Raw genomic sequence first — 91,831 nt, forward strand, 5'->3', positions numbered from 1 at the left:
TGCCGAAGTGCTGGTAAAACGGATGCAGGCTGCCGGTGCACAGGCGTATCTGGTGAACACGGGCTGGAACGGAACCGGCAAACGCATCTCCATCAAAGATACGCGGGGGATTATCGACGCAATTCTGGATGGTTCACTGGACGATGCGGAAACCTTCACTCTGCCGATGTTCAATCTGGCTGTGCCAACCTCATTACATGGCGTTGATTCGCGCATTCTCGATCCGCGCAATACGTACGCATCACCAGAACAGTGGCAAGAGAAAGCAACCCAGTTGGCGAAGTTGTTTATTGAGAACTTTGATAAATATACCGATACCGCAGCGGGAGCCGCGCTGGTCAGCGCCGGACCGAAACTGTAATTCGGCTACGCAAGAGAAACAAAACCCGCCATATTCTGGCGGGTTTTTTTATGCTTCTTTGGTGGATCCGCTCAGGCGAACAACAGGAATTGGCAGCCAGGCACGAATCGACAATCCGCCGCGCTCGCTGGTGCCTAACTCCAGTTGGCCGTTATGGTTATCGATGATTCGCTGCACAATAGCCAGCCCTAAACCGGTACCGCTGGTGCTACGCGCGCTGTCGCCGCGAACAAACGGCTGGAACAGATGTTCACGCTGTTCAGGTTTAATCCCCGGCCCGTCATCCTCAACCTGGAACCAGGCGCGATTCAGTTCAGTACCGCTGCTGACTTTGATCCAGCCGTTACCGTAGCGCGCCGCATTCACCACCATATTGGCGACTGCGCGCTTAATGGAGAGCGGATGCATGCGTACAAAGATCTCACTGTCGTTCAGGCCTGTTTCGATCTCACGTTCGTAACCGCTTTCGGCGGCGATGACCTCGCCAAGTACAGCATTTAGATCTGCCACTTCCATTGGCATCTCCTGACCGGTACGCAGGTAATCGATAAACTGCTCGATAATCGCGTTACACTCCTCGATATCTTTATTAATCGATTCAGAAAGATAACCATCTTCTTCCGCCATCATCTCCGTCGCCAGACGGATGCGCGTCAGCGGCGTGCGTAAATCGTGGCTCACCCCGGCCATTAGCAGCGTACGATCGTCCGCCAATTGTTTCACCCCGGCGGCCATCTGGTTGAAAGCGCGGGTGACGGAACGAACTTCTGACGCGCCGTACTCACGTAACGGTGGCGGAATATGCCCTCGCCCAACCTTAAGCGCCGCATGTTCAAGGTCAACGAGAGGTCGGTTCTGAATACGAATAAAGAGCCAGGCGCCGCCTATCGCCATCAGCATAATCGCCAGCGTGTAGCGAAACAGCGGCGAAAAATCGCCCTGGTGGATTTCCGTCAGCGGCACCCGCACCCAGATATTGGGCGACAGCCAGGTTTTCAGCCACACTACCGGAGAGCTTTTGTTCACTTCAACGCGCACTTCGGTCGGGCCCCCGAGCTGTTGCGCCATCTGCTGACTCAAGAATTCATAATGCTGCGCCCAGCGCAGACCCGCGTCTTCCGCCGCTTCATTGGAATAGAGAGAAATGCCCAGTTCGCGGTAAATTTCACGACGAAACGCGGGTGGTACCACCAGTTGCGTCCCATCCTCCAGTTGCAGTTTATCGGTCATCAGCATACGAACTTCGTAGGCAAGCACCTTATTAAACTGCTGGAGGCTAGGCAAAATGGCGAAATTCAGCACCACAAGGTATGTCGTCACCAGGCTGGCGAACAGCAAGGTGACGATAAGCAACAGCGTTCGGGCAAATGAACTTCGCGGCGAGAAGCGCACGCGCATCATGCTTTAGAACCGTCCGGCACAAATACGTAGCCCAGACCCCAAACGGTCTGGATATAGCGCGGATGCGCCGGATCCTCTTCCACCATGCGGCGCAGGCGGGAGATCTGAACGTCGATGGAACGTTCCATCGCTGAATACTCACGACCGCGCGCCAGATTCATCAATTTATCGCGGGAGAGCGGCTCGCGCGGGTGGCTAACCAGTGCCTTAAGCACGGCAAACTCACCGCTGGTTAACGGCATCGGCTCATCTTCACGGAACATCTCGCGTGTGCCGAGGTTCAGTTTGAACTTACCAAACGCAATGACCGCTTCTTCCTGCGACGGTGCGCCCGGCAGCTCATTTGCCTGACGACGCAATACCGCGCGGATGCGCGCCAGCAATTCACGTGGATTAAACGGTTTCGGAATATAGTCGTCGGCACCGATTTCCAGGCCAACAATACGGTCCACTTCTTCCCCTTTTGCCGTTACCATAATGATCGGCATCGGGTTGCTCTGGCTACGCAGGCGGCGGCAGATGGAGAGACCATCTTCACCTGGCAGCATCAGATCCAGCACCATCAGATGGAAAGATTCACGGGTTAACAAACGATCCATTTGTTCGGCGTTAGCCACGCTACGAACCTGGAAGCCCTGCTCGGTAAGGTAACGCTCAAGCAATGCGCGCAAACGCATGTCGTCATCCACTACCAGAATCTTATAATTCTCTTGCATTGTTTATACTCCCAAAGGTTCCGAAAATTCTGTTTCTGTATTCTAAAAAAGCGCACGTTAACAGCCAGCAAAATCTGGTATAAATTCTAGTCGAAATTGTTACAAAGCATATTTAACAGCAAGTTATATGCATTCACCATCACATAAAACATGATTAATCTGCACTTTACGCAATACCGTTTGTAAAGTCTGTACATCAAAGCGTGTCACAAAGAGAAGGCCGAAGTATGAAAACGCCCCTGATCACTCGCGAAGGTTATGACAAACTGAAGCAGGAACTCGATTTTCTCTGGCGTCAGGAGCGCCCGGAAGTCACGAAAAAAGTGACCTGGGCGGCAAGCCTGGGCGATCGCAGCGAAAACGCTGACTATCAGTACAACAAAAAACGCCTGCGCGAAATAGATCGCCGGGTGCGTTATCTGACAAAGTGTCTGGAAAATCTGAAAATCGTTGATTATTCGCCGCAACAGGAAGGCAAAGTCTTTTTTGGCGCATGGGTGGAGATCGAAAACGATGACGGCGATACTCTGCGCTTTCGCATCGTCGGCTACGATGAGATCTTTGGTCGCAAGGATTACATCTCTATCGATTCGCCGATGGCTCGCGCCCTGCTAAAAAAAGAAGCTGGCGATGTGGCGGTCGTACAAACGCCGGGCGGCGAAGCCACCTGGTACGTCAATGAAATCGAATATGTGAAATAACCACCACAGAACAATCCAGGAACCAACCCAGCGGCTGGCATTTTACAGTGTCAGTCCGTATAACTATCCGCTGATTTTGTTCAGAAGATGATGAAAGAAATGATGAATGATTCGCTCTGCCGCATTATTGCGGGTGAACTTCAGGCACGAACCGAACAGGTGGAATCCGCCGTTCGCTTGCTTGATGAAGGGAATACCGTGCCGTTTATCGCACGCTACCGTAAAGAGGTCACCGGCGGTCTGGACGACACGCAATTGCGTCAGCTCGAAACCCGCCTTGGTTACCTACGCGAGCTGGAAGAGCGCCGCCAGGCAATCCTAAAATCGATTGGTGAGCAGGGCAAACTCAGCGATGAACTGGCGAAAGCCATCAACGGTACGCTAAGCAAAACCGAACTCGAAGATCTCTATCTTCCTTACAAACCGAAGCGCCGTACGCGCGGGCAAATCGCGATTGAAGCCGGTCTCGAACCGCTGGCAAACCAACTGTGGAATGACCCGTCTCAGGATCCGGAAACGCTGGCTGCCAGGTTTGTGGATGCGGATAAAGGTGTTGCCGACAGCAAAGCGGCGCTTGATGGCGCGCGTTATATCCTGATGGAACGCTTTGCTGAAGATGCAGCCCTGCTGGCGAAAGTCCGTGACTATCTGTGGAAAAATGCTCATCTCGTGGCGACGGTTGTCAGCGGCAAAGAGGAAGACGGCGCGAAATTCCGCGACTATTTCGATCATCACGAACCGGTTTCTACCGTTCCTTCGCACCGCGCGCTGGCGATGTTCCGCGGACGTAATGAGGGCGTGCTGCAACTGGCGCTGAATGCCGATCCGCAGTTTGACGAGCCGCCGAAAGAAAGCCATTGCGAGCAGATTATTATCGACCATCTCGGCCTGCGTCTGAATAACGCCCCGGCAGACAGCTGGCGCCGCAGCGTCGTAAGCTGGACGTGGCGTATTAAGGTCCTGATGCACCTTGAAACTGAATTAATGGGCACGGTGCGCGAACGCGCAGAAGATGAAGCCATTAACGTCTTCGCCCGTAACTTGCACGATCTGCTAATGGCCGCACCGGCTGGGCTGCACGCAACAATGGGGCTCGATCCTGGCCTGAGAACCGGCGTGAAAGTGGCGGTGGTCGATGCTACCGGCAAACTGGTCGCAACCGACACTATTTACCCACACACCGGACAGGCCGCGAAAGCGGCAGTTACCGTGGCGGCACTGTGCGAGAAACACAACGTCGAACTGGTGGCGATCGGTAACGGTACGGCATCGCGCGAGACCGAACGTTTCTACCTCGATGTGCAGAAACAGTTCCCGAAAGTGATCGCGCAGAAAGTGATTGTCAGCGAAGCGGGCGCGTCAGTCTACTCCGCCTCCGAGCTGGCGGCGCTGGAGTTCCCGGGTCTCGACGTTTCTTTGCGCGGCGCGGTCTCTATCGCCCGCCGTTTACAGGATCCACTTGCTGAACTGGTGAAAATCGACCCGAAATCAATCGGCGTTGGTCAGTATCAACATGACGTCAGCCAGACACAGCTGGCACGTAAACTGGATGCGGTTGTTGAAGACTGCGTAAACGCCGTCGGCGTTGATCTAAATACCGCTTCGGTGCCGTTGTTGACACGCGTGGCCGGTTTAACCCGCATGATGGCGCAAAATATCGTCTCATGGCGCGATGAAAACGGTCAGTTTCAGAACCGTCAGCAACTGCTAAAAGTGAGCCGCCTTGGGCCAAAAGCCTTTGAACAGTGCGCAGGCTTCCTGCGTATTAACCACGGCGACAACCCACTGGATGCTTCCACCGTTCACCCGGAAACCTATCCGGTGGTCGAGCGAATTCTGGCAGCAACCGCACAGTCCCTGCGTGATCTGATGGGCAACAGCACAGAGTTACGTAAACTGAAACCGTCCGAGTTCACCGACGAGCAGTTCGGCGTGCCGACGGTCACCGACATCATCAAAGAACTAGAGAAACCGGGCCGTGACCCACGTCCGGAGTTCAAAACCGCGACCTTTGCCGAAGGCATCGAAACCATGAACGATCTGTTGCCAGGCATGGTACTGGAAGGCGCAGTGACCAATGTCACCAACTTTGGTGCGTTCGTTGATATCGGCGTGCATCAGGATGGGTTGGTACATATCTCCTCGCTGGCGGATAAGTTCGTTGAAGATCCGCATACAGTGGTGAAAGCAGGCGATATTGTGAAGGTGAAAGTGCTGGAAGTGGATCTACCGCGTAAACGTATCGCATTGACCATGCGTCTGGACGAACAACCGGGCGATAGCAACAGCCGTCGCGGCAGTGGCAATGGCGGTAGTCGCGATGCCGGTAACCGGAGCAGTGCGCGTCCGAAATCACCACGGGATCGCAGCCCTCAAGCTGGCGGCAACAGCGCAATGATGGATGCGCTGGCGACGGCGATGAGTAAAAAACGTTAATCCTGTCCCCTCTCTTGCGGGAGAGGGGATATTTTTGTGCAATGCCGTCGAAAAAGCGCAATTCTCTCAGCGCTATTACTCGCAGAAATTTATTAACTTATTATTTTTGTTGCTTATTAATATTCAAAATTATTCATCAATATACTGCTATTGCGTTTATTTATCATAATGTATATCACCGGGCTTTCGGCCCGCTTTACATTTAAGCTATTAAGAGCCCGACATAAATAACAATTATTTATTTCCTGTTGATATCGTACTGCACTACGCACAATTCAGAACCCAACTCATTTTTGAGCTACGTCAAAACAAAATCGAATTTTTATTTCTTCTTCCGTTCTGACGCATTTTTATTATTGATGATAAAAACTATTCTCATTATCATTGTTCTCGTTGATTACTCTTTACTCTCACTGGCTCGTGGTGCGTCGTGGCGACGTACGGCAAACATCGGCTCGCAGCAAAAATAAGTAGGCACTATGCATTTATCTCCTGGCAGCGTGTGGAAAATTACCGGCTTCTCACAGCAAATAAGCCCGGCCTGGCGGCAAAAGCTCCTGTCATTAGGTATGTTGCCCGGCTCATCGTTTAATGTGGTACGGGTGGCACCATTAGGCGATCCCATTCATATCGAAACCCGCCGCGTTAATTTAGTGTTACGGAAAAAAGATCTCGCTTTTCTCGAGCTGGAAGCCATTTCCCGTTAACCGGTCAGCTATGACATAGAGTGCTAAGTAAAATGAAAAAATTGACCATTGGTTTAATTGGTAATCCTAATTCGGGCAAGACTACATTATTCAATCAGTTAACGGGCGCGCGCCAGCGGGTTGGAAACTGGTCTGGCGTGACGGTAGAGCGCAAAGAGGGTTTTTTCACCACAACCGATCACCAGGTTACGCTGGTTGACCTGCCCGGCACTTATTCGCTGACCACCATTTCGGCGCAAACATCGCTGGATGAGCAGATTGCCTGTCACTACATTTTGAGCGGCGATGCCGATCTGCTGATCAATGTTGTGGATGCCTCGAATCTTGAACGCAATCTTTATCTGACGCTGCAACTGCTTGAGCTGGGCGTACCGTGCATCATCGCCCTTAACATGCTGGATATCGCTGAAAAGCAAAAAGTACGCATCGATATTGACGCTCTTTCAGCCCGCCTTGGCTGCCCGGTGATCCCGCTGGTATCAACGCGTGGTCGCGGTATTGAGGCACTGAAACTGGCAGTGGATCGTCATCGCGCGAATGACAATATCGAACTGGTGCATTACGCCCAACCGCTCTCCCGTGAAGCCGACACGCTGGCCGCACAGATGCCGGATGAGCTTCCGCAACAGCAGCGCCGCTGGATGGGCATGCAAATACTCGAGGGTGATATCTACAGCCGCGCCAACTCTGGGATCAACAACCAGCAATTCGACGCCGCGCTCTCTCGTCTGAAAGCCGGGATGGACGATCCGGCGCTACATATTGCCGATGCGCGTTACCAGTCAATTGCCGCCATCTGCGATACCGTCAGTAACACGTTAACGGCCGAGCCGAGTCAGTTTACCGCAGCCGTTGACCGCATTGTGATCAACCGATTTTTGGGTCTGCCGATCTTTCTGTTCGTCATGTATCTGATGTTCCTGTTCGCCATCAACATTGGTGGTGCATTCCAGCCGATCTTCGACGCCGGTTCAGTCGCAATTTTTATCCATGGCATTCAGTGGCTGGGCGCCACGCTGCACTTTCCGGAATGGCTGACAGTCTTTCTCGCGCAGGGGCTTGGCGGCGGGGTGAATACCGTACTGCCACTGGTGCCGCAGCTTGGCATGATGTACCTGTTTATGTCATTCCTCGAAGATTCCGGCTATATGGCACGTGCGGCCTTTGTGATGGACCGATTGATGCAATCGCTGGGGCTGCCGGGAAAATCCTTCGTGCCGCTGATTGTGGGTTTCGGCTGCAACGTACCGTCAGTGATGGGTGCCCGTACGCTGGATGCCCCGCGTGAACGGTTAATTACTATCATGATGGCACCGTTTATGTCCTGTGGCGCACGCCTGGCCATTTTCGCCGTCTTCTCGGCGGCATTTTTCGGCCAGCATGGCGCGATCATCGTTTTCTCACTCTACTTGCTGGGGATTGTGATGGCGATCCTCACCGGGTTGATGTTGAAATTTACCCTGCTGCGCGGCGAAGCATCGCCATTCGTGATGGAGCTGCCGGTCTATCACGTACCGCATCTGAAAAGCCTGCTGCTGCAAACCTGGCAGCGCCTGAAAGGCTTTGTGCTCCGCGCGGGTAAAGTCATCATCATTGTCAGCATTTTCCTCAGCGCGATGAATAGCTTCTCGCTGGATGGCCGTACGGTACATAAAATCGATGAATCTGCACTGGCGTCGATCAGCCGGATATTTACGCCGCTGCTGGAGCCCATTGGCGTGCATGGTGATCACTGGCAGGCCACCGTCGGTCTGGTCACCGGCGCGATGGCGAAAGAAGTGGTAGTGGGTACACTGAATACGCTTTATACCGCCGAAAATATTGAACAAGCCGGCTTTAATCCAGCAGAATTCAGCCTGAGCGGCGAGCTGATTGCCGCGCTGGAAGATACTGTGAAGAGCGTGCGCGATACCTTCAGTCTAAGCGTGCTGGCTAACCCAATCGAAGCCAGTAAAGGCGACGGTGAAATGGCGACGGGTACAATGGGCGTAATGAGCCAGAAGTTCGGTAGCGCAGCCGCCGCCTACAGCTACCTGATTTTCGTCCTGCTGTACGTGCCGTGCATTACCGCTATGGGCGCGATCGCCCGCGAAGCGAGCCGTGGTTGGATGGGCTTCTCAGTGCTGTGGGGGCTGAATATCGCCTACTCACTGGCAACGTTGTTCTATCAAAGTGCCACCTTTAACCAGCATCCACTCTACAGCCTGACCTGCATTTTGGCTGTTCTCCTGTTTAATGTGGTGGTGATTAGCGCGCTGCGCCGTGCCAGAAGCCGGGTGGATATCAGTACGCTGGCGACGCGGAAAACTGTCGCCAGTTGCTGTGACAGCCCGACAGGCGACTGTCATTAAGGAGTGAAGCGATGGCATCATTACTTGAAATTCGCGATCTGTTGGCGCTTCGGGGAAGAATGGATGCGCAGCAGTTGAGTAGCACGCTGCACACGTCCAGATCGATGATTGATGCCATGCTGTGTCGTATGGAGGCGATGGGTAAAGTGATGCGTGTTCAGGAAGAGGCTACCGGTTGTTTGACCGGTAGCTGTAAGCAGTGCCCGGAAGGGAAAAGCGCCTGCCAGCAGGAGTGGTGGACACTGTGCTGAAGGCCTATGCTACCGCTCTGCTTTCACAGCTTTGCTTTTAACGCCAGCAGGGCTTCGCAGAATTCGGTCGGATGCGAGATAAAAGGCGCATGCGCCGCTTTCGCAAACATAACCGATTCGCTTGCAGGCCACATTGCATCCAGTACCGGCACGATTTTGCGCGGTACCAGCCCGTCGAGCCGCCCGTAGAGGCGTAAAAACGGCAGCCTCAACGATGATAATGCGGCACGCAAATCCGCTGTTTTCAGGATCTCCAGCCCGCCGTTCAGCACCTCAGCAGAGGGCATTTCCAGTGACAGCACTGCGTTTTTTAACTGACGTGCATCCTGCCTTGCTGTTTCCGTTCCCAACGTTTGCAACGCGAGAAAACGCTCCACGGTGCGCTGAAAATCCTCGCTCAACTGATGCTGAAAACCGGCCAGTACTTCGGGTTTAATGCCAGCCCATTCGTCCTGTGCGCTGAAGCACGGCGAGGAAGCAACCGTCACCAGCGCACTTACACGTTCCGGCGCCTGCAACGCCACGCGGCTGGCCACCAACCCGCCCAGGCTCCAGCCCAGCCAAATCGCTCGTTCCGGCGCTTGTTCCAGAACAATGTCAACCATCTGACCAAGCGATAACGGGCTAAAGCCCGTACTTCTGCCGTAGCCCGGTAAATCGACCAGATGCAGCGTAAAATGCGCACTCAGTTCCGGAGTTATGCAATCCCATACCTGAGCATTCAGCCCCCAGCCGTGCAGCAGCACAAGATGACAATCGCCCTCACCTTTGGTTTGCCACCAGATGTCTTTCATCCGCTATCGTTCCCTTTCTTCATACAAGGAGGTGGAACATGCTAACAGTGCCGGGCTTGTGCTGGCTATGCCGAATGCCGTTAATGCTCAGTCATTGGGGAATATGTTCGGGCTGCGCTCGCGCAATGCAAATGCAGGAAAAAGTTTGCCCTTTGTGCGGTTTACCTGCCGGTCATGAAAATGTGCCCTGCGGCCGTTGTCTGCAAAAACCGCAGCCCTGGCAGCGGCTCATCGCGGTGGGTGACTACGCGCCGCCGCTCAGTACGCTGGTCCAGCAGTTTAAATTTCATCCGCGCCCGGAACTTGCCAACGCACTGGCGCGGCTATTGTTACTCCGGGTGATACAGAGCGGTAAACGTCCGGTACCAGACCTGCTCCTTAGCGTTCCACTGCATGCCCGACGCCAGTGGCGGCGAGGGTTTAATCAAAGCGATTTGCTGTGCCGACCGCTGGCGCGCTGGCTACCGTGCCGCTATTCGTGCACGGCGCTTAAGCGTCTGCGAGCAACGACGATACAGCATCATTTAAGCGCCAGGCTGCGCAGGCAGAACCTGAAAAATGCTTTTCACCTTGAATTGCCAATAGCCGGGCTCCATATCGTTCTGGTGGATGATGTCGTCACGACCGGTAGCACTGTTGCGGAGATCTCCCGGCTGCTTTTGCGCAGCGGCGCAGCGACTGTTCAGGTCTGGTGCCTGTGTCGAACCTTGTAGACCCTCGATGATGGGCGTATTATAACCAAGTAAAATAGTCAACTATTAGGCCATTGCTATGATCCGTATTTCCGACGCTGCCCAGGCGCACTTTTCCAAACTGCTGGCAAATCAGGAAGAAGGGACACAAATTCGCGTATTTGTGATTAACCCTGGCACACCAAACGCTGAATGCGGCGTGTCTTATTGTCCGCCAGATGCGGTTGAAGCGACCGATACCGCGCTGAAATTTGAACAACTGGTTGCCTATGTTGATGAACTGAGCGCACCGTATCTGGAAGATGCGGAAATTGATTTTGTGACCGATCAATTAGGTTCCCAGCTCACACTGAAGGCACCTAACGCTAAAATGCGTAAAGTTTCCGACGACGCGCCGCTGATGGAGCGCGTTGAGTACTTACTGCAATCGCAAATCAATCCACAGTTGGCTGGCCACGGCGGCCGCGTCTCACTGATGGAAATCACCGACGAAGGCTACGCCATTCTGCAATTTGGCGGCGGCTGTAACGGTTGCTCCATGGTCGACGTAACGCTGAAAGAGGGCATCGAGAAGCAACTGCTGACCGAGTTCCCTGAACTGAAAGGCGTGCGCGATCTCACCGAGCATCAGCGCGGCGAGCACTCTTACTACTAATAAGCCTGCTCCGCGGAGCATTGCCCGGTAGCGCGAAAGCGTGCCGGGCCTGCCTGTTTTCAGGCACGACTTATCGGCTCGTTAATCCCCACACAGTAGTTATTTTCATCATATCTCACCTGCTCCCGTTCCGTTTTCTACCTGTTATCTCAGGCTGTTACCCGTATCTTTGTGCGCGTTTTCTACCCGTTAAAGCAAACTAGTTTCCCGACGTTAATATGACGCATGTCTCAGATCTCACATTTAGATCGGTGGGGTGATTCTCTTTTCATGGATGTTACCCGTATCATTCAGGACAGCACCAACAAGATAAAAACATCCGACTACAATTTTTAGCAATGGATGTCCAGCCGTAATGGTGCCGCAGCTCGCACTTCCCGGTTCGGGAGCTTTTAGCAGTTGCCAAGAAACACTGACGTTACCCATAACAAATTAAAGGCCAGGTAAATTATGCCATTAGTCATTGTCGCTATCGGTGTTGCCCTCTTACTCCTGTTAATGATCCGTTTCAAACTCAACGGATTTATCGCTCTAATTCTGGTGGCGCTCGCCGTCGGGATGATGCAGGGCATGCCACTGGATGCCGTTATCAAATCAATTAAAGCGGGCGTAGGCGGTACGTTGGGCAGTCTTGCGCTGATCATGGGCTTCGGCGCCATGCTCGGCAAACTGCTGGCAGACTGCGGCGGCGCACAGCGCATCGCCACTACGCTTATTGAAAAGTTCGGTCGTAAACATATTCAATGGGCCGTTGTGCTTACCGGTTTTACCGTTGGTTTCGCCCTGTTCTATGAAGTTGGTTTTGTGCTGTTGCTACCGCTGGTATTCACTATCGCCGCATCTGCACGCATTCCGCTGCTGTATGTTGGCGTACCGATGGCAGCAGCCCTCTCTGTGACGCATGGCTTCCTGCCACCGCACCCAGGCCCGACAGCTATCGCAACAATCTTCCACGCGGATATGGGTAAAACACTGCTGTACGGCACGCTGCTCGGTATCCCGACAGTGATTCTCGCAGGCCCGGTCTATGCACATTTCCTGAAAAGCATTGATAAGCCTATTCCGGAAGGTCTGTACAACGCCAAAACCTTTACCGACGAAGAGATGCCAGGTTTCGGTGTCAGCGTCTGGACTTCCCTGGTGCCGGTGATTCTGATGGCGTTGCGCGCAGTAGCGGAAATGCTGCTGCCGAAAGGCCATGCGATTCTGCCTTATGCTGAGTTCTTCGGCGATCCGGTGATGGCAACCATGATCGCGGTACTGATTGCGGTCTTCACTTTCGGTCTTAACCGTGGCCGTTCGATGGATGACATCAATGACACGCTAACCTCATCCATCAAAATCATCGCCATGATGCTGTTGATAATCGGCGGCGGCGGTGCATTCAAACAGGTGCTGGTTGATAGTGGCGTAGATAAATACATCGCTTCCATGATGCATGCCACGAACCTCTCTCCCCTGTTTATGGCCTGGTCGATTGCTGCAATACTGCGTATTGCGCTGGGTTCCGCAACCGTTGCGGCTATTACTGCGGGCGGTATTGCCGCGCCGCTGATTGCCACTACTGGCGTCAGCCCGGAACTGATGGTAATTGCTGTTGGCTCCGGTAGCGTAATTTTCTCTCACGTTAACGATCCGGGCTTTTGGCTGTTCAAAGAGTATTTCAACCTGACCATCGGCGAGACCATGCGTTCATGGTCGGCGCTGGAAACCATCATTTCGGTGTGCGGCCTGGTGGGTTGTCTGCTGCTGGGAATGGTGGTCTGATTTTCAATTGCCCGGTGGCGCTAACGCTTACCGGGCCTGCATAACCTGTAAACTGCATAAAGCAAAGTAGGCGAAGCAGGATAAAAAGCCCGGATATGAACAGCTCAACTTTACGGGGCCAGTCCAATATATCCGGGCTTTTTTACTAACGTTTTCCTGCGGCTTTGCGTCGTCGGTCGAGATCTTTAATCAGCTTGTTAACCTTCTCAGCGCTAAACATCGCTTCTAGCGACACAGACAGCTTACGCCGCCAGTTTTTGTACTGATAACTGGTGCCCGGAATGTTCACCGGTCCCGGCATGTCCAGCCAGTCTTCCGGCTGTAAACCCAATAATGCACTGTTGCTGTCGGCAATATAGCGTTGCATACCGCGATTTAGGATCGCCGTCATCGGCATGCGCGACGCTTTATGCCCGACACGCTTCGGCAGGCAACCATGCTGATGCAGCGCATCCAGCAGCCCCTGCTTCGCCCGTTCACGATCCTGATACAAGCCGTGCAGTACCTCTTCATCGGGGTATAACCCCAGCGTTTTACCGAGGGTTAAATCGCCGCTTTCCCAGTAACCGCGCAGGGTCGGAAGATCGTGCGTCGTCGCTACCGCCATCGACTGCTGCGGCCAGGCCTGCGGCGCGCGGAAGTTTTTCTGATGATCGTTTTCGAAGTAGAGCACTTTGTAGGAGTAGACACCGCTGCTACGCAGCTTGCCGACAATCTCTACAGGCACGGTTCCCAGATCTTCGCCAATCACCATGCACTGATGCCGCTGGCTTTCCAGCGCCAGAATGGCCAGCAGGTCATCCACCGGATACTGTACATAAGCGCCGTGGTCCGCCGTTTCACCGTACGGGATCCACCACAGACGTAGCATCGACATAACATGGTCGATACGTAACGCGCCGCAACTGGTCATATTGGCACGCAACAGATCGATAAATGGTGCATAGGCACGCGCGCGCATCACGTGCGGATCCATCGGCGGTAACCCCCAGTTTTGCCCGAGCGGCCCCAGAATATCCGGCGGTGCACCGACGGAGGCTTTTAGACAGTACAGATCGCGATCGCGCCAGGTTTCTGCCCCACCTTCCGCCACACCGACCGCCAGATCGCGGTAGAGGCCGATGGGCATCGCATTGTGCTGGCTGGTTTCCCAGCACTCCGCAAATTGGGTATAAGCCAACCACTGCAACCAGAGATAAAAATCGACCTCATCAGCATGCGCCTTACAGAAAGCCTTCACCTGTGGGCTTAGGGTGGATTGATACCCTTCCGGCCATACCGGCCAGCCCCAACGCAACGTATCTTCTTTCACCTGATTAGCATGCAGCGCATCAAACACAGCCTGCCAGTACAGGCTTTCGCCCTGCAGTTCAACAAAGCGACGGAAAGCAGCTTTCTGCACGTCATCGTCCGCACGCTGGCGGAAACGTCGCCATGCGAGACTCAGCGCAGCCAGTTTTAGTGCTGTCACCGACGCGTAATCCACCCACTCCGCATCCCGCGCGGCGCGCAAGGTATGTTGAGTTGTAGGGAGTTGCCACCATGCCTGCGCCTCTTCGCTGTCGTGGAAATCTGCCACTGCGTTAACGTCGATGTAGATAATATTCAACCAGCGCCGTGATGAAGGGCTATAGGGACTGGCGCTCTCCGGATTCGCCGGGTAGAGCGCGTGGATCGGGTTAAGGCCAATAAATGCCCCGCCACGTTGCGCCACATCGCCGAGCATCTTTTTCAGGTCGCCGAAATCCCCGATACCCCAGTTATCATTTGAACGCAGGGTGTAAAGCTGAATACAGGCACCCCACAATTTTTTCCCTTCCAGCAGAGCCTGTGGTTCATAGCAGCGGGCAGGTGCAATGATCAACCGGCACTGCCAGCGCTGCTTCTGCTGTTCCAGCGTCAGCATGTGATAACCGAGCGCCAAACCGCCCGGTAACGGCAGATTTTCTCCGCCGTTTACCTGCCCCCGGTACTGCTTGCCAGCTTCCGTGACCAGTTGCCACTGGAAGCTCCCCTTACCTGCCACCGGCAAGGTTTTCTTTTTCCCATGAATAAACACCTGCACGACAGGAACCGGTGGTACGCTGAGCGTCGTTGCGTTTGCGGCGTGCATTGCCGCCAGCAAACGCTGCTTGGTGTGCGCCGTAATGGACTGAGGTTTACCGTGTGCATTGATATAGTTTGGACTGATCCCCGCAGCCAGTGCGGCCTGTTCCAGACGTTTACTCTCCATCGCGCTTCCTTAGCGTTAGCGTTTTGCCTGCCAGATGCGGGTTTGATAATCGCGGATTGAGCGATCAGAGCTAAACATACCGCAACGCGCTGTGTTCAGGATCGCAGCTCGGGTCCAGGCTTCCTGGTCGCGGTAGAGTACATCCACCTGCTTTTGGGCCTCAACATAGGCCGCAAAATCCGCCAGTACCAAATAGGGATCGCCCCCCTGTTTGCCCATGCTGTGTAGCATCTGGTCAAAAGCATGTTTATCCCCATCGCTGTACTTCCCGCTTTCAAGTTCCTTCAGCACCGCATCCAGCAGTTTGTCTTTTTTACGCCACTTCAGCGGGTCGTAGCCTTTAGCTTTCAGCGCTTTCACCTGCTCCACCGTGTGGCCGAAGATAAAGATATTCTCTTCGCCGACCTGTTCGGCAATTTCAACGTTCGCGCCGTCCAGCGTACCGACTGTCAGCGCGCCATTCAGCGCCAGCTTCATGTTGCCAGTACCCGAAGCCTCTTTACCCGCCGTGGAAATCTGCTCAGACACATCCGCCGCCGGGATCAGCTTCTCCGCTGCCGAGACGCAGTAATCAGGCAGGAAAACGACTTTCAGCTTGTCACCGACCTTCGTATCGTTGTTAATCACTTCCGCCACTTTATTGATGGCAAAGATGATGTTTTTCGCCAGGTAGTAGCCCGGTGCAGCTTTGGCGCCAAACAGGAAGACACGCGGCACACGGTCGGCTTTCGGATTTTCGCGAATTTCTTTGTACAGGGCGAGTATGTGCAGTAGCCCCAGATGCTGGCGTTTGTATTCATGCAAACGTTTGATCTGGATATCGAACAGCGCCTGTGGGTTGATCTCAATACCGGTACGGGCTTTGACAAACGATGCCAGCCGTACTTTATTCTGGTGTTTAATCTCGCGATACTGCTTGCGGAATGCCGCGTCGTCGGCGTACTCCTCCAGATTGATCAATTGATCGAGATCGTTGGCCCACTCTTTTTTCAGCGTCTTGTCAAGCAACGCAGCCAGTAACGGGTTGCATTGTTTGATCCAGCGACGCGGCGTGATGCCATTAGTGACATTATGGAATTTACCCGGCCAGAGCTGGTTATATTCCGGGAACAGATCCTTAACCACCAGATCCGAATGCAGCGCCGCCACACCGTTAACCGCAAACCCGCCCACCACGCAAAGGTTAGCCATGCGTACCTGTTTGTGATGCACCACCGCCAGTTTTGCCCATACCGCGTCATCGCCCGGCCAGGTTTTCTCAACCAGAAGCTTAAATTTGTCGTTGATCTGTTTGATGATTTGCATGTGCCGCGGCAGTAGCGCTTTGACTAACGTTTCGTCCCAGCACTCCAGCGCTTCCGGCATCAGCGTATGGTTGGTATAGGCAAATGTCCGGCTGGTAATCGCCCAGGCATCGTCCCAGCTTAGCTGGTGCTCGTCGAGCAGCACGCGCAGCAGTTCCGGAATAGCGATAGTCGGGTGAGTGTCGTTAAGCTGGATCACTTCGAAATCCGGCAACTGCGCCAGTTTGCGGCCTGCCAGATGGTGGCGACGCAGAATATCGGCAATCGAACAGGCGCACTGGAAGTATTGCTGCATCAGACGCAGCTTTTTCCCGGCCTGATGATTGTCGTTCGGGTAGAGCACTTTCGTCAGCTTTTCCGCATCAATCCCGGTTTGCTCGGCGCGCAGGAAATCACCGTCGTTGAATTTGGTCAGATTAAAGGGATGAGCATGTGTCGCCTGCCATAAACGCAGCGGCTGCGTCACGCCGTTACGGTAGCCAATGACGGGTAAATCCCAGGCTTCGCCAATCAGCATAAAAGCGGGCTGCCACTGCCCGGATTTGCTCACCTTGCCGCCAATCCCCACCTGCACATCTAACTGCTCGTTATGGCTGAACCACGGGTAGCTGCGGCGATGCCAGTCATCCGGGGCTTCATGCTGTTGCCCATCAACAAAAGACTGGCGGAACAGGCCGTACTGATAATTCAGGCCGTAGCCAGTCGCCGACTGACCAACCGTCGCCATCGAGTCGAGGAAGCAGGCAGCCAGACGCCCCAGACCGCCGTTACCCAGCGCCGGATCGATCTCCTCTTCCAGCAGGTCACTCAGGTTGATATTGTGTTCCTGCAATACTGCGCCAACATCCTGATACCAGCCCAGGTTCAGCAGGTTATTGCCCGTCAGGCGGCCAATCAGGAATTCCATCGAAATATAGTTAACGTGGCGCTGCCCTTTCGCCACTTTCGGCGCGGGCTGCGCCGCCAGCAGTTCTGCCAGCGCGCTGCTCACCACTTGCCACCACTGTCGGGTTGTCATGTCACCGGCAATCTGAATCCCTAAACGCTGCTGCTGACGCGTGAGGGCCGCTGCAAATTCCGCTTTATTAAACGTTGGCTTTGACATAAAGAATCCGGGTCCTGTAATGAAGTAAATCGACGTTTGCGTTAGTGTGCCTGGCTCGGTTTATGACTTCCTCATCCTGCCAGGGATTAGCCGGGGAGGAGCAGCGGGGATGAGCAAAAAGTGTGATCGCCGCCACCTAAAGGTAGCGTTTTTTTTGCATGCTATTCAATCGAATTGACTTGAAATCGTTCAATCAAAATGAAATGTCGTTCCAGATAAAATTAGTATTCATTAGGCGTAAACGGTAGAAAAAATAATATTCACTGCAGCATCACTAATCAATTTTTGCTATTTGTGCGTTTTGTCTGATACGCCGGTTAATAATACGAAGAAAGCCTTACTCCATGTAATTATTAAGCTTTCTGCTATACGCAGCTCGCCAGCCGTGCCCGCGTTCTTTTTCCTCTTTTTTGTCCTTAATTATCCATGAAATAAATAGAAATGTGACATAGTGCAAATTCACAATCGTCAGATCTGGACATAACTTGCAATATTTCGTCATCTGACCGACCTTATTAGCATTAATTACGAAGCGCAAAAAAAATCATACCCTCCGTTTTCGTTCGCACAGTGAAGTGATAACTATGTTGATTCCGTCAAAATTAAGTCGCCCGGTTCGTCTCGACCACACCGTGGTTCGGGAACGCCTGCTGGCTAAACTTTCCGGCGCAAACAACTATCGCCTTGCGCTGGTGACCAGCCCTGCGGGTTACGGAAAAACCACGCTCATTTCGCAATGGGCAGCCGGAAAAAATGATGTTGGCTGGTTTTCTCTGGATGAAGGGGATAACCAGCAGGATCGTTTTGCCAGCTACTTTATCGCTGCGGTTCAGCAGGCGACGGGCGGGCATTGCATCAGTAGCGAGGCGATGGCGCAAAAACGCCAGTACGCCAGCCTGCCGTCACTCTTTTCCCAGTTGTTCGTTGAATTGATGGAATGGCAGCGCCCCCTGTTTCTGGTCATCGACGATTATCATCTGATCACCAACCCAGTGATCCATGATGCAATGCGCTTCTTTTTACGCCATCAGCCGGAAAACCTGACGCTGATTGTGCTGTCGCGTAATTTGCCGCAGTTAGGCATAGCCAACCTGCGCGTACGTGAACAACTGCTGGAAGTCAGCAGCCAGCAACTCGCCTTTACTCATCAGGAAGCAAAACAGTTTTTTGACTGCCGCCTGACATCGCCGATTGAAGCAGCAGAAAGTAGCCGCCTGTGTGACGACGTTGCCGGCTGGGCGACAGCGTTGCAACTTATCGCCCTCTCGGCGCGGCAAAACCACAGCGCGCCACACCAATCCGCACGCCGTCTCTCCGGGATTAATGCCGGCCATCTCTCCGATTATCTGGTGGATGAAGTGCTGGATAATGTTGATATCGACACGCGTAAGTTCCTGCTGAAAAGCGCCCTGTTGCGCTCGATGAACGACGCGCTGATCGTCCGCGTGACCGGAGAAGAGAACGGGCAAATGCGGCTCGAAGAGATTGAGCGTCAGGGGCTGTTTTTACAACGTATGGACGATTCCGGCGAATGGTTCAGTTACCACCCGCTGTTCGGCAATTTCCTGCGCCAGCGCTGTCAGTGGGAACTAGCGACCGAGTTGCCGGATATTCACCGTGCCGCGGCGGAAAGCTGGATGGCACAAGGCTTCCCCAGTGAAGCCATTCACCACGCGCTGGCGGCCGGAGACGGCATTATGCTGCGCGATATTCTGCTGCATCACGCCTGGGGGCTGTTTAATCACAGCGAACTGAGTGTGCTGGAAGAGTCGCTAAAAGCGCTACCGTGGGAAAGTCTGCTGGAAAATCCGCGTCTGGTACTGTTGCAGGCCTGGCTGATGCAAAGCCAGCACCGCTACAGCGAAGTGAACACACTGCTGGCGCGTGCCGAGCAGGAGATGACGACACAAATGGATGCCTCGTTGCACGGTGATTTCAACGCCCTGCGCGCCCAGGTGGCAATTAACGATGGCGATCCGGTGGAAGCAGAGCGCCTGGCGATGGTGGCGCTCGACGAATTGCCGCTGGCTAACTATTACAGCCGTATCGTAGCAACATCTGTACACGGTGAAGTACTGCACTGCAAAGGCGAGCTAACCAGTTCGCTGTCGGTGATGCAGCAAACCGAACAGATGGCGCGTCGCCACGATGTCTGGCACTACGCACTGTGGGGTCTGATCCAGCAAAGCGAAATTCTGTTCGCCCAGGGGTTCCTGCAAGCGGCCTGGGAGACACAGGAAAAAGCTTTTATCCTGATTCGCGAACAGCACCTTGAGCAACTGCCGATGCATGAATTTTTGCTGCGCATTCGCGCCCAGTTACTGTGGGCGTGGGCGCGGCTTGATGAGTCCGAAGCGGCGGCGCGCCAGGGGATAGAAGTACTCTCCACCATGCAACCGCAGCAGCAGTTGCAATGTCTGGCACTGTTGGTGCAAAACTCGCTGGCGCGCGGCGATCTGGATAATGCCCGCAGCCATTTGAACCGCCTGGAGAATCTGCTCGGCAACGGTCAATACCACAGCGACTGGGTATCGAATGCCGATAAAGTTCGGGTGATCTACTGGCAGATGACCGGCGACAAAAAGGCCGCTGCGCAGTGGCTACGCCAGACGCCAAAACCAGAGTTCGCCAATAACCATTTTCTGCAGAGCCAGTGGCGCAACATCGCCCGCGCGCAGATCCTGCTCGGCGAGTTTGATCCCGCAGAGATAGTACTGGAAGAGTTAAATGAAAACGCGCGCAGCCTGCGTTTGATGAGTGATATCAACCGAAATTTATTGCTGCTCAACCAGCTTTACTGGCAGGCGGGGCGCAAAAATGATGCGCAGCGCATGCTGCTGGAGGCGCTGCAACTGGCTAACCGCACCGGATTTATCAGTCATTTTGTGATTGAAGGCGAAGCGATGGCACAGCAGTTGCGCCAGTTGATTCAGTTGAATACACTGCCGGAGCTCGAACAGCATCGCGCCCAGCGTATTTTGCGCGACATCAACCAGCATCATCGGCATAAATTTGCTCACTTCGATGAGAATTTCGTCGAACGCCTGTTGACGCACCCGGATGTGCCGGAGCTTATCCGCACCAGTCCGCTGACCCAGCGCGAGTGGCAGGTGCTGGGTCTGATCTATTCTGGCTACAGCAATGAACAGATTGCGGGCGAGCTGGACGTCGCGGCGACAACCATTAAAACTCACATCCGTAATCTTTATCAGAAACTGGGCGTCGCCCATCGCCAGGATGCCGTGCAACACGCACAGCGGCTGCTGAAAATGATGGGCTACGGCGTGTAACTAGCACAGCTCCAGCTGTACGTTGTTGTGGTTGATCACCTGTAATACCCCATCTGGCGGAATGGCATCGGTGTACACCGCATCCACAAGGCCAATGCTGCCCATATTCACCATCGCGTTACGGCCAAATTTCGAGTGATCCACCACCAACATGGCGAAGCGCGAGTTTTCAATGATCGCGCGCTTGGTGCGCACTTCGTGGTAGTCGAACTCCAGAAGTGAGCCATCCATATCAATTCCGCTAATGCCGAGAATGCCGAAATCGAGGCGGAACTGAGAGATAAAATCGAGGGTCGCCTCGCCAACAATGCCGCCGTCACGGCTGCGCAGTTCGCCGCCCGCGAGGATCACGCGGAAATCTTCTTTCTTCATCAGCGTGTTCGCAACGTTCAGGTTGTTGGTCACAATGCGCAGATCGCTGTGTTCCAGCAGCGCATGAGCGACGGCTTCCGGCGTGGTGCCAATGTCGATAAACAGCGTTGCGCCGTTCGGGATCTGTTCTGCCACCTTGCGGGCAATGCGCTCTTTTTCCGCCGTCAGCGTCGATTTGCGATCGTGCCATGAAGTGTTCACCGAGCTGGAAGGCAGAGCCGCACCACCATGGTGACGCAAGATTTTGTTTTGATCCGCGAGGTCATTCAGATCCCGGCGAATAGTCTGCGGGCTGACGGAAAATTGTTCAACCAGCTCTTCGGTACTGACATATCCTTGTTGTTTAACCAGTTCAATAATAGCGTCATGACGCTGTGTTTGTTTCATGAAATGTCCCTGGATAATTATGTTCGTTTCCGCACATTCTGTGTGTCCACCAGCGCCATCGCCAGCCCAATTGCCATGCCAGCCGTGTGCGCACCAGTGGCAATCTCAAAGCCCATTACGCCGAACCACTCGGCGACCATCAGCACAACCGTAAGAATAAACAGCCCATTAGGTAATGCCACCTGAGGAAGCGGATCGCGTACGCCATGCAGCCAGACATAACCAATCAGTGCATACACAACGCCGGATAAACCACCAAACCATGGCCCGGTGAGTTGGTGCTGCACAAAACCGCTTAATAAGGCGCTAATCAGGGTAATGACCACCAGCTTGCCGGTGCCAAGACGCTTTTCAACGGCTCCGCCAAGATACCACCACCAGAACAGGTTGAAGAGGATGTGTACCAACGAAAAATGCATTATTGCGTGAGTAAAGTAACGCCAGACCTCAAACTGTACACTGGCATCCCACGGCCAGGCGAGCCACATCATCACGGTCTGATCGCCAATGAGACTCATCACTACGAAGACAACTATGCAAAGCGCGGTCATCAGTAACGTCAATGGCCCGCCGCGTTCGCGAATGGCCACCATCAGAGGAAAACGACGATAGCGCAGACCGCTGTTGACCTGCCCGGATTGCCAGCTCGCCGCCAGATAACGTGGGTCGGCAGGATTTTCGATAAAGCGCGCCAGTTCATTTTTGACGCGCTCAGCCTGGCTCTCATCTGCCAGCCAGATATCGCTTTGCTCGTGATGTTGAATGGTGAGGATCACGCCCTGGGTCTGCATATAATCGACAAACGCCTGAGCGACACGAGGGTTAGTAAAAGAGGTAATCATCAACATGGCGGGCGTCGCTTAATCCATACAAAGAGAGACAGTATAACGGCACCGGACGAATGCCTAAAGCGTACCGTGCGCTACTTCCGCCGGGAAATGACGATGCCAGGCGTCAAAACCGCCATCCACGCTGTAGACCTGTTCATACCCCTGCTGGAGCAAGTATTGCGCCGCACCTTTACTGCTATTGCCGTGGTAGCACATCACCATCACCGGGGTATCGAAATTGTGGTCGCGCATAAATGCGCCCAGCGTATCGTTAGTCAGATGGAATGCGCCCGGCGTATGCCCCATCGCAAAGCTTTGCGGATCGCGGATATCCACCAGCACCGCCTGCTGTTGATGCAATTTCTGATGGGTTTCTTCTACGTTAATGCATTCAAAATGATCCATGACGTTCTCTTAATTGACACAGGAAATGGCTATTCTGCCGTCAAGTGTACGTCGCGACGACGGGTAAGCGCCATTATGTTATGCATATCACTCTAAATTGTTTTTTTGATGTTACCAAAAGCGCGTTCCTTTGCTATCATGAGCGATAACGAACATTTTTGAGCTTTAACGAAAGTGCATGAGGGCAGCATGGAAACCAAAGATCTGATTGTGATAGGCGGGGGCATCAACGGTGCCGGTATCGCGGCAGACGCCGCAGGGCGTGGTTTATCCGTGCTGATGCTAGAAGCACAGGACCTGGCCTGCGCGACATCCAGCAACAGCTCCAAATTGATTCACGGTGGCTTGCGCTACCTTGAACACTACGAATTCCGCCTGGTGAGCGAAGCACTTGCCGAACGCGAGGTGCTGCTGAAAATGGCACCACATATCGCTTTCCCGATGCGTTTTCGTCTGCCGCACCGCCCGCATCTGCGCCCGGCGTGGATGATCCGCATTGGTCTGTTTATGTACGACCACCTAGGGAAACGCACCAGCCTGCCAGCCTCATCCGGTTTGCGTTTTGGCTCAGAATCGGTGCTAAAGCCGGAAATCGTGCGCGGTTTCGAATATTCCGACTGCTGGGTGGACGATGCGCGCCTGGTACTGGCGAATGCGCAGATGGTTGAGCGTAAAGGCGGCAAAGTGTTGACCCGCACCCGCGCCACCAGCGCTCGCCGCGAAAATGGTCTGTGGATTGTCGAAGCGGAAGATATCGATACCGGCGAAAAATATAGCTGGCAGGCACGCGGTCTGGTGAATGCCACCGGTCCATGGGTCAAACAGTTCTTCGACGACGGTATGCATCTGCCTTCGCCGTACGGCATTCGCTTGATCAAAGGCAGCCATATTGTGGTGCCGCGCGTACACTCGCAGAAGCAGGCTTATATTCTGCAAAACGAAGACAAACGTATCGTCTTTGTTATTCCCTGGATGGATGAGTTCTCCATTATCGGTACCACCGATGTGGAGTACAAAGGCGATCCGAAACACGTTGAAATCGATGAAAACGAGATCAACTACTTACTGAAAGTCTATAACACACACTTTAAAAAACAGCTCACGCGCGACGATATTGCCTGGACTTACTCCGGTGTACGCCCGTTGTGTGACGACGAATCCGATTCGCCGCAGGCTATCACCCGCGACTATACGCTGGATATTCACGATGAGAACGGCCAGACACCGCTACTGTCGGTGTTCGGTGGCAAGCTGACCACCTATCGTAAACTTGCCGAGCATGCGCTGGAAAAACTGACGCCGTACTACAAAGGCATTGGTCCGGCGTGGACAAAAAATTGCGTGCTGCCAGGTGGCGATATCAGCGGCGATCGCGACGACTACGCGGCGAAACTGCGCCGTCGCTATCCGTTTATCAGTGAATCGCTGGCGCGCCATTTCTCCCGTACCTACGGCAGTAACAGCGAACTGCTGCTGGCAAACGCCACCCGCATTGAAGATTTAGGAGAACACTTCGGTCACGAACTGTATGAAGCCGAACTGCGTTACCTGGTCGACCATGAATGGGCGCGTCGCCTTGATGATGTGATCTGGCGTCGTACAAAGCTGGGAATGTGGTTGAACGCCGAAGAGCAATCCCGCGTGGGGCAGTGGTTAACGCGTCATAACAAAGCAGAATTATCGCTGGCATCGTAATTGTTGTTGCGCCGGAGGGCGGCTACGCCTTATCCGGCCTGCGAAGTTCTGCATGTTTGCAGGCCCAGTAAGCATCACGCTACCGGGCCTGCATCGTTACAGTCGTACCGGATCGATATGCCAGATATGTTCGGCGTACTCCTGAATCGTACGATCCGACGAGAAGTAACCCATATTGGCAATATTCTGCATCGCTTTGGTGGTCCACTCTTCCGGATGAAGGTACAGCTCATCGACTTTATCCTGGCAGTCAACGTAGCTGCGGTAATCCGCCAGCACCTGATAGTGGTCGCCGAAGTTAATCAGCGAATCCACCAGATCGCGGTAACGACCGGGCTCGTTCGGGCTGAACTGGCCTGTGGCGATTTGCGTCAGCACCTGGTGCAGTTCTTGATCTTTTTCGTAGTATTCGCGCGGCGAATAACCTTTGCGTCGCAGCGCCTCAACTTCATCCGCCGTATTGCCGAAGATAAAGATATTCTCCGCGCCGACATGCTCCTGCATCTCAACGTTGGCGCCATCCAGCGTACCAATGGTCAGCGCGCCATTAAGGGCGAACTTCATATTACTGGTACCGGAGGCTTCTGTACCCGCCAGGGAAATCTGCTCTGACAGATCTGCCGCTGGAATGATCACCTGCGCCAGGCTAACGCTGTAGTTCGGGATAAACACCACCTTCAGTTTGTCGCCGATTTGCGGATCGTTATTGATCACCTGCGCCACATCGTTGATCAAATGAATAATATGCTTCGCCATGTAATACGCCGAAGCGGCTTTCCCCGCGAAAATATTCACGCGTGGCACCCATTGAGCAGTAGGATCGGCCTTGATACGGTTGTAACGCGTGATGACGTGCAGGACGTTCATCAACTGACGTTTATATTCATGGATACGTTTGATCTGTACATCGAACAGCGCTTTTGGATTCACTACCACATTAAGCTGTTGGGCAATGATCTCCGCCAGCCGCTTTTTGTTCTCCAACTTGGCCTGCCGCACCGCCTGGTTAACCAACGGAAAATCAATATGCTGTTCCAGCTCGCTCAACTGGCTAAGATCAGTACGCCATGTACGACCAATATGTTCATCCAGCACGCCGGAAAGTGGAGGGTTTGCCAGCGCCAGCCAGCGTCGCGGCGTCACGCCATTGGTGACGTTGAGAAAACGCATCGGGAAAATGGTGGCAAAATCGGCAAACAACGACTGAACCATCAGGTTGGAGTGCAGTTCAGACACGCCATTAACTTTATGGCTGATCACCACAGCCAGCCACGCCATGCGCACCAGGCGGCCACTGGATTCGTCAATGATCGACGTCCGGCTCAACAACGCAGTATCGTTCGGATACTGCTCCTGCAATGTTTTCAGAAAATAATCATTAATTTCAAAGATAATTTGCAGATGACGCGGCAAAATTTTGCCCAGCATATCCACAGGCCACGTTTCCAGCGCCTCGCTCATCAATGTATGGTTAGTATAAGAGAAGACCTGGCAGGTGACTTCAAACGCGTCATCCCATTCGAATTTATGTTCGTCGATCAACAGACGCATCAGCTCCGGAATCGACAACACCGGATGGGTGTCGTTGAGGTGAATGGCGATTTTATCCGCCAGATTGCTGAAGGTTTGATGCAATTGATAGTGACGACTGAGGATATCCTGCACGGTCGCTGAAACGAGGAAATATTCCTGCCGCAGGCGCAATTCACGCCCCGAATAGGTTGAATCGTCCGGGTAGAGCACGCGGGAGACGTTTTCCGAGTGGTTTTTATCCTCCACCGCCGCAAAATAATCACCCTGGTTGAATTTACCGAGGTTGATTGCGCTACTGGCTTGCGCATTCCACAGGCGCAGAGTGTTGGTCGCATCGGTGTCGTAGCCGGGAATAATCTGGTCATAGGCTACCGCGAGGATCTCTTCGGTTTCCACCCAACGGCTCCGCTTACCCTCCTGCTGAACACGCCCACCAAAACGGACTTTATAACGCGTATTGTGGCGTTTGAATTCCCACGGGTTGCCATATTCCAGCCAGTAATCCGGCGACTCTTTCTGCCGCCCGTCGACGATATTTTGCTTAAACATTCCGTAGTCATAACGGATGCCATAGCCGCGACCGGGCAAACCCAGTGTCGCCAATGAATCCAGGAAACAGGCAGCCAGCCGCCCGAGACCACCATTGCCAAGGCCGGGGTCGTTCTCTTCATCAATCAGTTCTTCAAGATCGAGCCCCATCTCTCCCAGCGCGTTTTTCACGTCGTCATAAATACCCAGTGAAAGCATGGCATTAGAGAGTGTACGGCCAATCAGGAATTCCATCGATAAGTAGTAGACCTGGCGTACTTCCTGGGAAAGTTGCGCGCGGGTTGAACGCAGCCAGCGCTCCACCAGACGATCGCGGACGGCGAACAACGTAGCATTAAGCCATTCATGGCGGTTAGCAATCGCCGGATCTTTACCGATGGTGAACATCAGCTTATAGGCAATCGAATGTTTTAATGCCTCAACGCTCAACGTCGGTGAGGCATAAGTAAATGGCGCATTCATATAAGTGATTCCTGGAAAACTATTTCAAGCGAAGGTAAAGATCGCGGTAAGACTGCGCTGCGACCTGCCAGCTAAAATCCATGGACATCGCCTGGCGCTGTACAAAACGCCAAAGCGAAGGTCGGGACCACAACACGAAAGCACGCCTGATTGCCCTTAACAGCGACCAGGCATTACTGTCTTCAAAAGCAAAACCGGTGGCGATACCATCCGCCAGATTTTCCAGAGAACTGTCGGAGACAGTATCCGCCAGCCCGCCAGTTCGTCGCACCAGCGGCAACGTCCCATACTTCAGACCGTACAACTGTGTTAAGCCGCACGGCTCAAAACGGCTCGGCACCAGAATGACATCCGCGCCGCCCATAATGCGGTGGGAGAACGCTTCGTGATAGCCAATCTGTACGCCAACCTGGCCGGGATGTTCCGCCGCCGCCGCGAGGAAACCTTCCTGCAATACCGGATCGCCCGCGCCCAGCAACGCCAGTTGACCACCTTGTTCCAGCAGACCAGGCAAGGCTTCCAGCACCAGATCCAGCCCTTTCTGGCTGGTAAGACGGCTGACCACGGAGAACAGCGGAACTTTGTCATTGACCTTCAGCCCCATGGCGATTTGCAACTGACGCTTGTTCTCCGCTTTCTCTTCCAGCGTATCCCGCGTGTAGCGCGCGCCGAGAAGCAGATCCGTCGCCGGATCCCAAATCTTCTCATCCACACCGTTCAGAATGCCGTTGAGGCGACCCTCTTGCTGGCGCTGGCGCAGTAATCCTTCCATGCCATAGGCATATTGCGGCTCGGTGATCTCCCGGGCGTAGGTGGGGCTAACGGCAGTAATATGATCCGCGTAATACAGCCCCGCCTTCAGAAATGAAATCTGTCCCTTAAACTCCAGCCCGTGCATATTAAAGAATGACAATGGCAACTGAATGTCATTCATATGATGGGCAAAAAACATTCCCTGGTAGGCCAGGTTATGGACAGTAAAAACCGATTTTGCCGGGCGCCCTCGCGCCGCCAGATAGGCCGGAGCCAGCCCCGCATGCCAGTCGTGCGCATGAACCACATCCGGGCGCCAGAAAGGATCCAACCCGGTTGCCATCTCGCTGCCCACCCAGCCGAGCAATGCAAAACGCAATACGTTGTCAGTATAGGCAAATAAATTTGTATCGTGATAAGGGCTGCCGGGGCGCTCATACAAATGCGGCGCGTCGATCAGGTAGATCCCTACTCCGTTGAAATGCCCAAACAGCAACGTGATGCGCCCGGCGAAGGTGTCGCGGCGGGTAACCACCTGAGCATCGCTCACGCCACGGCGAATATCCGGGAATGCAGGCAACAGTACGCGTGTATCAACACCACCGGCGATTTGCGCCGCAGGCAATGCACCAATAACGTCCGCCAGACCTCCGGTCTTCAGCAACGGAAACATTTCAGAACAGACATGTAAAACCTGCATTATCGCTCCTGTTCAAATCCATACGGCAAGGATGGCCGTCATAGGGGGAACCTTGCGTGGATCGCTTCCGCACAAGGTTTCAAGTCACTTTTCAGCCTTGCTGTTTGCGTAGCATCTCTCGCGTTACCAGCACAATGCCCTCTTCGGAGCGGTAAAATCGGCGCGCATCCTCTTCTGCGTTTTCACCGATTACAGTGCCTTCCGGGATCACACAACCTCTGTCGATAATGCAGCGGCGCAAACGGCAGGAGCGTCCTATCCAGACCTCCGGCAATAATATCGACGAATCGATATTGCAGAAGGAGTTGACGCGTACGCGATAAAACAACACCGACTGCACAACGACCGAGCCTGAAATAACGCACCCACCAGAAACCAGCGAGTTCAGCGTCATACCGTGGCTACCCGATCGATCCTGCACAAATTTCGCCGGCGGTAGGGATTGATTATAGGTACGGATAGGCCAGTTTTGATCGTACATATCGAGTTCTGGCATCACCGACGCTAAATCGAGGTTCGCTTTCCAGTAAGCTTCAAGCGTTCCCACATCGCGCCAATAGGGTTCTGAACTCGGATCCGATTGCACACAGGATTGAGGGAAAGGATGTGCATAGGCCATGCCAGATTTGACGATTTGCGGAATGATGTCTTTACCGAAGTCGTGGCTGGAGTTCTCGTTTTTATCATCCTCCTCCAGCAGGTCGTACAGATATTCGGCATCAAAAATATAGATGCCCATACTGGCCAGCGCTTTGCTGTCATCTCCGGGCATAGAGGGCGGATTCGCCGGTTTTTCGACGAAATCGACTACCTTGTCCTGCTCATCAACCGCCATCACACCAAAAGCGGTTGCTTCGTTAATGGGCACCGGCAGGCAGGCCACGGTGCAACGCGCCCCTTTTTCGACATGGTCGAGCAGCATGCGCGAATAATCCTGTTTGTAAATGTGGTCGCCTGCCAGAATGACGATATATTCCGCGCGATAGCGGCGAATAATATCGAGGTTCTGCGTCACCGCATCTGCCGTGCCGCGATACCAGTTTTCACCATGCACGCGCTGCTGTGCAGGCAGCAAGTCGACAAACTCGTTCATCTCGTTATTGAAGAAAGACCAGCCGCGCTGAATATGCTGAACCAGCGTGTGGGATTGGTACTGGGTAATCACCCCAATACGACGGATACCAGAGTTGATGCAGTTAGAGAGCGCAAAATCGATGATGCGGAATTTACCGCCGAAATGAACCGCCGGCTTGGCGCGTTTTTTTGTTAAATCTTTCAGACGTGTTCCACGCCCACCCGCCAAAATCAGAGCAACGGATTTCAAGGGCAACTGGCGCGCTAACATTGTAGGGTCGTTCTTATCTAATCTCACCATGACAGACTCCGTTTTTATGACCGCTGAAAAACGCAAACTCCATGCGCAGGCCCATGCCAGGCAGTTATCACTACCGGATTGTCCTCTCCGGCAAAGGGAGGAATAGCGTGCCATCCCCCTCGTGGCAAAACCATTTCAGCAACATCGCTGGTTGCGTTGATGGCAATTAAAATCGTATCGGAGAGCAGAATTTGTATGCACAGAGCACCATGCTGCCACGCCTGCGTCGTCAACGGTTGTCCGGCATGATCCAGCCAGGCTACGCTGCCGTCCCCTTCTTCCCACCAGACGTCACGAGTCAATGCGGGGATCCGTTGACGTAACTGGATAAGCGCGGCAGTGAAGTGCATTAGCCAGCTATCCGAGTGCTGCCAGCTCAGCCACGTCAGCACGTTATCCTGACAGTACGCATTATTATTACCGTGCTGGCTGTGCCCCATTTCATCTCCGGCCATTAGCATCGGCGTTCCCTGAGAAAGCAGCAGCGTGGTCAGCAGAGCATGCACGCTGGCGCGCCGCCGTTCGACCACATCAAAACTGCCGCCCAATCCCTCGTGGCCATGATTATTGCTGTAATTGTTGTCGGTGCCGTCGCGATTGTCCTCGCCGTTCGCCTCGTTATGCTTGTGGCTAAAGCAGACGCAATCACGCAAGGTAAAACCATCATGCGCGGTGATCAGATTGATCGAAGCCGATGGCAAACGGCCCGCACGTTTAAACAGATCGCTGGAGGCAGCAAACCGCCCGGCCAACTCGCCCAGCGATAGCGATTGTTCCAGCCAAAAACGTCGCGTCGCGTCGCGGAAATGATCGTTCCATTCGGCAAACGGCGCGGGGAAATTCCCCACCTGGTAGCCGCCAGGGCCGATATCCCATGGCTCGGCGATCAGTTTCAGATCGCAAAGCAGCGGATCGTTTTTGATTGCGGTAAACAGCGGCGCCTGCGGATCGAAATCTGGTGTGCGCCCCATCACTGTCGCCAGATCGAAGCGAAAACCGTCAACGTGGAATGTTTCCACCCAGTAGCGCAGGCAGGCATGCGCATAGTCCACGCCTGCGGGGTGGCTCAGATTCAGCGTGTTGCCACATCCGCTCCAGTTGTGGTAATCGCCATCGTCTCTGATCCAATAATAGGTACTGTTATCAATGCCGCGCAGGGAAAAAGTCGGCCCACCGAGATCGGTTTCGGCGTTGTGATTAAGCACAATATCGAGGATCACTTCGATCCCCGCCTGATGCAGTGCCCTCACGGCTTCGCGAAACTCATTGATGGCCTGTTGCGGATCGCTGGCATAGTGCGGATGGAGCGCAAACGGTGCCAACGGGTTATAGCCCCAGTAATTAGAAAGCCCCAGCCGTTGCAGGCGCGGCTCACTGACAAAATGGGCGACGGGCAGTAGCTCCAGGGCGGTGATACCAAGCTGCTTAAACCAGTCGAGCATCAATGGGTGCCCTAGCGCCTTATAAGTGCCACGGATATTTTTCGCCAACTGAGGATGAAGCCAGGTGAGCCCTTTGACGTGCGCTTCGTAAATGATGGTATTGCCCCACGGCGTGCGCGGCGGCCTATCGCCTTGCCAGTCGAACGCGTCATGTACCACCACGCTGCGCAAGCCAAGCGAGGCATTATCGTGAGGATCCGGCGAATCATAGCCGTCATGGAACAGCGGGCTATCAACGACTTCGCCGTCGATGCGTTTCGCGCAGGGGTCGAGCAAAAGTTTTGCCGGATTGAAACGGTGGCCTCGCGCCGGTTCCCAGGGACCATGTACGCGGTAGCCATAATGCAGGCCGGGTTTTGCGCCGCTGAGAAAACCATGCCAGATATCACCGGTGCGGCCAGGCAGATCGACGCGCTGTTCATTACCTTCGTCATCGAACAGGCACAACTCGACGCGCTCCGCATGGGCGGAAAACAGCGTAAAATTAACGCCGCCCGCCAACACTTCTGCGCCGGGCGGCAAGGATTGCCCCACCGTCAGCTTCGTCATTCCCCCTCCCGCACCAGCCAGATAGTCGCCAGCGGCGGTAACGTCAACAGCAGCGAGTGTTCACGCCCCCGGTTAGCAATCGCATCGCTGTGTACCACGCCGCCATTACCGGTATTACTGCCGTGGTAGTGCATCGAATCGGTGTTTAACTCTTCGCGCCAGCGGCCGGGCTGATTGATACCAAAGCGATAATCGTGGCGCGGCACCGGGGTAAAGTTACTGGCGACAATGATTTCGTTGCCCTGCTTGTCGCGCCGCACAAAGACAAATACCGATGCTTCATGATCATCGACCACCAGCCATTCAAAACCGTATGGGTCAAAATCCAGTTCATGCAGCGCTTTGTGGTGACGGTAGCAATGGTTCATATCGCGCACCAGCCGCTGTACGCCATGGTGCCAGTTATCACCGCCCTCAAGAAGATGCCAGTCCAGGCTGCCGTCGTGATTCCACTCGCGTCCCTGGGCAAATTCATTGCCCATAAACAGTAATTTTTTGCCAGGGAAGGCCCACATCCACGCGTAGTAAGCACGCAAATTGGCAAACTTTTGCCAGGCATCGCCGGGCATCCTGTCGAGGATCGATTTCTTACCGTGAACCACTTCGTCATGGGACAGCGGCAGGATAAAGTTTTCGCTGTAGTTATAGAGAATGCCGAAAGTGAGCTTATCGTGGTGGTACTTGCGATACACCGGATCGAGCTTCATGTAGCCCAGCGTGTCGTGCATCCAGCCCAGATTCCACTTGTACCAGAAGCCAAGTCCGCCCTGAGAAGGCGGCCGCGAAACGCCAGCAAAATCGGTGGACTCTTCCGCCATACTGACGACGCCCGGTGTCTGCTCGCCAAGAATGCGGTTGGTGTTGCGTAGAAATTCAATCGCTTCCAGATTTTCACGGCCGCCGTACTCATTGGGGATCCACTCACCCTCTTTGCGGCTGTAGTCGCGGTAGATCATTGAGGCCACCGCATCGACGCGCAGTGCATCAATACCGAAGCGTTCGATCCAGTAGAGCGCATTGCCTACCAGATAGTTACTCACTTCGCGGCGCCCGTAGTTATAGATCAGTGTGTTCCAGTCCTGATGATAACCTTCACGCGGATCGCTGTGCTCATACAACTTCGTCCCGTCAAACTCAGCCAGGCCAAAATCGTCCGACGGGAAATGACCCGGCACCCAGTCGAGGATCACCCCCAGCCCGGCAGCATGAGCGGTATGAATGAAGTGCAGAAAATCATCGCGGGTGCCAAAGCGACGGGTCGGCGCGTATAGCCCGGTCGGCTGATAGCCCCAACTGCCATCAAAGGGGTGCTCATTCACCGGCATCAATTCAAGGTGGGTAAATCCCATCCATTTAGCATACGGAACCAGTTGATCGGCCAGTTCACGATAGCTGAGCCAGAAGTTATTGTCGGTGTGACGACGCCAGGAACCCAAATGCACCTCATAAATACTGATTGGCGCATCAAACTGGTTTGCCTGTTTACGTTCATCGCTCTGGGTTTTCTTACCCGGCAGACCGCAGATCAGCGAGGCGCTGTCCGGACGCATCTGGGCTTCAAAGGCATAAGGATCAGCCTTAATTTTCAACCTTCCGTTTGCATCACGGATCTCGAATTTATAGAGCTGACCGTTGAGCGCGCCAGGGATAAATAGCTCCCAGACCCCGGTTTCACGACGCAGGCGCATCGGATGACGGCGACCGTCCCAGTAGTTGAACTGCCCAACCACCGAAACCCGTTGCGCATTCGGCGCCCAGACAGCGAATCGCGTTCCCACCACGCCATCCATCGTATCAGCATGCGCACCCAACGTTTCATAGGGGCGCAAATGCGTTCCTTCACTGAGTAGCCAGCTATCCAAATCCTGCAATAGCGGGCCGAAACGATAGGGATCATCAATCAGATTCTGCTGACCATGCCAGGTCACAGCAAATTGATAACGGAAAGGTTTTTTGCGGCGCTCCATCACGCCGCTGAAGAAGCCCCGTGAATCCAGGCACTCCAGTTGTCCCACTTTACGCCCGGTTTTCGGCTCAATGACCCACACTTCAGTGGCGTCAGGCAACAGAGCGCGAACTTCAATACCGGCGTCGGTACAATGCATGCCAAGAACGGAAAAAGGATCGGCAAAGTGGCCGGAAATCAGTGCGTTAATCACGTCTCTGTCAATATGAACAGACATGGCTTTCATCCTGTTATGGTGGTATCGCGCTTTCCACCGTCGTTTCACACGGTTGCGATACTTTTTGAACCTGAACGGAGCAGCACAAATGTGCGCATCCTCAATGCTCCGTCCCGCTTTCAGGCAAGGTGTTCAGACACCTTACTTAAAGCATAGCCAACACTTTTCAATTTCTGAGAAAATAAACACACAACAACATTTTCCGGCAAAAACGCATAAAAAAAGGTGCCGAAGCACCCTTTTTTTATTTTTCGTTTACGCCAGTTGGCGCAACATTCGACGCAATGGTTCCGCTGCGCCCCACAATAGCTGGTCACCAACGGTAAAGGCGGAGAGGAACTCCGGCCCCATGTTCAGTTTACGCAGACGGCCAACCGGCGTGGTCAGCGTGCCGGTGACAGCCGCAGGTGTCAGTTCACGCATGCTGATTTCGCGATCATTCGGCACCACTTTTGCCCACGGGTTATGTGCAGCTAGCAGCTCTTCCACCGTCGGAATCGACACGTCTTTTTTCAGTTTGATGGTAAACGCCTGACTATGGCAGCGCAGCGCGCCGATACGTACGCACAGACCATCAACCGGAATGGTGGACGCCGTGTTGAGAATTTTGTTGGTTTCAGCCTGGCCTTTCCACTCTTCGCGGCTCTGGCCGTTATCGAGCTGTTTGTCGATCCACGGGATCAGGCTGCCTGCCAGCGGTACGCCAAAGTTATCAACAGACAGCTCTCCGCTGCGGGTCAATGCTGTGACTTTGCGCTCAATGTCGAGGATAGCCGAAGCCGGATCTGCCAGCTCTGCCGCCACATGGCTGTGCAACTGGCCCATCTGCGTCAGCAGTTCGCGCATATGACGTGCGCCGCCACCAGAAGCTGCCTGGTAGGTCGCGACAGAGACCCATTCCACCAGATCATTAGCGAACAGACCGCCCAGCGACATCAGCATCAGGCTGACAGTACAGTTGCCGCCAACAAAAGTTTTGATGCCATTATTCAGGCCGTCATTGATGACTGCCTGGTTAACCGGGTCGAGGATAATAATGGCGTCATCTTTCATGCGTAAAGAAGATGCTGCGTCGATCCAGTAACCCTGCCAGCCGCTTTCACGGAGCTTTGGATAGATTTCATTGGTATAATCGCCGCCCTGGCAGGTGACAATGATGTCGAGTGCCTTCAGCGCTTCCAGGTTGAACGCGTCCTGAAGCGTACCTGCTGCATGGCCGCCAAACGCTGGTGCAGCCTGCCCAAACTGGGAAGTGGAAAAGAAGACAGGGCGAATGGCGTCGAAATCGCGCTCCTCAACCATGCGTTGCATGAGTACAGAGCCGACCATTCCACGCCAGCCGATAAAACCAACATTTTTCATAGCGAAAGTTCCTGCAGAGGTATGTGCTGAAGATGTGTACCAGTATCCCACTGGGCCAGTGCTCACATTACAAAATGCAGCCAAAGTCGCAAGTGAAATTAATCAATGATAGCGAATGCATCAGAAACGCGGCTAATTACTGCAAGTTTGCCGCCAGTGTCAGGGATAATAATAAATGAGTGAAATCATCTCCGCAGCGGTGTTGTTGATCCTGATAATGGATCCGTTAGGCAACCTGCCCATCTTTATGTCGGTGTTAAAACATACCGAGCCGAAACGCCGCCGGGCGATTATGATCCGCGAACTGCTGATCGCCCTGCTGGTGATGTTTATCTTCCTGTTTGCCGGGGAGAAAATCCTCGCATTGCTTAATTTACGTGCGGAAACGGTATCGATTTCCGGCGGCATTATTCTGTTTCTGATCGCCATTAAGATGATCTTCCCCAGCGAAACCGGCAGCAGCTCCGGTCTGCCGGCCGGTGAAGAACCGTTTATCGTACCGCTGGCGATTCCGCTGGTCGCTGGCCCTACTCTACTGGCAACGCTGATGCTGCTTTCACATCAGTATCCAAACCAAATGAGCCACCTGGTGATTGCGCTATTAATCGCCTGGGGCGGAACGGTCGCCATTTTGCTGCAATCGACGCTGTTTTTACGCCTGCTCGGCGAGAAAGGGGTGAATGCGCTGGAACGCCTGATGGGGTTGGTTCTGGTGATGCTCGCCACCCAGATGTTCCTCGATGGCATTCGGGTGTGGATGAAGGGTTAACAACTGAAACGCCGGGGGGGAGTTTTGCCTTATCTGGCCTACTGATATTGATAACAATCGACAAGACAGCTAAACAAATCCATAAAAAAGGCAGCACCCAAACGGCGCTGCCTTTTTCTTTACGAAGAACTTAACTCAACAATGTGAAAGCAATCATCCCGATAATGGCACCGATGGTACCGAGGATGGTTTCCATCATTGTCCAGGTCTTCAGCGTTTGTGCTTCGGTTGCGCCGGTAAAACGGCCATACAGCCAGAAACCCGCGTCGTTCACGTGACTCACGACGATAGAACCGCCCGCGATACAGATCGAGAGTGCCGCCATCTGCGCGCCGTTGAAGTGCAGTTGTTCAATCACCGGCATCACCAGGCCGACCGCCGTCAGACAGGCAACGGTTGCAGAACCCTGAATAATGCGCACCGCCGCCGCCAGCACAAAGCAGGTAATCGCGATAGGCAGACCCATTCCGGTCAGCGCTTCACCCAACGCCGGCCCCACGCCTGAGTCAACCAGTACCTGTTTGAACACACCGCCTGCACCGATCACCAACAGAATAATACCCGCCGGTTGCAGTGCGTGGCCGCAGATTTCCATAACACGATCTTTTGGCATCCCCTGACGCATCGCCAGGCCGTAAATCGCCACCAGGCATGCCACAAGGATCGCGGTGAACGGATGACCAATAAATTCCAGCCAGTTGTACAGGTTGCTGCCTTCAGTAACAAAACGTGCAGCAATTGTCTTCATCCCTACCAGCACCAGCGGCAACAGGATCAGCGACAAGCTGAACGCGAAGGATGGCATTTTGCCTTCGCCAAGATGCGGCTCATTTACCTCATCAGGAATGTGCAGTTCGACATAACGGCTGATGAAGTTGCCCCACAGCGGGCCAGCAATCAGCATGCCCGGAATGGCCGCACACAGGCCAATCAGGATCATCCAGCCGAAATCAGCGTGCATCTGCGAAGCCAGCAGCATCGGTGCTGGCCCCGGCAGCAGAAAAGCCGCCGCTGCCGCAACACCGGCAAACAGTGGAATCACCAGTTTCACCAGGTTGGTACCCGTATGGCGCGCCATTGAGAAAGCAACGCTAATCAGCAACACAATCGCCACTTCAAAAAACAGCGGCAATGCGCAAATCAGCCCGGCCAGACCAATCGCATAATGCGCGCGGCTGTGGCCGAAAGATTTCAGCATCTTGACGGCAATTTGGTCCACCGCCCCGGTTTCATGCAGGATTTTGCCGAACATTGCGCCAAGCGCGACCACAATCGCCAAAAAGCCGAGCGTTCCACCCATCCCTTTTTCCATGGTTTGCGCGATTTTAATCAGCGGCATACCGGAAAAAAGCCCTGCACCAATAGAAACCACCATCAAAGCAACGAAAGCATGCATACGTGCTTTCATCACTAAAAACAACAGTAACAGCACGGAGCCGACTGCTGTTAAAACCAGAGTTAATGTACTCACTGCGCATTGCCTTTGCTAATAATCTCAATGGTGCTGGCAACAACACCTTCCAGCGGCTGGTCGATATCAACAACCAGAACATCGCGCTCGTCGGCACCAGGCTCTTCAAGGGTGTCAAACTGCGTGACCAGCATTTGCGTTTTAAAGAAGTGGCCTTTACGCGCCTTCAGGCGGCTTTCGATAACATCGAAATCCCCTTTCATATAGATGAAGGAGAGGTTCGGGTTACCGTCGCGCAGCAGGTCGCGATAGTGCTTTTTCAGTGCTGAGCAAACAATCAGCGACACTTTATTGGTGCGCTGCATGGCGAAAGCGGCATCATTCAGCGCCTGCAACCACGGTTTGCGGTCGTCGTCGTTGAGCGGTTCGCCGGAGGCCATTTTCATGATATTGCTGCGCGGATGGAGGAAATCGCCATCGAGAAACGCGGCATGTAACTGATGCGCCACTTCGCTGGCGACAGCAGATTTGCCACTGCCCGAAACGCCCATCAGGATATAAATGTGGTGATCAAAGTTCGTCGTGCTCAAGGGTAGCCCCCACAAAGTGCAAGAGTGAATTGTTACGGGTAACTGTTATCGGTAACATTGTCATGCTGGGGTCAGGGAGAAGCAATATGCATTCGTGACAGAGATAAATAAGTGTGAGCTACTTCAAATTTGTCAGACTAAATAGATCCACCCGGTGACAAAGTGAAACCTAAATCTAACATTTTCGGCGTAATTGCTTCACCGCGAATGCGCGCCAGTAAGCGCTCTGCGCCAATGCGCCCCATGCGCTCACGTGGCGTCAGGACGCTCGCCAGACGCGGCTCCATCACCTGACCGATATCGTGACCGTGGAACCCGGCAATCGCCATATCTTCCGGGATCCGCAGCCCCAGACGCTGGCACTCAAACGCGGCACCGACAGCAAGGTCATCGTTGGTACAGAAAATCCCGTCCAGTTGCGGGTACTCGCGGCGCGCCTGACGCATCAGTTCTATCCCTGACGTATAAGAGGATGACTGCTCCATCATGACACTGTATGGCGTTAGCCCGGCATCCAGCATCGCCTGCTCGTAACCCTGCTGTTTGATGATAGTACGTTCGTCCAGACGTGCGCCGAGATACGCCACGTGCCGGTGCCCGCGTGCGAGAATGGCGGCAGTCATCTGCCGCGCGGCTTCGAAGTTGTCAAAACCCACAGCGATATCAATGCACGGTGAACTGCTGTCCATCAGTTCCACCACCGGAATACCCGCTACCTGAATCATCTTCAGCGTGCGCGCGGTGTGTTTGCGTTCGGTGAGGATCAGCCCGTCGATATTCCACGAAAGCATCGATTCCAGACGTTCCTCTTCCATCTCCGGTTTATAACCGTAGTGGGCAAGCATCGTCTGATAGCCGTGCGCGTCAGTCACGCTTTCAATACCGCGTAAAACTTCGGCGAAAACCTGGTTGGTCAAAGAGGGAAGCAGAACGCCAACAGCCCGGCTGGTGGCATTGGAGAGAATATCGGGAGCGCGATTGGGGATATAACCCAGTTCATCAAGTGCAGCGGCGATTTTGCCACGTAATGCCTCGGAAACCTGCTCCGGGTTACGTAAAAACCGGCTGACCGTCATTTTGGTCACACCAACGCGATCGGCCACATCCTGAAGTACGGGTCTTTTCTTTTTCATCGTCCTGACATTTTTATCTGAGAGAGAGTTCCTCAGTTTATCACGGACAATATGCAACCTTCCGGTAATTACCGAAAGGTTGCGTTATTTATTCAACTATACCCGTCATACTTCAAGCTGCATGTGCGTGGGCTTTCCTGCGACTCGAATTATTTAGGGTATAAATCAGATCAAACCGGCGGCAGATCGAACAGCAGAATTTCACTGTCGCTATCGGCATGAACCGAAATAGCTTGCTCGTCCCAGATGGCCAGACCATCGCTGGTGGTCGCTTTGGTACCGTTAATGGTCACGCTACCTTTCACCACCTGGATCCAGACGCGGCGTTCAGCGGCAATCTGATGGACTGATTGCTCCTCTTTCAACAGCGCCCAGCGATACAGTTCCATATCCTGATTCACTTTCAGCGAACCGTCGCGGGCATCCGGCGACAGCACAAGCTGTTTGCCCTGCAGGGCGTCGAAGCGGCGCTGTTCGTAACGCGGCGTGATACCTGTTTTTTCCGGAATGATCCAGATTTGGTACAAATGCAGACGCTCGGTGTCACTCGGGTTGTACTCAGAGTGACGCACCCCGGTACCAGCACTCATAATCTGGAATTCACCGGCGGGCACCTGCTCTTTATTGCCCATGCTGTCCTGGTGTTCAACCGCCCCTTCCAGCACATAGGTCAGGATTTCCATATCTTTGTGCGGATGCGTGCCAAACCCCTGGCCCGGATCGATCACGTCGTCGTTAATCACGCGAAGTGCCGAGAAGCCCATGAAATTCGGATCGTAATAGTCGGCAAAAGAGAAGCTATGCCAGGAATCCAGCCAACCATGATTTGCATGGCCGCGGTCGTTTGCTTTACGTAAATAGATCATCTTTTTTACCCCCGTATGTTTTCGATGGGGTAAGTGTGGACGCAAACGTCAGGCAATCATAGAGGGTGAAAATTGACTCCTCTGTTCAAAAAAAATGAACAATCACAGAGGAGCCATTTTTACTTATTTTGCGAGGGTTATCGTAGCAGGAGAGGCCTGTTCAAAGGCGCGTTCGAGCAGTTCAAGGTTGGTGAGAACTTCAGATTCCTTGACGTAATTGGGCGCCCCGGTTGTCAGCGTCTGATAGAGCGCGTCATAGACGCGACCATAGTCTCCGGTTTCCGGCACAACCTCTTCGCGCACCGTTTCGCCCGCCGCATTCACATACTCCAGAATACCGATACTGTCGTCAGCGGCAAAGCCTCGCTCACCCGGCATGATATTGGCTTTCAGGCTGGTTTCCTGCTGATCAATACCGTATTTGATAAACGAGCCTTTCGTACCATGTACAATAAATTTCGGGTAATCGATTTTTACCAGATGGCTGGTTTTCACGATGGCTTTTAAATCGCCGTAAAAGAGCTGAGCTTCAAAAGTATCGTCCGGATTGGCCTTGTTGCGCAGGCTGCGAATATCGAAGGCCGCATGATCGGGGCGACCAAACAGCGAGATAATCTGGTCCATCGTATGCACACCGAGCCCATAAAATGAGCCATCTTGCGGCAAACCGGGTTTGGTTTCCGCCACCGGGCGGTAATAGTCAAAATGGCTTTCAATTTCAACAATATTGCCAAGCTTACCGCTTTCGATCGCTTTTTTAGCGGTCAGGAAACAGGAGTCAAAGCGGCGATTCTGATACGGCGAGACCGTTAAGCCTTTGCTTTTCGCCAGTTCAAACAGCGCGATCGCTTCCGCCATCGTTGGGGTAAACGGCTTTTCCACCAGCACGTTTTTTCCTGCCTCCAGCGCGCGCTTCGCATAGTCAAAATGGCTATCGGCGTGAGTACAGACAATCACCAGCTTTACCTGCGGATCGAGCAGGATGTCGTCCAGATTGCTGGTGAAATGAATATGTTGATACGCGGGATATTGTTCTTCCGGTTTTGCATGGCGGCGAAAGATGTGCGCCACGTTCCAGCTCGCTTTCCGGTTGAGAACATAGGGGAGATGATAACGGGTCGTGCTTTTGCCAAAGCCGATAAATGCGCAATGTAGAGCCATGATCCAGTCCTTGTTGAGGTGACTGTCACTACCATAGCGCAACTTCGAAAGCGATGCTCTTCGCCCTTTTCTCAAAAGGTGGCCGTGAAACGGGCACCACCGGCAAATGACAGGCAAAAAAAAGCCAGCACGCAGCTGGCTAAGAAATACTGGAAGCAATGTGAGCAATGTCGTGCTTTCAGGACTACCGCAACGGTTTCCCTGAATGCATGACAATAATAATCATTATCATTCGCACTTGTCTACAGATTTTTGCAAAAAATGGCAGTTGACGCTTTTTATGAAACCCCGGAAGGTATGAGTACACCTAACCAAACGGAGAAGCAGGATGAGTGAGATAGTGATACGCCATGCCGAAGCGCGCGATGCAGAAGATTTACGCCAGTTCTATGCGCTACCTGAGGTGTATCACAACCTGCTACAACTACCGCATCCGCCTGCAGAACTCTGGGAAGATCGTCTGAAGCCACAGCCAGGACGCCGCCACCTGGTCGCCTGCATTGATAATCAACTTGCCGGAAATCTGACGCTGATGGTGGAACAAAACCCGCGCCGCAGCCACGTTGCCACCTTTGGCATGGCAGTTTCGTCGGCGTTTCACAACCGTGGCGTCGCCAGCGCGCTGATGCGCGAGATGATCAACCTGTGCGACAACTGGCTGCGCATAGACAGAATTGAGCTAACCGTGTTTGTCGATAATTCCCCGGCGCTGGCGGTGTACCGCAAATTCGGCTTTGAAATTGAAGGCACAGGAAAACGTTATGCGCTGCGTAACGGTGAGTTTGTCGATTCGTACTTTATGGCGCGCATGAAAAGTTAGGCCATTTCCTCTCCCCAATGGGGAGAGGAAAATCATTTAATATCCGGCCGTTAAATCATCCATTGAGCGCGGGTCCGACGCACCATATAGCGTACCGTCCGGCGCCACCATAATGCTCTGAGTACTGCCCATCGCCCCTTTCACCGCCACTTTTTGCCCTTTCTGTTCCAGCAGTTTCAGCGTATCAGGGCTAAAACCTTTTTCGACGCGCAGCTCATCTGGCAACCATTGATGATGGAAGCGCGGTGCGTTGGTGGCCTCCGCGACGTTCATCCCAAAATCGATGGAATTCACTACCATTTGCAGCACCGTGGTAATAATTCGGCTGCCGCCAGGGCTGCCAGTCACCAGCCACGTTTTACCGTCTTTCAGCACAATGGTTGGCGACATCGACGACAGCGGTCGTTTGCCGGGCCCAACCGCGTTCGCATCGCCGCCTACCAGACCATACACGTTTGGCACGCCGGGTTTGGCGGAGAAGTCATCCATTTCGTTGTTCATCAGGATGCCGGTATTGCCGGCCACAATGCCGGTGCCAAAAACCGTATTCAGGGTATAGGTGACGGCTACCGCCGTACCCTCTTTATCTACCACTGAATAGTGCGTGGTTTGGTTGCTCTCGTAAGGTTCGAGCTTGCCGGGGCGGATCTGGCTGGAAGGCCGCGCTTTATTGAGATCAATCTGTGCGGCAATCGATTTGGCATACGCTTTGTTGGTCAGCGCCTGCCACGGCACTTTGACGAAATCCGGATCGCCGAGATATTCGGAGCGGTCAGCATAGGCGTATTTCTCCGCTTCGGTCATCACCTGCATAGCATCAGCGCTGCCAAAGCCATATTTGGCCAGATCGAAGTTCTCCAGAATATTGAGGATCTCAACGATATGGATCCCACCGGAAGAGGGTGGCGGCATGGAGTAGACCTGGTAGCCGCGGTAGTCGCCACTGATCGGCGTGCGCTCCACGGCTTTGTAATTGGCTAAATCCTCTTTAGTAATAAGCCCACCATTTTTGCTCATCTGCTGGGCGATTTGCTCAGCGATAGCGCCTTTGTAGAAGGCATCCGGCCCTTTTTCCGCAATCATCTCAAGGCTTCTGGCCAGATTGCTCTGCACCAGCTTGTCGCCCTTTTTCAGCGGCTCGCCATCCTTCCAGAAAATCGCTTTACTGTTTTCATGATTAGGCAGCACTTCGCTACCGTAAGTTTTCAGATCGTTTGCCAGCGCATCGTTGACCACAAAACCCTGCTTCGCCAGTTTAATCGCAGGCTGCACCACTTTCTTCAGCGGCATCGTACCGTACTTTTCCAGCGCCATTGAGAAACCCGCCACCGTACCGGGCGTCCCGGATGCCAGATGCGAGGTCAAAGATTTTTTGCTGTCCGGGTTACCTTGATCGTCAAGGAACATATCGCGCGTGGCAGCGGCGGGCGCCATTTCGCGGAAATCGATCGCCGTGACTTTCCCCTCTTTGGTACGAATCAACATAAAACCGCCACCGCCAAGGTTACCAGCCTGCGGATGCGTGACCGCCAGCGCATAACCCACCGCGACAGCCGCATCAACGGCATTCCCCCCCTGCTTCAGGATATCGACGCCAACGCGCGTCGCGGCTTCATCCACCGACGCCACCATGCCCTGCTTCGCCACAACCGGGTGGAAGATATCGGCTTCAACGCCGTATGATACTGGCGGCGCAGATGTCTGCCCTTCTGGCGGCGCAGCCGCAACGCTAAAACATCCTCCCGCTGTTAGCGCTGCAATCACAACCCAACGCGCAAACTTCTGTTTCATCATCGTCGTTACTCCCGAATAAGGCTACAGTTTCCGCTTAAGCCTGGTTCACAACTCTTAAAAAATCATTTTCATGAATGAAAGCAAGTAAACTTAAAGGACGCATCAACAGGAGGGAACAACAATGAAACATTTACTGATTCTGGCGGCTCTGCTGCCTTTTAGCACTTTTGCACAGCCCCTAAACACGACGAATAACCCAAACCAGCCGGGGTATGTGATCCCAAGCCAGCAGCGGATGCAGACTCAAATGCTAAACCAGCAACAACAGCAGCAAAGCATGCTACGGCAACAGCAGCAGACGCAAACCCGCCTGCAACAGCAAAATCTGCAAACGCAAATGGATAACAGCTCACAACGGATTAAACAGGCGCAGCCTGGCGCGCTTAACCAGGGCCAGCAGGTACTGCCGAATAGCAGTAGTGGCATGTTAAGCGGCGGGACGGATTCTGGCGGGATGACGACGCAGCAGCATATGCTGCCGCAGAATCAAAACGGCAGCCTGCAGCAAAGCACGCCGCCGTCGACCACCGCTCAATAACGGAAGTGCGGTCCTATATCGTCGATTTTGTCGGTGCAGATGCTGTCCACGCCCCAGCGCAACAGCTCGGCAGCACGTGCTGGTTGGTTTACAGTATAAACCAGGATACGTAAGCCCGCGTCGCGCAGCATGCGCACCCGCGCTTCATCCAGCAGTTTATGATTGAGGTGGATGGAGACGCATCCCAGACGCGTGGTCAGTTCCTGCCAGTCATCGCGCCACTCATCAATCAACAGGCCCCGAGGCAGTTCCGGCGCGGCTTGCTGGGCCGCTTCAAGTGCGTCGATTTCAAACGAAGAGAGCAGCGGTGCAATCATATCTGCCCACAGTTCACGGGCGGCCAGCGCCACCACTTTGCCCGTCAGCGGACCGGTGCCGGTGGTAGGTTTGATTTCAATATTCGCCATCATGCCGTACTGGCGGCAACGTTCCGCCACCTGCGAAAGCAGCGGCAGCGGCTCGCCTTTGAATTCGTTGCTAAACCAACCTCCGGCATCCACCTTCAGTAAATCATGCCACGGCAATTCGCCCGCCACGCCCCAGCCATTACTGGTACGCTCAAGGTTGTCGTCATGCAGCAGGAAAATCTCGCCATCTTTCGACAATTTGGCGTCGAACTCAATCATGGTATGCCCGTAACGCGCGCCGACGTCGATTGCCGCCAACGTGTTTTCCGGTGCCAGTTTCCCGCCACCGCGATGGGCGACGATGTGGGGATAAGGCCAGTTACTCATACGCGTTGTCCTGTTTCACCATCAAATAAGTGCAGGTGATTTTCCGGCAGACGCAGCCACAACGTGCTACCCACTGCCGGGCGTTCCTGATGCGATAAGCGAACCACTAGCTTCTGCTCGCCCCAGCGACCATGCGCCAGGTTGTCTGCGCCGAGCATCTCCAGCGTCTCCATCACCAGCGGAACACCACCTTCAGCCTGAGAGCTTAACGCAATATGTTCCGGGCGGATACCCAGCGTCATTTTGCGCCCGGCGTAGCCGCGATAGTACCAGTTGATCGGCAACGCCATACCGCTTCCCAGCTCAAAATGGGTGCCCTCGCTATTGATGCGGCCCTCCAGCAGATTCATCGCTGGGCTACCGATAAAGCTCGCCACAAAGCGACTGGCGGGTTTTTCATACACTTCCACCGGCGTACCGATTTGTTCAGCGACGCCTTTATTCATCACCAGCACACGTTGCGCCAGCGTCATCGCTTCAACTTGATCGTGCGTCACATACAGTGAAGTGGTGTTTAGGCGGCGATGCAGTTGTTGTAACTCCAGACGCATCTGCACGCGCAATTTAGCATCGAGGTTCGACAGCGGTTCATCAAAGAGAAACACCGCCGGATCACGTACAATGGCGCGGCCCATCGCCACACGCTGACGCTGGCCACCGGACAACTCGCGCGGACGGCGCTTCAGCAAACCCTCCAGTTCAAGAATGCGCGCCGCTTCCGCCACCCGACTTGCAATATGCGCTTTGCCCATGCCGCGGATTTTCAGCCCCCACGCCATGTTCTCTTCCACGCTCATATGCGGGTAGAGCGCATAGTTCTGGAACACCATGGCAATACCGCGATCTTTCGGCTCCTTTTCGGTCACTCGCTGGGTATCGATCCAGATATCGCCGCTGGAGACGCGCTCCAGCCCGGCAACCATACGCAACAACGTTGATTTCCCGCAGCCCGACGGGCCAACCATCACGATAAACTCACCGTCCGCGACATCCAGCGTCAGCGGCTGGATAACCTGCGTTTTGCCGCTGTCCCAGCTTTTGGTTACAGCCTGTAATTTTAAACCTGCCATCTTATTTCTCACTGTCCACTAAACCACGCACAAACGCGCGTTGCATGGTTAAAACGATAATGACCGGGGGGATCAACGTCAGCAGCATCGCCGCCATCACCTGGTTCCATTGTGTGGTGCCTTCACCGCTGGCAATCATGCCTTTCACACCCGCCACGGCGGTGCCGAGGTTAACGTCGTTGATAATCAGCAGCGGCCACAAATACTGGTTCCAGCCATAGATAAAGGTGATCACGAACAGCGCTGCCAGGTTGGTTTTGGAAAGCGGCAACACAATGTCGCGGAAAAAGCGCATTGGCGAGGCGCCATCAATGCGCGCGGCTTCCAGCAGCTCATCCGGCAGGGTCATAAAGAACTGGCGGAACAGGAATGTTGCGGTGGCCGACGCCATTAGCGGCAACGTCAGACCGGTGTAGCTGTCGAGCATCTTCAGGTTGGCGATCACTTCTACCGTCGGGAAAATACGCACCTCGACCGGCAGCATTAACGTGATGAAAATCATCCAGAAGAAGAGGTTACGCAGAGGAAAACGGAACCAGACGATAGCGAAAGCCGACAGCATCGACACCGTGATTTTGCCCACCGTGATCGCCAGCGCCATGATGAAGCTGTTGGTCAGCATCAGCCAGAATGGCGCGCTGTTTACGCCGACACCATTCACCCAGATATTGCGCAGGTTTTCCCACAGGTGAGTACCGGGAATTAAGGTCATCGGTGTGTCGTACACGGCGTTGATATCCAGCGTCGCGGTCACGAAGGCGACATACAGCGGAAACAGCACCACGAGGATACCGAGAATAAGCATGATATGGCTGAACAGCGCCAGTCCGGGGCGATTTTCAATCATTGGTAGCGCACCTTACTTTCAACATAGCGAAACTGGATAACCGTCAGCACAATCACCAGCACCATCAGCACCACCGACTGCGCCGCCGACGCAGAAAGATCCAGGCCGACAAACCCTTCGCGATAGATCTTATAAATCAACGTCGTGGTTGCCTGTACCGGGCCGCCAGCGGTCGCGGCATCAATCACCGGGAAAGTATCGAAGAAGGCGTAAACGAGGTTCACCACCAGCAGGAAGAAACTGACCGGCGCAATAAGCGGCAGCGACAGTTTGAAGAAGCGACGAATCGGCCCTGCGCCATCAATAGCCGCCGCCTCGACCAGCGAGCGAGGAATCGATTGCAGCGCAGCGAAAAAGAACAGGAAGTTGTAGCTGATCTGCTGCCATACCGAGGTGAAAACCACCAGGAACATCGCCTGCCCGCTGTTTTGTGCGTGGTTCCAGTTGTAGCCGAACTGTGCCAGAAAATGGGTAATCAACCCGCGCCCGGGGTTAAACAGAAAGATCCACAGTACGGCAGCAACGGCTGGCGCAACCGCATAAGGCAGCAGCATCAACGTCTGATAGATACGGCTGCCACGCACCACGTTGTCTACCAGCGCAGCAAAAAACAGTGAGACAAACAGGCCGCTAAAGGTAACCAGCGCGCTAAAACGCATCGTGGTCCAGAAAGAATCCAGATAGTAGCCGTCATGAAACAGCGCGATAAAGTTATCCAGCCCGACAAAGTGGCTGGAAAGTCCAAACGGATCCACGCTTTGTACCGAGTACCACAACGCTTCGCCCGCAGGCCAGATAAAGAAAATAATGGTGATGACCAGTTGCGGGGCGACCAGCAGATAGGGCAGCCAGCGCGAGCGGAACACCGGACGGGATGATGACATTGCGATTTGCTTCCTGAACCGTGCCGGGTGGCACTCTGCTTATTCGGCCTACAAGCATCTGCAGGCCAGGTCAGGCAAAGTCGCTACCCGGCATTTCTACATTAGGACTTCGTTGACTGCTCGAAACGGCGCAGCAGTTGGTTACCACGCTCAACGGCGGAATCCAGCGCCTGTTGCGGGGTTTTCTTACCGCTCCACACGCTTTCCAGCTCTTCATCGACAATGGTGCGAATCTGCGGCATGTTGCCCAGACGCAGACCTTTGGTGAACGCCAACGGCGGCTTGTTCAGCATCTGACGCGTAGCGATATCGGCACCCGGGTTTTTGTCATAGAAGCCCTGCTTGCGGGTCAAATCGTAAGCGGCAGTGGTGATCGGCAGGTAACCGGTTTTCTGGTGCCATTCGGCTGCTATTTCCGGTTTTGCCAGGAAGTCGAGGAACTGCGCCACACCTTTGTAGGTCGCGTTATCTTTGCCCTGCATCACCCACAGGCTTGCCCCGCCGATGATGGCGTTCTGCGGCGCGCCTTTCACGTCAGCGTCGTAAGGCATCATGCCCACGCCGTAGTTGAATTTGGCATAGTGACGAATATCCGCCAGCGAACCGGAAGAAGCCGTGGTAATGGCGCAGTCACCGTTGTAGAACTTCTCGGTGGATTCGTCTTTACGCCCGAAGTAGCTGAATTCGCCTTTTTTGTTCAGGTCTTCCAGCATAGCGATATGTTTCACCTGCTCCGGCTTGTTGAACTCCAGCACGGCGTCAGTACCGTCGAAGCCGTTATTTTTGGTCGCTACCGGCAGACCGTGCCAGGCGCTGAAGTTTTCAATCTGGATCCAGCCCTGCCAGCCGCTGGCGTAACCGCATTTCATTCCGGCCGCTTTCAGCTTTGCGGTATCAGCAGCCAGATCCTGCCAGGTTTTCGGCGGTTGCTCCGGATCTAACCCGGCTTTTTTAAAGGCATCTTTGTTGTAGTACAGCACCGGCGTGGAGCTGTTAAACGGCTGAGAAAGCAGATGGCCGGATTTAGAATCGGTGTAATAACCGGAAACGGTCGGTACGAACTGGCTTTCATCAAAGTTGATCCCGGCGTCTTTAAATACCTGATACACCGGTTTGATCGCTTTGGACGCCATCATGGTGGCGGTGCCTACTTCATATACCTGCAAAATGGCAGGCGCATTACCGGTACGAAACGCAGCGATACCTGCGCTCAGGCTCTGCTCATAGTTGCCTTTATAGACCGGAACAATTTTGTAATCCGGATGTGTTTCATTGAAACGTTGCGCCAGGGAGTCAACTTCTTTACCTAACTCCCCTTCCATCGAATGCCAGAACGGAATGGTGGTTGCAGCCATAGCATTGCCTGCAAAAACTAACCCCATAGCCAGACCCAAAGCTGTATGCCGTAACGTTGTCATTGTGATCTCTCTTGTTATGCGGGATGCGCGATATCACGCGTTTTTATGCTCGCGAGGTAACATGACATGCTCGAATTACAGAAAAATAACCTTTTAATTACAATAAAATGACAGCAAAGCGTCAGGGAAATGTCGCAGAGATGATGGTACGGTGACGTAAACATGGCGGCTAATCGGCGATTCGATGACGCCGCCCATAAAGGTAAACATAAAATAAAAAGGCTTCCCCCAGCAGAGAAGCCCTTTTGTTATATCAATAACAGTACAACCTGAATCGGCTGGCGGCTCAACATGCCAGCTATATAGACCAGCCACCATGAGTACTGCCCGCATAAAGGTTGCTAAAAAACCGGCCTTTGCGAGGCCGGTTTAGAGACGGCTACCTCAAAGGATTACCCACCCAGATAAGCACTGCGCACCGCTTCGTTCGCCAACAACGCGTCGCCGGTGTCTTCCAGCACTACATGGCCGTTCTCCAGCACGTAGCCACGATCGGCGAGCCTCAGCGCCTGGTTGGCGTTCTGCTCCACCAGGAAGATGGTCATCCCTTCTTTGCGCAGTTGTTCGATGGTATCGAAGATTTGCTGAATGATGATGGGTGCCAGGCCCAGCGACGGTTCATCCAGCAGCAACAAACGCGGCTGGCTCATCAGCGCACGACCAATCGCCAGCATCTGCTGTTCACCGCCGGACATGGTGCCCGCTCGCTGAATACGCCGTTCATGCAGACGCGGGAACAGTGCATAAACCCGCTCAATGCGGCTCTGGAACTGTTCACGATCGGCGAAGAAACCGCCCATCGCCAGGTTCTCTTCCACGGTCATTCGTGAAAAGACACGACGTCCTTCCGGCACAATCGCCACCGCTTCACGCATGATTTTCGCGGTCTGCCAGTCGGTAATCTCTTTACCGTCAAACACAATGTGCCCGCTGCTCGCCCGCGGATCGCCGCACAGCGTGCCCAGCAGCGTAGTTTTGCCCGCGCCATTAGCGCCAATCAGGGTAACGATTTCACCCTGATTAATATGCAGGCTGACATCGTGCAGCGCCTGAATCTTGCCGTAGTGGGCGCTAACTTTGTCAAAAGATAACATCACTTTTTCCATCTTATGCCTCACCCAGGTATGCGCGGATCACGTCCGGGTTGTTACGGATCTCTTCCGGCGTCCCGTTCGCCAGCGGCGTCCCCTGGTTCACCACATAAATCCTGTCGGAAATTCCCATCACCAGTTTCATATCGTGCTCAATGAGCAGAATGGTGGTGTTGTGGTTGTTGCGCAGCTCGACGATCAGTTCGTCCAGCTCTTTGGTCTCTTTCGGGTTGAGACCGGCCGCCGGTTCGTCGAGCATCAGGATCTCCGGCTGCGTCACCATGCAACGGACGATCTCCAGACGACGCTGGTCACCGTAAGCCAGGTTACTGGCCTGACGGTTAGCATGGGCTAACAAACCGATACGCTCCAGCCACACCGCTGCGCGATCCAGCGCTTCACTTTGTGCCCGGCGGAAGGCCGGAGTTTTCAGCAAGCCAGAGAAGACGCCGGTTTTCAGTTGCTGATGCTGGCCGACCAGCAGGTTCTCAATCACCGTCATTTCACGGAACAGGCGCACGTGCTGGAAAGTACGTACCACACCCATCCGCGCGATTTGCTGGCCCGGCAACCCTTCGAGGTGCTTATCACGCAGCATAATGGTGCCGCCGGTCGGCTTATAGAAACCAGTGAGGCAGTTAAATACGGTGGTTTTCCCCGCACCGTTCGGACCAATCAGCGAAACGATCTCTTGTGGATGCAGATCCAGCGCGACGTTGTTCACTGCCAGCAGACCGCCGAATCGCATCATCAGGCCGTTTACGGATAACAATGGCTGACTCATGCCTGCTCTCCTTTCGCTTGCCCGCTTTTCAATTTCAACTGCGGACGGGTCATCGGCAGCAAGCCTTGCGGACGCCAAATCATCATCAGTACCATCAAACCACCCAGCATCAACATGCTGTATTCATTAAAATCACGCATCAGCTCGCGGGAAACCACCAGCAAGATGGCCGCGAGAATAACCGCAAACTGCGAACCCATACCGCCCAGTACCACAATCGCCAGCACAAAGGCTGATTCGGCAAAGGTAAAAGATTCCGGGCTGACAAAACCCTGGCGAGCAGCGAACAGCGTTCCGGCAAAACCGGCAAACGCGGCGCTGATGGTAAAGGCGGTCAGCTTGATGTGCGTCGGATTCAGCCCCAACGAGCGGCAGGCGATTTCATCTTCACGCAGCGCTTCCCACGCACGGCCAAGCGGCATACGCAGCAGGCGGTTAATGACAAACAGCGTGACCACGACCAATAGCAGTGCTACCAGATAGAGGAAAACCACGCGGTCATTCGGATCATAGGCCACATGGAAGAAGTTGCTGAAGGTATCCCAGCCGCCTTCACGCGCAGTACGGCTGAACTCCAGACCGAACAGCGTCGGTTTCGGGATCTGACTGATGCCATTCGGGCCGCCGGTAATTTCAGTGTTATTCAGCAGCAGGATACGGACGATTTCACCGAAGCCGAGCGTTACAATCGCCAGATAATCACCGCGCAGACGCAACACAGGAAAGCCCAACAGAAACCCGGCAGCAGCAGAAACCAGCCCCGCCAGCGGCAGACAAGTCCAGAAACCCAGCCCGTAATAGTGGTTCAACAACGCGAAGGTATAGGCACCGATGGCGTAAAAACCACCATAGCCCAGCACCAGCAAGCCGGAAAGCCCCACTACGACATTCAACCCCAGGCCGAGGATGATATAAATCATCGTCATGGTGGCGATATCCACCGTGCCGCGCGACACAACAAACGGCCATGCCACAGCGATAACCAGCAGCGCCAGCAGGAACAGTTTTTGTTTTACCGTAGAGCCATCGATCGACGGCATAACGAATTTCGGACCGGAAACACCGCGCAGGTTTTTCTGTAACAGCGGACGCAGCAACTGGAAGAAAAAGACCACGGCAGTGCCAATGATCATCCACTGCCAGCGGATATTCGCCGCCGTGTTCACCACCAGTTTGGTACCATCCAGGTCAAGCTGGACACCCATAAAGACGCCAGCCAGCACGAAGAACATCGCGGCGGAAAGCAGCGCCATCGCAAAATGCATCGGTTTCATACTTTTTCCACCTCCGGGCGGCCCAGGATACCAGTAGGCATCACCAGCAACACCACGATCAACAGCCCGAACGAAACCACATCTTTATATTCCGTACTGAGATACGCAGAGGAGAGCGATTCGGTAACGCCGAGGATCAGCCCGCCGATCATCGCGCCTGGGATGCTGCCGATACCACCCAGCACCGCTGCGGTGAACGCCTTCATCCCGGCCATAAAGCCAATGTAGGGGTTGATCACGCCGTAGAACTGACCGAGCAACACGCCAGCCACCGCCGCCATTGCCGCACCGATCACAAAGGTCAGCGCGATGACGCGGTCAGTGTTAATCCCCAGCAAGCTGGCCATTTTCAGGTCTTCTGCACAGGCGCGGCAGGCGCGGCCCATACGGGAGTAGCGGATAAATAGCGTCAGCGCCAGCATCGCCACGAAAGTCACAATCCAGATGACCAACTGCATGGTGGTGATGGAAGCAGAGAAGTTTTCGCTACTGCCAACAATCCACTGGCCGTTGAACAGGCTCGGCAACGCCACATCACGCGAACCTTCGGTCAGGCTGACGTAGTTTTGCAGGAAGATGGACATGCCGATGGCGGAGATCAGTGCAATCAGGCGCTTGGAGTTGCGCACCGGGCGATAGGCCACTCGTTCAATGCTCCAGCCATATGCGCTGGCGATCACGATGGCGCCCACAAAACCGGCGGCGACCAGCAGCCAGCTGCTGTCGATACCCATCATCATCAGCGCGGCGATGATCATAAAGGAGACATAGCTACCGATCATGTACACCTCGCCGTGGGCGAAGTTGATCATGCCGATGATGCCGTAAACCATGGTGTAACCAATGGCAATCAATGCATAGGTGCTTCCCAGCGTTACGCCGTTAAACATCTGCTGCACAAAATAGAGAAACTGCTCGGACATAACTTAACCTTCTTAAAACTTCCCGAGCATTACGCCCGGGAAGCGGGATGACAGTTATTTCGCCACAGAGGACGAACCATCGGCGTGCCATTGGAAGACGCCAAACTCAAATCCTTTCAGATCGCCTTTTTCATCCCAGTTCAGCGGCCCAATCACGGTTTTAGCCCCGTTGGCTTTTAAATCTTTGATAAGCGTCAGCGGTTCGTCGCTGCCGGTACGCTCCAGCGCGGTCTCCAGCGATTGCACGGCGGCATAAGTGATCCACACATATGGCCCGCTCGCATCTTTCTTCTCCGCTTTCAGGGCATCGACGATGCTCTGGTTCGCCGGATCCTGGTCATAGCGCTTCGGCATGGTTACCAACATACCTTCCGCCGCATTGCCCGCGATGTTAGACAGAGAAGCGTTACCTACGCCTTCCGGCCCCATAAACTGAGTTTTCAGTCCGCTGGCGCGCGCCTGACGCAGCATTTGCCCCATCTCAGGGTAATAGCCACCGTAGTAGACAAAATCGATATTTTCTTTTTGCAGGCGGGCAATAAGCGCGGAGAAATCTTTTTCACCAGCGGTGATGCTATCAAAGAAAACAATGTTTGCGCCGCCAGCTTTCAACCCTTCCTGCACGGAACGCGCAAGACCCTCACCATACTGCTGCTTATCGTGAATGATGGCGATACGCTGCGGTTTAACCGAATTCAGAATGTATTTCGCGGCGGTCGGCCCCTGTGAAGAGTCCAGCCCGGCGGTACGCATAATGTATTGATAACCGCGTTGAGTCAGTTCCGGATTCGTCGCGCCAGGCGTGATCATCAGAATACCTTCGTCTTCGTAGATATCAGATGCAGGCTGCGTGGAGGATGAGCAGAGATGGCCAATTACATATTTCACGCCGTCGTTAACGATTTTGTTCGCTACAGCAACGGCTTGCTTCGGGTCACAGGCGTCGTCGTACTCAACAGCAACCAGTTTGTCGCCTTTGATTCCGCCTTTGGCATTGATATCGTGGATAGCCTGGCGCGCGCCGTTAAATTCCATGTCACCCCACTGGGCAACAGGGCCGGACATCGCCCCAACAACCGCCACTTTAATATCCTTCGCCATGGCCGCGTGAGACATCGCAAGTGCAACCATTCCCGCGATTAATGTCTTCGCGTTCCTTCTCATTGTTGTAAATCCCCATTCGTGATGTCGTGTTTACACTTTATTCTTCGCGCCGCAAATGTGGTGCTTTTCTGCTCGCTAAATCATTTGTGTAATAATTTTGTTTTTTTATGGTTAAAAAGCATTCTGTACTTTTAATGCACAACGCTATTTTTACCAGCGCCTTTAATGGTTTAGCGCAGTTTTTTGGCAAAAACCAGACTAAATCCTCTATTTTTCAGGCGATTAAGCACAGATAATATTCTGTATTTAATCGGAGATAAACAAAAAAAGTCCTATTATCAGCATAAAATAATGGTACATAAAGTGGAACAAATCGCTACCTGTCAGGTTAAAATGCTACCTGTTTTTCAATCCCTAATGTTTCACACTGGCTAAGCGTCTGTGGCAAAATTATTCCCCTGCCAAATGAAAAATAAAAAACCACCCCTCCCGGACCGATAAAATTGATTACACTCACACTCTCTTTTGCGTTTTGGACAAGCTGTACATGAAATTGACTATCATCCGACTGGTAACCTTTACCGAGCAGGATCATATTGATTTAGCGAAAGTCTGGCCGGAATACTCCCCCGCATCCCTTGAAGTGGATGATGACCACCGCATTTATGCGGCCCGTTTTAACGATCGCCTTTTGGCCGCCGTGCGCGTAACCCTGATCGGCACCGAAGGTGCGCTGGATTCGCTGCGCGTACGCGATATCACACGCCGTCGCGGCGTTGGGCAGTACCTCGTTGAAGAAGTGATTCGTAATAACCCCAGCATCACCCGTTGGTGGATTGCCGATATTGGGGTCGAAGATCGCAATGTGATGGCGGCGTTCGCTCAGACGCTGGGCTTTACCGCGCAGGAAAATGGCTGGGAAAAACGTTAACCCTCCTCTGTAGAGTTGCCTGATGGCGCTACACTTATCAGGCCGACACTCAACAAAAGCGCATAAAAAAGCCGGGGATTTACCCCGGCTTGCAAAACTGTTGACCAGACATTTCGTTTCATGTGCAGGCAAGCTCGCTCATCCCCGGAAACTGACTGGAATAAGTGACCGGGGTGAATGAATGCCACCACTGCACCAGCGGCGCAAAAGGCAACGGTCAGTTCAGAAAATTACTTAGCGTCAGTCGCCGTACCATTCGCGTGCCAGGTAAACACACCAAACTCAAAGCCTTTCAGATCGCCCTTCTGATCCCATGACAGCGGCCCCATCACGGTGTCAACAGTGTGCCCTTTCAGATAAGTGGCAATCGCAGCCGGTTCCGCAGTCTGGTTCAGACCTGCCGCCAGAGATTGCACGGCTGCGTAGGTGGTCCATACGAATGCGCCGCTCGGATCCTGTTTCTTCGCTTTGATAGCATCAACAATCGGTTTGTTCGCCGGAATCTGATCGTAGTTCTTCGGCTTCGTCACCAGCATGCCTTCTGCTGCATCGCCCGCGATGTTAGACAGGGAGACGTTCGCTACACCTTCCGGCCCCATAAACTGGGTTTTCAGGCCAGCCGCGCGTGACTGACGCAGGATCTGCCCCATTTCCGGGTGATAGCCGCCGTAGTAAACGAAATCGATGTTCTCTTTTTTCAGACGCGCCACCAGCGTGGAGAAATCTTTCTCACCTGCGGTGATACCGTCAAAGAACACCACGTTGGCGCCACCTTTTTTCAGACCGTCCTGCACAGCACGCGCCAGACCTTCACCGTACTGCTGTTTGTCGTGGATGACCGCGATGCGTTGCGGTTTCACTTTATCCAGAATGTATTTCGCAGCGGTCGGGCCCTGATCGGAATCCAGGCCAGTCGTACGCAGCGTCAATTTGTAACCACGCGCAGTCAGCTCAGGTGCTGTCGCCGCAGGTGTGATCATCAGAATACCTTCGTCTTCATAGATATCCGACGCAGGCTGAGTAGAAGAGGAGCACAGGTGACCGATAACATATTTGATGCCGTCGTTGACCACTTTGTTGGCTACAGCAACCGCTTGTTTCGGGTCACACGCATCATCATATTTTACCGCTACCAGTTTGTCGCCTTTGATGCCGCCCTTCGCGTTGATGTCTGCGATAGCCTGCTCAGCGCCGGTAAATTCCTGGTCGCCGTACTGCGCAACCGGACCGGACATCGCACCGACAACGGCAACTTTAATATCTTTGGCGAATGCCACGTTGCTCATTGCTAACGCAATACATCCTGCCAGTAACGCTTTGCCCTTCATTTTCATCCTGAGTTTCCCCATTGTTATGGTTATTGCATTTGTTGTGATGTTGTTGTGTGGCACATTATTTTCCTTACCATCATAAGAAAAGAATATGATAGTAGTTATTAACCATTCTGCCGGTGCCTTAGCAGCATACTCTGCTAAAACATACCCCATTTTTCGGAATATGGAATAACAATTTTGAAGGTTATGCGACAGAGTGATGACACACTGTAAAAAAGCCGCCCATAAGGCGGCTAAATAGTTAGCGGGTCAGTGACTGTTGGATAATATCCAGCGCTTTGCGGAACTGAACTTCCGGAATGGTTAACGGATAGAGGAAACGGATCACATTGCCGTAGACACCACAGCTCAGCAGTAGCACGCCTGCCGCCAGCGCGTTGTCCTGCACCTGTTTGGTAAATTCAGGCGATGGCGCGCCAGTACTGGGATCGTTAAATTCCACGGCCACCATCGAGCCCTGTGCGCGGATATCTGCAATGTACGGGCACTGCGCTTTTGCCTGCGTCAGCATTTCCACCAGATGTTTGCCCAGATGGTTAGCACGTTCACACAAGTTTTCTTCGTCGATAACATCCAGCACCGCGTGTGCTGCGGCAACCGCCAGCGGATTACCGGCGTAAGTGCCGCCCAGGCCACCAGGCGCAGGCGCATCCATTACCTCTGCGCGACCGGCAACCGCCGACAGCGGTAATCCGCCCGCCAGGCTTTTCGCCATAGTGATCAGATCTGGTTTAACATCATAATACTCGGTAGCGAACAATTTCCCGGTACGGGCAAAGCCGCTCTGCACCTCATCAACAATCAGCAGAATTCCGTGGTTGTCACACAGTTTGCGCAGCGCGTTCATAAAATCCGCTGGTGCCACGTTAAAACCGCCTTCGCCCTGTACCGGCTCCAGAAGAATGGCCGCAACCTGATCCGGCGCGATATCCGCTTTAAAGATGCGTTCAAGACTTTTCAGCGCATCGTCAGTACTGACGCCGTGCAGTGCATTCGGATATTGTGCGTGGTAAATCGAACCGGGGAACGGGCCAAACCCGATTTTGTACGGTGCAACTTTCCCGGTCAGTGCCATGGTCATAAACGTACGTCCATGGAAACCACCGCCGAAGGTAATCACACCAGGGCGTTTGGTGTAAGCGCGGGCAATTTTTACCGCATTCTCCACCGCTTCCGCGCCGGTTGAGAAAAACGCCGTTTTCGCCGGGCCATCAACTGGCACGCGTTCATTAATACGTTCCGCCAGCGAAACATAGCTTTCGTAAGGAACAATTTGATAAGCGGTGTGCGTAAATGCCTGCAACTGTTTTTCCACCGCAGCCATTACTTTCGGGTGGCGATGCCCAGTGTTAAGCACCGCGATCCCGGCGGCAAAGTCGATTACCTCGTTGCCTTCGACATCCCATAATGTGGCATTTTCTGCTTTTTCCGCATAAAAACTGCACATCACGCCAATCCCGCGCGGCGTAGCCTTTAAACGGCGCTGATGTAGTTCGTTATTCTTCACCTGATGACCCTCGTCTGTGTTCGTTGTTGCTGCATCTGTTGTGAAAACATGACATAAGTGGTTCTATAATCGAGTACCAGTTTTGAATAATTGAGGGATCCAATTGCGCTCGCTCGTCTCTGACTTGCTGCAGCTGCGTCTGGACGAGCAGCACGAAGGCAAGCTGCATAAGAAATTATATAACGCGATTCGCCTGTCGATACTCGACGGTAGCCTGCCGACGCAAAGCCGCCTGCCACCGAGCCGCGATTTAGCCGCGCAACTGAATGTGTCGCGCAATACAGTGCTGACGGTGTATGAGCAGTTACTGGCTGAAGGCTATGTTGTTTCCCGTACCGGCAGCGGCACCTTTGTGGCAGGTACCGTCCCGGACAGCCTGCTTTCCGCGCCCCTGACTGCGGGTGAAAAACTCAGCGCCAGCCTGCCTTCACAACTTTCTGCCCGCGGCCAGCATCTGCTGAGCCATAGCAATGCCAGCGCGCGCCAATGGGGTGCGTTTCTGCCGGGCGTCCCGGATATCAACGCTTTCCCGCATGCACTGTTGCGAAAAATACAGTCTCGCGTAAGTCGAAAACCGCAGGCAATACAGCTTTCTTATAGCAACGCTGGCGGCAGCAGCGCGCTGCAGCAGGCGCTGGTGGAATATTTGCGGGTAACGCGCTCGGTTCGCTGTAACGCAGAGCAGATCCTGATTACGGAAGGTATTCATCAGGCCATTGATCTGGTCTCGCGCATGCTGTGCAATCCTGGCGATCTGGCGTGGATTGAGGAGCCAGCCTACTGGGGAATTCGTAATGTGCTGGCGGTAAATGGCGTTAACTTGCAGGCCATAGAAGTCGACAGATCCGGGATGAACCCGCCGGAGCCAGGCGATACGCCGCCAAAACTGATTTTCGTTACCCCTTCGCATCAGTATCCGCTGGGCTGCGTGATGAGCCTGGAGCGCCGCCAGCGGCTATTAGCGCTGGCGCGGCAAACCGGAAGCTGGATTATCGAGGATGATTATGACAGCGAATTCCGCTTCTCGGGTCAGCCCATTCCCGCCTTGCAGGGGTTGGTGGACGATGCGCCAGTGATTTACACCGGTACATTCAGTAAAACGCTCTACCCTGGGTTGCGGCTCGGTTATCTGGTGTTACCGCGCCCGCTAATGCAGGCGCTAAAAACCGCGCATGCCGAACTCTATCGCGGCGGGCGTTTGCTGGATCAGGAAGCGCTGGCGCAGTTCATTCGCGAGGGGCATTACACGGCGCATATTCGCCGGATGCGGTTACTGTACGCCCGTCGCCGCGCGCGGCTGGCGCAGCTTATCACCGATTATCTTGGCAAAGAGGCGCTTAGCGAGTTTAACGATAATGCCGGTCTGCATCTGGTGTTGTCGTTGCCTGCTTCCTGCGATGATGTCGCGCTGGCGCAAACGGCTAACGTCCGTGGCATTCTGGTGCGGCCGCTGTCGCGTTATTACAGCGGCGACAGGTCAGCGCGCGGCCTGTTGATGGGATTTGCGGCGATGGAGGAAGAAGAGATGGAGCCAGTATTTGCCGAGCTTGCGGCGCTGATACGCGAAACGTCGGGAAGCAAAAATAGCGCGCGTTAAAAAATAACAGGCTGAAAGCCGAAAGCTTTGCGAACCCCAAGCTGACTGTGGGTTTCCTAAAGACAACAAAAAGCCGGGCGAGGCTTGCGCCGACCCGGCTTCTTCACGACATACGCTTACGCTTCGATAGCAGCGCGCAGTTTTTTCATCGCGTTCTTCTCAAGCTGTCGTACACGCTCGGCGGAAACGCCGTAACGGTCGGCCAGCTCCTGCAGTGTGGACTTGTTCTCTTCGTCCAGCCAGCGGGCGCGGATGATCTGCTGGCTGCGTTCGTCCAGCCCTTTCATTGCGTCGGTCAGTTTGTTGGCGGCCTGCTCTTCCCAGTTGTCGTCTTCAATGCCATCGGCAAAGTTCGACGATTTATCCTGTAAATAGAGCACGGGAGCCATCGGCTGGCTGTCCTGAGCGTCATCGTCCGGGGACATATCAAACGTCATGTCCTGCGCCGCCATACGCGATTCCATTTCACGCACGTCTTTGCTGGTCACGCCCAGTTCACGGGCCACCATTTCGACTTCGTCCTGGTTAAACCAGCCCAGACGCTGTTTTGCTTTACGCAGATTAAAGAACAGCTTGCGCTGTGCTTTGGTAGTTGCCACTTTCACGATACGCCAGTTGCGCAGCACATACTCGTGGATCTCAGCTTTGATCCAGTGCACGGCGAAGGAAACCAGTCGCACACCCACTTCCGGGTTGAAGCGACGCACAGCTTTCATCAGGCCGATATTACCTTCCTGGATAAGATCCGCCTGCGGCAGACCATAGCCCGAGTAATTACGAGCAATATGAACAACAAAGCGCAGGTGAGACAGAATCAGCTTTTTCGCTGCTTCCAGATCGCCCTGGTAATGCAGCTTTTCAGCCAGCGCCCGTTCTTCATCAGCCGTCAACATCGGCCATGCGTTAGCGGCCCGGACATAAGACTCCAGGTTACCAACAGGGGCTAAAGCTAAAGTTTGCATTTCTTTGGTCATTCAAATCCTCTCAATTTACTTTCCACTGGCGGCGGTCTGTCCGCAGTCAAGCAACAAACATGCCAGTACTTATGAGCAACGAGATTAGCATTCACATTTGTATCAGACAGTGATTTTATCCACAAGTTCCATGTCACCCTGTGAATAAATTACGCACAAATTGTGACATCTGGATGAAAAAACCGGTGCAAGGAAAACATCAGAAAGGGGCGATACGCTTTCCCTGCTACGGGAATACTTCATTGCAGGGAAAGAGTATACCAGAGTTTTTTTAATCGGGAGTAAAGTGACGTAAATGTTGCACCGTCGCCAGCCAGGCTGCTATCCAACCGATCATCGAACAGACCAGCAACAGCAATAAGCACTCGTCGAAAGACAAGCCGCTTAGCTCGAACTGAGTGCCGAACACTTTCGCCACATCGGTAACAGCCGAGGAGAGCCGTAACACCATAATCTCTGACAAGATCAGCGATAAGAACGCGCCAGAGAACCCAAGCAGCGCGCCGCCATACAGGAACGGACGCAGGATAAAACCGTCCGTTGCGCCGATCAGTTTCTGCACGTTGATAGAATCCCGGCGGGCAAAAATACTCAGCCGCACACTGTTGCCGATAACAAGGAAGACGGCCGCAACCATCAGTACGCCGATCATCGCCGACACGCGCCCGACCAGCCCGGTCAGCGACGCCAGACGCGCAAACCAGCTATCGTCCATACGCACTTCATCAATACCATGGATATGAGAGATGCGATCACGCAATGTCTTCAGCGAATCCGTGCTCTGAAAATCCAGTTTAGGAACCACTACCGCCACAGCGGGCAGCGGGTTCTCTTCCAGCATATCCAGCGCGCCGCCAAACCCGGACCAGTTGCGGAACTCGCCGAGCGCATCCTCGCGGGAAAGGTAGTTCACCTTCTCCACGCCCTGCTCGGACTGGAGCTGGCCCACCACCTGCTGCGCGGCGTTATCATCCAGCGTTTTGTCGAAATAGACGGTGATCTGCGGCGACGGATAGTACTGCGCCGCCGCCTGGTTGACGTTTTTGTAGACCATATAGCAAACACTCGGCAGCGTCAGAGAGATGGCAATGACCATCACCGTCAGGAACGTTGCCAGCGGTTTGCTTTTCAGATCCTGCAACGCGCCGTGCCAGGCGTAGCGAACCTGCTCGTTAAAGACATTGGTTTTACGTGATGGCGGTTTATTTGCCGCTTTACCACGGCGTGGGGCATTGCGATTACCCTCGCCTGCGCCTGCGGCGGATTTACGAAAACGGTCAAGCCGGCTGCCAAACTGCCGGATATGATTTAATGCGTCGCGCTTATTCACCCACCGCGCCTCCATGCAAATGGCCATCGCTCAGAGTCAGCATACGGTACGAACGCCGGGAAATCAGCCCCAGATCGTGGGTCGCCATCAGTACCGTAACCCCAACGCGGTTAAACTCTTCAAACAGACGTAAAATCCCTTCAGACAATGCGTCGTCCAGGTTACCGGTCGGTTCATCTGCCAGCAGCACTGCCGGTTTATTCACTACCGCGCGGGCAATGCCGACGCGCTGCTGCTCACCGCCGGAAAGCTGAATCGGGAAGCTTTTCGCTTTATCAAGCAACCCGACCTTATCCAGCGCCGCCGACACACGACGACGAATGTCATCACCGCTCGCGCCGGCGATAATCAGCGGAATCGCCACGTTGTCATACACCGTGCGATCCATCAGCAAGTGATGATCCTGAAAAATCATGCCGATCTGACGACGTAAAAACGGGACTTCACGGTTCTTCAGACGGCTAATGTCGTGGCCGCTGAACAGAATTTTCCCGGTGCTTGGCCGCTCAATCCCGCAGATAAGCTTCAGCAGGGTGCTCTTCCCCGCGCCGGAGTGCCCGGTCAGAAAGGCCATCTCGCCTGGTTGCAGGTGGAATGTGACCCCCTGCAACGCTTGTCTCCCACCGAGATAGGCTTTGCTGACATGTTCAAAGCGAATCATTGTTAATCCTCTCGGGCAAAAAGCGCCTCAATAAAATCGCCCGCGTTAAACGGACGCAGATCTTCGATACGTTCGCCGACACCAATGTAGCGGATCGGAATGCCGAACTGATCCGCCACCGAGAAAATTACGCCGCCTTTGGCGGTGCCGTCGAGTTTGGTCAGCGTGATACCAGTAAGGCCAACCGCTTCGTGGAACAGTTTGGCCTGGCTTATCGCATTTTGCCCGGTGCTGGCATCAATTGTCAGCATCACTTCATGGGGGGCGTCCTCGTCAAGCTTTTTCATGACGCGGACAATTTTCTTCAACTCTTCCATCAAATGAGATTTGTTCTGCAAACGTCCGGCAGTATCGGCAATCAGCACATCAATATTGCGCGCTTTCGCCGCCTGAATAGCATCAAAAATGACCGAAGCAGAATCCGCGCCGGTATGCTGAGCAATCACCGGAATATTGTTGCGCTGGCCCCAAACCTGCAACTGCTCAACCGCTGCAGCGCGGAAAGTATCTCCCGCCGCCAGCATCACCGATTTACCCTGCTGTTCAAACTGACGAGCCAGCTTACCGATGGTGGTGGTTTTACCCACACCGTTAACGCCAACCATCAAAATCACAAACGGCGTTTTGCCCTCAATATTTAGCGGCTCATTAACCTTCGCGAGGATGTCGCTCATTTCCTCTTTCAGCAAACCATAAAGTGCTTCCGCATCGCGAAGCTGCTTACGGCTTGCGCCTTCCGTCAGGTTGGTGATGATTCTGCGCGTGGTCTCAACGCCAACATCCGCAATCAGCAACTGCTCTTCCAGTTCTTCAAACAGATCATCATCGATTTTTTTACCGCGGAACAGACTGATAAATCCGGAACCCAGATTTTCTTTTGTTTTCAGCAAACTGCGTTTCAGACGCGCGAAGAACCCCTCTTTTGTCGGTTTCTCCTGCTCCTGCGTCGCCTCTTCTGGCGGCACAACCATCACCGCGTCTTCCGCAGCTTCAGCGGCCAGCGCCTGCGCGTCCAGTTCTTCATCGCTCAGAGGTTCATCTTCCTCTGCGGCTTCTTCAACCAGCGGTTCTGCTTCTGTCTGCCACTCTTGTGCGCCGATCTCGTGCTCTGCAACCTCTTCCGGCAGCGGTAGTTCTTTGTGTTCAACCTGAAGCACCTCTGCTTCGACGACGGGCTCCGGCTGCGTCTCTTCATATGCCAGCTGTTCGCTGACCTCAACGACCTCTTCGGCAAATTTTTCGCTGTCGGCGGCAGGTTTACTCGCCGGCGTCTCTTCCACCGGCTGCTCACTTACCTGCTGTGATTCGGTTTGCGCCTCTTCGGCCTGTTCTTTCTGCCCAAAGCCGAGCCAGGAAAAAAAGCCATGTTTCTTCTCATTTGCCATTGGCGACTACACTCCCGCTGTTGATTCATGGCGCAGCCCGTCTTACATGACAGGGACTGAAAACATTTGTTAATTAGTCAGATAGTCTAACACTTTCCTCAACTCGCATCACGGCCTGCGGATTAGGGTTTAACGTCCTTCGTCAGGCCGCTAGAATAGCAGGCCGAAATGATGAGCAAAGCGAAAACCATGAAGAAACCTAACCGTGCCGCCAGCGGCCAGATACGCATTATTGGTGGGCAGTGGCGGGGCCGTAAATTACCGGTCCCGGATAGCCCTGGCCTGCGTCCGACCACCGATCGCGTGCGGGAAACCTTATTCAACTGGCTGGCACCCTCGCTGGTTGATGCGCACTGTCTTGATTGCTTTGCCGGAAGTGGCGCATTAGGGCTGGAAGCGCTCTCGCGCTACGCCGCCAGTGCTATTCTGGTGGAAATGGAGCGTAGCGTCGCACAGCAATTGCAACAAAATCTGGCAATGCTGAAAGCCGTCAACGCCAAAGTGGTGAATACCAATACGCTGGCCTATTTAGCAGGCCAGGGCACACCGCACACCATTGCCTTTATCGACCCGCCGTTTCGTAAGGGGATGCTGGACGAGACCGTGCAACTGCTGGAAAACAACGGTTGGCTCGCCGATGACGCATTAATTTATATCGAAAGTGAAGTTGAAAATGGCTTACCGCCGGTGCCGACGCACTGGCATCTGCACCGGGAGAAAGTCGCGGGCCAGGTGGCGTATCGTTTATATCACCGCGAAGCACCACAAGGAGAAAAACATGCCACTGCTGATTAATCTGGGACGCTTACTGATGCTTTGCATCTGGGCCTTTCTGCTCTGGAATCTGATCAAGCCGTTCCCGCGTCCGTTGAACATTTTCGTCAACGTCGCCCTGGTCTTTACCGTATTCATGCATGCCTTACAGGCGACAATGCTGAAAACCGCGCTGCCGAAAGAGGGCCCGCAAATGAGCAAAGCTGAACAGATCCGCATTTTCCTGTTCGGCGTGTTTGAGCTGCTGATTTGGCAGAAAAAACTAAAAGCGAAGAAGTAATATTATCGCCCGGAAGTATCGCGCTTACCGGGCTTGTTCAAAACCGACAAAACGCGAGCCTTTATAGCTCAGCACGCCTTTATCGCCGACTGTCAGCGCATGATAGTGCTGCTCATCAACACGGAAAACTATCTCCAGCCCGCCACCTTGCGGTTTGAAACGCGCCTCATAACGCATGGCGCTTCCCGCCGGGATCACCTGTTGCTGGCGCGACCGGCGATCGTTGAGGGGTTTTTCCCGCTTACCACTCACTACCACGTTTTTTTGCTGTAACGGTGTCGCATCATTTGCCACCTTTTCCCGCCGCTGTTGAACATAGCGAAAAGAAGCGAAAACGACGATCAACACAATGACAAGAATGAAAAAAAGCGGTGGTTTACTCATGGCGGCAACCTGTCAGAAAAAGCGGAATTGAGCTTATCGCGGGTGAAATAGCATTGTCATCCTCCTTTTTCCGCCACTACACTGAACAGGAGAGATTTACGCAAAAATAACAGATACAGGGACTTAATTATGCTGTGGTCATTTATTGCTGTCTGTTTGTCTGGCTGGCTCTATGTCGATGCATCTTATCGCGGCCCAACCTGGCAACGCTGGGTTTTTAAACCCGTAACCCTACTGCTCCTGCTTTTGCTGGCCTGGCAAGCGCCGATGTTCGACGCAATCAGTTATCTGGTGCTGGCTGGCCTTTGCGCCTCACTGATTGGCGACGCGCTAACCTTGCTGCCACGGCAAAAAATGCTCTACGCTATCGGCGCTTTTTTCCTCGCCCATCTGCTTTACACCATCTACTTCGCCAGCCAGATGACGCTCTCCTTTTTCTGGCCGTTGCCGGTAGTGTTGCTGGTTATTGGCGCGTTGCTGTTGGCTGTGGTCTGGACGCGCCTCGAAGAGCTGCGCATGGCCGTATGTGCCTTTATCGCCATGACGCTGGTGATGGTCTGGCTGGCAGGCGAAATGTGGTTCTTCCGCCCTACCAGCCCTGCGCTGTCGGCGTTTGTCGGTGCGGCGTTGCTGCTGCTCGGCAACATCGTCTGGCTGGGGAGCCACTACCGTAAACGCTTCCGTGCCGATAACGCCATCGCGTCGGCCTGCTACTTCGCCGGACATTTTCTGATCGTCCGTTCGCTGTATATTTAAAAGGCTTGACTCTGGAGTCGACTCCAGAGTGTATCCTCCGGTTAATGAGAAAATTATCATTCCCTGGAGGATGCTATGCCGACCCCCACTTCGCCCGCCGACACGAAAAAAGTCCCTCAGTTTGCGGCAATAAAACTGCGCCCGTTGCCGGAGAAACCGCAATCCTGCTGCGCTGATGGTGTCTGTGAAAGCAATGCACAACCGGCACTGAACGCGGAAGGTGAACGCTATATCTGGCTGGTTTCTGGTATGGACTGCGCCGCTTGCGCCCGCAAAGTGGAAAATGCCGTCCGCCAGGTCGAAGGCATTGGCCAGGTTCAGGTGACCTTTGCGACTGAAAAACTGATCGTGGTGGCCAGTGGCGATGTACGCGAACGCGTTGAACAAGCCGTTCAGCAGGCTGGCTACCAGCTACGCAGCGAGAACAGCACGCCCGAGCCCGCAACTTCGCGGCTGCGGGAAAACCTGCCACTGATCGTTCTGATGGTCATGATGGCGCTCAGTTGGTCGCTGGAACAGTTCAACCATCCCTTTGGCCAGGCTGCTTTTGTCGCCACCACGCTGGTCGGCCTGTGGCCGATTGCCCGCCAGGCGATACGCTTGATCAAAAGCGGTAGCTGGTTTGCTATCGAAACGCTGATGAGCGTGGCAGCGATTGGCGCCCTGTTTATTGGTGCAACGGCGGAGGCAGCGATGGTATTGCTGCTGTTTCTTATTGGCGAACGCCTTGAAGGCTGGGCCGCCAGCCGCGCACGTCGTGGCGTCAGCGCGCTGATGGCGCTGAAACCGGATACCGCCATCCGGCTGCGTAACGGTGAGCGCCAAACGGTCGCCGCCAGCGAGCTACAGCCCGGCGATACCATTGAAGTCCCGGCAGGCGGGCGTTTACCCGCCGATGGCAAACTGGTGTCAGCATTTGCCAGTTTTGATGAAAGTGCCTTGACCGGCGAATCGGTGCCGGTGGAATGCGCCCACGGCGAATCAGTACCGGCTGGTGCCACCAGCGTCGATCGGCTGGTGACGCTGGAAGTGGTATCGAAGCCCGGCGAAAACGCCATCGACCGTATTCTCAAGCTGATTGAAGAGGCGGAAGAGCGTCGCGCACCAATTGAGCGCTTTATTGATCGCTTTAGCCGCATCTATACACCGGCGATTATGGTAGTCGCGCTGCTGGTTGCGGTCGTGCCTCCGCTATTGTTTGCTGCACCGTGGTTACCGTGGATCTACAAAGGGCTGGCGTTGCTGTTGATTGGTTGTCCGTGCGCACTGGTGATCTCTACGCCAGCCGCAATTACTTCAGGGCTGGCAGTAGCCGCACGGCGGGGCGCGTTAATCAAAGGTGGCGCGGCGCTGGAGCAACTTGGCCGCATCCGCCACGTGGCATTTGATAAAACCGGCACGCTGACCATTGGCAAACCTCAGGTTGTCGCGGTAACGCCGCTGGCGGGGATCAGCGAAGCGGAACTGCTGGCGCTCAGTGCCGCCGTTGAACAGGGTTCTACGCACCCGCTGGCGCAGGCTGTTGTACAGGAAGCGCAGCGCCGCCAGTTGCCAATTCCGACGGCACAAGCGCAGAGAACGCTGGCCGGGAAAGGGATTGAAGCACAGATTGACGGGCAATATATTCGCATAAGCGCACCGGATAAACTGCCGCAAGGGATGTCAGGTGGCGTGCTGTTAACACACATTCATCAGCAAGAGAGCCTCGGCCAGACCGTCATTGTAGTTGAGCGCGGTGGCGAAACGATTGGCACACTGGCGCTGCAGGATACGCTGCGCGATGACGCCAAAGAAGCGATTGCCGCGCTGCATGAACTGGGCGTTCAGGGCGTGATCCTGACCGGAGATAACCCGCGCGCGGCGGCGGCGATCGCCGGAGAGTTGGGGCTGGATTTCCGCGCCGGACTGTTGCCGGAAGATAAAGTGCTGGCGGTACAGGCACTCAACCAGCGCTTACCGCTGGCGATGGTTGGCGATGGCATCAACGATGCGCCCGCCATGAAAGCCGCAACTATCGGAATTGCGATGGGCAGCGGCACAGATGTCGCGCTGGAAACGGCGGACGCGGCATTAACGCATAACCGCCTGATCGGCATTGGGCAGATGATCCGCCTGGCACGGGCAACACACAGCAATATTCGTCAAAATATCGCTGTGGCACTGGGTTTGAAAGCCATCTTTCTGCTGACGACGCTGCTGGGAATGACCGGGCTGTGGCTGGCGGTGCTGGCGGACACCGGCGCAACGGTGCTGGTAACAGCCAATGCGTTGCGCCTGTTACGCAGCAAAGATTAGTGGCTTTTACGCACCACGTACCGATACGGCAGTGATTCGGTTTGCCCGGCAACCAGCTCGTGTTCCATAAAACGACAAAAGCCGGGAATATCGCGGGTGGTTGCCGGATCATCAGCGATAATCAACAATGTTTCACCAACCCGCATATTGCGCACGGTTTTGCGCACCATCATTACCGGCTCCGGGCAACGCAAACCCTGCGCATCCAGTGTATGGTCAGCAGTGGAAAAGAAATCGGTCATTTTCATCTCGCAAGGGGAAAAACCGCATTAGTTTACGCTGCCTTTTTTGTGACGCAAGCGAGGTTAACGATTGCGTTAAAATTAACCATTGCATCCGGCATTAGTTGCAGTATCATGCGGCGGCTCTGCATGGCAGAGTACAAAAAAGTACTGGGTTCCCTCACCCCATTTACCAAAAAGGTCACAATATGACGCAATTTTCATCCTCGCAGCGCATGAAAGCGCTGGTCTGGCTTTCGCTTTTTCATCTGCTGGTGATTATCTCCAGTAACTATCTGGTGCAACTGCCGGTCGCCATTTTGGGTTTCCAGACCACCTGGGGCGCATTCAGTTTCCCGTTTATTTTCCTTGCGACAGATTTAACCGTGCGCATTTTTGGCGCGCCTCTGGCAAGACGTATTATTTTCGCCGTCATGGTGCCTGCGCTACTGGCCTCTTACGTGATCTCTTCGCTGTTCTATATGGGAAGCTGGCAAGGTTTTGGCGCGCTGGCGCATTTCAACCTGTTCGTGGCCCGTATCGCCAGCGCCAGTTTTATGGCCTATGCGCTGGGGCAAATTCTCGACGTGCATGTATTTAACCGCCTGCGTCAGAATCGCCGCTGGTGGCTTGCACCTGCGGCTTCCACCGTATTCGGTAACGCCAGCGACACCGTCGCGTTCTTCTTTATTGCTTTCTGGCACAGTCCGGATGCGTTTATGGCACAGCACTGGATGGAAATCGCGCTGGTGGATTACAGTTTTAAAGTGCTTATCAGCATCGCCTTCTTCCTGCCGATGTACGGTGTGTTGTTGAATATGTTGCTGAAAAGGCTGGCAGACAAATCTGAAATTAACGCGTTGCAGGCCAGTTAAGAGTACCGCCAGGCAGATGTGATAAGATGGATTGATTAGCCGTTATGGCTGTTTATTGAAAGGAAGAAGTCAATGCGCAATCTGGTTAAATATGTCGGTATTAGCCTGCTGGTCGTCGGGCTGGCTGGCTGTGATAACAGTGACAGCAAGAAGCCGGTTCAGTCCGCTTCAGCTGAAAGCAATGCAACAGGCCAGCCGGTAACGCTGCTTGACGGCAAGCTCAGCTTCTCACTGCCGGCGGATATGACCGATCAGAGCGGCAAGCTAGGCACCCAGTCTAATAATATGCACGTTTACTCCGACGCCACCGGCCAGAAAGCAGTGATCGTCATTGTTGGCGACAACACGCAGGAAGATCTAGCAGCGCTGGCGAAACGACTGGAAGATCAACAGCGCAGCCGCGACCCGCAGTTGCAGGTTGTGACCAATAAAGCGATCGAGATCAAAGGCCAGACACTGCAACAACTCGACAGCATTATCTCGGCTAAAGGTCAGACGGCCTGGTCGTCCGTGGTGCTGGGCAAAGTCGATAATAAACTGCTGACCCTGCAGGTCACACTGCCGGCGGATAACCAGCAGAAGGCGCAAACCGCTGCAGAAAATATCATCAATACCATCGTGGTGAAATAATCCCGATGCGAGTGGTAAAAAAGGGGATCTGCGGATTCCCTTTTTTATTGCCGAATGGCATTGTCGGCCCGCTAACCCGATAAATAGAGCGCTACCGGGTAATTATCCCTCCAATACCGGTTTTTGTTTTAATCGCCAGGCTAACAGAAAGGCGATAGCCACCAGCCCTGCCGCCGCCAGATAAATCGACGGTACGCCCGCCCATGCGATCAGCACCCCTGCCAGCGGGCCGGTAATACCCAGCGATAAATCCATAAACACCGTATAGGTCGCCAGCGCGGAACCCTGGTTATTCTGCGGTACCGCTTTTACAGCTACGACGCCCAATGCCGGGAACACCAGCGCGAAACCGGCTCCGGCAAGAAACACACCGAGTTTTGCCATCCACGGATCTACCGCCAGTCCTACCAGTACCAGGCCGAGCGTTTCGACCACAAAACAGATCATCGATACATTCAGGCCGCCAAAACGACTGACGCTGTTCGGGAACAGCAAACGTGCGCCAACAAACGCGCAGCTAAACAGCGTCAGGGCAAATGCCGCGCCGTCCCAGCCTTTGGCCGCGTAATAGAGCGTGATGAAGGTCGCTATCACGCCAAACCCCGCCGACCCCAGCGCCAGTGCCATGCCGTACGGCCAAACGCGCCCCAGCACAGCGCGAAACGGCAGCGGTTTACCTTTGCTGCCCTTCACTCTCGCCCGGGGTAATGCCAGCACAATCGCCAGCAACGCAATGCCCATAATGGTTAACGACAGACCTTGTAACTCGCCGTAACGGTAACAGAGTACGCCGAGCGGCGCCCCCAATGCCATTGCGCCGTAGGTGGCGATTCCATTCCACGAGATCACGCGACCAATATGAATGGAACCGACAACGCCCACGCCCCACAGCGTCGCACCGGTTCCGGCAAAGCTCTGCCCGATACCCAAAATCACACGCCCAAGGCACAACAACAGCAGGCTTAATATGCCAGGGCTGCCGCCCATTGCCGCCAGCAAATAACTGAGACCGCTAAGAAAGGCACCACACAGACCAAAGATAACGACCTTCTTCGGCCCCAATAAATCGGCATAGCGCCCGGCATGCGGTCTGCTGAGCAGCGTGGCGAAATATTGCAAGCTGATCACTAACCCGGCCCAGAAAGCGCTATAACCCATCACATCATGGACATAGCCAGGCAGCACCGCCAGCGGCAGTCCAATGGTGAGATAACTAGCAAAGTTAAAAATAACGACGGACAAAATCCGCAGATTGAGGCGCAATCCGCTAAGCGCCGGTTCGGCGGCATTTTCAGGCATGAAGTTTGACCCAGAAATTCACAACAGTGTTTCACTATTATCACGTCAGGGCGGAGAAATCAGCACCCACTTTAAGAATATCTCTGTCGGGCGAAGACGTTACGGGACACTACACTTAACAGGCGTGATAACAAAAGGAATGCCGCATGACACAACCTCAACCGGACCAGGCAGGTCTTCATATTCTCTTAAAACTGGCAGCGCTGGTGGTGATCCTCGCCGGGATCCACGCCGCTGCCGACATTATTGTGCAATTGCTGCTGGCGCTCTTTTTCGCCATCATCCTTAACCCTCTGGTGAGCTGGTTTATTCGCCGCGGCCTGAAACGACCGGTCGCCATTGCGATTGTGGTGCTGATGATGCTGATTTTCCTCAGCGCTCTGTTCGCGGTACTTGCCGCATCAGTGAATGACTTTATGACCCTGCTGCCGAAATACAATCGCGAATTCACGCGCAAATTTCTCCAGTTACAGGATGCCATCCCGTTCATCCAACTGCATATGTCACCAGAGCGCATACTGCAACGCATGGATTCCGATCGGGTAATGACTTTCGCAACATCCATGGCATCCCAGCTATCGAATGCGATGGTCAGCATTGTGCTGCTAGTGATGACCGTGGTGTTTATGCTGTTTGAAGTACGTCACGTTCCCTACAAAATGCGTTTTGCCCTTACTAATCCGCAGGTACATATTGCCGGGCTGCACCGCGCGTTAAAAGGCATCTCTCACTATCTGGCGCTGAAAACGCTGCTCAGCGTATGGACCGGCCTTATCGTCTGGCTGGGGCTGGTGTTGCTGGGTATTCAGTTCGCGTTAATGTGGGGTGTGCTGGCTTTTCTGCTCAACTATGTACCCAATATCGGCTCGGTGCTCTCCGCGATCCCACCGATGATTCAGGCATTACTGTTCAATGGCGCTTACGAATGCTTGCTAGCTGGCGGGCTGTTCCTGGTAGTGCATATGGTGATTGGCAACATTCTTGAACCACGCATGATGGGCCACCGTCTCGGGATGTCCACGCTGGTAGTATTCCTGTCATTGTTGATTTGGGGATGGCTGCTCGGTCCGATCGGTATGCTCTTGTCAGTACCGCTGACCAGTGTCTGTAAGATCTGGATGGAAACCACCGCCGGTGGCAGCAAGCTGGCGATTTTGCTGGGGCCAGGCAGACCGAAAAGCCGCCTGCCTGGATAAACGTTATTTTACTGACCGTCCAGGCAGAAAAATAACCAGTACACCGGTGACAATCAGCAGCACGCCAAGCCCGCCGCGCAAAGAGAAGGGTTCATGCCAGCCGGGCAACCAGATGGCAGCAGCCCACACCAGAATGTAACTCACGCTGAGCAGGGCATAAGCTTTGCTCAACGGCAAACGGTGCAGTGCAAAATACCAGCATCCCATCGACGCCAGGTAGCCGAACAGCCCGGCAATCAGCGCCAGCGTTCCTTTCTGCGGCTGTAGCAGTACCGACACAAACTCCCATGAGAGGCTCACCGGCGGCAGTGAAATCATCGCGTAACGCAGCAACAACTGCGCGATGCTGACCAGCAGTACGCTCGCAAGCGCCCATACCATGCCCCTCATCGCGTGCTCCCCAGCAGAACAATACCGGCAATGATCAGCGCAACACCCACCGCATGATGCACGGTAACCCGCTCATGCCAGATAAACCGCGCGGCCAGCGTAACCCAGACAAAATTGAGGCTTAGCATCGGATACGCCACGCCGACCGGAATACGCTGGAGTACCAGCAGCCACAGCGCCATACCTGCACCGAGCGATACCAGTGCCAGCCCCAGCCACAAACCGAGATGGATGCCACGATGTCCCGGCGGCGCGGGCCGTGTCGCCTGTTTCTGACACAGTTGCCCTACGCAACTCAACAGGCTGGCAACGAGGAGCCAGAGCCAACTGGTCATTGTGGATAGTACTGAATGAAGACCATACGCCCCTGCACGTAGACGTTATCAGGTTTCGGGATCGGCAAACGGGTAAAATCATCCGGTTTAGACTGGTGTAATATCAGCGATATCACCCCTTGCTGACGATGTTGTGCCAGCCAGTCGGTAAAACCATCCTCACTGACAAAGCGATCCTGCCCGTCAGGATACGCCATCCCATAAGTAAGCTCACCCTTAGTACCAAAGAGAATAATATCTTCGCGCTTCAACTCCCACGCCAGACCGGCTGCGACCCCGACGTTATCGGCCAGCACATAGCGACTGGGGGTAAGCGATTCGTTAACGAAGTTAATTAAGAATTGCGGTTGTTTAGAATCCATCACTTTGTCCGGGATAACAATGCCTACCAGCAGTGCAATCCCCAGCGGACATAGCGCGGCGTAAGACCATCGCTCGTGACTGGCGCGCAACGTAAACAGCCCAACCAGCGACCAGCAGAAAAAGGCAAATGCTGCCAGCGCCGCTTTATACACTTCGATCGGCGTCCATACCGGATGCTTCAAAAAGCCCAACGGCGACACCACCAGCGCGGCAACCGTGGCGATCAAACCAAAAGCAATGTTGATCCAGGCATTAATGCGCAGCGCCCGGCCATGCTCGTTGGCCACCGTCACCGCATAGCGCGCCATCAGGATAGCCAGAGGTCCGAAACACGGCAGAATATAAGTCGGCAATTTTCCCTTCGCGATGCTGAAGAAAATCAGCGGCATCACCACCCAACCCAACAGATAGAAGGCTTCGCTCAGCCCCTCTTTACGCGCCAGCCAGCCCGTTTTCAGCGCGCCAGGCAACAGCGCAAGCCATGGTAGCGAACCGGCAATCAGGAACGGAATGTAATACCAGAACGGCGCTTTGTGCTGAGCGTCCTGTTGGGCAAAACGCTGAATATGCTCCACCCAGAAAAAGTAGCGCCAGAAATCTGGCTCGCGGGCGGCAATCGTCAGCCCCCAGGGCAACACAGTCACAACGCAGCAGATCACTGCCAGCCAGCCCCAGAGCAGCACCTCTTTCCAGCGTTTCTGCACAATCACCCACGGCAGCACACCAATCACCGGCACCGCCAGTGCCAGGAACCCTTTGGTCATTACCCCCATTCCGCAGGCAATGCCCAGCAGCACATAGCCGCCAAACTTACCGCGCAGCGTGGTGGCTTTCGAGGCGAGCCAGAAGCTGAACATCGCCAGCGTCATCCACAGTGTGATCATCGGGTCGAGTACAGCATACGTGCCGATACCGTAAACCAAAAATGCCGTCAGGAATATCACACCGGAGAGTACTGCAATCCGTTTGTCGCGCCACATATTCCACGCTAGCCCACCGACCAGCAGTGCCGACAGCGCAATCGAAAAGATGGAGCCAGAACGAACCGCGAAGTTATTGTGACCAAACAGCCACTGACCAATATTGTTGATCCAGTAGCCAGCAATAGGTTTTTCGAAATAGCGCAGGCCGAGGAAATGTGGCACCACCCAGTCGCCGCTGCGCAGCATCTCCCGGCTGATTTCCGCATAGCGGGTTTCATCAGGTTGCCAGAGCAAGCGATATTCAACAGGAACGAGATAGTAGAGGGCAAATAGCGCGAACAGCGCCAGTGTAAAATAGCGGGATTTCATGACCCTGAACTCAACAGTTGTTGGCAACCCAGCCAGCCTTCCCGGCCGACCACTTCTCCGCGCACGACTTTGCCCACTGGCAACGTGGCAACATCATCCGGCAATAGCTGGCTCAACGGGCAAAAGACGATTTGCTCGCGGGCCGCCATTGTCAGTAATTCATCAAATCCATCCGCACCGATGATCCCTTCGACTTCAGCATGAATGGTATAAACCGGCGTACCGTTATCACGATGGATACAGTCGAGAAGATAGCGATTATATTCTGTGGCGCTCACCGTGGTACCGACCACTTCATCCCAGGTCGGCAACGTCACCGGGATCTGCGGAACAGCACAGGTGTTATCGGTCAGTTGCGGGCGAAACGGCTGAGTACCTCGACAATCGCTGTTATAACGGAAGTTGAATGCAGCCTTCGCTTTCACCACCCGCTGATCGGCGCGCCAGCCCGCGACGGCTGAACAGGTCACCGAACGACCGACAATCACTTCCAGTGCCAGCAGGCCCCGTTCAATCTCCGCCTCTAAACGCTTTTGATCCCATACACCGCTCCAGCGCTGCCAGCCGTGGTGATCCCAGGCGTGCAGTCCGACTTCGTGGCCCTGCGCGGTCTGACGAATAATCTCCGCATTCCCTTCACCGATTAACCGCCCCGGCCAGGCCGTTCCGGCCAGCAGAATATCCCAACCGTAGAGCGATGCCGCGCGCGAGCGCAGCATCTTCCACAGAAACTTCGGCTTAAGCAGGCGCCAGATATGGCGCCCCATGTTGTCCGGCCCGACGCTAAAGAAAAAGCTCGCCTGAGTATGGTGCTTTTTTAACAGCTCCAGCAGGCGCGGTACGCCATCACGTGTGCCGCGAAAGGTATCGACATCAATGCGTAAGCCGACATATTTCATGCTTATTTCTCGTCCGTCAGTTCGACAGTGCGCAGGAAGAAATCCAGCGTCTCGTCAATGGTCTGACGCATATCGATGGTCGGTTCCCAGTGCAGGCAGCGTTTAGCGTTACGGATGCTCGGTTTGCGGTGCTCTACATCCTGGTAGCCTTTGCCGTAATAGCTGCTGCTTTCCACTTCGCGGAAACCGGCGAATGGCGGGAAACGATCGCGCAGCGGGTGTTTCTCAAAGCTCGCCAGCAGCATTTCGGCCAGCTCTTTGATGCTCGCTTCGTTGTCCGGGTTACCGATGTTGATGATCTCGCCGTCGCAGCGCCCATCTTTATTTTCGATTATGCGGAACAGCGCTTCGATACCGTCGCTGATATCGGTGAAGCAGCGTTTTTGTTTACCGCCTTCGATCAGCTTGATCGGCGAACCTTCCACCAGATTGAGGATCAACTGGGTGATGGCGCGGGAACTACCGATGCGCGCAGCATTCAGGTTATCCAGGCGCGGCCCCATCCAGTTAAACGGACGGAACAGGGTGAATTTCAGACCATGCTTGTCGCCGTATGCCCAGATTACGCGGTCGAGCAGTTGCTTCGATACCGAGTAAATCCAGCGCTGTTTATTGATCGGACCGACCACCAGGTTTGAATTGTCTTCGTCGAAATTCTTGTCGGTACACATGCCGTAGACTTCGGATGTCGACGGGAAAATGATGCGTTTATTGTATTTCACGCAGTCACGGATGATTTTCAGGTTCTCTTCGAAATCCAGCTCGAACACGCGCAGCGGGTTACGGGTATATTCGATCGGCGTAGCGATCGCCACCAGCGGCAGCACCACGTCGCATTTTTTGATGTGATACTCGATCCACTCGGAGTGAATGCTGATATCGCCTTCGACGAAGTGGAAGCGCGGGTTGCCGAGGAAACGGCTGATCGCATCAGATCCGATATCCAGGCCGTAGATTTCGTAATTGTCGTCACGCAGCAGACGCTCGGTCAGATGGTTACCGATAAAGCCGTTCACGCCAAGGATCAGCACGCGAGTACGGCGTTTTACCGCCACCACCGGTTTGCTGGTCAACAATGCGCCAGCGACCAGCCCCAGAGACTGCGCCAGTTGCGCGCCCTGCATATAAACGCTGTTGTCGGCCTGGCCGGTCAAAATCTCCAGCGCGCCTTCACCACAGGCAACAATCAGCGGCGCAACAGACAGCACGGTGCCCGCGCGAGCCGGGCTGAGATCGGTACGTACACGGGCTTTCCAGACGATAAATTTATGAGTACCGGCAAAGCTGTAGGCACCCGGCCACGGATCGGAAACAGCACGCACCAGATTTTGCAGGGTCTGCGCCGGTTTTTCCCAGTCAAGGCGGCCATCTTGCGGCGTGCGGCGACCAAAATAGCTGGCTTTGCTCTCGTCCTGCGCGGTTTCGCTGAAGCTCTGCGCTTTAATGTCTGGCAGCACACTGCTCAGCATCGCTTTTGCCGCCTCGGAGAGCTTACGGTGCAATGAGAGGGCTTCATCATTTTCTGCAATCGCCACACGCTGCTGCGCGATAATTGCGCCCGCATCGGCACGAGCGACCATACGATGCAGGGTGACGCCAGTTTCCGTTTCACCATTCACCAGCACCCAGTTCAGCGGTGCACGGCCACGATAAGCTGGCAGCAGCGAACCATGCAGGTTGAACGCGCCAAGACGCGCGGTGTTGAGGATGTCGTCGCACAGCAGGTCGCGGTAGTAGAACGAGAAGATGACATCCGCATTGAGGTCGCGAATACGGTCAACCCACAGCGGGTGGTTAACATCATCTGGTGCATAAACCGGAATGCCACGTTCAGCGGCAATGCGCGCCACGGAGCCAAAAAAGTGGTTTTCGTTCGCGTTGTCAGGGTGAGTAAAAATCGCCGCAATCTCAAATCCGGCATCCAGTAACGCCTGTGTACCAACACATCCCATATCGTGGTAAGCAAAAACTACGGCTTTCATTGATTTTTTTCCTCTTGCGAATCATCAGATTCTTGACGGACAACACGTTGAATAAAGTAGCGGGGACGGGCGCGCACATCGTTGTAGATACGGCCGATATACTCCCCAAGCAGCCCCATGCCGATAAACTGTGCGCCGATAAAGGTGAACAGGATGGCGAAGAGCATAAACACCCCTTCCCCGGCCCACTGCGGGCCAAACGCCAGACGCAGCACCACCAGCAGTACAGCCAGCGAGAAGCCCGCCAGCGCAATAACGCTGCCGAAGACGCTCAGCAAACGCAGCGGCGTAGTAGTCAGGCAGGTCACCAGGTCGTACATCAGATTGATCAGCCGCATAAAGCTGTATTTCGAATCACCAAATTCACGTTCGGCGTGCTGCACCGGGATCTCAACCGCCCGGCGCGCAAAGGTGTTGGCAAGGATCGGGATAAAGGTGCTGCGCTCGTGGCAGTGCAGCATGGCATCGACAATATGGCGACGGTACGCGCGCAGCATGCAACCATAGTCGCCCATCGCTTTACCGGTGGTACGTTGAATCAGGCGGTTAATGGTTCGTGACGCCATTTTGCGAAACAGGCTGTCCTGGCGGTTCTGGCGCACGGTACCAACCACGTCATAACCTTCATTGGCCTTCGCCACCAGACGCGGAATCTCTTCCGGCGGGTTTTGCAGATCGGCATCCAGCGTAATGATCAGATCGCCGGTAACATGGTTGAAACCGGCCATGATTGCCGAGTGCTGGCCGTAGTTGCGGTTCAGCAACACGGCAACCACATGGCTGCCAGGCTCTTCAGCCGCGGCGGTTAACATCTGCGCGGAGTTGTCGCTACTGCCGTCATCGACCAGCAGAATTTCGTAATCAATGCCCAGCAGATTGCAGCTCGCCGTGGTGCGGCGAATCAGTTCCGGCAGGCTCTCTTGCTCGTTGTAAACCGGGATAACCACGGAAACTTTTTCGACAAGCGGTAAGGTAAACATATCAGCGCCCTGCAATGTTTCTGAGCGCATCAATGACGCGGGTTGAGTCGTCATGGGTCATATCCGGGAAAAGCGGCAGGGAACAGATACGTGCGCTATTCCACTCCGTATTGGGTAAAACAATCGGGAAGCGTTCGCGATAGTACTTCTGCGTATGTGCCGCGCGAAAATGCAGGCCAGTACCAATGCCCTGCGCTTTCAGGGTTTCCATCAATGCGTCGCGGGAGATACCGCAACGTTGTTCGTCAACGCGAATAATAAACAGATGCCAGGCGTGCTGATGCGGCCATGACGGCAGCGCCAACGGCTGGAACGGGGTATCAGCCAGTTCGTGCAAATAGCGTTGAGCAATCTCCTGGCGACGAGCATTAGCCGCCGGCAACTTGCCAAGCTGCACCAGTGCAATGGCGGCGTTGATATCAGCCAGGTTGTATTTAAAACCAGGGGAGATCACTTCCGCCTGCGGCGCGCGTCCGTGGGTCTGCCGATCGTAGGCATCCACGCCAAGCCCGTGGAATTTCAGGCTGCGAATCCGATTGGCCAGTTGTTCGTCATCCGTCACCACTAACCCGCCTTCAGCGCAGGTCATGTTTTTAATGGCGTGGAAAGAAAAAATCGCCGTACCGCGCGCACCCACATGCTGACCTTTGTAGTAGGTTCCAGCCGCGTGCGCCGCATCTTCAATCACCGGAATACCGTGCTTCTCGCCAATGGCACGAATGGCATCAATATCGGCAGGTGCGCCCGCATAATGGACAGGAATAATGGCTTTGGTTCGTGGCGTAATCGCCGCTTCAACGGCTTCAGGCGTGACCATCAGCGTATCGCGATCGACATCAATCATCACCGGCGTTGCGCCTAGCAGGACGATCATGTTGAGAGTGGAAACCCAGGTCATTGATGGGGTGATTACTTCATCGCCCGCACCAATCCCCAGCGCCATCAGCGTGACATGCATTCCGCCTGTCGCCGAACTCACCGCAATCGCATGGCGGTTACCGGTCAGCGTGCAAAAAGCTTCTTCCAGCGCCTGATTTTTCGGGCCTGTCGTGATCCAGCCGGAAGAGAGCACTTGCTGAATGGCTGCGAACTCTTCATCCCCCATCGACGGGCGCGAGAACGGTAAAAAATCACTCATCATTTTTCCTTGGCGTCAAAGACGCATAAACAGACAGCCACAAAGGCACTTTGCGACTAGTGAGTAAAATGGCGGATGAATGTTAAACCACAATATAATGACTGCACATTTTTTTATGCATTAACCATCATTCACATTGATCTGGGTATGTTACCCAAGGAATATTAGGACAAGATTAAGAAATCTGAGAAGTGACAACTTTAACAATTATAAAAAAAATTATTTTACAATAAGTTAAAGTGATAGAGGCGAAATTCAGTCTGTGATTACTGTCAAAAAAACGAAACAATTAACGCCTCTGGACTGTGTACAAAGGCGTTTTCTATGTATTTAAACAGTACATCAACAAAATAGAAATAATTAATACTATTACGCAAATAATTATTTCTATCGTTACTGTTTAAATATATTTATCTGAACAAGAAATCAGGCCAAATTCTGCGGAAAATTAGCCGGTAATTCGCTGGCGGCACAGTCTATCACACTATCGTTATTCGCGCCGCAATCGCGCACAAACGTAATGGTGGCGAATTCATCGATGACTTCGGTCGGATAAGCCGGGCCAGCCGCGCGGTAAGATTCCATCAGCGGAATGTGATCGTTCTGGAAGCAAACGGTTTTTTCCGGGTTGTTGATCACCCAGCGAGGGAAGAAGATGGTGCCGTGGAACAGGCGATCACCGAGGTTCACAATCAGGCTAACATCTGTGCCGGTCGGTTCAGTCCAGGAAATTTTATAAATACTTTCCCCCACACGAACGATATATACATACTGGTTTTTCACCCAACGGTTCGCCACGATACCGCTATGAATACGGTAATCGATAGTTTCGCCATTTTTCACGTAGATCTCGTAATTCCAGCCATTATCGTAGGTATAAACCAAATGTTTACCGATAAAACCGCTCAAATCATGTTTATCAAAAATGCTCATTTTTAATCTCCTCTGTTTGATAAAGTGATCCTACGCTCGTAAAAATCAAATGAATAACGCTATATTTGCATCATATTCATTCAATTTTTAGATGAGTTATGCACAAAACTACACTGGAACAATGGACGCTACTGCAAAAAGTGGTGGAGTTGGGCAGCTTTGCGAAAGCCGCTGACGAAACGCACCGCAGCCAGTCATCAGTGAGCTACAACCTGGCACTATTGCAGGAAAGGCTGGGCGTTGCGTTGCTGGTACAAGAAGGGCGTCGTGCGGTGCTGACACCTGCGGGCGAACTGCTGCTCAACCAGGTGAAACCGCTGCTAAAAGCCTTCGACTGGGTCGAAACCCGCGCGGCAACGCTGCGTAACGGTATGCGCACCCAGCTGGATCTGGTGGTGGATAACATTTTTCCCCGCGCACGCCTGTTCGCCATCCTGCGCCAGTTCCAGCAGCGCTATCCGCAAACGCAGGTACGATTGACTGAGGTGCTGGAAAACGCTGCCAACAATCTACCGGTGTATGCCCAGGCGGATGTGATGGTACTGACCCGCCGCCAGGACACCACCGGGCGCGGCGAATGGCTGATGAATATTGATTTTGTTGCCGTCGCGCACCGCGATCACCCGCTGGGCGCAGCGCAGCAGGTGAGCGAAGAGATGCTGGCCGAATGGCCATTAATCCGCATTGCCGAGAGCGATCCCCGTCAAAACCACAGCGCGCAGGAGTCGTGGACCTTTTCCACTATCGATGCGGCGATAGAAGCAGTGCAGTATCAGGTCGGCTATGGCTGGCTCCCGGAAGAGCGCATCCAGACCTTGCTGACAAACGGCGTGCTGAAAGTGCTGCCGCTCAGCCACGGTGCACGACGCGCCACGCCGCTGCATCTGATCGTCAAAAAAGACCTTGCGCCGCTGGATGAACAGGTTGAGCTTCTGTTGCAACTCTTTAAGGCATAGCACCTGTCGCGTTATTGGCTAACGCTGGACTCAGCCTCACGCCCAACGCCGTCAGCCATCTTATGCGCCGTGCGCCGGGAGATAAATCCATATGATCCGCATGGCTTTTGATCCAGGACAGGCCATCAGTATGACGAATAAATAAAATCGTCATACTTTGTCTCCACAGACTTTCGTCAGGGAATTCAACGTGTCCTTCTTTCGCCACGCCGCCGCGCTGCTGTTATGCGCCTCTTTTGCCGCCAAGGCGGCGCTACCAACATTGACCACAGCCTGGCCGGTAAATGTTGGCCCACTCAACCCACACCTTTACACGCCGACCCAGATGTTCGCCCAGAGCATGGTGTATGAACCGCTGGTAAAATATCAGGCTGACGGCAGCGTAAAACCGTGGCTGGCCACACAGTGGACGCACTCGGAGGATGGCAAAACCTGGGTATTTACCCTGCGCGACGGCGTACTGTTCTCCAACGGCGAGCCGTTTAATGCCGAGGCCGCCGCAGAGAACTTCCGTGCGGTGCTGGATAACCGCCAGCGCCATGCCTGGCTGGAACTGGTAAACCAGATAACTGACGTCAAAGCCCTGAGCCCCAGCCAGCTACAAATCACCCTGAAAAGCGCCTACTATCCGTTTCTGCAAGAACTTTCCCTGCCCCGCCCGTTTCGCTTTATCGCCCCGTCGCAATTTAAAAACCAGCAAACCATGAACGGCATTATCGCGCCGATCGGCACCGGGCCATGGGTATTGCAGGAATCCCGGCTCAATCAATATGACGTCATGGTGCGTAACGAACGTTACTGGGGCAAAAAACCGGCAATCGGCAAAGTCGTTATCAAGGTCATCCCCGATGCCACCAGCCGTGCAGTGGCGTTCGAAACCGGTGACATCGACCTGCTCTACGGTAACGAAGGGCTGCTGACGCTGGATACCTTCGCCCGCTTCAGCCACAACCCGGCCTGGCGCACACAGCTTTCCGCACCGGTAGAAACGGTGATGCTGGCACTTAACTCCACGCACACGCCAACCAGTGAGCAGGCGGTGCGTGAAGCGCTGAACTACGCGGTGGATAAAAAAACGCTGATTGATGGCGCACTCTATGGCACGCAGCAAGTCGCCGACACCCTGTTTGCGCCAACAGTGCCTTACGCCAATATTGGACTCAAACCCCGCGGCTACTCGCCGGATCGGGCGCGGACACTGCTGGAAAACGCGGGCTGGACGCTACCCGCCGGGAAAACCATCCGTGAAAAAGCGGGCCAGCCGCTGCATATTGAGCTGGCGTTTATCGGCACTGATGCGCTGAGCAAATCGATGGCGGAGATTATCCAGGCCGATCTGCGCCAGATAGGTGTCGAGGTGGCATTGGTGGGTGAAGAGGAGAGCAGCATTTACGCCCGTCAGCGCGATGGCCATTTCGGCATGATTTTCAACCGTAGCTGGGGCGCGCCGTACGATCCGCACGCCTTTATGAGTTCCATGCGCGTACCGTCCCATGCTGATTACCAGGCCCAGCGCGGGCTGGCGGATAAAGCAATCATCGACCGCGAGATCGGCGAGGTGCTGACCACCCGCGATGAACATGCTCGCCAGGCGTTGTACCGCGATATTCTCACACGTCTGCATAACGACGCGGTTTATCTGCCAATCAGCTATGTGTCGACGATGGTGGTGGCAAAACCAAAACTGGGGGCGATTCCGTTCGCGCCGATTGCGTCTGAGATCCCCTTCGATCAGATTTCTCCGGAGACGGTGCAATGAGCCGCTATTTACTCCGTCGCCTGCTCATTCTGATCCCGATGATCCTCGCCGCATCAGTGGTGATTTTCCTGCTGCTGCGCCTCGGTACTGGCGATCCGGCAATCGATTATTTACGCCTTTCCAGCCTGCCACCAACGCCGGAGATGATTGCTGCTACGCGGGTGCAGCTTGGTCTCGATCAGCCACTGGCCGTGCAATATTTTCACTGGCTATGGCGCGCACTGCACCTCGACTTCGGCATCTCCTACGCCACCCAGCGCCCGGTTCTGGACGACGTGCTGCACTTTCTGCCCGCCACATTGCAACTGGCGGGCGTGGCGCTGGTGCTGATTCTACTCATCTCGGTACCGCTTGGGACCATGGCTGCGCGTCATCGCGACGGCTTACCGGACTTTATCGTGCGCGCGATCGCCTTTCTCGGCGTGTCGATGCCCAACTTCTGGCTCGCTTTTTTGCTGGTGATGTTCTTCTCGGTGCACCTGCAATGGCTGCCTGTACTGGGTTATGGCAGCTGGCAACACCTGATTTTACCTGCACTGTCGATTGCGCTGATGTCCCTTTCGATCAACGCCCGTCTGCTGCGCGCCAGCATGCTGGAAGCGGCAGGCCAGCGCCATGTCACCTGGGCACGGCTGCGTGGTTTAAACGAAAAGCAGACTGAGCACAGGCATATCTTGCGTAACGCCGGACTACCGGTGATCACCGCAATGGGCATGCATATTGGCGAGCTGATTGGCGGCACGATGATCATCGAAAACATCTTTGCCTGGCCCGGTATTGGCCGCTATGCGGTGTCAGCCATTTTTAACCGTGACTACCCGGTGATCCAGTGCTTTACGCTGGTAATGGTGGTGGTGTTTGTTCTGTGCAACCTGGTGGTGGATCTGCTGAGCGCCGCACTGGATCCTCGCATTCGCCATCATGAAGGAGCGCACTGATGCACTTTTTCCTCACTGCGCGCTGGTCAGTACGTGGCGCAATGCTGATCCTATTCCTGCTGCTGTTGATTGCGCTAACTTGTCAGTGGTGGGTGCCATTCGATCCGCAGGCCATTAATCTGCCTTCGCGCCTGCTGCCGCCCGACAGCCAGCACTGGTTCGGCACTGACCACCTCGGGCGCGATATCTTCTCCCGGCTACTCGCCGCCACTCGCGTGTCGCTCGGCGCAGTGATGATTTGCCTGCTGCTGGTGCTGGCGTTGGGGCTTGCCGCAGGTGGTTGCGCCGGGCTGCTGGGTGGACGCGTCGATCAGGTGATTATGCGCGTGGCGGATATTTTCATGACCTTCCCCACGTCGATCCTGTCGTTTTTCATGGTCGGCGTGCTCGGTACCGGGCTGACCAATGTGATCATCGCCATCGCCCTTTCCCACTGGGCATGGTACGCGCGCATGGTGCGCAGCCTGGCGATCTCCCTGCGCAGCCGGGAATATGTACTGGCGGCACGCCTAAGCGGTGCGGGCTACCTGACGCTGTTTCGCGACCATCTCGCGGGCGCGGTAATCCCCTCGTTACTGGTACTGGCGACGCTGGATATTGGTCATATGATGCTGCACGTAGCAGGCATGTCGTTCCTCGGGCTTGGCGTGACCGCGCCTACGCCGGAATGGGGTGTGATGATCAACGATGCACGTCAGTTTATCTGGACGCAACCCCTGCAAATGCTGTGGCCGGGGCTGGCGCTGTTTATCAGCGTGATGGCGTTTAATCTTCTGGGCGACGCCCTGCGCGACCATCTCGATCCTCATCTGGTTACGGAGCACGCACACTGATGCCTGAACAACTCTCTCTGGAGCGTCTCACCCTGCATGCCGACAGGCCGCTGGTACAGGGAGTCTCGCTGACGCTGCAACGCGGGCGTGTACTGGCGCTGGTCGGTGGCAGCGGCTGCGGTAAATCTCTGACCTGTGCGGCAGCCCTCGGCGTGTTACCGGCTGGGGTGCGGCAGATAAGCGGCCAGTTGCGGCTGGATGCGCAGCCCATCAGCCCGCAGGCTTTGCGTGGCGTCACCGTCGCCACGGTAATGCAAAACCCGCGCAGCGCCTTTAACCCGCTGCACACGATGGCCGCGCACGTGCGGGAAACCTGTCTGGCGCTCGGCAAACCGGCTGATGACGCGACGTTAATTGCCGCGCTGCACAGCGTTGGGTTTGAAGCAGCGCAGCGCGTACTGGCCTGTTATCCCTTTGAGATGAGCGGCGGCATGTTGCAACGCATGATGATTGCCATAGCGCTGCTCAGCGATGCGCCCTTTATTATCGCCGACGAACCCACCACCGATCTTGATGCCGTGGCGCAGGCGCACATCCTCGATCTACTCGATGGAATCGTACAACAACGCCAGCCAGGCATGCTGCTGGTGACGCATGATATGGGCGTAGTTGCCCGTCTGGCGGATGATGTGGCGGTAATGGATAACGGGAACATTGTCGAACGCGGCCCGGTGACGGCGCTATTTACGGCACCGCAGCATCCGGTCACCCGGCAGTTAGTCGCGGCGCATCTGGCGCTGTACGGCATGGAACTGACACAATGAATATTCTTGAGGTTAACAGCTTATTCCATCGCTACCAGCAACAGCCGGTGCTGCAGTATCTCTCCCTGCAACTTAAACGTGGCGAAACCGTGGCGCTGCTCGGGCGCAGCGGTTGCGGTAAAAGTACGCTGGCGCGGCTGCTGGTCGGGCTGGAAGCCCCGCACGCAGGTGAAATTTTCTGGCAGGGCGCGCCGCTTTCCCGGCTTAATGCCCGCACACGTAAAGCGTTTCGCCGCGATATCCAGATGGTGTTTCAGGACCCGCTCAGCGCGGTGAATCCGCGTCACACGGTGCGCGAGATCCTGCTTGAGCCGCTGCGCCATTTACTGGCACTTAACAGAGCGGAGCAGCAGACGCGTATTGCGCAGTTACTTCAGGATGTCGAGCTGGATGAGGCGTTGCAGCATAAGCGCCCGCCGCAGCTGAGCGGTGGCCAGCTTCAGCGCGTCTGCCTGGCGCGGGCGCTGGCGGTAGAGCCGGGGTTATTGATCCTCGACGAAGCGGTCTCCAGCCTTGATGGCGTGCTGCAAGCCGGGATGATCGCGCTGCTGAAGCGCCTGCAACAACGTACCGGCCAGGCGTGCCTGTTTATCACCCACGACCTGCGGCTGGTCGAACGTTTTTGCCAGCGCGTGATGGTGATGGAAAACGGCGCAATTGTTGAAACGGTGGCGGTCGCCGCGCCACTGCGCTTTACCTCCACGGCAGGCCAGGCATTACAACAGGCGGTGCTACCCGCCTTCCCTTCCCCACGACAAAGAAGAGCGCCATGCAACGCGTAACTATTACCCTTGATGATGACCTGCTGGAAACGCTGGATAACCTGAGCGAACAGCGCGGCTACAACAACCGCTCGGAGGCACTGCGCGATATTTTGCGCAGCGCCCTGACGCAAGAATCCACACAGAACAGCGAGCAGCAAGGCTATGCCGTACTCTCCTACGTTTACGAGCATGAAAAGCGCGATCTGGCGAGCCGCCTTGTCGCCACGCAGCATCACCATCACGAGCTTTCTGTTGCTACATTACACGTGCATATCAGTCACGACGACTGTCTGGAGATCGCCGTACTGAAAGGCAAAATGGGCGATGTGCAGCATTTCGCCGACGATGTGATTGCCCAGCGCGGCGTGCGCCACGGCCATTTGCAGTGCCTGACCGAGAAATAGCTATACCGCGTAACGTAGGATGAAAAACTGCTCCGCCTGGCGCAGCGCCAGGCGGAGCAGTTTTTAACGGTGCCAGCCTCCACGCGTAATGGCGCAACAATTGGCAACGGTTCTGCGGCACAAGTGCTAGCCTTAATTATTTGTAAAATCCAACTGGCAAGGAGCGGACGATGAAGATTGAGCTGCACGATAAAGTCGCGCTGGTCACCGCCTCAACGGGCGGGATAGGCTTTGCAATTGCGAAAGGTCTGGCGCAGAGCGGTGCGGAAGTGATCCTGAACGGACGCAGCGAAGGGTCGGTCAACAAGGCGAAAGAAGCGCTGACAAAACAGGTGCCGGGCGCGCGTCTGCGCACGGTGATTGCCGATCTCGGCTCAGCGCAGGGTGTGCAAACACTGCTAAAAGCGGCGGCGGAGGCCGACATTCTGGTCAACAACGCCGGGATTTACGGCCCGCAGGATTTTTACGCTACCGATGATGAAACCTGGGAAAAATACTGGCAGACCAATGTGATGTCCGGCGTGCGCCTTTCCCGCGCGCTGCTGCCGGGCATGGTGAAAAAAGGCTGGGGCCGCGTAGTGTTTATCTCTTCGGAATCGGCACTGAATATTCCGGCGGATATGATTCATTACGGGGTGACGAAAACTGCGCAACTCTCGCTGGCACGCGGGCTGGCAAAATTCGTCGCCGGTAGCGGTGTGACAGTTAACAGCGTGCTGCCGGGGCCGACGATGTCGGACGGTTTTGCCGATATGATGAAAGACGAGATCGAGAAAACGGGTAAGTCGCTGGAAATGCTGGCGAAAGAGTTTGTGATGGCGCACCGCCCAAGCTCGGTCATCCAGCGCGCGGCCACCGTCGAAGAGGTAGCAAACATGGTGGTTTACGTCTGCTCAAAACAGGCTTCGGCCACTTCCGGCGCGGCGTTGCGCGTCGATGGCGGTGTGGTGGACGATATTGTCTGAGCCCGAGTATGCCCTATGCCCGGCAGCCGTTTTAACCGGCCGCCGGGAAAGGTGAAGAGAAATAATCTTCAGGGCCAGTTGGGGTAGAAGTGCGCCATCAAAATCATAAACAGCGGCGTTGTTACGGTAGAGAACAGTGTGGAAAGCAGCATGCTGGTTGCCGTTGCGCCCTGCAATACCTGAAACTTTTGCGCCATCAGATAGACATTGATCCCCACCGCCATTGAGCCTAACAGCACCACCACCTGGCTTTCCTGCCGCGGCAGATGCAGCAGATACGCTATCGCCCAAATCAGCCCCGGCATCAGGATCAACTTCAACAGGCAGATGACGCCGCTTTCGCGCAGCCCTTTGCGGATTTGATAGCGCGACAGGCTCATACCGAGGGTGATAAGCGTCAGCGGCGCAGCCACCTGCGCCACCATGCTGACCGGGCTATCGAGGAAGGTGGGCACCGGGCGATGGAACAGGAAGCTCCAGGCAAAACCGGTGAAAATACCGATGATAATCGGGTTACGCAGTACGCTAAGCAGCGTTTTGCCAATTCCGCGCAGCGAGAAGCTACCATTCTGCGCCCACTCCACCGACACAGTGACCAGTGTCCACAGGATCAGGCTGTTAAACACCAAAACCAGCGCCACTGAGGCGAGACTCGCCGGGCCAAGCAGGATCACCGCCACCGGAATGCCGAGCATCACGTTGTTAGAGAAGATGCCCGCGAGGCCAAACACCGAGGCGGAAACCGAATCCAGACGGAACACGCCTTTCGCCAGAATCCGCCCGATCACATAGATCACAAAGCAGGTGCCGAAATAAGCAATCAGCAACCGCACATCCACCGCCGGGCTTTCGTAGAATTTACTCATTACCTTGAACAGCATGCAGGGAATTGCCACGTTAAAGCAGAAGCGGTTTAACCCCTCATTGACCGATTCCGGCCAACCGGCAAAGCGCCCCAGCGAGTATCCCAGCGCAATCAGTAAAAAGAGCGGCGCAGAGAGCAGCAGTTGCTGCACAAGCTGGCCGAAAAATTCAGCTGTATCCATCCCTTACCCTGTTGATATTGAAAAAAGTGATTTTCTTTTTGTTTTCCGCAGTATAGGGGATGGTTTTGTGTACGTCTGCTTGCCTGGTGCCCGTTTTGTGAGAAATGGCTTGCGCCTGGAAATCTCAAAAAAGGGTGTGGAACTAAAACGGGGGGCTTACAATTACTCCCAACTTCCGTAATTGTTTCTTTGCGCTATTACTTATTGCATCATTATTAGCAGCGCTAAGTAACTTTAATTTTTCAATAGCATCTTTATTATTTATTTTTGCCAGAGCTCTTATACATTTATCTGCCAACACGAAATCTTCATCATAATCGCGATAACTGAGATTTAATAAGGCTGCGTGGTATAGGGCATTTACACTTGACGCACTCTTATAGAAATCCAATAGTCTAACCAATTCTTCATGCTTTTCATGCCAATCATCTGTAATTAAATCATTTAGGACATCTATACATTTGAACTCATAACTTACCACAGCAGCAAGATATAGTAATAGATCAACGAATTCACCATCCTTCGCTTCACGGGCTAAGATAAGCTCATTGCATATATCTAACTCTCCATACGCATCGTTGAATTCATTAAAAAATCTTGAAAATTTAATATCTTTTTTCATTAACGAAACGATCAAATTTTTCTTTTCAGGTATCATATATATTAATTTAACCTCTCAAAATTCTTAATGCCCTTATTGTATATTTCTAACGTTTTACTTTTCACAAACCCGATATTTATTTGATCGCCCTTAGCTTACCCGTCATACGCAAGTACTGATAGTCTTCATGGCTCATCGAACGGTAAAACTTAGTAGTTCCACAACCTGCCAACACCAGCGGGTCAACCACATAGGTATATGTATTCAGCCTATCCAACTGGTCAATCAGGGGGTAGGTTATTTCGTGGTAGCGGAAAGTGTTATAGTGCAGCTAAATTTATTGTTTATACAAATGGTAACTGATGGAAATATGCCGGAAAGATACCTTTCCGGTCATTAAAAACGTATTTAGCGTATTTAGCGTATTTAGCGTATTTAGCGTATTTAGCGTATTTAGCGTATTTAGCGTATTTAGCGTATTTAGCGTATTTAGCGTATTTAGCGTATTTACAATACATTCTATCTGTAAAAAACGGCAAATCAGCTTAAAAAATTCTTTCTATATATTCATTAACTTTAGAATTAACATTCGAAATCAACTTTAAATCACTCCCAGATGTATGTTTCAGGGCGCCTTCGAGATTGTCATGCAGTACAAAAAAACCATATGCCGTTTCTTTAGGCACAACTTCTTCACCTTCATAAAGATCACAGAATTTCTCTAGCTGAAGATACAAATCATCAATATCCTCCTTGTTTAAATCATCAGCAAGTCGGATCTTCTCAACCAGATTCATGATTGCTTCATTTAGGCTTGAAAATTTTTCGCTCATTAATTTCACCTATTAAAGAACAGTTATCGCACTAGCAGGTATAGGGGCATCAAATAAAACCTCAGCAGATCCTTGAGCTAATCGCCGTGCAAACCCATTGCCTAATAGCTCAAGGCCTTTTTCTGATGATATATCAATTGCCCCTCCTGGAAATTTACTTAAGTCGATCTCCATGCTCCTATTTCCTGGGCCGCCTGGCCGAGATACCTTTGCTATTTGCAAAGCTATAAGAACGATTTAGATATATCTCTTTGAATTTCCCCGACATAGCAAGCTTATTGGCAATAACTTCAGAAAATTGATTATGTCCAGGCGTTTTATCAACCTGCCCAGTGCCATAAATTTTAGTCCCATTAACTTTGCGGACAGAACATACCGCAAGCCCGAAAGGATCGATCCAGCTCTGTGGATTCGGCACATAGGTATACGTATTCAGCCCACCCAGCAGCCCTATCGGGTCCATCTGGGCGTAGCAGCCGCCGGTCGGGTCGTAGTAGCGGAACGTGTTGTAGTGCAGCCCGGTTTCGCGGTCGAGGTACTGCCCCTGGAAGCGCAGGTTCTGCGGGGTGTCCCACCTCAGCGTGTCGTTTTCCTGCTCTGCGCGTCCCCATGCGCTGAACGCGCCGCGCCAGACGATATCGCCGTTACTGTCGGT

Annotated in this window: 83 protein-coding genes (1 of these 83 running past the window's edge); 31 read left to right on the plus strand and 52 right to left on the minus strand. The window is 54.1% G+C overall.

The features are described from left to right. On the plus strand, positions 1-361 hold the 3' portion of the coding sequence (gene pckA / locus BM427_RS21660) for a phosphoenolpyruvate carboxykinase (ATP) (protein ID WP_090125717.1). The gene continues 1,259 nt to the left of window position 1, outside the view; 361 of the gene's 1,620 nt are visible here — the last part of the coding sequence; its start codon lies off the left edge, out of view; the stop codon is at positions 359-361. A 48-nt stretch (positions 362-409) separates the two neighbouring features. On the opposite strand, the gene envZ is transcribed toward pckA, so the two are convergent. Beyond that, positions 410-1,762 carry a two-component system sensor histidine kinase EnvZ gene (envZ, locus tag BM427_RS21665; protein ID WP_090125720.1) on the minus strand — a complete coding sequence of 451 codons (1,353 nt, stop codon included), beginning with the start codon at positions 1,760-1,762 and terminating at the stop codon, positions 410-412. Next, positions 1,759-2,478 carry an osmolarity response regulator transcription factor OmpR gene (ompR, locus tag BM427_RS21670; RefSeq protein ID WP_001157751.1) on the minus strand — a complete coding sequence of 240 codons (720 nt, stop codon included), beginning with the start codon at positions 2,476-2,478 and terminating at the stop codon, positions 1,759-1,761. Before ompR ends, envZ begins: the two co-directional genes overlap by 4 nt. Before the next feature lie 227 nt (positions 2,479-2,705). Between ompR and greB the strand changes: the two genes are divergently transcribed. The 5 genes from greB to feoC all read left to right on the plus strand — a co-directional run bounded on the left by greB (position 2,706) and on the right by feoC (position 8,924). Beyond that, positions 2,706-3,179: a transcription elongation factor GreB gene (greB, locus tag BM427_RS21675; protein ID WP_035888949.1), complete on the plus strand. Its 474-nt coding sequence runs from the start codon at positions 2,706-2,708 to the stop codon at positions 3,177-3,179. 99 nt (positions 3,180-3,278) lie between these two features. After that, on the plus strand, positions 3,279-5,615 hold the full coding sequence (locus BM427_RS21680; RefSeq protein ID WP_090125938.1) for a Tex family protein: 2,337 nt from the start codon (positions 3,279-3,281) through the stop codon (positions 5,613-5,615). A gap of 479 nt (positions 5,616-6,094) precedes the next feature. Further along, positions 6,095-6,322, plus strand: a complete 228-nt coding sequence (gene feoA, locus BM427_RS21685) for a ferrous iron transporter A (protein ID WP_090125723.1) — start codon at positions 6,095-6,097, stop codon at positions 6,320-6,322. A 32-nt stretch (positions 6,323-6,354) separates the two neighbouring features. After that, on the plus strand, positions 6,355-8,673 hold the full coding sequence (gene feoB / locus BM427_RS21690; protein ID WP_090125726.1) for a Fe(2+) transporter permease subunit FeoB: 2,319 nt from the start codon (positions 6,355-6,357) through the stop codon (positions 8,671-8,673). Between the two features lie 11 nt (positions 8,674-8,684). Next, a complete protein-coding gene (gene feoC, locus BM427_RS21695) occupies positions 8,685-8,924 on the plus strand; it encodes a [Fe-S]-dependent transcriptional repressor FeoC (RefSeq protein WP_090125729.1) in 240 nt (79 codons plus the stop codon). A gap of 23 nt (positions 8,925-8,947) precedes the next feature. On the opposite strand, the gene bioH is transcribed toward feoC, so the two are convergent. After that, entirely contained in the window at positions 8,948-9,718 is a 771-nt protein-coding gene (bioH, locus tag BM427_RS21700) for a pimeloyl-ACP methyl ester esterase BioH (protein ID WP_090125732.1), read from the minus strand. A gap of 38 nt (positions 9,719-9,756) precedes the next feature. Between bioH and gntX the strand changes: the two genes are divergently transcribed. The 3 genes from gntX to gntT all read left to right on the plus strand — a co-directional run bounded on the left by gntX (position 9,757) and on the right by gntT (position 12,832). Next, positions 9,757-10,431 (plus strand): DNA utilization protein GntX, encoded by a 675-nt coding sequence (gene gntX, locus BM427_RS21705; RefSeq protein ID WP_090125736.1) that lies wholly within the window; start codon positions 9,757-9,759, stop codon positions 10,429-10,431. A 58-nt stretch (positions 10,432-10,489) separates the two neighbouring features. Further along, a complete protein-coding gene (gene nfuA / locus BM427_RS21710) occupies positions 10,490-11,065 on the plus strand; it encodes a Fe-S biogenesis protein NfuA (RefSeq protein ID WP_090125739.1) in 576 nt (191 codons plus the stop codon). A 450-nt stretch (positions 11,066-11,515) separates the two neighbouring features. Then, positions 11,516-12,832 carry a gluconate transporter gene (gntT, locus tag BM427_RS21715; RefSeq protein ID WP_090125743.1) on the plus strand — a complete coding sequence of 439 codons (1,317 nt, stop codon included), beginning with the start codon at positions 11,516-11,518 and terminating at the stop codon, positions 12,830-12,832. A 145-nt stretch (positions 12,833-12,977) separates the two neighbouring features. Here gntT and malQ read toward each other — a convergent pair whose 3' ends face one another. Further along, positions 12,978-15,065 (minus strand): 4-alpha-glucanotransferase, encoded by a 2,088-nt coding sequence (malQ, locus tag BM427_RS21720; protein ID WP_090125746.1) that lies wholly within the window; start codon positions 15,063-15,065, stop codon positions 12,978-12,980. A gap of 15 nt (positions 15,066-15,080) precedes the next feature. Next, positions 15,081-17,474 (minus strand): maltodextrin phosphorylase, encoded by a 2,394-nt coding sequence (gene malP, locus BM427_RS21725; RefSeq protein WP_090125749.1) that lies wholly within the window; start codon positions 17,472-17,474, stop codon positions 15,081-15,083. Positions 17,475-18,058: 584 nt separating this feature from the next. On the opposite strand from malP, the gene malT reads away from it, so the two are divergent. After that, positions 18,059-20,764, plus strand: a complete 2,706-nt coding sequence (malT, locus tag BM427_RS21730; RefSeq protein ID WP_090125753.1) for an HTH-type transcriptional regulator MalT — start codon at positions 18,059-18,061, stop codon at positions 20,762-20,764. Here malT and BM427_RS21735 read toward each other — a convergent pair whose 3' ends face one another. Genes BM427_RS21735 through glpE form a run of 3 tightly spaced genes read right to left on the minus strand, consistent with a single transcriptional unit; the run spans position 20,765 to position 22,758 of the window. After that, complete coding sequence (locus BM427_RS21735) at positions 20,765-21,523, minus strand: DeoR/GlpR family transcriptional regulator (protein WP_090125756.1); 759 nt, start codon at positions 21,521-21,523, stop codon at positions 20,765-20,767. Positions 21,524-21,540: 17 nt separating this feature from the next. Further along, positions 21,541-22,371, minus strand: coding sequence for a rhomboid family intramembrane serine protease GlpG (glpG, locus tag BM427_RS21740; RefSeq protein ID WP_090125760.1), 831 nt, complete (start codon positions 22,369-22,371; stop codon positions 21,541-21,543). A 57-nt stretch (positions 22,372-22,428) separates the two neighbouring features. Then, a complete protein-coding gene (gene glpE, locus BM427_RS21745) occupies positions 22,429-22,758 on the minus strand; it encodes a thiosulfate sulfurtransferase GlpE (RefSeq protein WP_090125763.1) in 330 nt (109 codons plus the stop codon). Positions 22,759-22,947: 189 nt separating this feature from the next. Between glpE and glpD the strand changes: the two genes are divergently transcribed. Continuing rightward, positions 22,948-24,453, plus strand: coding sequence for a glycerol-3-phosphate dehydrogenase (glpD, locus tag BM427_RS21750; protein ID WP_090125766.1), 1,506 nt, complete (start codon positions 22,948-22,950; stop codon positions 24,451-24,453). Positions 24,454-24,549: 96 nt separating this feature from the next. Here glpD and glgP read toward each other — a convergent pair whose 3' ends face one another. From glgP to asd, 6 genes are all read right to left on the minus strand, one after another. After that, a complete protein-coding gene (gene glgP / locus BM427_RS21755) occupies positions 24,550-26,997 on the minus strand; it encodes a glycogen phosphorylase (protein ID WP_090125768.1) in 2,448 nt (815 codons plus the stop codon). 19 nt (positions 26,998-27,016) lie between these two features. Beyond that, the gene (gene glgA, locus BM427_RS21760) at positions 27,017-28,450 is read right to left on the minus strand and encodes a glycogen synthase GlgA (RefSeq protein ID WP_090125771.1); all 1,434 of its coding nucleotides are present in this window, start codon (positions 28,448-28,450) and stop codon (positions 27,017-27,019) included. A gap of 91 nt (positions 28,451-28,541) precedes the next feature. Continuing rightward, positions 28,542-29,825 (minus strand): glucose-1-phosphate adenylyltransferase, encoded by a 1,284-nt coding sequence (glgC, locus tag BM427_RS21765; RefSeq protein WP_090125774.1) that lies wholly within the window; start codon positions 29,823-29,825, stop codon positions 28,542-28,544. 14 nt (positions 29,826-29,839) lie between these two features. After that, a complete protein-coding gene (gene glgX, locus BM427_RS21770) occupies positions 29,840-31,816 on the minus strand; it encodes a glycogen debranching protein GlgX (RefSeq protein ID WP_090125777.1) in 1,977 nt (658 codons plus the stop codon). Further along, complete coding sequence (glgB, locus tag BM427_RS21775; RefSeq protein ID WP_090125781.1) at positions 31,813-33,999, minus strand: 1,4-alpha-glucan branching enzyme; 2,187 nt, start codon at positions 33,997-33,999, stop codon at positions 31,813-31,815. The genes glgX and glgB overlap by 4 nt, the downstream gene beginning before the upstream one ends. 255 nt (positions 34,000-34,254) lie before the next feature. Continuing rightward, complete coding sequence (gene asd / locus BM427_RS21780) at positions 34,255-35,361, minus strand: aspartate-semialdehyde dehydrogenase (protein ID WP_090125784.1); 1,107 nt, start codon at positions 35,359-35,361, stop codon at positions 34,255-34,257. 175 nt (positions 35,362-35,536) lie between these two features. Between asd and BM427_RS21785 the strand changes: the two genes are divergently transcribed. Then, complete coding sequence (locus tag BM427_RS21785) at positions 35,537-36,130, plus strand: YhgN family NAAT transporter (protein WP_007369718.1); 594 nt, start codon at positions 35,537-35,539, stop codon at positions 36,128-36,130. 130 nt (positions 36,131-36,260) lie between these two features. Here BM427_RS21785 and gntU read toward each other — a convergent pair whose 3' ends face one another. The 5 genes from gntU to BM427_RS21810 form a co-directional block, all read right to left on the minus strand. Further along, positions 36,261-37,601, minus strand: coding sequence for a gluconate transporter (gene gntU / locus BM427_RS21790; protein ID WP_090125786.1), 1,341 nt, complete (start codon positions 37,599-37,601; stop codon positions 36,261-36,263). After that, on the minus strand, positions 37,598-38,131 hold the full coding sequence (gntK, locus tag BM427_RS21795; protein ID WP_090125789.1) for a gluconokinase: 534 nt from the start codon (positions 38,129-38,131) through the stop codon (positions 37,598-37,600). Before gntK ends, gntU begins: the two co-directional genes overlap by 4 nt. A 137-nt stretch (positions 38,132-38,268) precedes the next feature. After that, on the minus strand, positions 38,269-39,264 hold the full coding sequence (gene gntR, locus BM427_RS21800; RefSeq protein WP_090125792.1) for a gluconate operon transcriptional repressor GntR: 996 nt from the start codon (positions 39,262-39,264) through the stop codon (positions 38,269-38,271). A gap of 170 nt (positions 39,265-39,434) precedes the next feature. After that, on the minus strand, positions 39,435-40,130 hold the full coding sequence (locus BM427_RS21805) for a pirin family protein (protein WP_090125795.1): 696 nt from the start codon (positions 40,128-40,130) through the stop codon (positions 39,435-39,437). 123 nt (positions 40,131-40,253) lie between these two features. Continuing rightward, on the minus strand, positions 40,254-41,291 hold the full coding sequence (locus tag BM427_RS21810; protein WP_090125799.1) for an oxidoreductase: 1,038 nt from the start codon (positions 41,289-41,291) through the stop codon (positions 40,254-40,256). A gap of 328 nt (positions 41,292-41,619) precedes the next feature. Between BM427_RS21810 and yhhY the strand changes: the two genes are divergently transcribed. Further along, positions 41,620-42,111, plus strand: a complete 492-nt coding sequence (yhhY, locus tag BM427_RS21820) for an N-acetyltransferase (RefSeq protein WP_090125802.1) — start codon at positions 41,620-41,622, stop codon at positions 42,109-42,111. Between the two features lie 36 nt (positions 42,112-42,147). Here the strand turns inward: yhhY and ggt are convergent, their stop codons facing one another. After that, positions 42,148-43,905, minus strand: coding sequence for a gamma-glutamyltransferase (gene ggt / locus BM427_RS21825; protein WP_090125805.1), 1,758 nt, complete (start codon positions 43,903-43,905; stop codon positions 42,148-42,150). A gap of 121 nt (positions 43,906-44,026) precedes the next feature. On the opposite strand from ggt, the gene BM427_RS21830 reads away from it, so the two are divergent. After that, on the plus strand, positions 44,027-44,443 hold the full coding sequence (locus tag BM427_RS21830) for a DUF2756 family protein (protein ID WP_090125808.1): 417 nt from the start codon (positions 44,027-44,029) through the stop codon (positions 44,441-44,443). Here BM427_RS21830 and ugpQ read toward each other — a convergent pair. The 10 genes from ugpQ to livK all read right to left on the minus strand — a co-directional run bounded on the left by ugpQ (position 44,437) and on the right by livK (position 54,632). After that, positions 44,437-45,177: a glycerophosphodiester phosphodiesterase gene (gene ugpQ / locus BM427_RS21835; protein ID WP_090125811.1), complete on the minus strand. Its 741-nt coding sequence runs from the start codon at positions 45,175-45,177 to the stop codon at positions 44,437-44,439. The genes BM427_RS21830 and ugpQ overlap by 7 nt on opposite strands. Next, entirely contained in the window at positions 45,174-46,247 is a 1,074-nt protein-coding gene (locus BM427_RS21840) for a sn-glycerol-3-phosphate import ATP-binding protein UgpC (protein ID WP_090125815.1), read from the minus strand. Before BM427_RS21840 ends, ugpQ begins: the two co-directional genes overlap by 4 nt. Before the next feature lies 1 nt (position 46,248). Next, entirely contained in the window at positions 46,249-47,094 is an 846-nt protein-coding gene (gene ugpE / locus BM427_RS21845) for a sn-glycerol-3-phosphate ABC transporter permease UgpE (protein WP_090125819.1), read from the minus strand. Next, positions 47,091-47,978, minus strand: coding sequence for a sn-glycerol-3-phosphate ABC transporter permease UgpA (gene ugpA, locus BM427_RS21850; RefSeq protein WP_090125821.1), 888 nt, complete (start codon positions 47,976-47,978; stop codon positions 47,091-47,093). The genes ugpE and ugpA overlap by 4 nt, the downstream gene beginning before the upstream one ends. A gap of 101 nt (positions 47,979-48,079) precedes the next feature. Then, positions 48,080-49,396, minus strand: coding sequence for a sn-glycerol-3-phosphate ABC transporter substrate-binding protein UgpB (ugpB, locus tag BM427_RS21855; RefSeq protein WP_090125824.1), 1,317 nt, complete (start codon positions 49,394-49,396; stop codon positions 48,080-48,082). A gap of 392 nt (positions 49,397-49,788) precedes the next feature. Further along, a complete protein-coding gene (livF, locus tag BM427_RS21860) occupies positions 49,789-50,502 on the minus strand; it encodes a high-affinity branched-chain amino acid ABC transporter ATP-binding protein LivF (protein WP_090125827.1) in 714 nt (237 codons plus the stop codon). Position 50,503: 1 nt separating this feature from the next. Continuing rightward, a complete protein-coding gene (gene livG / locus BM427_RS21865) occupies positions 50,504-51,271 on the minus strand; it encodes a high-affinity branched-chain amino acid ABC transporter ATP-binding protein LivG (RefSeq protein WP_064563152.1) in 768 nt (255 codons plus the stop codon). Beyond that, positions 51,268-52,545 (minus strand): high-affinity branched-chain amino acid ABC transporter permease LivM, encoded by a 1,278-nt coding sequence (locus BM427_RS21870; RefSeq protein WP_090125830.1) that lies wholly within the window; start codon positions 52,543-52,545, stop codon positions 51,268-51,270. The genes livG and BM427_RS21870 overlap by 4 nt, the downstream gene beginning before the upstream one ends. Next, positions 52,542-53,468 (minus strand): high-affinity branched-chain amino acid ABC transporter permease LivH, encoded by a 927-nt coding sequence (gene livH, locus BM427_RS21875; protein ID WP_090125833.1) that lies wholly within the window; start codon positions 53,466-53,468, stop codon positions 52,542-52,544. Before livH ends, BM427_RS21870 begins: the two co-directional genes overlap by 4 nt. A gap of 54 nt (positions 53,469-53,522) precedes the next feature. Beyond that, positions 53,523-54,632, minus strand: a complete 1,110-nt coding sequence (gene livK / locus BM427_RS21880) for a high-affinity branched-chain amino acid ABC transporter substrate-binding protein LivK (protein WP_090125836.1) — start codon at positions 54,630-54,632, stop codon at positions 53,523-53,525. A 487-nt stretch (positions 54,633-55,119) separates the two neighbouring features. Here livK and panM point away from each other — a divergent pair, with 487 nt between their 5' ends. Beyond that, positions 55,120-55,503 (plus strand): aspartate 1-decarboxylase autocleavage activator PanM, encoded by a 384-nt coding sequence (gene panM / locus BM427_RS21885; protein WP_090125837.1) that lies wholly within the window; start codon positions 55,120-55,122, stop codon positions 55,501-55,503. Positions 55,504-55,733: 230 nt separating this feature from the next. Here panM and BM427_RS21890 read toward each other — a convergent pair whose 3' ends face one another. Beyond that, entirely contained in the window at positions 55,734-56,837 is a 1,104-nt protein-coding gene (locus tag BM427_RS21890; protein ID WP_139234446.1) for a branched-chain amino acid ABC transporter substrate-binding protein, read from the minus strand. Positions 56,838-57,078: 241 nt separating this feature from the next. After that, positions 57,079-58,344 (minus strand): 4-aminobutyrate--2-oxoglutarate transaminase, encoded by a 1,266-nt coding sequence (locus BM427_RS21895; protein ID WP_090125842.1) that lies wholly within the window; start codon positions 58,342-58,344, stop codon positions 57,079-57,081. A gap of 103 nt (positions 58,345-58,447) precedes the next feature. On the opposite strand from BM427_RS21895, the gene pdxR reads away from it, so the two are divergent. Next, complete coding sequence (pdxR, locus tag BM427_RS21900) at positions 58,448-59,941, plus strand: MocR-like pyridoxine biosynthesis transcription factor PdxR (RefSeq protein WP_090125845.1); 1,494 nt, start codon at positions 58,448-58,450, stop codon at positions 59,939-59,941. 116 nt (positions 59,942-60,057) lie between these two features. Here pdxR and rpoH read toward each other — a convergent pair whose 3' ends face one another. The 4 genes from rpoH to ftsY all read right to left on the minus strand — a co-directional run bounded on the left by rpoH (position 60,058) and on the right by ftsY (position 64,291). Continuing rightward, on the minus strand, positions 60,058-60,915 hold the full coding sequence (gene rpoH, locus BM427_RS21905) for an RNA polymerase sigma factor RpoH (RefSeq protein ID WP_007369694.1): 858 nt from the start codon (positions 60,913-60,915) through the stop codon (positions 60,058-60,060). Between the two features lie 271 nt (positions 60,916-61,186). After that, positions 61,187-62,245, minus strand: coding sequence for a permease-like cell division protein FtsX (ftsX, locus tag BM427_RS21910; protein ID WP_090125848.1), 1,059 nt, complete (start codon positions 62,243-62,245; stop codon positions 61,187-61,189). Next, entirely contained in the window at positions 62,238-62,906 is a 669-nt protein-coding gene (ftsE, locus tag BM427_RS21915) for a cell division ATP-binding protein FtsE (protein WP_090125854.1), read from the minus strand. The genes ftsX and ftsE overlap by 8 nt, the downstream gene beginning before the upstream one ends. 2 nt (positions 62,907-62,908) lie before the next feature. Further along, positions 62,909-64,291 (minus strand): signal recognition particle-docking protein FtsY, encoded by a 1,383-nt coding sequence (gene ftsY, locus BM427_RS21920; RefSeq protein WP_090125857.1) that lies wholly within the window; start codon positions 64,289-64,291, stop codon positions 62,909-62,911. A 189-nt stretch (positions 64,292-64,480) separates the two neighbouring features. On the opposite strand from ftsY, the gene rsmD reads away from it, so the two are divergent. Next, positions 64,481-65,086 carry a 16S rRNA (guanine(966)-N(2))-methyltransferase gene (gene rsmD / locus BM427_RS21925; protein ID WP_090125941.1) on the plus strand — a complete coding sequence of 202 codons (606 nt, stop codon included), beginning with the start codon at positions 64,481-64,483 and terminating at the stop codon, positions 65,084-65,086. Next, positions 65,076-65,345 (plus strand): DUF1145 family protein, encoded by a 270-nt coding sequence (locus tag BM427_RS21930; protein ID WP_244316632.1) that lies wholly within the window; start codon positions 65,076-65,078, stop codon positions 65,343-65,345. The genes rsmD and BM427_RS21930 overlap by 11 nt, the downstream gene beginning before the upstream one ends. 24 nt (positions 65,346-65,369) lie before the next feature. On the opposite strand, the gene BM427_RS21935 is transcribed toward BM427_RS21930, so the two are convergent. Then, positions 65,370-65,729 (minus strand): DUF2500 domain-containing protein, encoded by a 360-nt coding sequence (locus tag BM427_RS21935; protein ID WP_090125862.1) that lies wholly within the window; start codon positions 65,727-65,729, stop codon positions 65,370-65,372. Between the two features lie 129 nt (positions 65,730-65,858). Here BM427_RS21935 and BM427_RS21940 point away from each other — a divergent pair, with 129 nt between their 5' ends. Together BM427_RS21940 and zntA are read left to right on the plus strand one after the other, a co-directional pair. Continuing rightward, entirely contained in the window at positions 65,859-66,485 is a 627-nt protein-coding gene (locus BM427_RS21940) for a lysoplasmalogenase (RefSeq protein WP_090125866.1), read from the plus strand. 75 nt (positions 66,486-66,560) lie between these two features. Next, positions 66,561-68,780, plus strand: a complete 2,220-nt coding sequence (zntA, locus tag BM427_RS21945) for a Zn(II)/Cd(II)/Pb(II) translocating P-type ATPase ZntA (RefSeq protein WP_090125869.1) — start codon at positions 66,561-66,563, stop codon at positions 68,778-68,780. Here zntA and tusA read toward each other — a convergent pair. Continuing rightward, complete coding sequence (gene tusA, locus BM427_RS21950; protein WP_090125944.1) at positions 68,777-69,022, minus strand: sulfurtransferase TusA; 246 nt, start codon at positions 69,020-69,022, stop codon at positions 68,777-68,779. The two genes, zntA and tusA, sit on opposite strands and share 4 nt — an antisense overlap. A 188-nt stretch (positions 69,023-69,210) precedes the next feature. On the opposite strand from tusA, the gene BM427_RS21955 reads away from it, so the two are divergent. Both BM427_RS21955 and BM427_RS21960 read left to right on the plus strand, forming a co-directional pair. Further along, positions 69,211-69,876 carry a 7-cyano-7-deazaguanine/7-aminomethyl-7-deazaguanine transporter gene (locus BM427_RS21955; RefSeq protein ID WP_090125872.1) on the plus strand — a complete coding sequence of 222 codons (666 nt, stop codon included), beginning with the start codon at positions 69,211-69,213 and terminating at the stop codon, positions 69,874-69,876. 72 nt (positions 69,877-69,948) lie between these two features. Then, positions 69,949-70,506 (plus strand): DcrB family lipoprotein, encoded by a 558-nt coding sequence (locus BM427_RS21960; RefSeq protein WP_090125875.1) that lies wholly within the window; start codon positions 69,949-69,951, stop codon positions 70,504-70,506. A 102-nt stretch (positions 70,507-70,608) separates the two neighbouring features. Here the strand turns inward: BM427_RS21960 and BM427_RS21965 are convergent, their stop codons facing one another. Then, positions 70,609-71,805, minus strand: a complete 1,197-nt coding sequence (locus BM427_RS21965; RefSeq protein WP_090125879.1) for an MFS transporter — start codon at positions 71,803-71,805, stop codon at positions 70,609-70,611. 146 nt (positions 71,806-71,951) lie between these two features. On the opposite strand from BM427_RS21965, the gene BM427_RS21970 reads away from it, so the two are divergent. After that, positions 71,952-73,001 (plus strand): AI-2E family transporter, encoded by a 1,050-nt coding sequence (locus BM427_RS21970; protein WP_090125880.1) that lies wholly within the window; start codon positions 71,952-71,954, stop codon positions 72,999-73,001. Positions 73,002-73,004: 3 nt separating this feature from the next. Here the strand turns inward: BM427_RS21970 and arnF are convergent, their stop codons facing one another. The 8 genes from arnF to BM427_RS22010 form a co-directional block, all read right to left on the minus strand. After that, positions 73,005-73,391: a 4-amino-4-deoxy-L-arabinose-phosphoundecaprenol flippase subunit ArnF gene (arnF, locus tag BM427_RS21975; protein WP_090125883.1), complete on the minus strand. Its 387-nt coding sequence runs from the start codon at positions 73,389-73,391 to the stop codon at positions 73,005-73,007. Beyond that, the gene (arnE, locus tag BM427_RS21980) at positions 73,388-73,726 is read right to left on the minus strand and encodes a 4-amino-4-deoxy-L-arabinose-phosphoundecaprenol flippase subunit ArnE (protein ID WP_090125886.1); all 339 of its coding nucleotides are present in this window, start codon (positions 73,724-73,726) and stop codon (positions 73,388-73,390) included. Before arnE ends, arnF begins: the two co-directional genes overlap by 4 nt. Then, positions 73,723-75,381 carry a lipid IV(A) 4-amino-4-deoxy-L-arabinosyltransferase gene (arnT, locus tag BM427_RS21985; RefSeq protein ID WP_090125888.1) on the minus strand — a complete coding sequence of 553 codons (1,659 nt, stop codon included), beginning with the start codon at positions 75,379-75,381 and terminating at the stop codon, positions 73,723-73,725. Before arnT ends, arnE begins: the two co-directional genes overlap by 4 nt. Further along, the gene (gene arnD / locus BM427_RS21990) at positions 75,378-76,280 is read right to left on the minus strand and encodes a 4-deoxy-4-formamido-L-arabinose-phosphoundecaprenol deformylase (protein WP_090125891.1); all 903 of its coding nucleotides are present in this window, start codon (positions 76,278-76,280) and stop codon (positions 75,378-75,380) included. Before arnD ends, arnT begins: the two co-directional genes overlap by 4 nt. A gap of 2 nt (positions 76,281-76,282) precedes the next feature. Continuing rightward, complete coding sequence (arnA, locus tag BM427_RS21995; protein WP_090125894.1) at positions 76,283-78,262, minus strand: bifunctional UDP-4-amino-4-deoxy-L-arabinose formyltransferase/UDP-glucuronic acid oxidase ArnA; 1,980 nt, start codon at positions 78,260-78,262, stop codon at positions 76,283-76,285. Then, entirely contained in the window at positions 78,259-79,242 is a 984-nt protein-coding gene (gene arnC, locus BM427_RS22000; protein WP_090125947.1) for an undecaprenyl-phosphate 4-deoxy-4-formamido-L-arabinose transferase, read from the minus strand. Before arnC ends, arnA begins: the two co-directional genes overlap by 4 nt. A gap of 1 nt (position 79,243) precedes the next feature. Next, complete coding sequence (arnB, locus tag BM427_RS22005; protein WP_090125897.1) at positions 79,244-80,380, minus strand: UDP-4-amino-4-deoxy-L-arabinose aminotransferase; 1,137 nt, start codon at positions 80,378-80,380, stop codon at positions 79,244-79,246. 426 nt (positions 80,381-80,806) lie between these two features. Beyond that, the gene (locus BM427_RS22010; protein ID WP_090125900.1) at positions 80,807-81,313 is read right to left on the minus strand and encodes a phenolic acid decarboxylase; all 507 of its coding nucleotides are present in this window, start codon (positions 81,311-81,313) and stop codon (positions 80,807-80,809) included. 98 nt (positions 81,314-81,411) lie between these two features. Here BM427_RS22010 and BM427_RS22015 point away from each other — a divergent pair, with 98 nt between their 5' ends. The 8 genes from BM427_RS22015 (at position 81,412) to BM427_RS22050 (ending at position 88,696) form a co-directional block, all read left to right on the plus strand. Continuing rightward, positions 81,412-82,269, plus strand: a complete 858-nt coding sequence (locus BM427_RS22015; RefSeq protein WP_090125902.1) for a LysR family transcriptional regulator — start codon at positions 81,412-81,414, stop codon at positions 82,267-82,269. Between the two features lie 190 nt (positions 82,270-82,459). Then, complete coding sequence (gene nikA / locus BM427_RS22020; RefSeq protein ID WP_090125905.1) at positions 82,460-84,028, plus strand: nickel ABC transporter substrate-binding protein; 1,569 nt, start codon at positions 82,460-82,462, stop codon at positions 84,026-84,028. Next, positions 84,025-84,966, plus strand: coding sequence for a nickel ABC transporter permease subunit NikB (nikB, locus tag BM427_RS22025; protein ID WP_090125908.1), 942 nt, complete (start codon positions 84,025-84,027; stop codon positions 84,964-84,966). The genes nikA and nikB overlap by 4 nt, the downstream gene beginning before the upstream one ends. After that, positions 84,966-85,799 (plus strand): nickel ABC transporter permease subunit NikC, encoded by an 834-nt coding sequence (nikC, locus tag BM427_RS22030; protein ID WP_090125911.1) that lies wholly within the window; start codon positions 84,966-84,968, stop codon positions 85,797-85,799. The genes nikB and nikC overlap by 1 nt, the downstream gene beginning before the upstream one ends. Then, a complete protein-coding gene (gene nikD / locus BM427_RS22035; RefSeq protein ID WP_090125914.1) occupies positions 85,799-86,563 on the plus strand; it encodes a nickel import ATP-binding protein NikD in 765 nt (254 codons plus the stop codon). The genes nikC and nikD overlap by 1 nt, the downstream gene beginning before the upstream one ends. Beyond that, positions 86,560-87,345 carry a nickel import ATP-binding protein NikE gene (nikE, locus tag BM427_RS22040; RefSeq protein WP_090125917.1) on the plus strand — a complete coding sequence of 262 codons (786 nt, stop codon included), beginning with the start codon at positions 86,560-86,562 and terminating at the stop codon, positions 87,343-87,345. The genes nikD and nikE overlap by 4 nt, the downstream gene beginning before the upstream one ends. After that, on the plus strand, positions 87,333-87,731 hold the full coding sequence (nikR, locus tag BM427_RS22045; protein ID WP_090125920.1) for a nickel-responsive transcriptional regulator NikR: 399 nt from the start codon (positions 87,333-87,335) through the stop codon (positions 87,729-87,731). Before nikE ends, nikR begins: the two co-directional genes overlap by 13 nt. A gap of 170 nt (positions 87,732-87,901) precedes the next feature. Continuing rightward, positions 87,902-88,696 (plus strand): SDR family NAD(P)-dependent oxidoreductase, encoded by a 795-nt coding sequence (locus BM427_RS22050; RefSeq protein ID WP_090125923.1) that lies wholly within the window; start codon positions 87,902-87,904, stop codon positions 88,694-88,696. Between the two features lie 68 nt (positions 88,697-88,764). On the opposite strand, the gene BM427_RS22055 is transcribed toward BM427_RS22050, so the two are convergent. The 5 genes from BM427_RS22055 to BM427_RS26265 all read right to left on the minus strand — a co-directional run. Continuing rightward, positions 88,765-89,742, minus strand: a complete 978-nt coding sequence (locus tag BM427_RS22055) for an AEC family transporter (RefSeq protein ID WP_090125926.1) — start codon at positions 89,740-89,742, stop codon at positions 88,765-88,767. A 142-nt stretch (positions 89,743-89,884) separates the two neighbouring features. Further along, positions 89,885-90,364 carry a hypothetical protein gene (locus tag BM427_RS22060; protein WP_244316538.1) on the minus strand — a complete coding sequence of 160 codons (480 nt, stop codon included), beginning with the start codon at positions 90,362-90,364 and terminating at the stop codon, positions 89,885-89,887. Between the two features lie 524 nt (positions 90,365-90,888). Further along, positions 90,889-91,176: a hypothetical protein gene (locus BM427_RS22075; RefSeq protein ID WP_139234447.1), complete on the minus strand. Its 288-nt coding sequence runs from the start codon at positions 91,174-91,176 to the stop codon at positions 90,889-90,891. A gap of 12 nt (positions 91,177-91,188) precedes the next feature. Then, the gene (locus BM427_RS26545) at positions 91,189-91,350 is read right to left on the minus strand and encodes a hypothetical protein (protein ID WP_167518548.1); all 162 of its coding nucleotides are present in this window, start codon (positions 91,348-91,350) and stop codon (positions 91,189-91,191) included. A 4-nt stretch (positions 91,351-91,354) separates the two neighbouring features. After that, the coding region (locus BM427_RS26265) for an RHS repeat-associated core domain-containing protein (protein WP_302848384.1) at positions 91,355-91,831 on the minus strand (477 nt) is incomplete at its 5' end.

The organism is Kosakonia arachidis (assembly GCF_900116535.1).
In the GTDB taxonomy this organism is placed as follows: Bacteria; Pseudomonadota; Gammaproteobacteria; order Enterobacterales; family Enterobacteriaceae; genus Kosakonia; species Kosakonia arachidis.

Bases quoted from the DNA above. Each gene is read 5' to 3' on its own strand.
- envZ (WP_090125720.1), bottom strand. From the start codon at position 1,762: ATGATGCGCGTGCGCTTCTCGCCGCGAAGTTCATTTGCCCGAACGCTG.
- ompR (WP_001157751.1), bottom strand. From the start codon at position 2,478: ATGCAAGAGAATTATAAGATTCTGGTAGTGGATGACGACATGCGTTTG.
- greB (WP_035888949.1), top strand. From the start codon at position 2,706: ATGAAAACGCCCCTGATCACTCGCGAAGGTTATGACAAACTGAAGCAG.
- BM427_RS21680 (WP_090125938.1), top strand. From the start codon at position 3,279: ATGATGAATGATTCGCTCTGCCGCATTATTGCGGGTGAACTTCAGGCA.
- feoA (WP_090125723.1), top strand. From the start codon at position 6,095: ATGCATTTATCTCCTGGCAGCGTGTGGAAAATTACCGGCTTCTCACAG.
- feoB (WP_090125726.1), top strand. From the start codon at position 6,355: ATGAAAAAATTGACCATTGGTTTAATTGGTAATCCTAATTCGGGCAAG.
- feoC (WP_090125729.1), top strand. From the start codon at position 8,685: ATGGCATCATTACTTGAAATTCGCGATCTGTTGGCGCTTCGGGGAAGA.
- bioH (WP_090125732.1), bottom strand. From the start codon at position 9,718: ATGAAAGACATCTGGTGGCAAACCAAAGGTGAGGGCGATTGTCATCTT.
- gntX (WP_090125736.1), top strand. From the start codon at position 9,757: ATGCTAACAGTGCCGGGCTTGTGCTGGCTATGCCGAATGCCGTTAATG.
- nfuA (WP_090125739.1), top strand. From the start codon at position 10,490: ATGATCCGTATTTCCGACGCTGCCCAGGCGCACTTTTCCAAACTGCTG.
- gntT (WP_090125743.1), top strand. From the start codon at position 11,516: ATGCCATTAGTCATTGTCGCTATCGGTGTTGCCCTCTTACTCCTGTTA.
- malQ (WP_090125746.1), bottom strand. From the start codon at position 15,065: ATGGAGAGTAAACGTCTGGAACAGGCCGCACTGGCTGCGGGGATCAGT.
- malP (WP_090125749.1), bottom strand. From the start codon at position 17,474: ATGTCAAAGCCAACGTTTAATAAAGCGGAATTTGCAGCGGCCCTCACG.
- malT (WP_090125753.1), top strand. From the start codon at position 18,059: ATGTTGATTCCGTCAAAATTAAGTCGCCCGGTTCGTCTCGACCACACC.
- BM427_RS21735 (WP_090125756.1), bottom strand. From the start codon at position 21,523: ATGAAACAAACACAGCGTCATGACGCTATTATTGAACTGGTTAAACAA.
- glpG (WP_090125760.1), bottom strand. From the start codon at position 22,371: ATGTTGATGATTACCTCTTTTACTAACCCTCGTGTCGCTCAGGCGTTT.
- glpE (WP_090125763.1), bottom strand. From the start codon at position 22,758: ATGGATCATTTTGAATGCATTAACGTAGAAGAAACCCATCAGAAATTG.
- glpD (WP_090125766.1), top strand. From the start codon at position 22,948: ATGGAAACCAAAGATCTGATTGTGATAGGCGGGGGCATCAACGGTGCC.
- glgP (WP_090125768.1), bottom strand. From the start codon at position 26,997: ATGAATGCGCCATTTACTTATGCCTCACCGACGTTGAGCGTTGAGGCA.
- glgA (WP_090125771.1), bottom strand. From the start codon at position 28,450: ATGCAGGTTTTACATGTCTGTTCTGAAATGTTTCCGTTGCTGAAGACC.
- glgC (WP_090125774.1), bottom strand. From the start codon at position 29,825: ATGGTGAGATTAGATAAGAACGACCCTACAATGTTAGCGCGCCAGTTG.
- glgX (WP_090125777.1), bottom strand. From the start codon at position 31,816: ATGACGAAGCTGACGGTGGGGCAATCCTTGCCGCCCGGCGCAGAAGTG.
- glgB (WP_090125781.1), bottom strand. From the start codon at position 33,999: ATGTCTGTTCATATTGACAGAGACGTGATTAACGCACTGATTTCCGGC.
- asd (WP_090125784.1), bottom strand. From the start codon at position 35,361: ATGAAAAATGTTGGTTTTATCGGCTGGCGTGGAATGGTCGGCTCTGTA.
- BM427_RS21785 (WP_007369718.1), top strand. From the start codon at position 35,537: ATGAGTGAAATCATCTCCGCAGCGGTGTTGTTGATCCTGATAATGGAT.
- gntR (WP_090125792.1), bottom strand. From the start codon at position 39,264: ATGAAAAAGAAAAGACCCGTACTTCAGGATGTGGCCGATCGCGTTGGT.
- BM427_RS21805 (WP_090125795.1), bottom strand. From the start codon at position 40,130: ATGATCTATTTACGTAAAGCAAACGACCGCGGCCATGCAAATCATGGT.
- BM427_RS21810 (WP_090125799.1), bottom strand. From the start codon at position 41,291: ATGGCTCTACATTGCGCATTTATCGGCTTTGGCAAAAGCACGACCCGT.
- yhhY (WP_090125802.1), top strand. From the start codon at position 41,620: ATGAGTGAGATAGTGATACGCCATGCCGAAGCGCGCGATGCAGAAGAT.
- ggt (WP_090125805.1), bottom strand. From the start codon at position 43,905: ATGATGAAACAGAAGTTTGCGCGTTGGGTTGTGATTGCAGCGCTAACA.
- BM427_RS21830 (WP_090125808.1), top strand. From the start codon at position 44,027: ATGAAACATTTACTGATTCTGGCGGCTCTGCTGCCTTTTAGCACTTTT.
- ugpQ (WP_090125811.1), bottom strand. From the start codon at position 45,177: ATGAGTAACTGGCCTTATCCCCACATCGTCGCCCATCGCGGTGGCGGG.
- BM427_RS21840 (WP_090125815.1), bottom strand. From the start codon at position 46,247: ATGGCAGGTTTAAAATTACAGGCTGTAACCAAAAGCTGGGACAGCGGC.
- ugpE (WP_090125819.1), bottom strand. From the start codon at position 47,094: ATGATTGAAAATCGCCCCGGACTGGCGCTGTTCAGCCATATCATGCTT.
- ugpA (WP_090125821.1), bottom strand. From the start codon at position 47,978: ATGTCATCATCCCGTCCGGTGTTCCGCTCGCGCTGGCTGCCCTATCTG.
- ugpB (WP_090125824.1), bottom strand. From the start codon at position 49,396: ATGACAACGTTACGGCATACAGCTTTGGGTCTGGCTATGGGGTTAGTT.
- livF (WP_090125827.1), bottom strand. From the start codon at position 50,502: ATGGAAAAAGTGATGTTATCTTTTGACAAAGTTAGCGCCCACTACGGC.
- livG (WP_064563152.1), bottom strand. From the start codon at position 51,271: ATGAGTCAGCCATTGTTATCCGTAAACGGCCTGATGATGCGATTCGGC.
- BM427_RS21870 (WP_090125830.1), bottom strand. From the start codon at position 52,545: ATGAAACCGATGCATTTTGCGATGGCGCTGCTTTCCGCCGCGATGTTC.
- livH (WP_090125833.1), bottom strand. From the start codon at position 53,468: ATGTCCGAGCAGTTTCTCTATTTTGTGCAGCAGATGTTTAACGGCGTA.
- livK (WP_090125836.1), bottom strand. From the start codon at position 54,632: ATGAGAAGGAACGCGAAGACATTAATCGCGGGAATGGTTGCACTTGCG.
- panM (WP_090125837.1), top strand. From the start codon at position 55,120: ATGAAATTGACTATCATCCGACTGGTAACCTTTACCGAGCAGGATCAT.
- BM427_RS21890 (WP_139234446.1), bottom strand. From the start codon at position 56,837: ATGAAAATGAAGGGCAAAGCGTTACTGGCAGGATGTATTGCGTTAGCA.
- rpoH (WP_007369694.1), bottom strand. From the start codon at position 60,915: ATGACCAAAGAAATGCAAACTTTAGCTTTAGCCCCTGTTGGTAACCTG.
- ftsE (WP_090125854.1), bottom strand. From the start codon at position 62,906: ATGATTCGCTTTGAACATGTCAGCAAAGCCTATCTCGGTGGGAGACAA.
- ftsY (WP_090125857.1), bottom strand. From the start codon at position 64,291: ATGGCAAATGAGAAGAAACATGGCTTTTTTTCCTGGCTCGGCTTTGGG.
- rsmD (WP_090125941.1), top strand. From the start codon at position 64,481: ATGAAGAAACCTAACCGTGCCGCCAGCGGCCAGATACGCATTATTGGT.
- BM427_RS21935 (WP_090125862.1), bottom strand. From the start codon at position 65,729: ATGAGTAAACCACCGCTTTTTTTCATTCTTGTCATTGTGTTGATCGTC.
- BM427_RS21940 (WP_090125866.1), top strand. From the start codon at position 65,859: ATGCTGTGGTCATTTATTGCTGTCTGTTTGTCTGGCTGGCTCTATGTC.
- zntA (WP_090125869.1), top strand. From the start codon at position 66,561: ATGCCGACCCCCACTTCGCCCGCCGACACGAAAAAAGTCCCTCAGTTT.
- tusA (WP_090125944.1), bottom strand. From the start codon at position 69,022: ATGACCGATTTCTTTTCCACTGCTGACCATACACTGGATGCGCAGGGT.
- BM427_RS21955 (WP_090125872.1), top strand. From the start codon at position 69,211: ATGACGCAATTTTCATCCTCGCAGCGCATGAAAGCGCTGGTCTGGCTT.
- BM427_RS21960 (WP_090125875.1), top strand. From the start codon at position 69,949: ATGCGCAATCTGGTTAAATATGTCGGTATTAGCCTGCTGGTCGTCGGG.
- BM427_RS21965 (WP_090125879.1), bottom strand. From the start codon at position 71,805: ATGCCTGAAAATGCCGCCGAACCGGCGCTTAGCGGATTGCGCCTCAAT.
- BM427_RS21970 (WP_090125880.1), top strand. From the start codon at position 71,952: ATGACACAACCTCAACCGGACCAGGCAGGTCTTCATATTCTCTTAAAA.
- arnF (WP_090125883.1), bottom strand. From the start codon at position 73,391: ATGAGGGGCATGGTATGGGCGCTTGCGAGCGTACTGCTGGTCAGCATC.
- arnE (WP_090125886.1), bottom strand. From the start codon at position 73,726: ATGACCAGTTGGCTCTGGCTCCTCGTTGCCAGCCTGTTGAGTTGCGTA.
- arnT (WP_090125888.1), bottom strand. From the start codon at position 75,381: ATGAAATCCCGCTATTTTACACTGGCGCTGTTCGCGCTATTTGCCCTC.
- arnD (WP_090125891.1), bottom strand. From the start codon at position 76,280: ATGAAATATGTCGGCTTACGCATTGATGTCGATACCTTTCGCGGCACA.
- arnA (WP_090125894.1), bottom strand. From the start codon at position 78,262: ATGAAAGCCGTAGTTTTTGCTTACCACGATATGGGATGTGTTGGTACA.
- arnC (WP_090125947.1), bottom strand. From the start codon at position 79,242: ATGTTTACCTTACCGCTTGTCGAAAAAGTTTCCGTGGTTATCCCGGTT.
- arnB (WP_090125897.1), bottom strand. From the start codon at position 80,380: ATGAGTGATTTTTTACCGTTCTCGCGCCCGTCGATGGGGGATGAAGAG.
- BM427_RS22010 (WP_090125900.1), bottom strand. From the start codon at position 81,313: ATGAGCATTTTTGATAAACATGATTTGAGCGGTTTTATCGGTAAACAT.
- BM427_RS22015 (WP_090125902.1), top strand. From the start codon at position 81,412: ATGCACAAAACTACACTGGAACAATGGACGCTACTGCAAAAAGTGGTG.
- nikB (WP_090125908.1), top strand. From the start codon at position 84,025: ATGAGCCGCTATTTACTCCGTCGCCTGCTCATTCTGATCCCGATGATC.
- nikC (WP_090125911.1), top strand. From the start codon at position 84,966: ATGCACTTTTTCCTCACTGCGCGCTGGTCAGTACGTGGCGCAATGCTG.
- nikD (WP_090125914.1), top strand. From the start codon at position 85,799: ATGCCTGAACAACTCTCTCTGGAGCGTCTCACCCTGCATGCCGACAGG.
- nikE (WP_090125917.1), top strand. From the start codon at position 86,560: ATGAATATTCTTGAGGTTAACAGCTTATTCCATCGCTACCAGCAACAG.
- nikR (WP_090125920.1), top strand. From the start codon at position 87,333: ATGCAACGCGTAACTATTACCCTTGATGATGACCTGCTGGAAACGCTG.
- BM427_RS22050 (WP_090125923.1), top strand. From the start codon at position 87,902: ATGAAGATTGAGCTGCACGATAAAGTCGCGCTGGTCACCGCCTCAACG.
- BM427_RS22055 (WP_090125926.1), bottom strand. From the start codon at position 89,742: ATGGATACAGCTGAATTTTTCGGCCAGCTTGTGCAGCAACTGCTGCTC.
- BM427_RS22060 (WP_244316538.1), bottom strand. From the start codon at position 90,364: ATGAAAAAAGATATTAAATTTTCAAGATTTTTTAATGAATTCAACGAT.
- BM427_RS22075 (WP_139234447.1), bottom strand. From the start codon at position 91,176: ATGAGCGAAAAATTTTCAAGCCTAAATGAAGCAATCATGAATCTGGTT.
- BM427_RS26545 (WP_167518548.1), bottom strand. From the start codon at position 91,350: ATGGAGATCGACTTAAGTAAATTTCCAGGAGGGGCAATTGATATATCA.